General features: G+C 58.7%; 101 protein-coding genes and 1 pseudogene (2 of these 102 only partly in view). 70 read left to right on the forward strand and 32 right to left on the reverse strand.

Annotated elements, in window-relative coordinates; translation table 11 throughout:
* Positions 1 to 114, reverse strand: the beginning of a protein-coding gene (locus BLR20_RS13095; protein WP_054994344.1) for an SDR family NAD(P)-dependent oxidoreductase. Its footprint begins 675 nt before the window's first position; the window shows 114 of its 789 coding nt (coding positions 1-114); its start codon is at positions 112 to 114; its stop codon lies beyond the left edge, outside the window.
* Between the two features lie 254 nt (positions 115 to 368).
* On the reverse strand, positions 369 to 971 hold the full coding sequence (locus BLR20_RS13100) for a TetR/AcrR family transcriptional regulator (protein WP_010434865.1): 603 nt from the start codon (positions 969 to 971) through the stop codon (positions 369 to 371).
* A 117-nt stretch (positions 972 to 1,088) separates the two neighbouring features.
* Between BLR20_RS13100 and BLR20_RS13105 the strand changes: the two genes are divergently transcribed.
* Together BLR20_RS13105 and BLR20_RS13110 are read left to right on the forward strand one after the other, a co-directional pair.
* Positions 1,089 to 1,952, forward strand: a complete 864-nt coding sequence (locus tag BLR20_RS13105) for an alpha/beta hydrolase (protein ID WP_010434863.1) — start codon at positions 1,089 to 1,091, stop codon at positions 1,950 to 1,952.
* Between the two features lie 217 nt (positions 1,953 to 2,169).
* Complete coding sequence (locus tag BLR20_RS13110; protein WP_010434862.1) at positions 2,170 to 2,484, forward strand: hypothetical protein; 315 nt, start codon at positions 2,170 to 2,172, stop codon at positions 2,482 to 2,484.
* Between the two features lie 85 nt (positions 2,485 to 2,569).
* Here BLR20_RS13110 and BLR20_RS13115 read toward each other — a convergent pair whose 3' ends face one another.
* The 3 genes and pseudogenes from BLR20_RS13115 to BLR20_RS28475 all read right to left on the reverse strand — a co-directional run.
* Positions 2,570 to 3,364: an NYN domain-containing protein gene (locus BLR20_RS13115; protein ID WP_032612404.1), complete on the reverse strand. Its 795-nt coding sequence runs from the start codon at positions 3,362 to 3,364 to the stop codon at positions 2,570 to 2,572.
* 116 nt (positions 3,365 to 3,480) lie between these two features.
* On the reverse strand, positions 3,481 to 4,320 hold the full coding sequence (locus tag BLR20_RS28470) for a methyl-accepting chemotaxis protein (RefSeq protein WP_420875068.1): 840 nt from the start codon (positions 4,318 to 4,320) through the stop codon (positions 3,481 to 3,483).
* Between the two features lie 15 nt (positions 4,321 to 4,335).
* Positions 4,336 to 5,370, reverse strand: a pseudogene (locus tag BLR20_RS28475) (HAMP domain-containing protein); the annotation flags it as partial.
* A gap of 394 nt (positions 5,371 to 5,764) precedes the next feature.
* On the opposite strand from BLR20_RS28475, the gene BLR20_RS13125 reads away from it, so the two are divergent.
* Complete coding sequence (locus tag BLR20_RS13125; protein WP_033832826.1) at positions 5,765 to 6,748, forward strand: GlxA family transcriptional regulator; 984 nt, start codon at positions 5,765 to 5,767, stop codon at positions 6,746 to 6,748.
* A gap of 57 nt (positions 6,749 to 6,805) precedes the next feature.
* Here the strand turns inward: BLR20_RS13125 and BLR20_RS13130 are convergent, their stop codons facing one another.
* The 3 genes from BLR20_RS13130 to BLR20_RS13140 form a co-directional block, all read right to left on the reverse strand.
* Positions 6,806 to 7,144: a hypothetical protein gene (locus BLR20_RS13130; RefSeq protein ID WP_054993241.1), complete on the reverse strand. Its 339-nt coding sequence runs from the start codon at positions 7,142 to 7,144 to the stop codon at positions 6,806 to 6,808.
* A gap of 1 nt (position 7,145) precedes the next feature.
* The gene (locus tag BLR20_RS13135) at positions 7,146 to 9,221 is read right to left on the reverse strand and encodes a hybrid sensor histidine kinase/response regulator (protein WP_054993240.1); all 2,076 of its coding nucleotides are present in this window, start codon (positions 9,219 to 9,221) and stop codon (positions 7,146 to 7,148) included.
* Between the two features lie 289 nt (positions 9,222 to 9,510).
* A complete protein-coding gene (locus BLR20_RS13140) occupies positions 9,511 to 10,962 on the reverse strand; it encodes an NCS1 family nucleobase:cation symporter-1 (protein ID WP_010434856.1) in 1,452 nt (483 codons plus the stop codon).
* Between the two features lie 344 nt (positions 10,963 to 11,306).
* Between BLR20_RS13140 and BLR20_RS13145 the strand changes: the two genes are divergently transcribed.
* A complete protein-coding gene (locus tag BLR20_RS13145; RefSeq protein ID WP_010434855.1) occupies positions 11,307 to 12,026 on the forward strand; it encodes a GntR family transcriptional regulator in 720 nt (239 codons plus the stop codon).
* A gap of 10 nt (positions 12,027 to 12,036) precedes the next feature.
* Positions 12,037 to 12,768 carry an aspartate/glutamate racemase family protein gene (locus BLR20_RS13150; protein WP_054993239.1) on the forward strand — a complete coding sequence of 244 codons (732 nt, stop codon included), beginning with the start codon at positions 12,037 to 12,039 and terminating at the stop codon, positions 12,766 to 12,768.
* Between the two features lie 389 nt (positions 12,769 to 13,157).
* Here the strand turns inward: BLR20_RS13150 and BLR20_RS13155 are convergent, their stop codons facing one another.
* A complete protein-coding gene (locus BLR20_RS13155; RefSeq protein WP_032612391.1) occupies positions 13,158 to 14,393 on the reverse strand; it encodes a zinc-dependent alcohol dehydrogenase in 1,236 nt (411 codons plus the stop codon).
* A 105-nt stretch (positions 14,394 to 14,498) separates the two neighbouring features.
* The gene (locus BLR20_RS13160) at positions 14,499 to 15,404 is read right to left on the reverse strand and encodes a LysR family transcriptional regulator (protein ID WP_032612389.1); all 906 of its coding nucleotides are present in this window, start codon (positions 15,402 to 15,404) and stop codon (positions 14,499 to 14,501) included.
* Between the two features lie 162 nt (positions 15,405 to 15,566).
* Between BLR20_RS13160 and BLR20_RS13165 the strand changes: the two genes are divergently transcribed.
* Genes BLR20_RS13165 through BLR20_RS13175 form a run of 3 tightly spaced genes read left to right on the forward strand, consistent with a single transcriptional unit; the run spans position 15,567 to position 19,140 of the window.
* Complete coding sequence (locus tag BLR20_RS13165) at positions 15,567 to 16,457, forward strand: NAD(P)-dependent oxidoreductase (RefSeq protein WP_054993238.1); 891 nt, start codon at positions 15,567 to 15,569, stop codon at positions 16,455 to 16,457.
* Positions 16,458 to 16,460: 3 nt separating this feature from the next.
* A complete protein-coding gene (locus BLR20_RS13170; RefSeq protein ID WP_010434990.1) occupies positions 16,461 to 17,978 on the forward strand; it encodes an aldehyde dehydrogenase family protein in 1,518 nt (505 codons plus the stop codon).
* Positions 17,979 to 17,982: 4 nt separating this feature from the next.
* Positions 17,983 to 19,140 (forward strand): M20 aminoacylase family protein, encoded by a 1,158-nt coding sequence (locus BLR20_RS13175; protein ID WP_054993237.1) that lies wholly within the window; start codon positions 17,983 to 17,985, stop codon positions 19,138 to 19,140.
* A 139-nt stretch (positions 19,141 to 19,279) separates the two neighbouring features.
* Here the strand turns inward: BLR20_RS13175 and BLR20_RS13180 are convergent, their stop codons facing one another.
* Positions 19,280 to 20,656: an L-serine ammonia-lyase gene (locus BLR20_RS13180; RefSeq protein ID WP_054993236.1), complete on the reverse strand. Its 1,377-nt coding sequence runs from the start codon at positions 20,654 to 20,656 to the stop codon at positions 19,280 to 19,282.
* A gap of 129 nt (positions 20,657 to 20,785) precedes the next feature.
* Between BLR20_RS13180 and BLR20_RS13185 the strand changes: the two genes are divergently transcribed.
* Positions 20,786 to 21,697 carry a LysR substrate-binding domain-containing protein gene (locus tag BLR20_RS13185; protein ID WP_003314779.1) on the forward strand — a complete coding sequence of 304 codons (912 nt, stop codon included), beginning with the start codon at positions 20,786 to 20,788 and terminating at the stop codon, positions 21,695 to 21,697.
* 25 nt (positions 21,698 to 21,722) lie between these two features.
* On the opposite strand, the gene BLR20_RS13190 is transcribed toward BLR20_RS13185, so the two are convergent.
* Entirely contained in the window at positions 21,723 to 23,051 is a 1,329-nt protein-coding gene (locus BLR20_RS13190) for a DUF3100 domain-containing protein (protein WP_054993235.1), read from the reverse strand.
* Here BLR20_RS13190 and BLR20_RS27790 point away from each other — a divergent pair.
* Entirely contained in the window at positions 23,050 to 23,196 is a 147-nt protein-coding gene (locus tag BLR20_RS27790; RefSeq protein ID WP_154284840.1) for a hypothetical protein, read from the forward strand. The two genes, BLR20_RS13190 and BLR20_RS27790, sit on opposite strands and share 2 nt — an antisense overlap.
* A gap of 570 nt (positions 23,197 to 23,766) precedes the next feature.
* Here the strand turns inward: BLR20_RS27790 and hglS are convergent.
* Positions 23,767 to 25,158 (reverse strand): 2-oxoadipate dioxygenase/decarboxylase HglS, encoded by a 1,392-nt coding sequence (hglS, locus tag BLR20_RS13200; RefSeq protein WP_054993242.1) that lies wholly within the window; start codon positions 25,156 to 25,158, stop codon positions 23,767 to 23,769.
* 23 nt (positions 25,159 to 25,181) lie between these two features.
* Positions 25,182 to 26,429 (reverse strand): 2-aminoadipate transaminase, encoded by a 1,248-nt coding sequence (locus tag BLR20_RS13205; RefSeq protein WP_054993234.1) that lies wholly within the window; start codon positions 26,427 to 26,429, stop codon positions 25,182 to 25,184.
* Positions 26,430 to 26,683: 254 nt separating this feature from the next.
* Here BLR20_RS13205 and amaB point away from each other — a divergent pair, with 254 nt between their 5' ends.
* Together amaB and amaA are read left to right on the forward strand one after the other, a co-directional pair.
* The gene (gene amaB / locus BLR20_RS13210; protein ID WP_010435004.1) at positions 26,684 to 28,174 is read left to right on the forward strand and encodes an L-piperidine-6-carboxylate dehydrogenase; all 1,491 of its coding nucleotides are present in this window, start codon (positions 26,684 to 26,686) and stop codon (positions 28,172 to 28,174) included.
* Positions 28,175 to 28,216: 42 nt separating this feature from the next.
* Complete coding sequence (amaA, locus tag BLR20_RS13215; protein WP_054993233.1) at positions 28,217 to 29,503, forward strand: L-pipecolate oxidase; 1,287 nt, start codon at positions 28,217 to 28,219, stop codon at positions 29,501 to 29,503.
* An 11-nt stretch (positions 29,504 to 29,514) separates the two neighbouring features.
* On the opposite strand, the gene BLR20_RS13220 is transcribed toward amaA, so the two are convergent.
* Together BLR20_RS13220 and BLR20_RS13225 are read right to left on the reverse strand one after the other, a co-directional pair.
* Complete coding sequence (locus BLR20_RS13220) at positions 29,515 to 30,888, reverse strand: sensor histidine kinase (protein WP_032614719.1); 1,374 nt, start codon at positions 30,886 to 30,888, stop codon at positions 29,515 to 29,517.
* Positions 30,885 to 31,547 (reverse strand): response regulator, encoded by a 663-nt coding sequence (locus tag BLR20_RS13225; RefSeq protein ID WP_003349281.1) that lies wholly within the window; start codon positions 31,545 to 31,547, stop codon positions 30,885 to 30,887. Before BLR20_RS13225 ends, BLR20_RS13220 begins: the two co-directional genes overlap by 4 nt.
* Positions 31,548 to 31,715: 168 nt before the next feature.
* On the opposite strand from BLR20_RS13225, the gene BLR20_RS13230 reads away from it, so the two are divergent.
* The 7 genes from BLR20_RS13230 (at position 31,716) to BLR20_RS13260 (ending at position 39,723) form a co-directional block, all read left to right on the forward strand.
* Positions 31,716 to 31,979 carry a PepSY domain-containing protein gene (locus BLR20_RS13230; RefSeq protein WP_010435011.1) on the forward strand — a complete coding sequence of 88 codons (264 nt, stop codon included), beginning with the start codon at positions 31,716 to 31,718 and terminating at the stop codon, positions 31,977 to 31,979.
* On the forward strand, positions 31,979 to 32,524 hold the full coding sequence (locus BLR20_RS13235; protein ID WP_054993232.1) for a cytochrome b/b6 domain-containing protein: 546 nt from the start codon (positions 31,979 to 31,981) through the stop codon (positions 32,522 to 32,524). The genes BLR20_RS13230 and BLR20_RS13235 overlap by 1 nt, the downstream gene beginning before the upstream one ends.
* A 38-nt stretch (positions 32,525 to 32,562) precedes the next feature.
* Positions 32,563 to 33,861 carry a sialidase family protein gene (locus BLR20_RS13240; protein WP_054993231.1) on the forward strand — a complete coding sequence of 433 codons (1,299 nt, stop codon included), beginning with the start codon at positions 32,563 to 32,565 and terminating at the stop codon, positions 33,859 to 33,861.
* The gene (locus BLR20_RS13245) at positions 33,858 to 34,478 is read left to right on the forward strand and encodes a hypothetical protein (protein ID WP_032614716.1); all 621 of its coding nucleotides are present in this window, start codon (positions 33,858 to 33,860) and stop codon (positions 34,476 to 34,478) included. The genes BLR20_RS13240 and BLR20_RS13245 overlap by 4 nt, the downstream gene beginning before the upstream one ends.
* Before the next feature lie 10 nt (positions 34,479 to 34,488).
* Positions 34,489 to 36,522, forward strand: coding sequence for an LTA synthase family protein (locus BLR20_RS13250; protein ID WP_032614715.1), 2,034 nt, complete (start codon positions 34,489 to 34,491; stop codon positions 36,520 to 36,522).
* 352 nt (positions 36,523 to 36,874) lie between these two features.
* Positions 36,875 to 37,489 (forward strand): biliverdin-producing heme oxygenase, encoded by a 615-nt coding sequence (locus BLR20_RS13255; RefSeq protein ID WP_010435020.1) that lies wholly within the window; start codon positions 36,875 to 36,877, stop codon positions 37,487 to 37,489.
* Positions 37,486 to 39,723 carry an ATP-binding protein gene (locus tag BLR20_RS13260; protein ID WP_010435022.1) on the forward strand — a complete coding sequence of 746 codons (2,238 nt, stop codon included), beginning with the start codon at positions 37,486 to 37,488 and terminating at the stop codon, positions 39,721 to 39,723. Before BLR20_RS13255 ends, BLR20_RS13260 begins: the two co-directional genes overlap by 4 nt.
* 47 nt (positions 39,724 to 39,770) lie before the next feature.
* Here the strand turns inward: BLR20_RS13260 and BLR20_RS13265 are convergent, their stop codons facing one another.
* The 4 genes from BLR20_RS13265 to pobA form a co-directional block, all read right to left on the reverse strand.
* Complete coding sequence (locus BLR20_RS13265; protein ID WP_054993230.1) at positions 39,771 to 40,463, reverse strand: hypothetical protein; 693 nt, start codon at positions 40,461 to 40,463, stop codon at positions 39,771 to 39,773.
* Positions 40,460 to 43,852: a toxin VasX gene (locus BLR20_RS13270; protein ID WP_074594759.1), complete on the reverse strand. Its 3,393-nt coding sequence runs from the start codon at positions 43,850 to 43,852 to the stop codon at positions 40,460 to 40,462. The genes BLR20_RS13265 and BLR20_RS13270 overlap by 4 nt, the downstream gene beginning before the upstream one ends.
* 320 nt (positions 43,853 to 44,172) lie before the next feature.
* A complete protein-coding gene (locus BLR20_RS13275) occupies positions 44,173 to 45,498 on the reverse strand; it encodes an MFS transporter (RefSeq protein WP_054993994.1) in 1,326 nt (441 codons plus the stop codon).
* A 215-nt stretch (positions 45,499 to 45,713) separates the two neighbouring features.
* A complete protein-coding gene (pobA, locus tag BLR20_RS13280) occupies positions 45,714 to 46,898 on the reverse strand; it encodes a 4-hydroxybenzoate 3-monooxygenase (protein WP_010428072.1) in 1,185 nt (394 codons plus the stop codon).
* Between the two features lie 154 nt (positions 46,899 to 47,052).
* Here pobA and BLR20_RS13285 point away from each other — a divergent pair, with 154 nt between their 5' ends.
* Entirely contained in the window at positions 47,053 to 47,922 is an 870-nt protein-coding gene (locus tag BLR20_RS13285; RefSeq protein WP_010428071.1) for a helix-turn-helix domain-containing protein, read from the forward strand.
* A gap of 51 nt (positions 47,923 to 47,973) precedes the next feature.
* Here BLR20_RS13285 and ppnN read toward each other — a convergent pair whose 3' ends face one another.
* Positions 47,974 to 49,347 (reverse strand): nucleotide 5'-monophosphate nucleosidase PpnN, encoded by a 1,374-nt coding sequence (gene ppnN / locus BLR20_RS13290; RefSeq protein ID WP_010428070.1) that lies wholly within the window; start codon positions 49,345 to 49,347, stop codon positions 47,974 to 47,976.
* A 452-nt stretch (positions 49,348 to 49,799) separates the two neighbouring features.
* On the opposite strand from ppnN, the gene BLR20_RS13295 reads away from it, so the two are divergent.
* The 4 genes from BLR20_RS13295 to BLR20_RS13310 all read left to right on the forward strand — a co-directional run bounded on the left by BLR20_RS13295 (position 49,800) and on the right by BLR20_RS13310 (position 54,028).
* Positions 49,800 to 50,474, forward strand: a complete 675-nt coding sequence (locus BLR20_RS13295; protein ID WP_032611942.1) for a TIGR04211 family SH3 domain-containing protein — start codon at positions 49,800 to 49,802, stop codon at positions 50,472 to 50,474.
* A 402-nt stretch (positions 50,475 to 50,876) separates the two neighbouring features.
* Positions 50,877 to 52,478, forward strand: a complete 1,602-nt coding sequence (locus BLR20_RS13300; protein ID WP_054993995.1) for a tetratricopeptide repeat-containing response regulator — start codon at positions 50,877 to 50,879, stop codon at positions 52,476 to 52,478.
* Positions 52,475 to 53,170, forward strand: a complete 696-nt coding sequence (locus tag BLR20_RS13305) for a sensor histidine kinase (protein ID WP_010428065.1) — start codon at positions 52,475 to 52,477, stop codon at positions 53,168 to 53,170. The genes BLR20_RS13300 and BLR20_RS13305 overlap by 4 nt, the downstream gene beginning before the upstream one ends.
* 93 nt (positions 53,171 to 53,263) lie before the next feature.
* Positions 53,264 to 54,028 (forward strand): dTDP-4-amino-4,6-dideoxyglucose formyltransferase, encoded by a 765-nt coding sequence (locus BLR20_RS13310; protein WP_010428063.1) that lies wholly within the window; start codon positions 53,264 to 53,266, stop codon positions 54,026 to 54,028.
* A gap of 73 nt (positions 54,029 to 54,101) precedes the next feature.
* Here BLR20_RS13310 and BLR20_RS13315 read toward each other — a convergent pair whose 3' ends face one another.
* The 3 genes from BLR20_RS13315 to vioA all read right to left on the reverse strand — a co-directional run bounded on the left by BLR20_RS13315 (position 54,102) and on the right by vioA (position 59,545).
* Positions 54,102 to 57,626 (reverse strand): glycosyltransferase, encoded by a 3,525-nt coding sequence (locus BLR20_RS13315; protein WP_054993996.1) that lies wholly within the window; start codon positions 57,624 to 57,626, stop codon positions 54,102 to 54,104.
* 75 nt (positions 57,627 to 57,701) lie between these two features.
* Positions 57,702 to 58,427 (reverse strand): methyltransferase domain-containing protein, encoded by a 726-nt coding sequence (locus tag BLR20_RS13320; protein ID WP_054993997.1) that lies wholly within the window; start codon positions 58,425 to 58,427, stop codon positions 57,702 to 57,704.
* Positions 58,427 to 59,545, reverse strand: a complete 1,119-nt coding sequence (gene vioA, locus BLR20_RS13325) for a dTDP-4-amino-4,6-dideoxy-D-glucose aminotransferase VioA (RefSeq protein ID WP_032611934.1) — start codon at positions 59,543 to 59,545, stop codon at positions 58,427 to 58,429. Before vioA ends, BLR20_RS13320 begins: the two co-directional genes overlap by 1 nt.
* A 382-nt stretch (positions 59,546 to 59,927) precedes the next feature.
* On the opposite strand from vioA, the gene BLR20_RS13330 reads away from it, so the two are divergent.
* Together BLR20_RS13330 and BLR20_RS13335 are read left to right on the forward strand one after the other, a co-directional pair.
* On the forward strand, positions 59,928 to 61,169 hold the full coding sequence (locus tag BLR20_RS13330; RefSeq protein WP_162235670.1) for a glutamine synthetase family protein: 1,242 nt from the start codon (positions 59,928 to 59,930) through the stop codon (positions 61,167 to 61,169).
* A 54-nt stretch (positions 61,170 to 61,223) separates the two neighbouring features.
* Complete coding sequence (locus BLR20_RS13335; RefSeq protein ID WP_054993998.1) at positions 61,224 to 62,654, forward strand: MFS transporter; 1,431 nt, start codon at positions 61,224 to 61,226, stop codon at positions 62,652 to 62,654.
* Between the two features lie 68 nt (positions 62,655 to 62,722).
* Here the strand turns inward: BLR20_RS13335 and BLR20_RS13340 are convergent, their stop codons facing one another.
* From BLR20_RS13340 to flgA, 4 genes are all read right to left on the reverse strand, one after another.
* Positions 62,723 to 63,469, reverse strand: a complete 747-nt coding sequence (locus BLR20_RS13340) for a flagellar brake protein (RefSeq protein WP_003316768.1) — start codon at positions 63,467 to 63,469, stop codon at positions 62,723 to 62,725.
* An 82-nt stretch (positions 63,470 to 63,551) separates the two neighbouring features.
* On the reverse strand, positions 63,552 to 64,019 hold the full coding sequence (locus tag BLR20_RS13345) for a flagella synthesis protein FlgN (protein WP_054993999.1): 468 nt from the start codon (positions 64,017 to 64,019) through the stop codon (positions 63,552 to 63,554).
* Between the two features lie 49 nt (positions 64,020 to 64,068).
* On the reverse strand, positions 64,069 to 64,383 hold the full coding sequence (gene flgM, locus BLR20_RS13350; RefSeq protein ID WP_010428051.1) for a flagellar biosynthesis anti-sigma factor FlgM: 315 nt from the start codon (positions 64,381 to 64,383) through the stop codon (positions 64,069 to 64,071).
* A 161-nt stretch (positions 64,384 to 64,544) separates the two neighbouring features.
* Positions 64,545 to 65,303 (reverse strand): flagellar basal body P-ring formation chaperone FlgA, encoded by a 759-nt coding sequence (flgA, locus tag BLR20_RS13355; protein ID WP_003417867.1) that lies wholly within the window; start codon positions 65,301 to 65,303, stop codon positions 64,545 to 64,547.
* A gap of 77 nt (positions 65,304 to 65,380) precedes the next feature.
* On the opposite strand from flgA, the gene BLR20_RS13360 reads away from it, so the two are divergent.
* Together BLR20_RS13360 and cheR are read left to right on the forward strand one after the other, a co-directional pair.
* Positions 65,381 to 66,307, forward strand: a complete 927-nt coding sequence (locus BLR20_RS13360) for a chemotaxis protein CheV (protein ID WP_010428050.1) — start codon at positions 65,381 to 65,383, stop codon at positions 66,305 to 66,307.
* Positions 66,308 to 66,358: 51 nt separating this feature from the next.
* Positions 66,359 to 67,186: a protein-glutamate O-methyltransferase CheR gene (cheR, locus tag BLR20_RS13365; protein WP_003347319.1), complete on the forward strand. Its 828-nt coding sequence runs from the start codon at positions 66,359 to 66,361 to the stop codon at positions 67,184 to 67,186.
* Between the two features lie 93 nt (positions 67,187 to 67,279).
* On the opposite strand, the gene cynR is transcribed toward cheR, so the two are convergent.
* The gene (cynR, locus tag BLR20_RS13370) at positions 67,280 to 68,194 is read right to left on the reverse strand and encodes a transcriptional regulator CynR (RefSeq protein ID WP_032611927.1); all 915 of its coding nucleotides are present in this window, start codon (positions 68,192 to 68,194) and stop codon (positions 67,280 to 67,282) included.
* Between the two features lie 73 nt (positions 68,195 to 68,267).
* Here cynR and cynS point away from each other — a divergent pair, with 73 nt between their 5' ends.
* Together cynS and BLR20_RS13380 are read left to right on the forward strand one after the other, a co-directional pair.
* Complete coding sequence (gene cynS, locus BLR20_RS13375) at positions 68,268 to 68,735, forward strand: cyanase (protein WP_010428048.1); 468 nt, start codon at positions 68,268 to 68,270, stop codon at positions 68,733 to 68,735.
* Positions 68,736 to 68,745: 10 nt separating this feature from the next.
* A complete protein-coding gene (locus tag BLR20_RS13380; RefSeq protein ID WP_010428047.1) occupies positions 68,746 to 69,219 on the forward strand; it encodes a nuclear transport factor 2 family protein in 474 nt (157 codons plus the stop codon).
* 46 nt (positions 69,220 to 69,265) lie between these two features.
* On the opposite strand, the gene BLR20_RS28120 is transcribed toward BLR20_RS13380, so the two are convergent.
* The gene (locus tag BLR20_RS28120) at positions 69,266 to 70,045 is read right to left on the reverse strand and encodes a hypothetical protein (RefSeq protein WP_235810013.1); all 780 of its coding nucleotides are present in this window, start codon (positions 70,043 to 70,045) and stop codon (positions 69,266 to 69,268) included.
* A 27-nt stretch (positions 70,046 to 70,072) separates the two neighbouring features.
* The gene (locus tag BLR20_RS13390; protein WP_235810014.1) at positions 70,073 to 70,843 is read right to left on the reverse strand and encodes a hypothetical protein; all 771 of its coding nucleotides are present in this window, start codon (positions 70,841 to 70,843) and stop codon (positions 70,073 to 70,075) included.
* A gap of 294 nt (positions 70,844 to 71,137) precedes the next feature.
* On the opposite strand from BLR20_RS13390, the gene flgB reads away from it, so the two are divergent.
* From flgB to flgE, 4 genes are read left to right on the forward strand one after another with little or no spacing between them, the layout of a single operon-like run.
* Positions 71,138 to 71,545, forward strand: a complete 408-nt coding sequence (flgB, locus tag BLR20_RS13395) for a flagellar basal body rod protein FlgB (protein ID WP_003316778.1) — start codon at positions 71,138 to 71,140, stop codon at positions 71,543 to 71,545.
* A gap of 3 nt (positions 71,546 to 71,548) precedes the next feature.
* The gene (gene flgC / locus BLR20_RS13400) at positions 71,549 to 71,989 is read left to right on the forward strand and encodes a flagellar basal body rod protein FlgC (protein ID WP_002554316.1); all 441 of its coding nucleotides are present in this window, start codon (positions 71,549 to 71,551) and stop codon (positions 71,987 to 71,989) included.
* A 15-nt stretch (positions 71,990 to 72,004) separates the two neighbouring features.
* A complete protein-coding gene (gene flgD / locus BLR20_RS13405; RefSeq protein ID WP_010428043.1) occupies positions 72,005 to 72,694 on the forward strand; it encodes a flagellar hook assembly protein FlgD in 690 nt (229 codons plus the stop codon).
* A 25-nt stretch (positions 72,695 to 72,719) separates the two neighbouring features.
* Complete coding sequence (gene flgE, locus BLR20_RS13410; protein WP_010428042.1) at positions 72,720 to 74,057, forward strand: flagellar hook protein FlgE; 1,338 nt, start codon at positions 72,720 to 72,722, stop codon at positions 74,055 to 74,057.
* A gap of 59 nt (positions 74,058 to 74,116) precedes the next feature.
* On the opposite strand, the gene BLR20_RS13415 is transcribed toward flgE, so the two are convergent.
* Complete coding sequence (locus BLR20_RS13415) at positions 74,117 to 74,308, reverse strand: hypothetical protein (protein ID WP_054994000.1); 192 nt, start codon at positions 74,306 to 74,308, stop codon at positions 74,117 to 74,119.
* Positions 74,309 to 74,591: 283 nt separating this feature from the next.
* On the opposite strand from BLR20_RS13415, the gene BLR20_RS13420 reads away from it, so the two are divergent.
* The 36 genes from BLR20_RS13420 to flhB form a co-directional block, all read left to right on the forward strand.
* Positions 74,592 to 75,332, forward strand: a complete 741-nt coding sequence (locus BLR20_RS13420; protein WP_003370079.1) for a flagellar basal body rod protein FlgF — start codon at positions 74,592 to 74,594, stop codon at positions 75,330 to 75,332.
* 46 nt (positions 75,333 to 75,378) lie between these two features.
* A complete protein-coding gene (flgG, locus tag BLR20_RS13425) occupies positions 75,379 to 76,167 on the forward strand; it encodes a flagellar basal-body rod protein FlgG (protein ID WP_002554310.1) in 789 nt (262 codons plus the stop codon).
* Positions 76,168 to 76,251: 84 nt separating this feature from the next.
* Complete coding sequence (gene flgH / locus BLR20_RS13430; protein ID WP_010428035.1) at positions 76,252 to 76,965, forward strand: flagellar basal body L-ring protein FlgH; 714 nt, start codon at positions 76,252 to 76,254, stop codon at positions 76,963 to 76,965.
* A gap of 13 nt (positions 76,966 to 76,978) precedes the next feature.
* The gene (locus BLR20_RS13435; RefSeq protein ID WP_003347335.1) at positions 76,979 to 78,088 is read left to right on the forward strand and encodes a flagellar basal body P-ring protein FlgI; all 1,110 of its coding nucleotides are present in this window, start codon (positions 76,979 to 76,981) and stop codon (positions 78,086 to 78,088) included.
* A gap of 10 nt (positions 78,089 to 78,098) precedes the next feature.
* Complete coding sequence (gene flgJ / locus BLR20_RS13440) at positions 78,099 to 79,352, forward strand: flagellar assembly peptidoglycan hydrolase FlgJ (RefSeq protein WP_054994001.1); 1,254 nt, start codon at positions 78,099 to 78,101, stop codon at positions 79,350 to 79,352.
* A 10-nt stretch (positions 79,353 to 79,362) separates the two neighbouring features.
* Positions 79,363 to 81,423 carry a flagellar hook-associated protein FlgK gene (gene flgK, locus BLR20_RS13445; RefSeq protein WP_054994002.1) on the forward strand — a complete coding sequence of 687 codons (2,061 nt, stop codon included), beginning with the start codon at positions 79,363 to 79,365 and terminating at the stop codon, positions 81,421 to 81,423.
* A 13-nt stretch (positions 81,424 to 81,436) separates the two neighbouring features.
* Positions 81,437 to 83,029, forward strand: coding sequence for a flagellar hook-associated protein 3 (locus BLR20_RS13450; RefSeq protein ID WP_032611919.1), 1,593 nt, complete (start codon positions 81,437 to 81,439; stop codon positions 83,027 to 83,029).
* An 89-nt stretch (positions 83,030 to 83,118) separates the two neighbouring features.
* Positions 83,119 to 86,694 carry a glycosyltransferase gene (locus BLR20_RS13455; protein WP_054994003.1) on the forward strand — a complete coding sequence of 1,192 codons (3,576 nt, stop codon included), beginning with the start codon at positions 83,119 to 83,121 and terminating at the stop codon, positions 86,692 to 86,694.
* Positions 86,695 to 86,809: 115 nt separating this feature from the next.
* Entirely contained in the window at positions 86,810 to 89,719 is a 2,910-nt protein-coding gene (locus BLR20_RS13460; protein WP_054994004.1) for a TIGR00180 family glycosyltransferase, read from the forward strand.
* Positions 89,720 to 90,026: 307 nt separating this feature from the next.
* Positions 90,027 to 90,953, forward strand: coding sequence for a ketoacyl-ACP synthase III (locus BLR20_RS13465; protein ID WP_010428021.1), 927 nt, complete (start codon positions 90,027 to 90,029; stop codon positions 90,951 to 90,953).
* A 330-nt stretch (positions 90,954 to 91,283) separates the two neighbouring features.
* Positions 91,284 to 92,132: a flagellin domain-containing protein gene (locus tag BLR20_RS13470; RefSeq protein ID WP_010428019.1), complete on the forward strand. Its 849-nt coding sequence runs from the start codon at positions 91,284 to 91,286 to the stop codon at positions 92,130 to 92,132.
* A 72-nt stretch (positions 92,133 to 92,204) separates the two neighbouring features.
* Positions 92,205 to 92,597, forward strand: a complete 393-nt coding sequence (locus BLR20_RS13475) for a flagellar protein FlaG (RefSeq protein WP_010428017.1) — start codon at positions 92,205 to 92,207, stop codon at positions 92,595 to 92,597.
* An 83-nt stretch (positions 92,598 to 92,680) separates the two neighbouring features.
* Entirely contained in the window at positions 92,681 to 94,165 is a 1,485-nt protein-coding gene (fliD, locus tag BLR20_RS13480; RefSeq protein ID WP_010428015.1) for a flagellar filament capping protein FliD, read from the forward strand.
* Between the two features lie 123 nt (positions 94,166 to 94,288).
* A complete protein-coding gene (gene fliS, locus BLR20_RS13485; protein ID WP_010428014.1) occupies positions 94,289 to 94,678 on the forward strand; it encodes a flagellar export chaperone FliS in 390 nt (129 codons plus the stop codon).
* A 24-nt stretch (positions 94,679 to 94,702) separates the two neighbouring features.
* Complete coding sequence (fliT, locus tag BLR20_RS13490; protein WP_010428012.1) at positions 94,703 to 94,999, forward strand: flagellar protein FliT; 297 nt, start codon at positions 94,703 to 94,705, stop codon at positions 94,997 to 94,999.
* Positions 95,000 to 95,176: 177 nt separating this feature from the next.
* The gene (gene fleQ, locus BLR20_RS13495) at positions 95,177 to 96,652 is read left to right on the forward strand and encodes a transcriptional regulator FleQ (protein ID WP_010428010.1); all 1,476 of its coding nucleotides are present in this window, start codon (positions 95,177 to 95,179) and stop codon (positions 96,650 to 96,652) included.
* A 122-nt stretch (positions 96,653 to 96,774) separates the two neighbouring features.
* A complete protein-coding gene (locus BLR20_RS13500; protein ID WP_054994005.1) occupies positions 96,775 to 97,989 on the forward strand; it encodes a sensor histidine kinase in 1,215 nt (404 codons plus the stop codon).
* On the forward strand, positions 97,989 to 99,404 hold the full coding sequence (locus BLR20_RS13505) for a sigma-54-dependent transcriptional regulator (RefSeq protein WP_054994006.1): 1,416 nt from the start codon (positions 97,989 to 97,991) through the stop codon (positions 99,402 to 99,404). Before BLR20_RS13500 ends, BLR20_RS13505 begins: the two co-directional genes overlap by 1 nt.
* A gap of 242 nt (positions 99,405 to 99,646) precedes the next feature.
* Positions 99,647 to 99,976 (forward strand): flagellar hook-basal body complex protein FliE, encoded by a 330-nt coding sequence (fliE, locus tag BLR20_RS13510; RefSeq protein ID WP_003344011.1) that lies wholly within the window; start codon positions 99,647 to 99,649, stop codon positions 99,974 to 99,976.
* A 15-nt stretch (positions 99,977 to 99,991) separates the two neighbouring features.
* On the forward strand, positions 99,992 to 101,776 hold the full coding sequence (gene fliF, locus BLR20_RS13515) for a flagellar basal-body MS-ring/collar protein FliF (protein ID WP_032611911.1): 1,785 nt from the start codon (positions 99,992 to 99,994) through the stop codon (positions 101,774 to 101,776).
* On the forward strand, positions 101,769 to 102,785 hold the full coding sequence (fliG, locus tag BLR20_RS13520) for a flagellar motor switch protein FliG (protein ID WP_010428004.1): 1,017 nt from the start codon (positions 101,769 to 101,771) through the stop codon (positions 102,783 to 102,785). Before fliF ends, fliG begins: the two co-directional genes overlap by 8 nt.
* Before the next feature lie 15 nt (positions 102,786 to 102,800).
* Positions 102,801 to 103,619, forward strand: a complete 819-nt coding sequence (gene fliH, locus BLR20_RS13525; RefSeq protein ID WP_054994007.1) for a flagellar assembly protein FliH — start codon at positions 102,801 to 102,803, stop codon at positions 103,617 to 103,619.
* Positions 103,609 to 104,967 (forward strand): flagellar protein export ATPase FliI, encoded by a 1,359-nt coding sequence (gene fliI, locus BLR20_RS13530; RefSeq protein WP_010428000.1) that lies wholly within the window; start codon positions 103,609 to 103,611, stop codon positions 104,965 to 104,967. Before fliH ends, fliI begins: the two co-directional genes overlap by 11 nt.
* Positions 104,968 to 104,973: 6 nt before the next feature.
* The gene (gene fliJ, locus BLR20_RS13535) at positions 104,974 to 105,423 is read left to right on the forward strand and encodes a flagellar export protein FliJ (RefSeq protein WP_010427998.1); all 450 of its coding nucleotides are present in this window, start codon (positions 104,974 to 104,976) and stop codon (positions 105,421 to 105,423) included.
* An 84-nt stretch (positions 105,424 to 105,507) separates the two neighbouring features.
* Positions 105,508 to 105,855, forward strand: a complete 348-nt coding sequence (locus BLR20_RS13540; protein ID WP_010427997.1) for an STAS domain-containing protein — start codon at positions 105,508 to 105,510, stop codon at positions 105,853 to 105,855.
* A complete protein-coding gene (locus BLR20_RS13545; RefSeq protein ID WP_054994008.1) occupies positions 105,815 to 107,521 on the forward strand; it encodes a fused response regulator/phosphatase in 1,707 nt (568 codons plus the stop codon). The genes BLR20_RS13540 and BLR20_RS13545 overlap by 41 nt, the downstream gene beginning before the upstream one ends.
* Positions 107,522 to 107,555: 34 nt before the next feature.
* Positions 107,556 to 107,912, forward strand: a complete 357-nt coding sequence (locus tag BLR20_RS13550; protein ID WP_032611905.1) for an Hpt domain-containing protein — start codon at positions 107,556 to 107,558, stop codon at positions 107,910 to 107,912.
* Between the two features lie 112 nt (positions 107,913 to 108,024).
* Positions 108,025 to 109,422, forward strand: coding sequence for a flagellar hook-length control protein FliK (locus BLR20_RS13555; protein WP_054994009.1), 1,398 nt, complete (start codon positions 108,025 to 108,027; stop codon positions 109,420 to 109,422).
* Positions 109,423 to 109,967: 545 nt separating this feature from the next.
* Positions 109,968 to 110,480, forward strand: a complete 513-nt coding sequence (gene fliL, locus BLR20_RS13565; protein ID WP_003343996.1) for a flagellar basal body-associated protein FliL — start codon at positions 109,968 to 109,970, stop codon at positions 110,478 to 110,480.
* 9 nt (positions 110,481 to 110,489) lie between these two features.
* Positions 110,490 to 111,458 (forward strand): flagellar motor switch protein FliM, encoded by a 969-nt coding sequence (gene fliM, locus BLR20_RS13570; protein WP_010427645.1) that lies wholly within the window; start codon positions 110,490 to 110,492, stop codon positions 111,456 to 111,458.
* A gap of 61 nt (positions 111,459 to 111,519) precedes the next feature.
* Positions 111,520 to 111,978 (forward strand): flagellar motor switch protein FliN, encoded by a 459-nt coding sequence (gene fliN / locus BLR20_RS13575; RefSeq protein WP_010427647.1) that lies wholly within the window; start codon positions 111,520 to 111,522, stop codon positions 111,976 to 111,978.
* Positions 111,979 to 112,419, forward strand: a complete 441-nt coding sequence (gene fliO / locus BLR20_RS13580; protein WP_003343990.1) for a flagellar biosynthetic protein FliO — start codon at positions 111,979 to 111,981, stop codon at positions 112,417 to 112,419.
* The gene (gene fliP, locus BLR20_RS13585) at positions 112,419 to 113,171 is read left to right on the forward strand and encodes a flagellar type III secretion system pore protein FliP (protein WP_010427651.1); all 753 of its coding nucleotides are present in this window, start codon (positions 112,419 to 112,421) and stop codon (positions 113,169 to 113,171) included. The genes fliO and fliP overlap by 1 nt, the downstream gene beginning before the upstream one ends.
* 25 nt (positions 113,172 to 113,196) lie before the next feature.
* Entirely contained in the window at positions 113,197 to 113,466 is a 270-nt protein-coding gene (locus BLR20_RS13590) for a flagellar biosynthetic protein FliQ (RefSeq protein ID WP_010427652.1), read from the forward strand.
* Positions 113,467 to 113,472: 6 nt separating this feature from the next.
* Positions 113,473 to 114,258 carry a flagellar biosynthetic protein FliR gene (fliR, locus tag BLR20_RS13595; RefSeq protein WP_032611901.1) on the forward strand — a complete coding sequence of 262 codons (786 nt, stop codon included), beginning with the start codon at positions 113,473 to 113,475 and terminating at the stop codon, positions 114,256 to 114,258.
* On the forward strand, positions 114,259 to 115,343 hold the 5' portion of the coding sequence (flhB, locus tag BLR20_RS13600) for a flagellar biosynthesis protein FlhB (protein WP_010427657.1). Its footprint extends 52 nt past the window's final position; the window shows 1,085 of its 1,137 coding nt (coding positions 1-1,085); its start codon is at positions 114,259 to 114,261; its stop codon lies off the right edge, out of view.

Raw genomic sequence — 115,343 nt, forward strand, 5'->3', positions numbered from 1 at the left:
CTTGTCACGAGCGACCATCACGAGATTGTGACCGCGACGGGCAAATCGTTCGGCATAGACCGCGCCGATGCCGCTGGAGGCACCGGTAATGAGAACAGTGGATGGCGTTGTCATGGAGGATGTGCTCGTAAAGTGCGTTTAGGAGATGGCACTTATGATTACGATCGAAATCTAAAATGTCAACGTATTGATGTTGATCGACATCAAAATGGTCGATGCCGATCGTGCTCAGATTTCTGAAGGGGGTCTGGAGAACATCAACGTAAGGAGTACGGGTAAATTGCATGCACACCGTCGAAACCGCTTCTGCGCAAGCACAGTCACGACGGCGGTTGTTTAGCGATTGGGTGGAGGCAGTGCGTCTGTTTTCAGTCTGACGGCGTGAGCACGGCGCTCGTCATCAATTGAAGTATCGACTCGGCAGAGGGAATAGGGGGGTTATTCGTCTTTCTGTCGATGGTCAGGGAAGCGTAGCCGTGTGCGGTGCTCCAGGCGAGGAAGGTGCGCTGTTCAAGCAGTTCCGGCTCGGGCTCGCTACCGTATTTCGCTATCCAGGCATTGCGTATCGACTGGCGGAGCACTTGCAGCGCACGTTCACCCGATGTGAGAAGCCGGGGCAACGTGCGGTTTACACCCGAGCCAAACATCAACCGGAAGTGTTCCGGGTAACTTTTGGCGAAACTTACGTAACCAATGCCGCAACCCAGGAGGGTGTCGTCCAGTTCCTGTTGCACGGCAATGATGACGTCGGCCATGCGCTCGTACCCATCGGCCACCACCTCCGCCAGCAGGTTTTCCAGAGAGCCGAAATGGTGGGCGGGGGCAGCATGAGAGACATTCGCCCGTCTGGCGCACTCGCGCAGTGACATGCCGCGGGCTCCCGATTCCCCCACGATATCCCAGGCGGCCTGACGCAGGACGGCGGGCAGATTGCCGTGGTGGTAGGTCCGCGGGGCGTCTGAAGTCGACATTTAAGGCTCCCTATCATGAAACAAAAGTTATATTCCCGTCGGCTCAGCCTATCTTGTCAGTGACAAGATAGGCTGTTCTAATGGTGCCAGATCATCTGACGGGCGTGGGGAATACCGATGAGCGACATCATCAAAAGGCTTCGACTACTGACGCTGCGCGGCACGTTCACGCTGATCAGCCGTATTCTACCGGGCATCACTGGAAGATATCTCGCTCGACGTTTTGTGACTCCACAGGCATCCGGACGTGCCAAGGCTGCCGAAATCCTGAGTAAGGCGACGGATATGCAAACCGGTAGCCTTGAGCTGGACGGCATCAGAATTGCCACCTATGTCTGGGGCGACCCTGCCAGCCAGCCGTACGTGTTGCTGGCCCACGGCTGGTCAAGTTACGCGCTGCGTTTTATCGGATGGGTTCCGCTACTGCGCTCCATGGGCTACGCCGTGGTGGGGTTCGATCAGCCCGCGCACGGGTTGAGCGCAGGCAGCATCAGTCATATGACCCAGTTCGTGGCGGTGCAGCAGCACGTGGGACGCCATTTCGGAAAGCCTGCGGCGGTCATAGCGCATTCACTGGGCGCTTCATCCATTGTTTTTGCTGAGGAGCCGCAGTGGAGCCCTGAGCGCTTCATCCTGATTGCGCCGTTCCTGGCACCTGCGGACAGCGTACTTCAACAGTTCGATTCAGTCGGTGTTGCCCATAAGGTATTCAAGCCTTTCGAGGGCGTCCTGCATTCGCTGACCGGTCGCCGCTTCGCGGATTACGACGCCAGTCCGCGACTGCCGCTGCTTGATCGTCCCGCCCTGATCATTCATGACCGCCGTGATCGTGAAACGCCGTGGGAAAAGGGTGCTCGTTTTGCAGAACTATGGCCGGGCGCGCGTCTGTTTACCACTGAAGGGCTTGGCCACAATCGGCTGATTGATCATCCGTCGGTTATTGCGGAAGCGATGAAGTTTCTGAAACCGGATCATCATTAACGGCATCCGCAACGGATGGCCTTTCCAACGCTTCCACTCTAAAGCGTCTACACGCAGCTTCATGAAATCCGTATGTGCCAGCTGGATCTGGCTCGTTCAATTGCAAGATGAATAACGGAAGCCAGGTGCGTTTCCGCTCATCACGAGCTGAGCTTCTTTTAAAAGTCCTGACGTAGCCGGACAGGCGGGTCAGTGTCTTCAGAAGTTGGAGGCCGCTATGGGTTTTAATAATTTTTCCGATGAGTTGGCGGTGCTTGAAATCGTCCGCAGCGCGAACTTCGTTCGGCCTGGAAAGTTGACGTCTGGTCAAATTTATCTCGCACTGATACGTCTTCAATCAGACGTTCCGGCGGCCGGGGAGTTTATGGCAATGATTGATGAGCTGGTCAAAGAGGGGCTGCTGGTTTCAGCCGCTGTGCTGGAGCACGACATCTCGTTTCCCTATGTCCAGCACATTGTTCTCGGTGTTACCGAAACAGGTGCGGCCGTACTGGAAAACCTGAGCTTTCAGGCTGACCTTTTTTACATGTGATCGGCGGAGCCGTTCCAGCTACAGCGTCAGGAAAGAACCGACAGTGATGCAATAGTCGCAGCCGTCAGTCCCGGACTGACGAACCTCACTTGCCCTGCACCCTGTGTCGCGCGTAGAGCACTGCTGTTCCGCCGGAAGCCGCACGGGCCTGTAGCTCGAACGTTTGTGGATAGCCTTTGATCAGATCGCTCAGTTTCTTGTAGCCATGAGTACGAGGATCGAACTCAGGGCGCAGTTTGGTGATGTTTGTGCCAATGGCGCCCAAGGGTGCCCAGCCGTCTTCATCAGCAATATCGTCCATTATCTTTGCGATGAAGCCCACGGGGGCTTTGGGTTTCTTGCTCGGCTCGGTTGCCACCGATTTCACGTTGCTCGGTGTTGCAGTTGCATCGGGCGTAGAGTCTCCGCTGGCCGGGGTGGTGATCTCTTCACGAAGCAATTCGATGTAGATGAACTTGTCGCAGGCCGCCACAAAGGGTTTGGGTGTCTTTTCTTCGCCAAAGCCATAAACGGTCAGGCCTTCCTCACGCAAACGCGAAGCCAGACGTGTGAAGTCACTGTCGCTGGACACCAGGCAGAACCCGTCGAAACGACGCGTGTAGAGCAAGTCCATCGCGTCGATTATCAACGAGCTGTCAGTCGCATTCTTGCCTTTGGTGTAGGCGAATTGCTGGATGGGCTGAATGGAGTAGTCGAGCAGAACTTTCTTCCAGCCGCCGAGTTGCGGGCCGGTCCAGTCACCATAGATGCGCTTGACGCTGGCCACGCCGTATTTGGCGATCTCTTCGAAAAGGCCTTCTACGATAGCCGCTGGCGCATTGTCGGCATCAATCAGCACTGCCAAGTGCTTTTGAGCGCTGTTGGGGTTTTGAACGGCCATGGATCACCCTCGTACGAAAGCATAACCATACCGTCAAAACGAGAGATTGGCGCTATTCCCCGATATTTATGCAAGGCAGGCCGCTGCCGAAGCTTTCCGGCAGCGGCCCTGGCACGTCAGATTCGGAAACTGCCCACCAACTGCGTCAGCCGGGTGGACTGCTGTTCAAGGTCAGTGCACGCGCGCAGGGTCGCGTTCAGGTTCTCTACGCCTTGCTGGTTCAGCGTGTTGATCTCGGTGATGTCCACGTTGATCGCTTCCACGACGGCGGTCTGCTCTTCGGTGGCAGTCGCCACTGACTGGTTCATGCCGTCGATTTCGCCAATCCGATCGGTGACGTTCTCCAGACTTGTCACGGCCTTGTTGGCAATCTCGACCGTTTCAATGCTCTCACGCTGGCTTTCATTCATGATCGCTACGGCTTCACGGGCACCGGATTGCAGTTGCTCGATCATCTCCTGCACTTGGCTCGCTGATTCCTGGGTTCGATGTGCCAGGCTGCGGACTTCGTCGGCGACCACGGCAAAACCTCTGCCGGCTTCACCCGCACGCGCGGCCTCGATGGCCGCATTGAGGGCCAGAAGATTGGTCTGTTGGGAGATGCCGGTAATCACGTCCAGAATCTGGCCGATGTTGGCTGTCTTGGTGTTCAGCGTTTCGATCTGCTCGCTTGCGCTGCTGATTCGTTTGGAAAGACGGCTCATGGCCGAGATGTTCTGCCCGACTACGTCCTGCCCGTCCGACGCCAGCGTCCGTGCATCGCTGGAGTGACCCGACGCACGCGCGGCGTTCTGGGCGATCTCCTGCGTTGCGGCGCCCAGTTCATTGATGGCAGCGGCGACGCTGTTGGTGCGGTGGGACTGTTGATCGGAGTTGAGCATCGACGAGTTGGATGCAGTCAGTACCCGCTGTGCAACTTCATTGAGCTGCACGGTGGAGGAGGCGACTTCACGCATCGAGTCATGGATTCGCTCTACAAAGAGGTTGAAGCCATTACCCAGATACCCGAACTCGTCCTGGCTCTCGATGATCAGGCGCTTGGTCAGGTCACCTTCGCCGGCAGCGATATCGTGCATGGCACGGCCCATCAGGTTCAGTGGCCGCAGCAGAACGCCCAGGAGCATGCCCAGCAGCAGGATGATCAGTACCACAGCAATCACAGTGGCCACGATGGCCGAGTTTCTGAACTCGCCCAGCGCCGCGTAAGCCGTGTTTTTATCCATCGCCACGCCAACGTACCAGTTGACCGAGGGCAGGCCGTCCACGTGCGCGAAGGTAAGGATCTGCGTCTTGCCGGCAAACTCGCTTTCACTCAGGTCTTGCGACAGCTTCGGTGTTTTCGCCGGGTAGACTTCGGCCAGCGTCTTCATCACCAGGGAGGTGTCCGGATGAACCAGGATGCGGCCATTCGCGTCGACCAGGAACGCGTATCCGTCGCCGTGCAACCGAAGTGAGCTGATCATCTTCACCAGAATTTCCAGGCTCAGGTCGCCGCCAATCACACCGGCCACGCCAGACTCACCCTTGATCGGTGTGGCAAGGGTCACGATCAAACCCTTGGTCACGGCGTCCAGATACGGCTCGGTGAGGATGGTTTTGCCGGCGCGAACGGCATCGACATACCACGGTCGGGTTCTGGGGTCGTAATCGGCCGGCATGTCATCAGGCGGCTGGGTGACGAAAGAGCCATCACTTCTGCCCTGGTAAATGCTCATGAAGGTGGCGATCAGCGTAGGTTGGCCAAGCACCCGATTCTGCTCTTGCGGGGACTGAGGCGAAGATGCGTTTTCCGCCAGGCTCTCTACCAGAAGAATTCGTCCTGAAAGCCAGTTACGGATATTGCCGGCGGTGCTTTCGCCTGTCTGGTTCAGGTTCTCCTTGAGTTGCATGCGCAATGTATTGCGCTGCAGATAGTCGTTATAGAAGGTGAACAACGTGAATGCGGCGATCACCACCAGGGACGCCGCCAAGAGGATTTTATGGCTGAATTTTAAAGATTTTCTCATGCCGATATGAGCCTTTAGATATTACTCGGAAATGATGTACTGCGAGCGCAACGGCGTTTTATCGGCTGGCAGGCTGATTAATGAATGCCGATCGTCATATGAATGAGTGCGCACAAAGCGACAGCACGCATTTCTAAAAGCGACGCAGCGTTTTTCACGATGTTTTGATAACGTCACGAAAGCAAAAATGAAGTGCATGGAACGCATTCAGCGCGCGTTTTCAATGTATACCTCTCTGCAACGTTTCACGTTTCCTGCGCTTTGCGGTTCTTTATGGGGATAGAAGACATGAACCGTTCACCAGGTGGCACAGGTACGTCGGCAAGAGTGGTCTTCAATTGGCGTGAATCAAGCGAGGTTTCAAGTGATCGCCAGGCGTAAATTCAGCGACGCAATGCAAGGAAAAAACCTTCGCTTTCTGCAAGAGGAAAAACATGAGTCCAGGCGGCAAACGCGTGCCGGTTTTCTTCTGCTGGAGCATTTTTCGCTACCTGCTTTCACTCAGGTGTTGGACGCCATTGTCACGGCCAATCTGCTGCGGCGGGATCTGTTTTCGACCATCACGCTTGGTCTTGGCGAAGGCGAGGTAGTCAGTGACCTCGGGCTGGTGATCCGCCCGGATGAGCTGTTTGGGCGAGCCAGCCTTGCAGGACTCGACCTGCTGGTCATCTGCGGAGGCTATCGCACCGAGTTGAAGGCAAGCGATAACCTGATCCGCTTATTGCGCGACGCTGCCTCTCAGGGAGTAACCCTGGCAGGACTATGGAACGGCGCCTGGTTTTTGGGGCGGGCCGGTTTGCTGGATGGATACCGATGCGCGATCCACCCGGAGCATCGACCCGCTCTCGCGGAGATCGCCAGCGTGGGCCAGGTCACGAGTGAAGCGTATGTCGCAGACAGGGACCGACTGACCGCCTCAAGTCCGACAGGCGCCTATCATATGGCGCTGGAGTGGATCAAAGGTTTGCATGGCAAGGCGCTGGTAGAGGGGATCGAAGACATCCTGTCATTCGAGGAGTCCAGATACCGGCGTATCAAAACCTCGCCGTTACTGTCCGTGAGCGCTCCTTTGCGCGAAGTGATTCGACTCATGGAGTCGAATCTGGAGGAGCCTCTGGAAATGGAAGAGCTCGCTGTTTATGGGGGCCGTTCGCGACGTCAGCTTGAGCGATTGTTCAAAGAGCAGTTAGGCACTACCCCGCAGCGCTATTATCTGGAACTGCGCATCACCGAAGCTCGGCGGCTGCTGCAGCACACTGAGTTGTCTCAAACCGAAGTGCTGGTGGCGTGCGGATTTGTATCGCCGAGTCATTTCAGCAAGTGTTACAGCTCCTACTTCGGTTACCGCCCCTCTGCGGAGAAAAGGCGTGTCAAATAGTCGAGTGGGCGAACATCACAATGATGTTCATCATTACGCGTTGTGGCATGAAAGTGCTTACTTACCACTTGCCTGTTGTTCCGACGCCTCGTGCTCTGCATACCACTGTGCATAAGGCGTGTTTTGCACCTTGCGCCGATTGAAATCCTCGGCGCCATCGGTCCACCAGACTTCACCGCGCTCGCCCAGTGCAACTTTGGCCTTGTCGACACTGGCTCGTGCTGCCTTCAAGGCTGCGGGGTCTTCGGATGCCTTGGCGGTTTTGACTGCACGACGTGCGGCCATCAGTTCATCCACCAGATGCTGGCGGACGTCGTGGCTCAAAGAGGGGTTGGAGCACCGCCAGAGTTGCCCTTTGACCACAAAATACCGACCATCAGGTGTGGTCGGGTTCATGCTACGGATATCCGCGGGCGACCGCGTCGGCGCCGATCAGGCCTGTCACTCGCCCGGCCAGCGTGTCCAGCCCGAACGGCTTGGTCAGTACCTGCGTGCAAGGCCGCAGGTGGCAATCGTCCAGTACCGACGTCTTGGCGTAACCGGTGATGAACAGGGTCGGCAGGCCGGGTCGACAGTCACCGGCGGCATCGGCCATTTCCCGGCCGTTCATGCCGCCTGGCAAGCCTATATCACTGATCAGCAGGTCGATGCGGGTATCCGACTGCAGTATCTCCAGGCCTGATTGTGCGTCAGCGGCTTCCAGGCAGTTGTAGCCCAGACCGCTGATGACTTCGGCGACGAGCATCCTCACCGAGGGTTCGTCATCCACGATCAGAACGGTTTCACCGGTGTGATGCGGTGGTTCTTCGATGACTTCCGGTTCAACGGCGCGGGGAGCATTTTCAGCGGTGTGGCGTGGCAGGTGCATGACCACGCTGGTGCCCTGGCCTTCGACCGATTCGACGCGAATCTGCCCGCCGGACTGACGCACAAAACCATACACCATCGACAGCCCGAGACCGGTGCCTGCACCGATGGCCTTGGTGGTGAAGAACGGTTCAAACGCTTTGGCGGCGATGTCCGGACTCATGCCGATGCCCGTGTCGGTGACCCGTATGCTCAGGTGCTCGCCGGCAGGAATGCCATGATCCGGGTCGGTGCACTCTTCAAGGGACGCATTGGCAGTCTCAATGACAATGCGCCCGCCGTTGGGCATCGCGTCGCGGGCATTCAGGCACAGGTTCAGCAGCGAGCTTTCCAGCTGAGCGTGGTCGATCAGCGCGGGCCACAGGTCATTTTGCGCGATGACCTTTATGTCTATCTCCGGGCCGACGGTACGGGTGATCAACTCTTCCATGTCATGAATCAACCCGTTGACGTCGGTGACTCTCGGCGACAGTGTCTGGCGTCGTGAGAACGCCAGCAGACGGTGGGTCAGCGACGCCGCGCGGCGTACCGCGCCCTGGGCGACCGATACGTAACGGTCGACGTCGCCGACGCGGCCCTGGGCCAGTCGTTTGGTGATCAGTTCCAGGCTGCCGGAAATACCGGCCAGCAGATTATTGAAGTCGTGTGCGATGCCCCCCGTCAGTTGCCCGACGGCATCCATTTTCTGTGAGTGGCGCAGGGCATCTTCGATCTGCTCGCGTTCGAAAACGGCCTGTTCGATACGCTGTTCGAGTGTCTGGTTGAGTTCTCTGACCGCTTCTTCGGCTTTTTTTCGGGCGGTTACATCAATAGAGGAGCCGATCAGACCGATCACTTCGCCGTTGGCATCGAGCAGCGGCGCTTTGGTCGAGAGCCATATCGCTGCGGAGCCGTCAGCCAGGTTGACCTGTTCTTCGATCTGTTCGCTGACATTGCTCTGCATGATCCGGCGGTCGGTTTCCATGAGGATCCGCGCCTGTTCCTGGTCATCCAGAAACTCCAGATCCGTCTTGCCGATGAAAAACTCGGGCGGCTTGCCGATCAGGTCGGCGGTGCCGCGATTGGCGACCAGCATCCGTCCCTCGAGGTCCTTGGCGTAGACAACGCCGGGAACGGCAGCCGTGAATATCCTCAGCAATTCGTTGAGCCGGTCGCGCTCGTCTTCGGCAGTGCGACGGCTGTCTATATCGAGCAATACGCCCGGACTGCGAACAGGCTTGCCACGACTATCACGCTCGATTCTTCCGCTGGCTTCGACCCAGCGATAAATACCGTCTTCATGGAGAACCCGGTATTCGCATCGATAGGTTTCGCTGCTCTGCAGCGCGTCCTCGATTGACTTGTCGACTCTGGCCGAATCGTCAGGATGAATGGAGGCAATCACCAGCTCCAGTGGCAAGCCTTTGGCGCATAGCTTCGGGCACAAGCCGAAGGTCCGGGCAAAACGCTCATCGCCGGTCAGTTGATCGGCAACGATGTCCCACACCCAAGCGCCGACAACGGCCCCCGAATCCAGGGCGAGTTGCAGCCGCTCGGCTGCTTCCTGCGCCGAGGGAAGGCGTGGCTCGAGGGCGAATGGCCTGCCGCCGGAAACATCATTGCTCATCACTATCGACCCACTTGAACGCCTGGTTCACAAAGACTCAGTCATAGGGCAGCGCAGCGGCCTGAAAGTTGTACAAAATTTATTCTATTTTGTGCCAGATGCCTGACAAAGCGATCAGTGACACTCGATCATTCCATGATCCAGCAGGGAGTGATGTTAAATTAATATCATTTGAGGTGCGCGCTATTTTCCGCGGAGCAGGCAGGGCAGCGCTTTCAAGTGATGCCGGGCTTGGCAAATCACCTGAAGGCGCTGGTTTCATTCAAGTATTCAGCGTCTTGCGAATGTATCAATGCTGGCCGACAGGCGTAGGCAGGTTGGCAGCCTGTACCGGCGACCAGCGGGTCAGCGCATAAAACACTGCGCCGCCCAGGATGCAGCCGGTAAACCAGGCGAAGTTGGCAATCGGCTTGAACCACTCGATAAAGGTGAAGCACAGACCGACCAGTGCGGTGAGCAGCAATGCCTTGACCGCGATCCAGTTCACGCCGTTGGTGTACCAGTAGCGACCGCTCGGCGTGTCATTGAACAGGGCGTCGACGTCGATCTGCTGCTTCTTGATCAGGTAGTAATCCACCAGCAGGATGCCGAACAGCGGGCCGATGCAGGCCGCCAGCACGTCCAGGGTGTAGTGAATCACTTCAGGGTTGTTGAACAGGTTCCAGGGTGTGATGAAGATCGACGCCACCGCAGCGATCATGCCGCCTGCACGCCAGCTGATGCGGCTGGGCGCCACGTTGGCGAAGTCGAAGGCGGGGGAAACGAAGTTGGCGACGATGTTGATGCCGACCGTCGCGGTCACAAAAGTAAAGGCACCGAGCAGCACGGCCGTGGTGTTGTCGATGCGCGCGACGGTCGCGATCGGGTCGTGGATCATCTCACCGAAAATCGGCAACGTGCCTGAAACAATCACCACCGTTACCAGTGAGAACGCCAGAAAATTCACCGGCAAGCCCCAGAAATTGCCGCGGCGTACGTCGGCCATGCTTCGGCAATAGCGGCTGAAATCGCCGAAGTTAAGCGTCGGCCCGGAGAAGTACGAGACCACCAGCGCAATGGCCATTACCACCTGGCCGAACGCCGCCCAGCCGGACAACTCTTTTTCCGCCAGGGTAAAACTGATGTTGTCCCAGCCAGCGCGCCAGACAATCCAGCCTGCCAGCGCGAACATCACCGCATAAACGGCAGGGCCGGCCCAGTCGATGAAGCGCCTGATTGACTCCATACCCGTCCAGAACACGGCGGCCTGCACCACCCACAAGGCGAGAAAGCCGAACCAGCCTAGCCAGGACAGCCCGAGAAACGTCACGCTTTGATACGCGGCCAGTTCCGGGAAGAAACGCAGCACCACGATCACCAGTGCGCTGGACGCCAGGTAGGTTTGAATGCCGTACCACGCCACTGCGATCAGCCCGCGAATGATGGCGGGAATGTTGGCACCGAAGACGCCGAAGGCCAGGCGGCAGATGACCGGGTAGGGCACGGCGGCTTGCTGACTGGGTTTGGCGACCAGATTGGCAATCACCTGAATGATGCAGATCCCCACCAGCAGCGCGATCAGCACCTGCCAGCTGGCCAGGCCCAGCGCGAACAGACTGGCGGCGAAAACGTAGCCGCCGACGCTGTGCACGTCGCTCATCCAGAACGCCAGAATGTTGTACCAGGTCCACTTCTGCGGCACCGGCCCCAGATCATGGTTATGCAGGCGCGGGCTGTACCCGGCTGGGCGTTGTTCTGTCATTGCGTGACTCCCTCGGTGTGTCGTGACGGGATCGGAGTACGATCGATGATTTTTTTGTATACGATCGTGTACGCAAAACATGTGCCACGCTTTTTCTCATTAGCCGGGAATGGTCGCTAGGCTTGTTGCAGGGCGGTTATGTCGAGAAAGATGGATAAACCAGGCAGGTTCGAGCATTTGCTTGAAGTGCACGTAAACAGGGCGCTTTTGCTCATTTACGGTGCGGTTCGTGCGTTTTTTGTTAAGGGGCTATCTGACCTGCTGTTTAAATTGCGCTACTCATCATGTTCCCCATCAGGCACTATTCTTGTATACGATCTGTAATGCCAATGTGATGTGAAGCCATGATCCGACCTGACAGCGCTCCGTTGTTTCTCGCGCCTTCTACCGATGAAAAAGGCCGTGATGAACAGATTTACCAGCATGTACTGGAAGCCATCGTCGAACATCGGCTCGCCCCGGGGACGCGCTTGCCCGAGGACGCCCTGGCCGAAGTATTCGAGATCAGCCGTACCGGCATCCGCAAGGTCTTGCAGCGTCTGGCGCTGGAACGACTGGTGACCTTGCGCCCCAAGCGCGGCGCAGAAGTTGCGCAACCGTCGGCTCAGGAAGCACAGGACGTATTGGGTGCCAGGCAACTGATCGAGCCCGCGCTGATGGCCGATATTGCCACGCGAGTTGGCGGCCAGCGCCTGGAAGCACTGCGCGCGCTCTGCGCTCAGGAACATGAGGCGCAACACGCGGGGCGCCACAGCGAAGCGATTCAATTGTCGGCGCGCTTCCATGTGCAGTTGAGCGCGCTGGCGGGCAATCAGGTATTGACCGAACAAGTCGCGCAGCTCACCACACGGTCTTCGTTGATTGTGGCGGTCTACGGCTCGCGACGCAGCGTCGGCTGTGAGTGTGGCCAGCATGTTGACTTGCTGACCTTGCTCGAAAGCGGGCAGGGCGAACAGGCGCGTGAGTGGATGGCCGAGCATTTGCGCCGCATCCGTGCCAGCCTGAATGTGGATGCGCCGGTCAGCGAGACAGTGGATTTTCATAGCATTTTCAAACGGCGCTGAAGGAGTCCCGGTGCGTATTCAAGTGATCAACCCCAACACCAGCGAAGCCATGACCCACAAGATCGGTCTGGCCGCGCAAGCCGTGGCGCGCCCCGGCACGCAGATCATCGCCTGCAGTCCTGCGGATGGCCCGGTGTCCATCGAAGGCCATTTCGACGAGGCGATAGCGACGCTGGGCGTGCTCGAAGAAGTGCGCAAGGGACGCGAGCAACAGGTCGACGCGCATATCATTGCCTGTTTCGGCGACCCCGGGCTGCTGGCGGCACGCGAGTACGCCAGTGCCCCGGTGATCGGCATCGCCGAAGCGGCCTTTCATATGGCCAGCCTGATTTCCACCCGTTTCGCCGTGGTCACCACGCTGACCCGCACCCGGATCATTGCCGAGCATCTGCTGCAGCGTTATGGCTTCAGTGAGTTATGCACATCGGTGCGTTGTATCGATCTGCCAGTGCTGGCGCTGGAGGAAAGCGGGCCGGAGCTTATCGAATGCATGGCCGAGCAGGCCCGTCGCGCCCGTGACGAAGAAGGGGCAGGCGCCATTGTGCTGGGCTGCGGTGGGATGGCGGATCTGGGCAGGCAATTGAGCGAAGCGATTGGTCTGCCAGTCATCGACGGCGTGGCTGCGGCGGTGAAACTGGCCGAATCGCTGGTGGATCTGGGCCTGACCACCAGCAAACACGGCGACCTGGCCGACCCCATCGGCAAACCGTTCAAAGGCCGGTTTGCCTATATGAGTCGGTGATCAGTGAAGGCTTAGCTTCGCGCTTAGCGTTACACACAAGTTCTGGGGAACACGAAATACGTGTCTTTCAGGCTTCTGCCCGGAGGGCGTAGGAGCGAACTTGTTCGCGAAGGGGGCGGTATGAACGATGAAAGTACATCGTCTGAAACACGGTTTTCGCGAACAAGTTCGCCCCCACAGCCTACGGCCAGAATCAAAAACGAATGTGCGCATAACGACGAGCGCCCTGCGCGGTTTGACATTTTCAGGCTTCTGCCCGGAGGGCGTAGGAGCGAACTTGTTCGCGAAGGGGGCGGTATGAACGATGAAAGTACATCGCCTGAAACACGGTTTTCGCGAACAAGTTCGCTCCCAAGGCCTACGGCCACAATCAGAAGCGAACTTGTACCTTACATAGCCGGCACGCCACCCCCGACCAGGGCTTCAGTCGTGTCGTCCGGCACCACAATCGTGTTGTTGCCGGGCGTCAGGATGACCTTGCGGCAATCCTCTTCCTTCTTGTCGAACAGCTTGTAGCCCTTCGCCGCATCTTCCAGTGACATCCGGTGCGTGATGATGGCTTCGGGTTCCAGGCGGCCAGCCTCGATGTGCTCCAGCAACTCAGGCATGAAGCGATGCACGTGGGTCTGGCCCATTTTGAAGGTCAGGCCCTTGTCGAACGCATCGCCGAACATGAAGCCGTGGATGAACCCGGCATATACACCTGGCACACTGACCACGCCGCCGCGACGTACCGCCGCGATGCACTGACGCAACGCCTTGCCGCTGCTGCCTTCCAGTTTCAGCGTGGCCAGGATGGTTTCAGTGGTACTGCCCTTGGCCTCGAAACCCACCGCGTCCACGACGCCGTCCACGCCGCGCATGCCGGCAGTCTGGCGAATGATCGTGTCGGCCGGATCATCGTCTTCATCGAAGTTGATCGGGATCACGCCGTAGGTTTTCTGCGCATAGGCCAGACGATACGGGTGGTGATCGACCATGAAGATCTTCTCGGCACCGAGCATTTTTGCGCACGCGGCGCTCATCAGCCCGACCGGGCCAGCGCCGTAAATGGCAACCGTCGAACCCTGGCCAATCCCGGCGTTGAGTACAGCCTGCCAGGCGGTGGGAAGAATATCGGAGAGGAACAGCACCTTCTCGTCAGCCAGAGTGCCTGGCACCTTGAACGGACCGACGTTGGCCTTGGGCACACGCACGTACTCAGCCTGACCGCCCGGGACACCGCCATACAGATGGCTGAAGCCGAACAGCGCGGCCCCTGGCGGAATCGACTTTTTGTTGAGGATCGCGCCACGTCCGGTATTGGTGGTTTCGCAGGCCGCGAACTGGTCGAGGTCGCAGAAAAAACAGCTGCCGCAAGCGATGACAAACGGGATTACCACGCGATCGCCTTTGGCTACAGCCGTGACGGCCGAGCCGGTTTCTTCCACGACACCCATGAACTCGTGGCCGAAGATGTCGCCGTGTTCAACGGTAGGGATTTTGCCGCGATACAAGTGCAGGTCGGAACCGCAGATAGCGGTAGCCGTGACGCGCAGAATGATGTCATCCGCTTGCTCGATCACAGGGTCCGGCACTGTATCGACCTTCACACTGTTCGCGCCGTGGTAAGTCAAAGCTCTCATGGTTAATCCTCAGTGGTAGCAGAAATTTCCGATCCGTTACTGAAGATGAACCATGAGTTTTTTGTTGGTTCAGCGCGATTGATCGACGCGGGGACTAACGGTAGGTCAGTTGCGGAACGCTGTCATATCCTGCAACAACATGCCCATCAGGCGATTGGCGCCGACACTCAGCTGACGACCCAGGCGGCTGATCAGGTGAGTCTGCGGGCTGCTGAACACCTCGTGCTGCAAGGGCAGGGCACGCAATGTGCCGGCCTTTATTTCTTCCTCCACGACAAAGGTCGGCAGCAACGTGACGCCACCCTGCATGGCGAAATGCTTGAGCATGGCGAAGGTGCTGCAGGTCAGCGTCGGCTGCACGGTGATGCCCAGCTGGTGTTCGGCTTGCAGCAGGATCTGGCGAATACCGTAAGACACGGCAGGCAGGGCGACACGGTAGTTTTCAAGTGCCCGCAGCTGTATCGGGCCTGGTTCTTCGGTCAGCGGATGATCCGGCGCGGTGATCACACAGACCGGTTGGCGCTGATGCGCATGCGAACGGATTTTCGGGTCGGCAGCCGGATTGAAGACCAGGCCAATGTGCGCTTCATCCTCGACCACCTGGCGAATCACTTCGTTGCTGCCACAGACGTTCACGATCAGTTCGATTCTGGGATACAGCTCGGAAAACCGGGCCAGCGGTTGCGCCAGACTTTCCAGAAACCCCTCCCCGGAGACCAGCGTAACCGAGCCGCTGTGCAAGCCTTTCAGCGCTTGAATCGAATCCAGCAGGACCTCCTGCTGCGTCAGTCGCTGGCGATAGTAGGCCAGCACCTTGTCGCCCGCCTCGGTCGGTTTGACGCCGCGTCGATGGCGTTCCAGCAAGGGTGAGCCCAGCTCCTGTTCCAACTGTGCGATCTGGCGGCTGACCGCCGAAGGCGCAACGTTGAGAAAGTCGGCGGCAGCCCGGACGCTGCCCAATCGCACGGCTTCGAAAAAATACAGGATGCGTCGATCTTGAACGAGGCTCATGGGCTTCCAGTGTTGCGCTAAAGGCAACATAAATTCGATTTTTGGATTATTGCTGAGAGGGGAGAGCGCTGTCCATACTCGAATCATCAGCACATTGCCGGCTGAAAGAGCCTGCAGCGTTGTCCTCGAATTCGTACAAAAACCTTTGATAGGGATGCAGACATGACTTTGAAAGCAGGTGTGATCGGATTGGGCAACATGGGCGGCGGCATGGCTGCCACGCTGGCGGGCAAGGGCTTTGATGTCAGCGGCTTCGACCTGTCGCAGGCCGCGCTGGCCCAGGCCGAAAGCAAGGGCGTCAAGCCGGTTGCCGACCGCACACAGCTGATTCAAGGCGTGGACATTCTGATCCTCTCGCTGCCCAAGGCCGAGCACGTGGAGTCGGTGTGCCTCGGCGCGGGTGGCATCAATGAGGTGGGTCGCAAGGGCCTGATCGTCGTCGATACCACGACGTCAACGCCGGAAATGAGCCGCAAGGTCGCCGCCGAACTGGCGAAGAACGGTATCGCATTCATCGACGCGCCGGTGTCTGGCGGACCGAAAGGCGCAGCCACCGGCACCATGTCGATGGTGATCGGTGCCGAGGACGCTGACCTGGCGCGCGCCATGCCGGTTCTGGAAGGCATGAGCGGGACACGCGTGCACGTCGGGCGATGTGGCGCGGGCAACGTCGCCAAGATCGCCAACAACATGCTCGCCGCCTGTCACCTGATCAGCACTGCCGAGGCCGTGGCGATGGCCGCGCGTGCAGGGGTCGATCCGGAAAAGCTCCTGCAGGGCCTGAATGCCGGCTCCGGACGCAGCGGTGCCACGCAGGTCATGTTCCCGACCTGGGTACTCAACAAGGCGTATGACTCCGGTTTCACCATGGGCCTGATGCGCAAGGACGTCGGCCTGGCCAGCGATCTGGCAGACAGCCTCGACATGGACCTGCCGCTGTCACGCGTCGTCGCGCAGTTGTGGCAGGCCAGCAGTGAAACCCTGGCGGACAACGAAGACTTCTGCGCCATCGTGCAACGCACCGATGGCAAACTTTACGGTCATGGAGAATAAGCGATGAGCACTGCAAAAATCCTCGAACTGATGCGTCCTTACTGGGGCGATCGCAGTGTCATCGCCAGCTACGTCGGCGGCCAGTTCATCGAAGGCCACGGCGCGCCCGTCGAAGTGCGCAATGCTCATGACGACAGCCTGCTGCTGAGTTTCCCGGACGCCGACGAGTCGTTGGTCGATGTGGCCGACAAGGCGGCGAAGGCTGCGCAACAACAATGGTGGGCGCTGACCGCTCAAGCGCGCGGCCGCGCCATGTATCAGGTGGGCAATCTGATTCGTGACGAGCTGGAAAACCTCGCGCAGATCGAATCCCTGACCGCCAACAAGCCGATCCGCGATGCCCGTGTCGAAGTGCTCAAAGTGGCCGAGATGTTCGAGTATTACGCCGGTTGGGCGGACAAGCTGCATGGCGAAATCATCCCGGTGCCGACCACGCACCTGAACTACGTGACCTATGAACCGCTGGGTACGGTGTTGCAGATCACGCCCTGGAATGCGCCGATCTTCACCTGCGGCTGGCAGATCGCCCCGGCGATTGCAGCGGGCAACGCGGTCATTCTCAAGCCGTCGGAGCTGACCCCGCTCAGCTCGCTGATGGTCGGCGTGCTGATCGAGCGTGCCGGCGTGCCGAAAGGGCTGGTCAATGTGATTGCCGGTTTTGGTCACTCCATCGGCCAAGCGTTCATTGCCAAGGCTGACATTCGCAAGGTGGTGTTCGTCGGCTCGCCAGCCACTGGCCGGCATATCGCCGTGGCGGCAGCGCAGCGCTGCATTCCTGCGGTGCTGGAACTGGGTGGCAAGTCGGCCAACATCGTGTTCGACGACGCCGATCTGGAAGTCGCCTTGCGCGGTGCCCAGGCTGCAATCTTTTCCGGAGCCGGGCAGAGCTGCGTTTCCGGTTCACGCCTGCTGGTGCAGGAGTCGATCTTCGAGAAGTTCACCAATGCCCTGGCGGTGGCTGCGACGCAGTTCAAGGTCGGTGATCCGAGCGATCCGGAAACCCAGATCGGCCCGATCAACAACGCCAAGCAATACAGCCATGTGAAAAACATGGTCGAGCAGGCGCTCAAAGATGGCGCGAAGCTGGTGGGCGAGCACGCTGATCCGATCCCGGAAAAACCCGGTTACTACATCAACCCGACCGTTCTGGCGGGCACCAACGCGCTGTACTGCGCGCAGGAAGAGATCTTCGGCCCGGTGGTGGTGGCGATTCCGTTCAAGGACGAAGAGGACGCGATCCGCATCGCCAACGACAGCCGTTTCGGCCTGGCCGGTGGTGTCTGGACCCGCGATGTCGGCCGCGCTCACCGCGTTGCCAGACAAGTGCGGGCCGGGACCTTCTGGGTCAACGGTTACAAGACTATTCACGTCAGTTCGCCGTTCGGCGGCTATGGTGAGAGTGGTTATGGCCGGTCTTCCGGTCTGGATGCCCTGCGCGAGTACAGTGAAGTGAAAAGCGTCTGGGTCGAAACCGCCGCCAAGCCAGCCGCCAGCTTTGGCTACGGCGCGAGTCTGGAGTAAGCACATGTCCATTTCAAAGACGTTGATTGACGAAGCAACCGTGTGGCGCCGCACCCTTCACGCCGCGCCGGAACTGGGGTTCCAGGAGCTGAAGACCTCCGACAAGGTGGCAGAGCTGCTGAGCAGTTTCGGCATCGAGATTCACCGTGGTCTGGGCGGCACTGGCGTGGTCGGCACCCTGCGTAACGGCGATGGCCCGACCATCGGCCTGCGTGCCGACATGGATGCCTTGCCGATTCAGGAGCTGGGCGACAGCGTTCACAAGTCGACCCACAAGGGCTGCATGCACGCCTGCGGTCACGATGGCCATACCGCGATCCTGCTGGCTACCGCCAGGCATCTGGCCGAGACTCGGCGCTTTCGCGGTACGGTGCATTTCGTCTTCCAGCCTGCCGAGGAGAACCTCGGCGGCGCACAGCGAATGATCGAAGACGGGCTGTTCGAGCGCTTTCCGATGGAAGCCATCTACGGCCTGCACAACTGGCCGGGTGTGCCTGCGGGCAAGGTGGTGATCAATCCGGGGCCGATGATGGCGTCGCTCGACACTTTTGAAATCATCCTGACCGGCAAGGGCAGCCACGCAGCCATGCCGGACAAGGGCAACGATCCGATCGTGGCCGCGGCCGAACTGGTCCTGGGGCTGCAAACCATCGTCTCCCGGCGCCTGTCGCCACTCGATTCGGCGGTGGTCAGCATCACTCAGTTCAATGCCGGCGAGGCGATCAACGTGATCCCGGAAACCGCCACGCTGCGTGGCACCGTGCGTTGCCTGCAAACCCCTGTGCGGGAAAAGGTTCAGCGCCTGATCGGCGAGTTCGTCGAGTGTATGCCGACGGCCTTCGGCGTGCGCGGCGAGCTGGTCTACAACGTCGGCTACCCGGTGACCGAAAACCACGTCGAAGCAGCAGCCACGATCCGTCGTGCAGCGGTCGCTGCAGTGGGCGAGGCCAACGTGCAGTGGGGCTGTAACCCGTCGATGGCCTCCGAAGACTTCGCCTTCATGCTGCACGCCTGTCCGGGAGCCTACATCTGGATGGGCGTCGACGGCGAGAAGCCGTCGGCGGCGTTGCACAACCCTTACTACGACTTCAACGACCAGGTCATCGAACCCGGTGTCGCGGTGTGGACCTCGCTGGTGGAGCAGTGTTTGCCGGTGGCTTGAATGGCTCGCGCGCTTACGCCAGCCTTTGATTCTGGCCGTAGGCCATAGAGCTAACCGGTTCGCGAAAAGGACGGTACATCCGCAGGAAATGTACCGTCCCTGACGCTCTCGAATACGTCGCGACGCCGATGAGTGCCTGTCAGCACTCGATCAGATTGACTGCCAGCCCGCCGCGTGAGGTTTCCTTGTATTTGTCGTGCATGTCGGCGCCGGTGTCGCGCATGGTGCGGATGGCGTGGTCCAGCGAGATGTGGTGCTCGCCGTCACCGCGCAGGGCCATCTGGGCGGCATTGATGGCCTTCACGGCAGCAATCGCATTGCGCTCGATGCAGGGGATCTGCACCAGCCCGCCGACCGGGTCGCAGGTCAGGCCCAGATTATGCTCCAGGCCGATCTCCGCGGCATTCTCCACCTGCTCGGGCGTCGCGCCGAGGATCTCCGCCAGACCGGCGGCGGCCATTGCGCATGCCGATCCTACCTCACCCTGACAACCGACTTCGGCACCGGAAATCGAGGCGTTTTTCTTGCACAGAATGCCGACCGCAGCAGCGCTCAGGAAAAACCGCACCACGTCGTCGTCATTGGCCGTGGGTTTGAATTTCATGAAGTAATGCAGCACGGCGGGCACGATGCCAGCTGCGCCATTGGTGGGCGCTGTCACCATGCGCCCGCCTGCGGCGTTTTCTTCGTTGACCGCAAGGGCGAACAGGTTGACCCATTCCATGGCACTCAGGGTCGAGCCGATCACGTTGGGGTTATCCAGGTTCTGCAGGTTCTGATGCAGGCGGTAGGCACGCCGCCGCACGTTCAGGCCACCGGGCAGGATGCCGGTTTCCACCAGGCCCTTGTCGACGCAGGCGCGCATCGCGGCCCAGATCACCATGATTTTCTCGCGGATTTCTTCCTCGCTGCGCCAGACCTTTTCGTTGGCCATCATCAGTTCGGAAATGCTCATGCCGTGGGTCTTGCACAGCCTCAGTAACTGCGCGCCGCTGAAAAAATCATAGGGCAGGACGGTTGTATCGTTGTCCAGCACGCCACTGGCGGCCTGTTCGGCGTCGATCACAAAACCGCCGCCCACCGAATAGTAGGTCTGCTCGTAGAGTTCGCCGTTCTTGCCGTAGGCACACAGGGTCATGCCATTGGGGTGGTAGGGGAGGCTTTCATCGAGCAGGCACATGTCCCGCTCCCAGACGAAGGTGATGGCCTGTTCGCCCGCCAGCATCAGTTGGTTATCGGCACGCAACGCCTCGATGCGCTGGTTGACCTGGCTAGGGTCGATCTGGTCAGGCCACTCACCCATCAGGCCCATGACTGTCGCGCGATCGCTGCCGTGACCAATGCCCGTGGCCGACAGAGATCCGTACAATCGCACCTCGAGCCGTTCTACGCTGTGCAAGCGGTTCTGGTTGCGCAGCTCGGTCACGAACAGCGCACCGGCGCGCATTGGCCCGACGGTGTGGGAGCTGGACGGCCCGATGCCGATTTTGAACATGTCGAAGACGCTGATAGCCATCACGAAGGTCCTTCAGGTGAGATGATGCACGGGAATTTGGTATTCCCCTTTTTCTGTTACTCATCTTTGGCTTCGGCTGTCGAAACGACAAACGATTGTTGCTATGCAACGCTTTAGCGGAACTCTTCAATGAGCAGAATCTTCAACGCACAGATGCACGCCTGGCTACAGGTGTTCGCCTGCGCGGCCCGTCACCTGTCCTTCACCCGCTGCGCGGAAGAATTGCACGTCACCCCCGGCGCGATCAGTCAGCAGATGCGCCAGCTCGAAGAGCGCCTGGGCTTTGCGCTGTTTCACCGGGTCGGGCGCGGGCTTGAGCTGACCGCTGAGGGTCAGCGTCTGGCGGTGGTCGCCAACGAAGTGCAGAGCCGTATCAGCGAAGAGCTGCGCCTGCTGTACTCCGGGCGTATCGGCGGGGTGTTCAAGCTGCGTTGTATCCCGTCATTCCTGAGCAAATGGCTGATGCCGCGCCTGCCACGCTTGCAGGCGGCGTTTCCGGATATCCAGTTGCGGATCATTGCCGAGGACAGCAGCGGGTCGTTGCGTGATGACGATTTCGATCTGGCCATCGACCTGAACGACGGCAGCTATCCGGGGTTGTCGACTACGCCCTTGCTGGAGGAGGAGCTGTTCGCGGTCTGCTCGCCAGACCTGCTGGTGGGCAAGCCACCGTTGGATACGCCCAGTCAGCTGGTGCACTTTCCGTTGCTGCACGACATCACCGCCTGGCGCGGCAGCTATGAATATGCAGAGTGGGAGTTCTACCTGACGGCCATCGGTGCCGATGGCATCGACGTGCGTCGCGGCCACACGTTCAACCGTAATCACCTGACCATCGACGCGGCGCGCATGGGCATGGGCGTGGCCATTGCGCGCAAGGCGCTGATTACCGATGAGCTGGAGCAGGGCTTGCTGATCGTGCCTTTCGGCCATCCGATCAAGGCCAGGAAGAAATACGTGCTGGCCTATCGCGAAGGTGCGCTCAGCACCCCGTCACGTCGCGCAGTGCATGACTGGCTGGTGAACGAGGCGCTGGGCTGACTCGCGGCGAATCAGACGGTGCGGATCAATGGAACAGCTCGGCGATCAATACCGCACCGATGAACGTACCGAAGTTGGCTAGGAACGATACCAGCACAATCCGCCAGCCCAGGCGGCGGAAGGCCGGGAGGTCCTTGGCAATCGACAGACCGGCGAAGGTCAGCATCGGAGTAATGACCGCCAGCAGGTTGATCGAGCTGGTGATCCGCGCAATCTCGGCGGCCCAGGGGCAAGCTGGCGAGGTCAGGAACATTGCCACCAGCGACACCATGCACACCGCAGGGATCTTGCGGCGAAGCAGGTTGCAAAACACCTCACCCACGAAGGCACAGAAAATCATGATGCCCATGCCGGTGAAGGCATCGCCTGACAGTGTCTTGTAGCCGACATAGTTGGCAATCAGTGCCAGTGCACCCGCCGCCAGCCAGGCACTGATCTTGCCCGACCAGCCCAATTCCGGCACCTCCAGCGACACGTCGCTCTGGCGCAGGCCTTCCTCGCTCATGGACGCCTTGGTGGTGCGGCCGATCAGCGGCTCGAGCACACGATAGCCCCAGACCGCCAGTGGCAGTGAGATGAACAGGGTGAAGTAGGTGCCGATGGTGGTGGTGATCAGGTTCGATGCCGCCGCCAGGGTCATGACTTCCTTGGCGACTTCCGGTGTCTGTTGCGCGGCAATGGCCCCGGCAGCGGCGGCCATCATACTGCCCGAGCCGATGCCTGAACCCATGGCCAGCGAGTTGGGATGGAAGATCCCCAGGCTGGCGATAAACCCGGCGACAATCGCAATGAACAGCGCGCCGAACAGGGTGCCGGTCAGGTACTCGGCCAATACGCCGCGACCTTCCGGAGAATCCATGCCATAGCGCTCGCCGATGATTGCCAGGCTGGGCTCACGACCGACCGAGAAGGTCGCACCGATGGCTTCGCGCTTGATGCCGAGCATCAGCGCAACCGGCAGACCGAGCATCACGGTGCCGACGAAGTGGCCGAACTCTTGAAACATCAGCGCCCACCCGGAGGCGAACACCACCGGCAGCGAGCCGCCGACGACCAGGCCGAGCTTGGCGATGAAAAGCAGCAGGGCAGGTTGCAGGATGGAGGCCGAGCGCAATTGCGTACCGTGGTCGATGCCGATGGTGCCCGGCAGACGGCGACTGGCAAGGCCGATCATCGCGCCCAGCAGCAGCGCCCACACCATCGGCAACAGCACCACCTTGCCGGGGCCCAGCGGAATACTGATGGCACCGATCATTTCGGCAATGACGAGGATAATGGCGGCCCAGACATACAGTTTCACCGTCGATGAAACGGCCTGATTGTCACCCGACACTGCAGCGTGTGAGTTTTGCATGATGATCCCCTTGCCTGCTGAATGGCCTTTTTCAGGCCTTATCAATCGTTATTCTGTTTTTCAGGTCGGCGCGGTGAAGCGCCAGGGCAGCGTTGAAAAGTCCATGAAGTCATGGAGACCGTTATCCGGCCAGGTATTTTTATGAGGTCTGAATGTGATCCGGACCCAGGCTGCTTCGAGCCTTTGCAAGGGGATCACAGGGTGCGTTATTTGAAGGGATGAGCCTTTGAATACGGCACTTTGCTGTCCACACGCAATCGCAGTATGCATAGCGCGAGGTTACACACCAATATTGCGAATTTTATTTATCGTTGCCTTAAACAGAACACAGAACGCCCCGGGAATGTGACGCAGGGCGTCCGATCTTGAGGGCTCTGCGAGGCAAGATGACTATCGTGCCGACGCTCAGCGTCGGTATGCCGTTCCGGACGCTCTGCGTCCTCTTGCGACGCAGAGCGTCGAGAACTGCATTCCCACGCAGAGCGTTCATCCTTATGCACAAATGCGCTTTTGATTCTGGCCAAAGGCCGTAGGAGCGAACTTGTTCGCGAAAGAGTCGGTATGGGCGCCAAAAATGCATCGTCTGAAACATCGTCTTCGCGAGCAAGCTCGCTCCCACTAGTTGGCTATCGTGCTTATGCTCCGCGCAGGCATGTAGCTGCTGACGTGCTCTAGGGGTTTGGCTATCGTGCCGACGCCCTGCGCAGGCATGCAGCTAGTAGCCGGGACTGCTCAGCTCCAGCACCCTGGCGCATTCCTCCAGTGAGCGCCGTTGGGTATCGGCATACAGGTCCAGTTCGTTGAGCGTCTCGCGGCCCAGCGCTCGTTCGAAATCCTGCTGATTCGAAGTCGTCGCGTAGTGCGTCTGGGCGTTATCGCCCAGGTTGGACTGGAAGATGCCTGCCGCACTGACCGGCAAAAAGTCTTCGTACACCAGTGGTTCGAAGCGCACATGGCCAGCTTCGACACGCTGCTCCAGGCTGCCGGATGCACGCGCGGCAATACCGGATTCGGTCGGGAAATAGCGGAAGTAGGCCAGGCCCTGCCTGCGCATTTCAGCGTGGCTGTCCGGAAACGCCTCGAACGTCTTTTCCAGCAGCCCGGCATAGCGTAGGGCATTGGCCTCATTGGGGAACTCGCCCAGCGCGTCGCGGGCCTCGTTCAGCAGCCGGTCATACAGCTCGCGGCCTTTGGGCGTCAGTGCAGCGCCACGTTGTTCGATCTCGCCGAAGCGTGCCGAGTGGCTGCCCGACTGAGCGCCCCCCTGACCCATGAAAGCAATCGGTTCTTCCAGCGCCTTGAAGCTGGTCTGGCGCAGCAGAATCGGGCACTGACGACGCGGCGGTCCTTCGACTACTGCCTTGGGTGTAATGCCTTTGCCGGGCATGCCGGCCTGAACCGCATCGATGTCCAGCGTGCGTGGCGTCAGATGGTTGATGTGCGGGCCTCGAAACGCCACCACATCAGCGATCAGGCGATGCTGAGTGTTGAGCTTCTGGTAGTCGTCCAGCGAAACGGTCGCCGTGTTGTGCCAGCGAAAGGTTTCCAGCGCCTGCTGAATGAACTCGGCCGCATCGGCTTCGCTCAAGCCGCCGTCTGCTTCATGCTTCTCGATCAACGCCAGGGCGCCGGGCGTGAAGATACTGCGTTTGCCCAGCACCTGACTGGCGAACTCACGCAGGCTGTCGCTTTCGATCAATTCCAGGCGCAGCAATGAGGTAAACACGCGAAACGGACTGACTTGCAGCGCCTGCTCATGCACGGCGCGAAAGGCGGTGGAGTGAACCGGCACACCGGCTGCGCTCAGGTCGTAGTAACCCACCGGCTGCATGCCCATGACCGCAAACAGGCGGGCGAGGGTGGCCAGTTCCTGTGCGGTGCCGACGCGAATTGCACCGTGCCGTTCCATGTCCAGACGCTGGATTTCACCGGTCTGGCGCAAGCTGTCCAGCACACGGCTGTCATGGCTCATGACCTGTTCGTTGACCTCACTCACCAGCGCCATCAGCGTGCCGTACAGCGGCACTTCGTGCTTGTACATCTGCGACATGGCGCGAGAAAAGCCCGCGCGGATCTGATCCGGGTCGGCAAAGCGTGCTGTGCTCATCAGGGTGTTTTCTCCGTACAGGTTCAAGCCAGCGCCGCCAGGCAGCGCTCGAAAATATCCAGTCCTTCGTGCAGCACGTCGGGCTCGATGGTCAGCGGGATCAGCAGGCGGATAATGTGCCGCGACTTGCCGCTGGGCATTAGCAGCAGCCCGGCGTCCCTGGCTGAGCTCAGCAGCTCGGCGAGCTGCCGGGTGCCGGGTTCGCCCTCTGGCGTGATCAATTCGATACCGCGCATGCAGCCAACACCGGTCAGCCTGCCCAGGTACGGTGACAGGCTGCTTGCATGCCAGGCTTCATAGCGTGAAACGATGGCGTGTTCCTGCTGCTCGCCCCAACTGGACAGGTTGGCATCGGTCATCTGCGCCAGTGACGCGAGGCCCGCTGCGCAGCCAATCGGGTTGCCGGAATACGTGCCGCCCAGGCCACCCTTGGGCAGGTTGTCCAGCAACTGCTTGCGACCTACCACGGCACCCAGCGGGATGCCGCCCGCAATACTTTTGCCCAGCAGAATAAGATCCGGCTCGAAGCCCAGACGACTGAACGCAAAACGCTGTCCGGTACGGCCGAAGCCGGACTGGATTTCATCAGCGATCAACACGATGCCGTGTTTATCGCAGAACGCTCGCAAGGCCTGAGCAAAGTCCGGCTGCATTGCCAGAAAACCGCCTTCGCCCTGGACCGGTTCGAAGATGATGCAGCCCACGTCGTTGACGTCAATCTCGACGCTGAACAGCCGGTCCATGGCCTTGAGTGCCTGCTCGGTGGACACGCCGTTGTCCTTGCTGGGGAACGGGATGTGAAAGACCGGACCGGGCAGCACACCGACTTTCTGTTTATAGGGCGCCACCTTGCCATTGAGATTCAGGGTCGCCAGCGTTCGGCCATGAAAGCCACCGTCGAACGCGATGACTGCCGTGCGGCCGGTGGCACCACGCACGATCTTCAGCGCATTTTCGGCCGCCTCCGCACCGCTGTTGGTGAGCATGCCGCTGAGGGGGTAACTGACCGGCACGAATTGCGTGAGCTGCTGCATGAAGCGGATATACGGGTCGTGAGGCGTGGCGTTGAAGCAATAGTGGGTGAGCTTTGCCGCCTGATCCTGAATGGCCGTGACCACCTGCGGGTTGCAGTGCCCCAGATTGAGCACCCCGATGCCGCCGACAAAGTCGATGTAGCGCTTGCCGGCGGTGTCCCAGACTTCGGCATTGCGGCCGTGAGACAGCGTCATGTTGTGGACAAACGAAATGGATTCGCTGATGTGTTCGCTCATCGGCCTGGCCCTGACTCCGGGTGATCATCATGGCCTTATCCAAACAAACATCGGGCAACGCTCGCAAACGAAATAAAATCACCGGGTCATTCCAATAATTCCCGATGTAATGGCCTTCCTGGCTGTTAATGGCCAGAAGTTCATTCCTAAAAGGAATCATGTTTTTCAAAAACGTCGTTTGTAGCCAGGCCCCGAGTGGCTTGATACTCAGGCCATCGATGATTTCCACCGTGGTTCATGACAGGAGAATCAACATGGTTGCCGAGTTATTAGCACGTCTGGGCGTGGCGAGCAGTGCCCACACTCAAGGGGACTATCCGGTCTACACCCCGATTGATGGCAGCCGGATTGCCTCGGTCACGCTTGAAGACAAGGCCCAGGTCGTGGCGCGTATCGACAGCGCCCACAGCGCGTTTCTGACGTGGCGCACAGTACCGGCCCCACGGCGTGGCGAGCTGGTGCGGATCTTTGGTGAAGTGCTGCGTGAGCACAAGGCTGATCTGGGCGAACTGGTGTCGGTCGAGGCCGGCAAGATCACTCAGGAAGGTCTGGGTGAAGTGCAGGAAATGATCGACATCTGCGACTTCGCCGTCGGTCTGTCGCGCCAGCTGTACGGTCTGACCATCGCCTCCGAGCGGCCCGGTCATCACATGCGCGAAACCTGGCACCCGCTGGGTGTGGTTGGCGTGATCAGTGCGTTCAACTTCCCGGTTGCGGTCTGGGCCTGGAACACCACACTGGCGCTGGTCTGCGGCAACCCGGTGATCTGGAAGCCTTCGGAAAAGACTCCGCTGACGGCCCTGGCCTGTCAGGCGCTGTTCGACAAGGCGCTGAAGATTTTCGGTGATGCGCCCGCAGCGCTGGCGCAATTGGTGATCGGTGACCGTGACGCCGGTGAAGCGCTGGTCGATGACCCTCGCGTGCCACTGATCAGCGCTACCGGCAGCACCCGCATGGGCCGTGAAGTCGGTCCGCGTGTTGCCGCCCGTTTCGGGCGTAGCATTCTGGAACTGGGCGGCAATAACGCGATGATTCTGGCCCCGAGCGCCGATCTGGACCTGGCCGTGCGCGGCATTCTGTTCAGTGCGGTAGGCACCGCCGGTCAGCGCTGCACCACGTTGCGCCGCCTGATTGTGCATCGTTCGATCAAGGACGAAGTGGTCGCCCGCGTCAAGGCAGCCTACGCCAAGGTGCGCGTCGGTGATCCGCGTGAAGGCAATCTGATCGGCCCGCTGATCGACCAGCAAGCCTTTTCGGCCATGCAGAACGCGCTGACCAAGGCTCGTGACGAAGGCGGGCAGGTGTTCGGTGGCGAGCGTCAGTTGCAGGACAAATACCCGAACGGCTATTACGTCACGCCGGCCATTGCCGAAATGCCTGGCCAGAGCGAAGTCGTGCGTCACGAAACCTTCGCGCCGATTCTCTACGTGCTGGCCTACGACGACTTCGAAGAGGCCTTGCGCCTGAACAACGAAGTACCGCAAGGCCTGTCGTCGTGCATTTTCACGACGGATCTGCGCGAGGCCGAAGCTTTCCAGAGCGCAGCGGGCAGCGATTGTGGCATCGCCAACGTCAATATCGGCACCAGCGGTGCGGAAATCGGCGGGGCATTTGGCGGCGAGAAGGAAACTGGTGGCGGTCGCGAGTCCGGCTCCGATTCGTGGCGCGCCTACATGCGCCGGCAGACCAACACCGTCAACTACTCTCGCGAATTGCCGCTGGCTCAGGGCATCGTTTTCGACTGATTTGAAGCGGGCGCTTACTACCGACATTGCTGGAGTTTTTCGATGGTGCAGTTTGCTGAAGGCTGTCTGTGGGAACAATTGACTCCGCAACGTCCGGTCAGCTCGGCCCTTAGTGGTGAGCGGAGCGCCGACGTGTGCATCATCGGCGCCGGTTTCACCGGTCTGTCGGCGGCGTTGCGCTTGCTGGAAGGCGGCAAGTCGGTGTGCGTGGTCGAAGCGCACCAGGTCGGGCATGGCGGTTCCGGACGCAACGTCGGTCTGGTGAATGCCGGGACCTGGGTGGCGCCCGATGAGCTGGACAAAGTACTGGGCAGCGTCGAGGCCAGCCGACTGAATAGCGCATTGGGCGCGGCACCGGCACTGGTGTTCGCGACCATCGACAAGTACCGCATCGATTGCCAGGACACCCGCACCGGCAACCTGCACATGGCGCATAACGCCAAGGGCCTGGCCGACTTGCGCAGCCGCGCCGCACAGTGGCAGCGGCGCGGTGCCAACGTCGAATTGCTGACCGGCAAACCCTGCGAAGACGCCTGTGGCACCGACAAGGTCAGCGGCGCCTTGCTTGATCACCGCGCCGGCACGGTGAACCCGATGGCCTATGTCTCGGGCATGGCGCTCAACGTGGTGGCGCAGGGTGGGCACGTGTTCGGCAATTCTCCTGTCAACGGCTTGCAACGCACCGCTGACGGCTGGAAGGTCTCTACTGCGGCAGGCAGTGTGCGCGCCGAGAAAGTGATCATCGCCTCCAATGCCTACACCGAAGGCGAGTGGACCGATATCAAGGATCACATATTCACGGGTTACTATTATCAGGTCGCTTCGCAGCCACTCAGCGGTGCCGAGCAGGCGCAGATTCTGCGCGGCGGGCAGGGTTCGTGGGACACGCGCACGGTGCTCAGCAACATTCGTCGCGATGCTCATGGGCGCTTGCTGCTGGGCAGCCTGGGTAACGCCGGCAATTATCCGCTGTGGTTCATTCGTCAGTGGGCGGATCGCGTCCAGCAGCATTACTTCCCGCAACTGGGCCGGGTCGAGTGGCAGAGCACCTGGACCGGGCGCATCGGCTTTACGCCGGACCACTTGCTGCGCCTGTTCGAACCTGCGCCAGGCTTGCTGGCGGCGACCGGTTTCAATGGTCGCGGGGTTACCACCGGGACACTGGTTGGCAAATGCTTTGCCGATTACCTGCTGACTAACGATGCAACTGCGTTGCCGATGAGTTTTTCAAGCGGCAAGAAGGTCTCGAGCAGTTCGCTGCGTAGCCTGGCTTACGACACGGGTTTCACCCTGTATCACGCCGGGCAATGCCTGCGCGTGGTGCTTTGAGCCGAGCGGGGTCAGCCTGTTCTGCTCTTGATGCGCAGCTCTGCACACAGTCCGCCCTGCGCCGAGTTGCGCAGGTGCAGGCTGCTTTCCAGTTTGCGCACGATCATGTCGACGATCGCCAGCCCCAGCCCTGCGCCATTGCTGTGGCCCTGACTGTAGAAGCGTTCGAACAGGCGCGCCTTCTGCTGCTCGTCGATACCTGGCCCTGCGTCTTCGACTGACAGGTGCGCGCTGCCATCTTCCTGGGCATGCAGGGCGACGCGAATCTCGCTGGCGGTCGGGGCGAAATTCAGCGCATTGGTCAGCAGGTTCTGCAGGGCAATGGTGATGGCTGCCGGGTCGCTGCGGATCATGCAATCCTCGCCTTCCTCAAACACCAGATCGACGCGCTTCTCCAGTGCCAGCGGCGTGAGTTCGGCCATTTCCTCGCGTACCAGCGTGTTCAACTCGAACGTCTGTAACTGGCTGACTTCAAGGCGCGGCTCCAGGCGTGCCATGGTCAATAACTGACTGGCCAGGCGCGCGGCGCGATCGACGCCATGCACGAGGAAATCCAGTGCCTCCAGACGTTGCTCCGGGGTTTCGGCCTGGCGCGCGTTCTGCGCGTGGATGCGCAGGATGGTCAGCGGCGTGCGCAGTTCGTGGGCAGCGTCGGCGATGAAGCGTCGCTCGCGCTCCAGCACACTCTCGATCTGGGTCAGCAGGCGGTTGAGCGCGTACTGCATGGGCTCCAGTTCTTTGGGCAGTGGCGTCACATCAAGCGGTTCGAGGCTTTCGGCATCGCGCTTGCGGATGACTCTGGCCATCGCTTGCAGCGGGCGCAGGCCCCAGCCGATAGCCAGCCAGATCGCGACCACCAGCAGCGGCACACCGATCAGCGTTGGCCACAGCGTGTGACTGACAATGCGCTGAATCAGGTCCTGGCGCACATCATCGCGCTCACCCACCCAGATCAGAAAACCCTGCTGTGGATCGGCGAGGAGAAAGCCGCACCACTCGTGCCCGTTCTCGATCAGGTCATGGGAGCCTTCGGTTGCCGGAGGTGCACTGAGCAGAGGAGCTTCGGCCGAGCGTACCAGCAGTTCGCCCGAGGTTCGCCAGACCTGAAAGGTCAGCCGGGTTTCGTAGGGATGGGCCACGCCACTGGTGCCGACCCGGCTCATGGCCTGATCGAACGCCTGGTACAGCTTGTCGAGGTCCTGTTCGCCCGCTGCGCGCTGACGCAGTACACCTTGCAGCAGGCGCGCGCTCTGGGCCAGCTGTGCATCGTAGACTTCTTCGATTTCGTGATGGCTGTCGCGCAGGGCGAGCAGGCTGATCGTCAGGTCGCCGAGCAGCAACAGCATCAGTACCGGGACCAGAATGCGCGCGCGTACCGAAGTCATGCCTTGAGCTCCAGCAGGTAGCCGACGCCGCGCACGGTGCGGATTAGCTCGGTGGACAGCTTCTTGCGCAGGTTGTGAATCAGCACCTCCAGCGTGTTGCTTTCGACCTTGTCCTGCCAGCCGTACAGGGTATTGGACAAGCGCTCGCGGGTGACCACCTTGCCGGGGCGGATCATCAGTTGATGCAGCAACTGGTACTCCATCGGCGTCATCGGTACTTCGCTGCCCTGGAAGCTGACCTGTTGCGACGCCGGGTCGAGGCTGATGCCTGCGTGTTCCAGCAGCGGTTGCGCACGGCCCTGGCTGCGCCTGAGCAGGGCGCGGACCCGGGCTTTCAGTTCATCGACGTCGAATGGCTTGATCAGGTAGTCGTCTGCACCGGCATCCAGACCGGCAATACGGTCGGCAGTCCCGTCGCGCGCGGTCAGGATCAGCACCGGCAGGGTGAGTGCTTCGGCGCGCAACTGGCGCAGCAGGTCCAGGCCATCCATGCGCGGCAGCCCGAGGTCGAGCAGCAACAGGTCGAATGGCTCGCTGCGCAGGGCGTGCAGCGCGCTCAGCCCGTCCTCCAGCCAGTCGAGGGTGTAGCCCTCGGTATTCAGGGCCACGCGGATGCCTTGACCAATGGCTCGATCATCCTCGACGAGAAGCAGGCGCATAGGGTTTGACCGGTGAGTGTGGGGAAGAAGGGCGCCATGATGCCGTCAGCAGGCAGCAGCGCGAAGTGCCGCGTGTCCGGGAAGATGTTACGAGCTGTTACGTATTAAGCTTTTCCTAAGATTCGTTTCGCACAGTAGGCGCTCCTTAACTGCTTGCGAGTATCTGTCATGCGTAAAGTCCTGCTGATTTCCCTGTGTCTTGCCAGCCCGCTGGCACTTGCCGGGCCGCAATGCACCACGGCTGAAAAGTCCCAATGGCAGGATCAGGCCAAATTCCAGGAGCAGCTCAAGGCTCAGGGTTACGAGATCAGCAAGTTCAAGGTGACTGACGGCAACTGCTACGAAATCTATGGCTTCGACAAGGACAAGCGCAAGGTCGAGATCTACCACGATCCGGTGACGGGTAAAGCGGTGAAGACCGAGATCAAGTAATGAACCGTGTTTCCCTGCGCCTGTGGGACCCGCTGGTCAGGCTGTTTCACGTCTCGATCGCGGGTGTTTTTGTTGCCAATTATTTCTTCAATGAAGCAGGTGGCGACTGGCACATCTGGCTGGGCTATTACGCGGTTGCCTGGCTGGCGGTGCGAGTGGTGTGGGGATTCATCGGGCCGGGCAGCGCACGCTGGAGCGATTTCTGGCCAAATCCGGCGCGCCTGCGTGCACACATCCGCTCGCTGATCGATCGGCGGCCGATACATCGGCTCGGCCATTCCCCGCTCGGCGCGCTGGTCATGGTACTAATGATGGTGCTGATCTTCGGTATGGGCCTGACCGGTTTTCTGATGGAAGAAGTCGATGCCTTGTGGGGCGCCGACTGGCCGCAGGACATCCATGAAATTCTCGCCAACACATTGTGTGCCCTGGTGGTGCTGCACATGGCCGCCGCCATCTTCGAAAGCTTTCAGGTGCGTGACAACCTGCCCTTGTCGATGCTGACCGGCAAACGACGTCCGTTGCCCGAAGATCGCCATCGCTGAAACCACACCCTTGTTCCTTTTCACAGTGATGCCTCCCGATGCCTGTTATTTCCCGAAACCTGACTGCATGGAGCGCAGGCTTGATTGTTGTGGCGATTTTTCTCAGTGCGTGGCTCAGTCATCCACAGCACCGTATTGCGCCCTTTGCGGTCAGTGCAGCGCCGGTTGGCGCTGAGAGCGTGGCGCCCAAGGCGTCCTATATTTCGCGTTTCGCGTCCTCCGACCTGGACGACTTCGTGCATTCCTCAGCCGTGACGGCGTTGCCCGGTGGCGACCTGATGTCGGTGTGGTTCGCCGGCTCTCGCGAAGGGGCGGGCGACGTTGAAATACGTACCTCGCGCTTCGATGCGGCCAGTGGTGAGTGGGGCGGCGAGCAGGTGCTGGCAACCCGCGAGTCCACCCAGTCGGGCACTGGCAAATACATCCGCAAACTGGGCAATCCGGTGATCGCCCTGGCTCCGGACAATCGCCTGTGGCTGTTCTACGTTTCAGTTTCGGTCGGCGGCTGGGCGGGCAGCACGGTCAACGCCATGGTCTCCAGCGACATGGGGGCCAACTGGTCGCCGCCGTGGCAACTGGTGACAACGCCGTTTCTGAACATCAGTACGCTGGTACGCGGCGCGCCGGTGTTTCATGCCGACGGTTCGATCGGCCTGCCGGTCTATCACGAGTTTCTCGGCAAGTTTGCCGAATACCTGTACCTGAGCGCCGACGGTGAAGTGATCGACAAGTTTCGCATCAGCCGTGGCAACAATTCCCTGCAGCCCACCGTCGTGCCCCTGGATGGACAGCGCGCCGTGGCCTTGTTGCGCTATGCCGGCGAGACGTTCCACCGGGTGCTGGCCAGCCGCACCGAAGACGGCGGGCAGAGCTGGAGCGAGCCGTATCCGTTGACCCCGAGCAACCCCAATTCTTCGCTGGCTGCGGTTGGTGTGCCGGGCAAGGGGCTGCTGGTGGCGCTCAATGACCTGCGCGAGGGGCGTTTCAAGCTCAGCCTGTACGGTACTGACGAGGAGATGAACGTCTGGCGGCCATTGATGGATTTCGACAAGTCGCCCGATCCGCTGGGCACGCCGTTTACCCTTGAGGCGTACAAGGAGGTGATCGGCGAGGGCTTCCGCAGTTCCAGTGGCGCCCTGCGTCAACCGATGGAAGAGGCCTTTCTGAGCAATCTGGACCAGCGCGTCTGCTCGCCCCAGGGCTGCGACTTCGAATACGAATACCCGTACTTCATCCGCAGCCCGGACGGCCTGTATCACCTGGTCTACTCATGGAATAACACCTTCATCAAGCATGTCAGCTTCAACGAGGCCTGGCTGGCGGAGCAACTTTTATGATCGCGTTGGGATTGGCTCATCTAGCGTTTGCCTGGACCCTGTTTGTACTGTTGGCGCCCTTGACCGCATCGTTATGGTGGCGCTGCGGCCTGCTGGCCGCGGTCTCGGTATTGAGTGTGATCTCGATCGACGGGCTGTCGATGGCATCCTATGCGCGCAGCCTGACCGATGACCTGGCCATCAGCAGTCTGGCGCTGCTGGGCTGGCTGACCCTGCAGCGATTGGGTGTGCTCCAGCCGCTGGCAGCGTCCAGGCGCGGGGTGGTGCTGTTGGTGTTCGCTGCGCTGGCACTGACCCTGTACCCGGCCACGCTGGGCCTGACGTATTTCGATCCGTACCGCTGGGGCTACAACCCGCGGCCGATGATCATCATTGTCGCTGTCATCGCGCTGGGGCTGGTCCTGATGCGCAATGCACTGGCCGCAGTGATGCTCAGCGCGGCGACGCTGGCCTTCACTTTCCGCATAAAGCCCTCGGAAAATTATTGGGATTACCTGATCGACCCGCTGCTTGGCCTTTACTGTTGTGGGGCCTTGCTGGTTTTGGCTGTCCGTTTTGTTTATCGCCGGGCAATGGAGGCGCGCCGTCCGGCCGCTCTGTCTGTCGGCAATGTCTAGAGGAATGACGATGAGTTGGTTGCAATCGCGACGCCTGCATTATTGGCTGGGCGCGGTCATGTTGGTGTTCCTGCTGTCGGCGTTGCTGAGGGGCGTGTTCTTCTACGGGTTTTCCGGCATCGAACCGGGCACGCTGTTCACGCATGACGAGGTCGCTCAGACGCTGGGCATCGGTTTGCGCTTCGACTTGCGCCTGGCGCTGCTGATACTGCTGCCGGTCGCGGTGCTGCTCTGGTTGCCGTGCTGGAACCTGATCAGCGTGCGTGCCTTGCGCTGGCTGGCGCGAGGCTATCTGATCGTCGCGCTGGCGATTCTGACGATGATTCATATCGTCGATTTCGGCCATTACGCCTATCTCGGGGTCAGGCTTAACGCCAGCGTGCTGCGCTACCTGGAGGATGCGCAGATTTCCCGGGACATGCTCTGGCAGACCTATCCAGTGCTGTGGATCACTGTCGGCTGGCTGCTCACTGTCGCGGCGCTCGGCTGGGCGTTGATCAGGCTTGAACGTGCCACCCTGGACCGTGAGGCCAGACCGATCAAACGCTGGTCCGTGGTCTGGGGGTCGGTCCTGATGGTCTGTGCAACCTTCCTTGGCCTGCTGGGCCGGGTCGAGAATCTCAATCTGGAAAACCCGGTACCGTTGCGCTGGAGCGATGCATTCTTCTCCGGTAACAGTCAGGTGGCGGCTCTGGGGCTCAACCCGGCGCTGTTCCTGTACGACACGCTCAAGGTCTCCCAGTCGAACTTCGACGAGCCTGAGGTGCGCAAGCACTATGAGCAGGTCGCGCGTTATCTGGGCGTCCGGCAGCCAGACGTGCAGGGGTTGAGTTTCAAACGCCACCAGACCGTGCAGCCCTACCGGCTGCCGGGCGAGCGGCCGCCGAATGTCATGTTCGTCATGCTCGAATCGCTGGGCACCAGTGCCGTCGGCGCATACGGCAACCCGCTGAACCCGACGCCTAACCTCGACCATCTGGCCACTCAAAGCTGGTTCTTCAAGCACTTTTACGTACCGGTTACCGGCACTGCCAAAACGGTCTGGGCGAGCATCACCGGGGTGCCCGACGTCACTCGGCAGGAAACCGCCACGCGTCATCCGTTGCTCACACGGCAAAACACCATCATCAATGACTTCAAGGGTTACGAGAAGCTGTACATGATTGGTGGCAATTCCGGTTGGGCCAACATGAACGCTTTGATCCGTCGCAGTATCGACGACGTACGGCTGTACGACGAGCGTGACTGGAAGTCACCGCAGGTGGATGTCTGGGGGATTTCCGACCTGGATCTGTTCAAGGAGAGCGACCGAATCCTGCGTGCATTGCCAGCCGACAAACCGTTCTTTGCCTACGTGCAGACTGCGGGCAATCACCGGCCTTTTACCATTCCGAAGGACAATGACGGTTTTCAGGTCAGCGACAAGACCGTGGAACAGGTCCAGGCCGCCGGTTCACGCAGCGTGGAGCAGTACAACGCAGTGCGCCTGCTGGATTTCAATATCGGTCGGTTGATGGAACTGGCGAAGGCGGGCGGTTACTACGAAAACACCATCTTCGTGCTGTTTGGCGATCACAACACGCGCATCAGCCAGATCCCGCACATGGCGCCAGCGTTCGAGCAACTGGGCCTGGAGAGCAACAACGTTCCGCTGTTGATTCACGCCCCCGGCCTGCTGGGCACAAGGGTTGTCGACGAAGCGGTCGGTCTAGCCGACCTGTTGCCGACCCTGGCAGGGATGGCCGGTATGGACTTCACCAGCGGTACCATGGGCCGTGACATTCAGCAGGCGGCTCCGGAAGGTGAGCGAGTGGTGCCACTGGTGCTGCGCGAAGGCACGTTCCCCCTGATCGGCGGTGTCACGCGCAACTACCTGCTGCAAATGGAGCACGACGGCAGTTCGCCAACGCTCCACGACCTGTCTTCCCCCACGCCGCTGGATAACGTCGCCGAACAGAACCCGCAAGAGTTCGAACGGCTGCGTGACCTCACCCGCGGTCTGCATGAAACCTCGCGAATAATGCTGTATCAGAACGTACGTTAATGAGGCGAGCTGGCCTTGTTCAGGACTATCACGCGAGCCGCCGGTCGAGTCGGTGGCTTGCTTGAGGATGGCATCGTTATTAGATGATGTTAAAGTGCTTGCCTCTGTGAACCACGCACGCATCAAACGCGTATAGGGCTCGGTTTTCGACTCTCGTTTTTAGTTGAGTGCGTATTTTGCGGGCAGTTGCAAACCGTCGTTTTGTAACGCTGACTGTTTTTCTTTATGGCTTGCGGTATTTCATCGCAAACGCAGGAAAAACCTGTCAGATTTTGCTCTGAATCTGTATTTTGGCGGCCTGTTTTCGCTCGGATGCGTTTTCTGCCCATTGCACACTCAAGAGCCTTCCTGGATGCCGGCAAGTTTTCCACGTGTTCCCCCGCCGAAACTGCTTGATGCACTACGTGCTGAAACCAGTCAGTTGCACGTCAAGCTTGAAAAACGCATGCCGTTTTTTTCATCCGCTCTGGATCACGCTCTTTACCTTCGCCTGCTTCAGGCCTACTACGGTTTTTATGCACCGCTTGAAGCGATACTGCATGCGAGTGCCTTGATACCTGCGGAGCTTATCCCTGCCGAAAGGGTCAAAACCCCTGTGCTGGTCGAGGATCTGCGTGCGCTAGGGATGCCCGATCACGATATCGGGCAATTGCCCCGCTGCCAGCAGCTGCCTGCTGTTGATTCTCCCGGCGCTTGCCTGGGGGTGATGTATGTACTGGAAGGGGCGACATTGGGCGGGCAGGTGTTGCGACGCGAAATAAACAGGCGCCTGGGTCTGGATGAGCAAAGTGGAACGGCCTTTCTCGATGTGTACGGTGCCCGAACAGGGCCTCGTTGGAAGGCGTTTCTTAATCATCTGGACGAAGTGCCGCGAGAAGTTGTCTTTACTGATGCCGCCGCTTTTGCAGCGCACTCCACATTTGCATGTTTCGAGCACTGGCTCGAGGGTCAAGAGGTACTGTTATGAGCCAACTCGACAAAGATGCCTTTGAAGTCCTTCTGGCCAATTGTGCGGATGAGCCCATTCAGTTTCCCGGGGCCATTCAACCCCATGGCCTGCTGTTTACTCTTGAAGAGCCAGGACTGACGATCCTGCAAGTCAGTGCCAATGTGCAGGATTTGCTGGGCCATGTGCCCGAGCAGTTGCTGGGCAAGGGGCTGGACTGTGTGCTCGGCGCTGGCTGGGCCGACGTGATCAGAAGCGCCAGTGCCCATGATTCGTTCATCGACGCGCAACGCCTCCTGATGTCGATCAACGGCATCGAATTCGAAGCCTTGTTGCATCGCCATCAGGGCGTTCTGGTTCTGGAACTCGAAATTCAGGGCAAGGATACGCAATCGGTCAGTTATTCCGAGCGCACTGGCAACATGGGGCGCATGTTGCGCCAGCTGCACGCTGCGAGTGATCTGCAGACCCTGTATGAAGTCAGTGTCCGCGAGGTCCAGAAGATGACCGGTTATGACCGCGTGCTGATCTACCGTTTCGAAGAAGAAGGCCATGGTCAGGTGATCGCCGAAGCCTCGGCGCCAAGCATGGAGCTCTTCAACGGGTTGTTCTTCCCGGCATCGGACATTCCCGAGCAGGCACGCGAACTGTATCGCCGCAATTGGCTGCGCATTATTCCCGATGCCGATTACACCCCGGTGCCTTTGGTGCCTCAACTGCGCCCGGACACTCAGCAGCAGCTTGACCTGAGCTTTTCGACGTTGCGCAGTGTTTCGCCGATCCACTGTCAGTACATGAAGAACATGGGCGTGCTGTCATCCATGAGTGTGTCGCTGATTCAGGGCGGCAAGTTGTGGGGGCTGATCAGTTGCGGCAATCGCACGCCGTTGTACGTGTCCCATGAACTGCGCAGCGCCTGCCAGGCGATAGGCCAGGTGCTGTCGCTGCAGATCAGCGCCATGGAAGCGCTGGAAATAAGCCGTCAGCGAGAGGCGAAGGTCAGAACGCTCGAGCAATTGAATCTGGCGATGGCCGGGTCTGAAGAAAACGTCTTCGATGGTCTGGCGCAGCAACCACAGTTATTAATGGATCTGGTAGGCGCGACCGGCGTCGCCATCATCGAAGACCGGCAAACGCATTGTTTCGGCATCTGCCCTGAGCCGTCCGACATACGTGCACTGCATGCCTGGATGATCGCTGGTGGCGAACCAGTGTATGCCAGTCATCATCTATCCAGTGTCTATCCGCCTGCCGAGGCTTATCAGCCAATTGCCAGCGGCGTATTGGCGATGAGCCTGCCAAAGCCGGTCGACAACGGCGTTATCTGGTTTCGTCCCGAGGTCAAGGAAACGGTCCAGTGGAGCGGTAATCCGAAAAAACCACTGGATATGGAGAGTTCGGCAGGCGTTATGCGCCTTCGGCCGCGTACCTCGTTTGAAATCTGGAAGGTCGAGATGACCGGGATCGCGACGAAGTGGAGTCATGGCGATGTGTTCGCCGCCAATGACCTGCGCCGCTCCGCTCTGGAAAATGACCTCGCCCGTCAGGTGCGCAGGGAGCAACAGGCCGTTCGCGCCCGCGATGAGCTGGTAGCGGTTGTGTCCCACGACTTGCGTAATCCGATGACGGTCATTTCCATGCTCTGCGGAATGATGCAGAAGTCGTTCAGCTCCGATGGGCCGCACACGTCGCGACGTATTTCCACGGCAATCGATACCATGCAGCAAGCGGCCAGCCGCATGAATGTGTTACTGGAAGACCTGCTCGACACCTCGAAAATCGAAGCGGGCCGTTACACCATTACGCCGCAGCCGCTGGAAGTCAGCCAGATATTCGAGGAGGCCTACACCTTGCTGGCCCCGCTGGCGATGGACAAGTCCATCGAGATTTCCTTCAACGCCGAGCCCGACCTCAAGGTCCAGGCCGATCCGGAGCGTCTCTTCCAGGTGCTGTCCAACCTGATCGGCAACGCCATCAAGTTCACCCCGAAAATGGGTACGATCGGTGTGGCGGCAATGTCCAATGGCACTGAAATCGTGTTCACCGTGCGGGACTCCGGCGAGGGCATCCCTCCCGAGCAGTTGCCACACATCTTCGAACGCTACTGGACCGTCAAGGAAGGCAACCCGACCGGCACTGGCCTGGGTCTGTACATCTCGCAAGGCATCATCAAGGCCCACGGTGGTGAACTGGCTGCGCAAAGCCGGGTGGGCGAGGGCAGCGAGTTCCGCTTTACCGTGCCAATGGCGGTTTGATCGCTTTCTCAGGCTTGCAGTGAGTTTCAACTCAAGCCTGAGTCGCGTCAGCCCTGATGCCAGTGGGTGGCCTTTTCGATGTATTCAACATTCGCTGGAAGTACGTCGCGCAGGAAGGCGAGGTACTTGTCCATCAACGCCTTGCTGGGAAAGCGCGCGGCGAAGCCGGTGGTGATATCGTCGCAATGGATAATGACCATCAGCCGTTTGTAATCAACCGTGACAAATTCATGCAGTTGCCACGGGGCGGTTTGTCGATGGTGTACGGGGTTTTCCCAATTCAGCAGTTTGATGGCGGCGATGAAGGCCATCGCTACCGGGCCGACCAGAAAGAGCAACGATCCGGTGAGGATAGCGACGAATCCGAATACCAGCATGACGAAAATGGCGACGCCTTTGAAGAAATAGGAGGCGAAGTCGGGGTAGTGGAGGTAGTACTCGACGGTTGCTCCGTCGGTTTTCAGGGTGTAGTTGAAGATGGTTTTTTGGCGGATTAGCAGGCCTGTGAAATAGGCAAGAATGCCGGCGAGCGCTAATACAGTGCCTACTAATGAGTAGAGGCTATCTGAGAACATTATCCAGCCCCCCCACATGTAAAGTGTGCTTCCTGTTAGGTAAACTGCGATGAATATGGACTGAGTTATCATCATTTCTCTGGGCGATCTTGCAAGTGTTTTGATTTTCCAGTTCAGAACATCTCTACCCTGTGGCAAAGTTGGGGTTTTTTCTTGTTGAGTCATAATGGCGTGCCCTCTGCGACTTCTAGAGTCAGCGTACTGGCCCTGTTTGATGCCTTCACTTCAAGTTCCACAGCAGCCAGTCCGTCAATAGCGGTATCGCCTCTTAGGCCAAGCTCCATCTGAAATAGATAGCTTCTATCGTCTTCGCCAAGGTTTAAAAGATTGGCCGGATACCAGATTTGCAGCTCGAGATACGTTGCGTCCTTGTCGAGCGGCACCCAGGTTTCCCAGATGAGGTCTTCATTTTCAGGTGGCATGAGAGGATAGGTGAAATCTTCACTCGCCTTGCCAGCTGGCTTGTTGGTAAGCGTCCCGAACTGTTCGGCAGTCCTGAATTGCCCACGGTCCAGAAAAGCTTGATGCAGTGGGTCGCCTATTTTTTCTACAGGTAGCACGCCCCATGGTCGCTTGCTGCTGACTATATTGAAGTGCACGGACTCCCCGCGTACCAAATTTGGCAAGCGTACTTGTACGCCAGCGCCATTTTGTACCGCTACGCTGTAGTAATCGCCTTTGCCTAGATAACGATCCTCATAGTGCACGGTGCTTTTAACATGAATTTGCGGAGATAATTGAATTTCCATCAATGCGCGTACTTCTTCACTCTCGCCTCTGGCAGTCTCGGGGTAGCGATAATCTAGGGTTCTCGACCAACAGCACTTGCGTAGCCACCAGCCAACACTGTCTTGCTTGAAATAATTCAGGGCCATTGTAGTGAAAAGATAAATAGAACCTATTATGAGCAGCGCCACACTAAACCATGAACTCATCGCAACAGTCGCGAAGGCACTGGCAGGGGATAACCCTGCCATCAATTGAAAAGTTGAGCCTACTCCCATTGTGAACACAGAAATGCCTTTTACGATGATCACATTCTTTTCTTCTGGTGTTTTTGCTGCATAAAAGTCATCTGCAACCTCAAATAGTTCAAGCGTAACTGCCGCGAGTCCAAACCCACCCATCGCCACCATTGAAACTCTGAACCCGCGTATCGCATCACCCCAAGCCACGTTACCCCGTGCCTTCCAGTAAGCCGCCGATTTATCGAGAATGCCTATGCTATAGCCGCCAATAGAAAGGGGCTTCGCCGAACTGATAACCGCCCACGGCGCTTCTACAAACACCGCCATCAACAAGTTAAAGCTGTACCCCAACCCATAGGTCACCTTGCCGATATCCTTGGCGCTGAAGTCTCCGTCCCGAGTAAGGTCGCGATAAGTGAAGGCGGTGTTGATGAAGTTGAGCATGATCACGCCCCAGGTGATCGAGCCGGCAGTGCCGCCCAGGCTTTCGCTCCAGCGTTTGGCGGTGTTCAGCCAGTCTTTGGCGATGGCTTTGCCGGACTGGAAGTGCAGGCGAATCTCGTCCTGCAATTGCTTGGCGTATTGGTTGTTCTGATAGTCGAGCAGGGCGGGCATGCTCAGTTCGTGCAGGCGAAGTTTTTGCTCGAGCGCGCGCAGGTTGCTGGCGATGCTTTTGCGGGGGTTGTAAGCGGTGGGATAGAGCCAGCTGCGGCGGGTGTCGCTGATCTGCTTGTTGAGTACCCGCCACTCAGTGATCCAGCTTTTCAGCTTCGTAAACATTTTCTGATCGATCGCAATACGTGCGTTCGAATCGAGCAGGAGCTGGCCGATCAACAGTGTGCGAATCAGTGCAACGATGTTCTGCTGCTTGCCCACCGCCAGACGGCTGTCGATGGGCACCCAGGCCAGCAGGATACTTTCGAACGTCGCTTTGCCTGCGTTGCTGGCCAGTTGGCCAAGAGCTTTGAAGGTGTCCTGAACAGGCTGTTTCAGCGTCTTCATCCACGGCTTGTCGGCAAAGCCCTGATGATTGAGTGTGCTGTTGAGTTCGCCTATGCGGGTGGCCAGATTGGTGGCGTCCCCCAGACCGTTCAGCAGCGCGTTGGCCTCCTGGTGCAGCGCGTGCTTGAGCGCCGGTGAGAAGCCGTAGCGCAAGGTGCCAAACAGGCTGCTGTCGTTAGCCTCCTGCTCGGCGAGCCAGGCGCTGGCGGCGCTGTCCTGAGCGTAGATGATCTGCAGATTTAGCATGACCGTTTGCAGGTACAGCAGGCTTTCTGGATGGGTGGTGTCGACAAACAGCTGGAGCGGTTCCGTGCCCAGATGGGTCGCCCATTGTCGGAAATCGCTTTGCGTGTCACGCACCTGTTGCAGCAGGTTGTCTCCGGTTGGCAGGTGCTGCTGAAGGTACTGACGCGCACCTGTCAGATCGACCTCGCGTCGCCATTTTTGGCGATCTTTCCAGGCTTGCATAGCCTCGTCAGAAGGCGCGCTGCCGTAACGCATTTCAATCGATCTGCGCATCTCCGGGCTCTTGAAAATATCCGGTAGCAACAGCACGCCTCCGGGAGCGGTGTTGTTGCCGATCTGCTCTTGTTCAAAAATGCATTGCTCAAAATAGGCTTCGACGTCGCTCAGGTACTGGTGGGTAAGCGCCGTATTGCCGCGCACCGATGCGTGCAGTTTTTCCGGTTCGCTCTCAGCTCCACATAGTGTGGCAACGGTCTGGGCGATCTGGATCTTGTGTTCGTGCTTGGCTTGCCAGTTACGGTAAGCGGCCTGATCGGCGGCCAGTTGCATGCCCAGATCGTTGAAAATGGCCAGCGGATCATCAAGGGCAATGAGCAGAGAGCTGTCCTGGTGTTCAACACTGCCCTGCCAGAAAACGTCAGCGCCGATGGGCGAAAGCAGTGGATTGGCGTCCTCGCTGAAGGCCTTGGAGGTGGGAATCGCCGAGTCTGCAAAACGGTCATCGTTAACCACATGTTCCTTGTCGATGTCCGCCACCGCTTCGGCAATACGCTTCAACGGCAAGGTATCCGGCTCGGCCATGGTCACGCAGTAACGCTTCAGATCCAGCGCTTTCATCCATGACGCGCGGCTTGCCGGATTCGAGCGCAGGTGTTCGCAGATTCGCCACGTCCATTGCTGCGCAGAAAAGGCGATGTGAAGCCGGTTGTTCCGCGGATAGAGCAGGAAGGGTTTGCCATCGTCGGCACCGCTTCGCCGGTCACTGCCGATCTGTGCGTCTGTCCAGATGATGCGGCTCAGATGACCGTTGGCGGCTGACGAGACGTATTCATGAAAGGTCCCGGCAGTCTCGTCATAGACATACACGTAACCGTCATACAGTTGGCGAAGGGTATAAGTGCGTGTTTTCAGCTTCGGCATCACCGCCCAGCGGCTACCCTTGAGCAGCGGCTTCAGCTTTTCGGGCGCGGTATCGTAGCGGGAGCGATCCAGCGCGTAGCGCACCGGTACGATGGCGACGTCAGGCCCTCGGAAGGGACACAGGCTGGTGGCCGTGGCGGGTGTTTTAGGGAACGTTGCAGCACGTCGTTGAGTATGGGTGCCGGATTTGTCGGTCATGCATGGAATCCCTGCGCAGAAACGGTCGATATCGCCCGCTGTATGCAGAGGTGCATTCCAAGATATGTGCCGACTGTCTATTTATCCATAAAAAACAAATAGATAGAGATTTAAAGCAAAGATATCGAGTAAATAAACGTGAAATAGTGCGCAAGCCTCTGCGCATATGCGCTGACTCATGCATGTGTGCTGCAGCGCTTTGAATACAAGCCGTTGTCGGGTTTATACGGATATGGGGTGCGCAAAAGTCTGCGCACCCGCGGGGACGTGGGCCGCGCCACGCCAGGTGCGCAGGACCACGCTGTCTTCGGCCATGGCGGTCAGGCGGTTCCTGCCGCCTTGACTGCCGAAGAACGGCTGACCCGCAATGCCACCAGACTGCCGACGATGGTCAGCGCGGCCAGTGCGTACAGCGCCAGTGTGGTCGAGCCGGTCTGGTCCTTGATCCAGCCCACCAGGTAAGGGCTGAGAAAGCCTGCCATCTGCCCGATCGAGTTGATCAGCGCCAGCCCGCCTGCGGCAACGCTGGCGCTCAGCAGGGCGGTCGGCAATGGCCAGAACATCGGCAGGCTGGTCAGGGCGCCCATGGTGGCGATGGTCAGCCCGATAATGGCAACGATGGGCAGCGTCGCGAAGTTGGCGGCGATGATCAGGCCGGTCGCGCCCATCAGCATGGGCACCACCAGATGCCAGCGGCGCTCGTTGCGCAGGTCGGCGGAGCGGCCGACCAGCAGCATGAACACGCCAGCCATCAGGTAAGGCACGGCGCTGATCCAGCCGATCACCAGTGCATCGCTGAAACCGAGGTTCTTGATGATCGACGGCAGCCAGAAATTGATCGCGTAGACGCCGCTTTGAATGCAGAAGTAGATGAAGCCCAGAATCCATATGAACGGCATGGTCAGCACGGAAGCCACCGAGCTTTTGCCGTGCACCGGACGGCTCAGTTCATCGTTGGTGATATCGGTCTTGACCCGTTGCCGCTGCCCGGGCGTCAGCCAGCTTGCATCCTCGACCTTGTCGCAGAGCAGAACGAAGGCCAGCACACCCAGCGCCACGGTTGGCAGACCCTGAATCAGAAACATCCATTGCCAGCCGGCCATGCCGCCCTGGCCCGCGGCGAAATGATTGAGAATCCATCCGGAAAAAGGACCGCCCAGCAGGCCGGAGACCGGAATGGCCGACATGAACAGCGCCATGATCCGCCCGCGACGCTGATTCGGATACCAGCGCGAGAGGTACAGCACGATGCCGGGGAAGAAACCGGCCTCTGCCATACCGGTCAGAAATCGCAGCACGTAGAACTCGACCGGTGTGGTGACGAACAGCAGGCAGGTCGAGAAGATTCCCCAGGTAATCATCATCAGACCGATCCAGCGACGCGGCCCGAAGCGGTTTAGTGCCAGATTGCTGGGCAGGCCACACAGCACGTAGCCAATGAAGAAGATACCGGCACCGAGGCCATAGACCGTCTCGCTGAAATTCAGGGCATCGAGCATCTGCAGCTTGGCGAAGCCGACGTTCACGCGGTCGAGGTAATTGAACAGGTAACAAATGAAGATAAACGGGATAAGGCGCAGGGTGATGCGACGGTAGACATGATTGCCTTCGGCGTCGCCCACATCGTGGGTCGAAACAGGTGTCATGGCGGGTGTTCCTCTGTGCTTGTTGTTTTTATATAGCCGAATAGCTATTGGGCGCACTCCCGATCATAGGTGAGCAGTGATGAAAACGCTTTGGGGTTTTGCACGGCGGCAGGGGGCATGCGTTGTGTGATTGCACAACGCATGTACGCGGGGGAGCTTATGGCTTGTCGCGAATGTCAGTACGCAACGAAAATCACGGCGCCGGGGGCAACGCTTTATTCGACAGCCTCATACGGCAAGCCCACATAATTCTCCGCAATGGTCCTGCGCCCGGCTTCCGAGCCGACGTAGTAGTCCAGCTCGGTCTGCTGAATGCGCTGGCTGAAGGCGTCGGTGTCGGGGAAATTGTGCAGCACCGACGTCATCCACCAGGAGAAGCGTTCGGCTTTCCACACTCGGCGCAGGCAGATCTGTGAATACTTTTCCAGCAGGTCGGTGCGGCCTTCGCGGTAGACCTTGAGCAGGATGCGGTACAGCGTACTGACATCGCTGGCCGCCAGGTTCAGCCCCTTGGCCCCGGTCGGCGGGACGATGTGCGCGGCGTCGCCGAGCAGGAACAGGCGACCGTACTGCATGGGTTCAACCACAAAGCTGCGCAGCGGCGCGATGCTTTTCTCGATGGACGGGCCGGTGACCAGGCGCTCCGCCAGATGCTCGGGCAGGCGGGATTTGAGTTCATCCCAGAAGCGTTCGTCCGACCAGTCTTCGACCTTCTCGTCGGCGCTGACCTGCACGTAATAGCGGGTGCGAATGGCCGAGCGCATGCTGCACAAGGCAAAGCCGCGCGGGTGATTGGCGTAGACCAGCTCTTCGTTGACCGGCGGTGTGTCGGCCAGCACCCCGAGCCAGCCGAACGGATAGACGCGTTCGAATACCTTGAGGGCGTCGGCGGGAATCGATTGCCGCGAGACCCCGTGAAAGCCGTCACAGCCGGCAATGTAATCGCAGTCCAGGCGCACGCTCTCGCCATCTTTGACAAACGTCAGGTACGGACTATCGCTCTTGAGGTCATGCACTTTGACGTCCGCAGCGTCATAGATCGTCATTGCACCGGTGGCGGCGCGTGCGGCCATCAGGTCGCGGGTGACCTCGGTCTGGCCGTAGACCATCACCGTCCTGCCGTTGGCGAGGCTCTTCAGGTCGATGCGCTCGCAGCGACCGGCGAACGCCAGTTCGAACCCGTCATGGATCAGGCCTTCGGCGTCCATGCGCTCACTGACGCCCGCTTCACGCAACAGGTCGGTCATGCCTTGTTCCAGGACACCGGCGCGGATGCGCGAAAGGATGTAATCGGGGTCCTTGCGCTCGACGATGACGTTGTCGATGCCGGCACGCTGCAACAGTTGACCCAGCAGCAGCCCGGAAGGGCCTGAACCGATAATGGCAACCTTGGTTTTCATGGCTATAGTCCTGTCTTTTTGATCCCTGCCAGGTGTCGTCAGCGGGATGTGATTATTTTTGTCTCCTGCATTTTTAATGGATGCCGTTGAGATAAGAAGGCAATATCCGCTGCATTATCTGGACTTTTCGAGGATCCGGACGGGAGAAGACGACATGGCCAGACCTGCCACGGCAGTGATACCGGTTTTCAAACTCTATGGGGAAACCACGGCTTGGCCGACTCCGGACCTGATCCACTGCGAGTCGATCCCCGAGCGCAGCAGGCTTCACGAATGGGAGATCAAGCCGCATCGGCATGGCGATCTGGTCCAGCTGCTTTACGTGCAGTCGGGCAAGGCGATGCTCAAGGTCGAGGACCGGGTCAGCGAGGTCGAGATACCTTCGTTGCAGGTCGTTCCGGCACTGAGCGTGCACACCTTCAGGTTCTCCAGAGATATTCAGGGCCATATTCTCAGCCTGGCCAGACCTTTGGTGGAGCAACTCGAGGCTGCGCTCGATGTCTCTGCCTTCAGCACTGCACGGTGTTATGCGCTCGGGGCGGACAGCGATTATGTGGACACGCTGTTCAATGCCATTGCCAGCGAATATCGGCAGCCCAGAGCGGGCCGTGATCTGATGCTGCATTCGCTGGTCAATGTGCTGGCGGTGTGGCTCAGTCGGTGCAGCAGTGAACATGCCGGCGAAGAGACTCATGCAATGGATCGCGGTCGCGAGCATTTGCAGGCGTTCATGCATCAACTGGAAGCGAGTTTTCGCGAGCACTGGTCGATTGACCAGCATGCGCAGGCGCTGGGCATCAGCGCCGCGCACTTGAATGCACTGTGCCGACGGCTTTGCAACCAGTCGGCCTTGCAGATCATCAGTGAGCGCTTGTTGCTGGAGGCCAAGCGCAACCTGATCTACACCACCCTGACCATCAATCAGGTGTCAGACAGCCTGGGGTTTTCCGAGCCGGCGTATTTTTCGCGCTTCTTCAAGCGTGCTACCGGGCAATCCCCCAAGGCGTTTCGCCAGCAGAAATAGAAACGGGGTGCTCAAGAGCACCCCGTCGGCTTTCTGCATGTGGTTATGCGGTCAGGTCACGACCTGATAGCACGGCACGTACGCTGCGCCGCCAGGCAGCTTCATCCGGTGCTGATCGACGAAGGCCTGCAACAGTTTGTCCAGCGGGCCCATGATCGATGGGTCGCCGTGAATCTGATAAGGACCGTGCTGTTCGATCAGGCGAATGCCCTTGTCCTTGACGTTGCCGGCGACGATGCCGGAAAACGCCCGGCGCAGGTTGGCAGCCAGTTCGTGAGTCGGCACATCGTGATTCAGTTGCAGCCTGGACATGTTCTCGTGGGTCGGATCGAAAGGGTGCTGGAAGCTTTCCTCGATCTTCAGCAGCCAGTTGAAGTGAAACGCGTCATTACGCTCGCGGCGGAACTGCTTCACTTCCTTCAGGCCCTGGGTCATCTGGCGGGCAACGTCTGCCGGGTTGTCGATGATGATCTGGTAGTGGCGCTGCGCCTCTTCACCGAGTGTGGCACCGACGAATGCGTGCAACTGCTGCAGGTACGGTTCGGTGTTTTTCGGGCCGGTCAGGATCACCGGGAATGGCACGTCCTTGTTGTCCGGATGCATCAGAATGCCCAGCAGGTACAGGAACTCTTCGGCAGTGCCTGCGCCACCCGGAAAGATGATGATGCCGTGACCGACGCGCACGAACGCTTCGAGACGTTTTTCGATGTCCGGCAGAATCACCAGCTCGTTGACAATCGGGTTGGGCGCTTCGGCGGCAATGATGCCCGGCTCGGTCAGACCCAGGTAGCGACCGCCGACGATGCGCTGCTTGGCGTGCGCGATAGTCGCACCTTTCATCGGGCCTTTCATCACGCCAGGGCCACAGCCGGTGCAGATATCCAGGCTGCGCAGGCCCAGCTCATGGCCGACTTTCTTGGTGTATTTGTATTCTTCGGTATTGATCGAATGGCCGCCCCAGCACACCACCATCTTTGGCTCGACACCGGCACGCAGGGTACGAGCGTTGCGCAGCAGATGGAACACGTAATCGGTGATGCCCTGGGAATCGCTCAGGTCGATGCGCTGGCTGTCCAGTTCGCTTTCGGTATAGACGATGTCGCGCAAGGCGCTGAACAGCATTTCGCGGGTGCTGGCGATCATTTCGCCATCGACGAATGCATCGGCAGGCGCGTTGAGCAGCTCCAGGCGCACGCCGCGGTCCTGTTGATGGATACGGACTTCAAAACTCTCGTACGCTTCAAGAATGGTCTTGGCGTTATCGACGTGGGCGCCGGTATTAAGAATGGCCAGGGCGCACTGGCGAAACAGGGTGTAGGTGCTGCCTGAACCGGCCGCGCTGAGCTGCTGTACTTCACGCTGGGACAGGGTTTCAAGGCTGCCTTTCGGGCTTACGGTGGCGTTAATCACTTGTCTTGGGATCATTCTATTTTCCATTAGAGCGATGCAGTCGAGCATCAGGATGGCGAATATCGAGAACATTCACCCCTGTGGAGCCTTTTCTACAGCACTTGGCCGCGAAAGCAAACGCCGGACCGTAGACGCCCCTTGCTTGAGCCCTTGTGCGTCATCGCAGGATTGAATCGGCAGGCGAATTCTTTTGAAAGCAGGCACTTGCTCCGCATGACCGTGTGGCTGAATTTTGACGCGGACGACGGGCAATAGTGAACCTGACCTCTTTAAAGGAGTCTGTTAGCTGATGGACTTTCTGGACGGCCTGCATGAAAGGGATCATCAGGTGCTTTTTCAGCGCGCCTGACAGGCAGACATTCCGTCCGGGCAGGAGTTGCAAAACCTTTGATCGCCTGCGGCTCCCATCCTTAGCCGGCCCGTTAAACGAGGCTTTATTTTCATTTCAGATAAAGATAATTATCGCCATGTCTCGTCATTTTTCCGCACTTCTTTCCCGAGCCCCTGGCCTGTTCGTCGTTTCGCGTCGCCTGCTCGGCGCAGGCCTGTTTGGCGCTGCATTGACCGTTGTCATGCCTGGCAGCGCACAGGCCGCAGGCAGCGATCGTTGGGTCAGCGACAGCCTCACCACCTATGTCCGCAGCGGACCAACCGATGATCACCGGATTGTGGGTACGCTGAAGTCCGGGCAGAAGGTCGAGCTGCTCAGTTCTTCGGGCAAGTTCAGCCAGGTGCGTGGCGAAGGCGGCTCCACGGTGTGGATTCCGAGCAGCGACTTGCAGGAAGTCCCTGGTCAGGCCGAGCGTGTGCCACAACTGACTCAGCAGGTCGCCGATCTGACCGAGCAACTGGCGGGCATCGACAATACCTGGAAGACCCGCGTGCAGGGCATGCAGGAAACGCTGGACGCGCGCAAGAAACTGGTCGACGAACTGGAGGCGCGCACCAAGACCCTCAACGATCAACTGGCCGACTCTCAGGCTGAATTGCGTGCGACTCAGGCGCGTCTTGGCGATGAGAACAAACAGGTGATGATGCGTTACATGGTCTACGGCGGCAGCATTGCCGGTGCTGGCTTGCTGGTCGGCCTGATCCTTCCGGCGTTGACCAAGGGCCGCAAGAAGAACGACGGCTGGGTGTAAAACCGCTTGCACCACCTAACATGCCAGCGCCCCGCGCTGGCATGTTGTCCGCCATGCTGCGTGTTGTATCGAGTGCGCAGTTTGATGTGTGACAGACCTCTCCGAAAACGCCTTTTCCCTGCCGCAATCACGATCCAGCCCACACTCTTTGTGCCTGCCCGACACAGGGTCCGTGTGCGAAGTTGATGTTCGTTCTACAGTTTCTGCGTGGATGGTCGAAAAACTGAGTGTCGCCCTCAGCCCTTCGCTCCGACGCGCGGGCAGGGGTAACGGCAAGCTGTATTGTGGCTCGATGCCATTACTTATTGTGTGCGTCCTGAAAAATGGGCTGCCGAGTCGGGTCTGAACGGTTTTCAGGCCGCGGGTCTCATATTTTCACCCCTCCCCTGTGCAGGAATCCGGATGCTGGCGTACAACCAAAAAAGCTTTCTTATCGTTGATGATTTCTCTGACTTTCGCAGTTCAGTGAGGTCGATGCTGCGTGAACTGGGCGTCAAGGAAGTGGACACCGCCGACACCGGCGAGCAGGCTCTGCGCATGTGCTCGCAAAAGCGTTATGACTTCGTGCTGCACGATTTCAACCTGGGTGATGGTCGCAAGAACGGCCAGCAGGTGCTGGAAGACCTGATGATCGAGCGGCTGCTGAGTTACGAAAGCGTATTCATCATGGTCACTGCCGAAAACAGTCAGGCGATGGTCATGAGTGCGCTTGAGTGGGAGCCGGATGGTTACCTGACCAAGCCGTTCAACCGCGCCGGGCTGGCCCAGCGGCTGGAAAAGCTGGTGCAGCGCAAGACCCTGCTCAAGCCGATTCTGCAGGCCCTCGACCGTCGCAAACCGGCCGAGGTGCTGGCCGCGTGCGACAAGCTGATCGAGCAGGACCCGCGTTATGCGCCGTTGTGCCTTCGCTACAAGGCTGATGCCTTGCGTGACCTGAAGCAGAACGAACCCCTGGAAGCGTTCCTCAAGACCATTCTGGCTGATCGGGCCACGCCGTGGGCCTACGGTGCCTTGGGCAGCCTGCTGCTCAAGCGCGGCAAGACCGCCGAGGCACAGGCTGTCTACGAGCAGGCGATCAAGGCGTTTCCGACAATGCCTGCGCTGTTCGATGGCCTGGCCGATGTGCTGGTGGCGCTTGGCGATGGCAAACGCGCGCAGTCTGTGCTGGAAAGCGCAGTGCGCCTGTCGCCGCTGGCGGTGCGTCGGCAGAAGCTGCTGGGCAAGCTGGCACTTGGCAATGAGGACTTCGAAAGTGCTTCCAAGGCCTATCGCCAGGCCGTCTCCCAGGGTCAGCATTCGCGTTTCAAGGATCCGGAAACCAATCTGGGGTTGGCGCATGCGTTGATCAGCAAGGGCGGTGATCAGGGACTTGATGCGCGCACCCGCGTCGAGATCAACAACGCCCTCGTCGATGTCGCCAAGGAGCATGGCGACGACGAAGGTCTGCAAGTGCGCACGCGGCTGATGAAGGCGGCCAGCCTGCAGCATTCGGACCCGGAAGCCGCAGCCAAGCTCACCGAGCAGGCAATGGCCAGGCTGGATGGCATGGAGCAGGTGCTCAGTGCCGATGCCGCACTGATGGTGGCTGCGCAACTGAAGAAACTGGGTCAGGAAGAGGCCGGTGCCGGCGTCCTGAAGAGTTGCGCGGGAGCCTATGGCGACGATCCTGCGGTGATGAAAAGCATTGCCGGCATGACCGATGATCCGGCGATCCTGGGTGCCAGCAAGGCGGCTGTCGATTTCAACCTGCAAGGCGTGCGCAGTTACAAGGCTGGCAACCTCACCGAAGCACAGTCCTTTTTCCGCAGTGCGCTGGGGCTGCAGCCGAAGAACATCAGTATTGCGCTGAACATGGTGCAGTCGCTGCTTCACCCTGGCCAGAATCTGGGCCAGGCCGGAATTGACGAGTGTCGTGCCAGCCTGACCATGCTGGGCAAGATCCCGGAAAGCGACCCGCGCTATGAGCGTTATCAGAAACTCAGGGAGAGGGCGTTTAGCGCATGAGTGAAGAGACAGAACAGGGCCTCGACTTTTCCATGGTGATCGCTTCCACCGTGCACGACATGAAGAACTCACTGGCAACGCTTACCCAGGCGCACAGCCAGTGGCAGGCGAAGCTTTCGGTCCAGCAACGCGACACGCCGGAGCATGGCGTCATCGACTATGAGTTTGCCAACCTCAACGGCATGCTCGTGCAGTTGCTCGGACTTTACAAACTGGGTGTCAACCAGATGCCGTTGCGTCCAGACTACCACGAACTGGACGATTTCATTGAAGCGCAACTGGCCCATCATCAGGATGTGCTGGGCAGCCGCAACATTGCCGCGCGTCATGCGATCGATGTGGCAAGCCCCTTGGGCTTTTTCGACCGCGAACTGATCGGCTCGGTGGTGGGCAATATCATCGTCAATGCCATCGGCTTTGCCCGCGAGCAGATTGTTGTCAGTGTCGGTGATGAAGGCGGGCAGCTGAAGATCACCATCAATGACGACGGCCCCGGTTACCCGGCGTATCTGATCGAGCGCCAGACCGACTATGTGCAGGGCATCAACCAGGGCAGCGGCAGCACCGGCCTGGGCCTGTACTTCGCTGCGCACATTGCCCAGCTGCATGTACGCAACGGTATGCGCGGACGCATTGAAATCGCCAACGGCGGCGTATTGGGCGGGGCGATGTTCAGTATGACCCTGCCCTGATTCCTCCCCGCGCCGTCAAATATCGCATCGTGTTGACGATCGCTGCTATATTTTCGGCGCGATCGGACATTTAACTGGCATATGGATAACACCGTGAAGTTGACAGAAAACACTCAGCCTCATTCGCCAATCAGGCTGTTGGTCGTTTCCGATAACAAGCCGCTTTCTGCGACGTTGCTGCAGTGTATCGAGGCGTTGGCAGGCGATCTGACAGTCGACGTCGATCTACGTTACACCGCTTACAACCACACACCGCAGGGCATGGTCGATCTCGGCGCGCGAGTGATCGATGTCAAGGACGAGTCGGTCGTGGATTTCATCATCGAGCATTACGATTTGGTTCTTAGTGTTCATTGCAAACAGCTCTTTCCGAAACGTCTGGTTGAAGGGGTGCGCTGTATCAACTTTCACCCCGGCTTCAATCCGTTCAATCGTGGCTGGTACCCTCAGGCCTTTTCCATTCTCAATGGCCTGCCCGCAGGGGCGACTATCCATGTCATGGATGAAGCCATCGATCACGGCCACATCATTGTCCAGAGACAGGTAGAGGTGGGCTCGGGTGACACGTCACTCGAGGTCTACAACAAGGTGGTCGAGGTGGAGAAGGCGCTCATGCATGAGTGTCTTGCGGACATTCTGCAAGGACAGTACGAAGTGTTCAAACCGCTGTCTGAAGGCAACTACAACGGCATCAAAGCCTATAACGAGTTGTGTCAGCTGGATCTCGAAGAGACAGGTTCGTTGCGCGACCATATCAACCTGCTACGGGCCACGTCGCACGGTGACTTCAAGAACGCCTATTTTATCGATGAGTCAGGTGACAAGTACTTCATCAAGGTCGTACTGGAGAAAGCCTGACAGCTGCTCGATGCCCACTGCCCGTGGCTTGGGGCCCCTTTATCAAGGTGGCCCCAGGCTGCGGTGACTCAAGTCACGAGGAGGGCGCCCAGTGACCGCACCATTCCTGCAGGTGCGCCTTGTCCAGCATCCGGTTTTGCAACACTTCGCGCCTCAGCTCATCCCCTCGCTGCGCTGACTGCTCGGGGTGATCGATGTGCGCTTCTATTGCTGCGATCCAGGCCGACGGAGCCTCGCTGACAGCGGTTACCGGCAGGTTGCTTTCAGCGCACAGGCTGTCGCTGCAGATGACCGGATAGCCACACGCGCCCAACGCCAGCAGGGAAGCTGCGCCTTTGCTCTGGCTCAGCAGATTCGATCTGGCCGGCACCAGTACCAGATCCAGATTCAGACTGGCCAGTGCGCCCGGGAATAATGCTCCTTCCACCGACGCGCGCAATTCGTGGATATAAGGCCGCAGCCAGCGGGAGCAGGGGCCCATGATGACCCACTCGACGCGGTCGGCCAGCGCTTTGATGACCTCTGTCAGCATCAGCAAATCATCCAGTCCGGACACTTCCCCGACCCAGCCGACACGCGGTTTGGGCCGCGTCTGACGTTGGCTCTGCAGGTTCAGCCAGACGCTCGGATCAAGTCGGTCCTCGATGACCCGCACATCGGGATGCGAATCTCCCAGCAGCTCGGCCAGCGCCTGGGTCGGCACTGTCACCCGATCAGCCCGCGCCAGCCCGTGACGCAATGACGCCTGCACCGCAGCGAGTGGCGGGGCGCCCTTGGCGATTTCAGCGTAAGCCGGATACTCCGGCAGGTCGTAGACCACCCGGGCATTGGTATGGTCCTTGATCGCGTTGATGCTGGCGATCAGGCTATCGTTTACCGGCCCCTGAATGACCACGGCGTCGGGGCTGAGCCTGGCGATCTCCACGAACGGGAGTGGCGTATGGCTGATGACGCCGTCTACCTTGCACTCGGTACGCAGGTTTTGCACAACGGCACTGATGCGATTGCCGGCAGCCCCGTGATTGCAGGGTTGAGCGAGAACGACGGGCAGCGGACGGTGGGTCAGCGGTCGCCAGCTCAACTCGGGGTTGCTCAGCGGTGCAAAGCTTTTGCTCAGGTCCAGGTTCCTGTTGTAGGCAGGGTCCCAGGCCATGTAGTGCAGCCACCGATGGGAGAGCGCGCGCGTCGCGAAGTCCAGGGCTTCGGCGTCGAACAGCGCGTCGTTCGGGCGCAGCGCAACGATGGCGTGTGGTGTCCAGACGACCAGGTGGCCGGTGCTGCGCGCCTTGAGGCACAGGTCCACATCATTGAAGTGCAGAGGGAACAAGTGCTCGTCCAGCCCTTGCACTTGTTCATGCACCGACTTGCGAATCATCAGGCAGGATCCGCTGACAGCACTGTAGTTCTGATCGGTTTCCAGGCGCTGCACATCGCTCGCGGACGTTGCGATATCACTGGCAGTGACAGGGGCAGCGGTACCATTGAGGCCCACGATGATCCCGGCCTGTACAACATTGCCATCCGTGGAAACAAGCTTCGCGCCGACCACGCCGACTTCAGGTCGCTGTGCATGGTTGAGCAGGTGGTCGAGCCATTCCGGCTGGATGATCAGGGCGTGGCTGTCCAGCATCAGCAGGTAGTCGCCCAGCGCGTGCGCGGCAGCAGAGTTGAGCAGCGCCGACGGACTTAATGTCTGCTCGTGGCGAATGACACGGATACGCTCCGATTGCATCGAGTCGATGTTCGCCAGCCATTCCCGGGTCTGCGCAGACTGGCTGTTGTTGTCACAGATCAGAATTTCATAGAACGAGTACGCCGTGTTTTCCAGAATGCTTTCCACGCAGGGCAGCAGCGTCTCCAGCGTGTCATGCGAAGTGACGAGAATCGACACCAGAGGCTGATCCACATGGCCGTAATCGATCCGGTAATGTCCCGATTTCAGGGCATGTACCTGACTGCCTGCGTAGCCGCGTGTGTGCAGATGGCGTTGCACGGTACGCGCCTGATCGTAGTTGTCCTGTGGCTGCCACATCGGCGCGATGATCATGGGCTCGGAAGAGTGAGCAAATTCGGTAAAGCCCGCATCCTCGATCATGCGCAGGATCAGGTCGAGCTCGATGGCCTGCGCATGGTCTGGATCGAAGCCGCCCACTGTCAGGGCCTTTTCCCGGTTGAACAGCCAGTTGCGGCTGGTGGCCGACGGGCAGGTCAGCAGGTAGTCCAGGCTGAAGTCCGGTCGAAACACCAGATTGGCACCTGCCTGTGCGTGCAGGGTCACCTCGTCGCCGAACACGGCGCAGGCTTCGGGGGCTTCGATCATTTTCAGCACGGCACACAGCAGGCCGCTCTGGGTGAAGGTGATGCCCGCGTCGACCAGAATCCACCAGGCATGGTCATTCTCCTGCATCAACTCGTTGATGACCGTTGCGCGGTTTTCCACGCTGGCCTGCAGCCAGGGCAACTGAGCCTGCAGTGGCGTCTGCTGGTTCCTGTCGTAATCGGCGAGGACAAAGACCTTGAGTTTGTCGAGCAGCGGCGCATCCGAGGCCAGGCTCTGCAGCGTACTCAATACGCTCTCGGGTTGCTGATTGAAGTCCGACACGACGATGGCAATCGCCGGGCCGCCATCATGTTGTTGCAAGTGCTCGGCGAGCAGCGCGTGCTGTGCGGGGGTAGGACGACGGTGACCCAGCCATTGGGCCGCACGGGTATTGCGAACGGTGGCTTCGGGCCTTCTGTCGAAATACGCCAGCAGGTCCATCTCCTGAACATTGTCGCGCTGCGCCAACGGCGCGATTCTGACTTTGCCATTGAACTCGTCAGGCCTTACCCAGCCCAGTTCGCGGGTCAGCCTGTAGTGGTTGGCGTGACCGTCGCGAGAAAGATGAGGGCTCGTGCGCCCCAGTTCACTGGTTTGCTGATCTGAAACCCTGAAGTACGACAACGGTCGCGCCAGCATTGCCAGGTTACCCTGACGAAGCAGCTTCAGATAAAGCGCAACGTCACCCAGACCCCAGACGAAAACGCCTTTGAGCGACATGATTTCCTGACCGAACGCGAGCACGTCTTCGCGGCGGCACATCACCGAAGCCGGTTCGCCGATGAAGTTGACCGGGTGTTGAGCCAGAAACGAGACGAGCTGCGGCCCGTCAATGACGACGTTCTGGCCGAAGGGGTAAGCGGTGTATATGTTGTCGGGCAGCAGATCGCCATTGCTGTCGATCCGTTTGCGCACTGCCGACACCAGCTTGATATCCGGGCTGTCATGCAGCACATCGAACAGCAGGCGGACACAGTCTGGCAGCAGGATGTCGTCGTCATATAGGAATTTGATGTACTGACCCTGCGCCAGGCTGATCGCTCTGGCGTTGTTGTATTCCTCGCCCAGTGGCGTCTCGTTCCTGAAGTAACGGATCGGCCAGCGGCTGCCCGGACTGAGCTTGTCGACAATGGTCTTGATGCCTTCGTCGCGGCAGTCGTCAGTGATGATGATCTCGATTTCGTCATGATTCTGCCGGAGTGCGCTGGCAAGCGATGCTTCAAAAAAAGCAGGCTTGTAAGCCGGAATAACAATACTGACCAGACGTGAAGAACTCATCGCATTACCACGTGTGCAAAATGTTGAAAAAACCAACTGTTCAGCGCAGTCGGCATCCTTGATCGATAGCTGAAGTCAGGCTTTTCGGCCTATGTACAAGACCGACTGTTCGGTAATGCCATGCTGCTTGAATACGCCCTCGCCGAATGCTCCGGTACCGAGGGCATCGACGTGAAAACCGGCCTGTTCGAGGCGGGCCAGAAAGTCGTGCCGGGCATACATGCGCACATGATCGTCCTGACCGAAGCGCGCCCAGCGTTCGTCGACACTGGGTTCATCCGGGTCTTCATCGGTTTCGGTGGCGGTCAGCAGAATCGGCACCATCAGGATTGCAGAACCACCTTTGGCCAGAACGCGATAGAGCTCGGACATTGCCTTTGCATCGTCACGTACATGTTCAAGTACATGTGAGCAGACGATGAGATCGAAAGACTCATCGGTGTAGAGGTTCATGTCCATGATATCGACCTTGTCATCTGCCATGGGCGAGAACAGGTCGGCGGAGCGATAGCGGGCATTGGGCAGGCTACGCAGAAACCCGGACAGCACCGGCGCCGGTGCGATATCCAGTATGCGTAACACTGTGCCGTCAGGGTTATTCAGCATGTGCATGGCATACAGCGCGTAAAGCCGGTCGCGATCCGAGGCTGCGCATTCCGGGCAGCTGTACTGGCTGACATTCAGGGTTTCGTAGTCTTCCATCGAGTAATGAACGTTCAATCGATGGGCTGTTTCCAGGTAGCTTCTTCCCAGCGGATAGAAGTTCGGAAAACGACAGGAGCAGACCGGGCACGTGCGCATTAGCAGTTCTCTTTGCTGGCGTTGACGATCACATTCATCACGCTGTCGAAGGCTTCATCCGTCAGGCTGTCGAAGATCGGCAGGCACAGGATCTGGCTGGACAGGCCGCTCGCAACGCTGAGGCGATCGGGTTTTGCCGACTCCAGGCCCCGGTACATCGGGAAGGTGGAGATGAGCGGATAGAAGTAACGGCGCGCGAGGATATTGTGGTCGCGGAACCGCTGGTAAAGGTCATCGCGGGAAATCGCGAAGTCTTCGGTAACCAGCACCGGAAAGTATGAATAGTTGTGTTTTTCGGTGCTCTTCCAGAGGATTTTCAGGCCCGGGATGTTTGCCAGCGCATCGCGATAGCGCTCATCGATACGCTGCCGCTTGAGTAGCGCTGCATCGATGTACTTCAACTGGAGCAGGCCAAACGCGGCGTTGATTTCACTCATCTTGCCGTTGATGCCCGGCGCGACCACCGTGACCTCGTCGGCGAAACCGAAGTTTTTCAGGTAATCGATGCGTTGTTTGGTCTTGGCATCCGGACTGACGATGGCGCCCCCTTCGAAGGTGTTGAACACCTTGGTGGCGTGAAAGCTCAGGACCGACAGGTCACCGTGATTCAACAGGCTGTGCCCGCGATGCTGTACGCCGAAGGCGTGGGCAGCGTCGTAGATGACCTTCAGGCCGTAACGATCGGCGATCTGCTGGATCCGGTCCACGTCACAGGGGATGCCGTAGCAGTGGACGGGCATGATCGCCGTGGTTGCCGGGGTAATGGCTTCTTCGATTCGGTCCGGGTCCAGGTTGTAAGTGCCCGGATCAATGTCGACGAAAACCGGCGTCAGGCTGTTCCAGAGCAGCGAATGGGCGGTTGCGACGAACGAGTAGGGCGTGGTGATGACCTCGCCCTTGATGCGCAGCGCCTGGATGGCGGTCATCAGCGCCAGGGTGCCGTTGGAAAACAGCGAAAGGTGTTGCACGCCCAGGTACTCGGCCAGCTCCTTTTCCAACTGCTGGTGAAACGGACCGCCGTTGGTGAGCTGACGACTTTCCCATATCTCTTCGAGGTAGGGAATGAACTCCTCCAGAGGCGGTAACAGAGGACGAGTTACGGGAATCGGTGCGCTCATGGAGGGGTCTCTGCTCGTGTTTATCCGATTGCTGTTCGAAAGGGCATCAGCTTCAAAGGCTTCCCTGTCTGAAGTCGCCATTGACATAAAAATGACAGTCGAACTGTTGTGATCCTGGTACACAGCAAGAACCCGGCCAAAACCACTTTCGCCAGCGCGTGCAGTGGTTACGTCGTGATCGTGACCACGGAGTCTTTTCAGCGCTTGAAATCCTGAACGTCCGCTGCGTATTTTGTACGGGTTGCCGCCACGCGGCCTGGACGATGACAAAGGATTGACCATGACACGCAATGACCCCCATTCGCCTGCGCAGCAGCTGATGGGCATTGATGAAGTGGAGTGCGTGACCCCGGATTTGAACGGTGTGCCGCGCGGCAAGGTGATGACGGCTGAAGGATTTCTCGAGGGCCGTCGTTTGCAGCTGGCGCGCGGCGTGTTGCTGCAATGCATCATGGGCGGGTATCCGCCGGCGCGCTTTTACGGCAGTGATGACGGCGATCTGGCGCTGATCAGTGATCCACAGCAGCTCCACCGTCTGCCCTGGAGCACGTCGCCGCGTGCCTTGGCCATCTGTGATGCGCAGGACCTCGATGGCCAGCCATGCATGCTCTCCACCCGCAATCAGCTCAAGGCAGTCATTGCCCGTTACGCCGCACGGGGCCTGGTGCCAGTGGTGGCCACCGAACTTGAGTTTTTTGTCTTTGCGCCCAATCCCGAGCCGCTTTATCCCTTTGAGCCGCCGACAGGGCTGGACGGACGACGCGAACAGGGGCATTCGGCATTCAGCGTCAGCTCCAACAACGGTTTGCGACCTTTCTTCGCCGAGGTGTATGCCTGCATGGCAGCGCTGGGGCTGCCGCGTGACACCGTGATGCACGAGATGGGTGTCAGCCAGTTCGAGATCAACCTGTTGCATGGCGATCCGCTGCTGCTGGCCGATCAGACTTTTCTGTTCAAGCACCTGCTCAAGGAAGTCGCGCTCAAGCACGGGCTCATCGCGGTGTGCATGGCCAAACCGCTCGCCCATACGGCGGGCAGTTCGATGCATATTCATCAGAGTGTGGTGGCAGCGGAGACCGCAATGAACGTCTTCAGTGACGCGCAGGGTGAGCCGACTGACCTGTTTGGTCATTTTATTGCTGGTCAGCAAGCCTGCATGGCGGACTTCACCGCGCTGTTCGCGCCCAATGTGAATTCCTATCAGCGCCTGTGCCACCCTTACGCGTCACCCAATAACGCTTGCTGGTCGTACGATAATCGCGCTGCCGGATTACGCATTCCATCGAGTGCAGCGGCGGCCAGAAGGGTGGAGAATCGTCTGCCGGGCGCTGACGCCAATCCTTATCTGGCCATCGCGGCAAGTCTGGCGGCCGGGTTGTACGGCATCGAGCAGCAACTGCAACCGACGCCGCCCCTGCAGGGCGAACTGGAGGTGCCGGAAGAATTGTCGTTGCCGTGTACCTTGCACGCTGCTTTGGAGCGTCTGAAAAGCAGTCAGTTGGCCAAGGAACTGTTTGGTCATGAATTCATCGAAGGCTACATCGCGTCGAAGACCCTGGAACTGACCAGTTTTTTTGACGAGATAACCCCCTGGGAACGGCGTGTGCTGGCTGCTCAGGTTTAAGAATCGCAGTGTCGGGCTCGCCCAGTCGGGCGACTCCCTATTTTTGGAAAGTTGATGCGCCAAATCTGGAAGTCCTTTCGAGCGCTTTATTTTGCCTCGTTGATGATGTTGATCGGCTCAGGTCTGCTGAGCACTTATCTTGCGCTGCGCCTGGCCGCCGATCAGGTTGACAGCCTGTGGGTCGGTGCGTTGATGGCGGCCAACTACTTCGGTCTGGTGCTGGGTGGCAAGATCGGTCACCGCCTGATCGGCCGTGTCGGTCATATTCGCGCCTACGCCACCTGTGCCGGCATCGTCGGTGCCGCGGTGCTCGGGCATGGCCTGATCAGCTGGTTGCCAGCCTGGCTGGTGCTGAGGGTGATCGTCGGTCTGGGCATGATGTGCCAATACATGGTCATCGAGAGCTGGCTGAACGAGCAGGCGGCCGCCAAACAGCGCGGCATGGTCTTCAGCGGCTACATGATCGCGTCCTACCTGGGGCTGGTGCTGGGTCAACTGGTACTGGTGGTGCACCCGCAACTGGGGCCTGAACTGCTGATGCTGGTGGCGATGTGTTTCGCTCTGTGCCTGGTGCCGGTCGCGATGACCCGCGCGATTCACCCGGCACCGCTGCATCCGGCACCACTGGAGCCGCGCTTCTTCATGAAGCGTGTGCCGCAGTCGTTGACGGCGGTACTGGGCGCCGGTCTGATCATCGGTTCGTTCTACGGTCTGGCACCGGTCTACGCCGCCGAGCAGGGGCTGTCCACCGAGCAGGTCGGTCTGTTCATGGGCTGCTGCATTCTGGCCGGGTTTCTGGTGCAGTGGCCGTTGGGCCTGCTGTCCGACCGCTATGACCGTTCTGTACTGATGCGTATCTTTGCCGCCGCCCTGGTGGTGGCGTCTTTGCCGCTGGCGGTGTTTCCCAGCGTGCCGGTCGAGGTGCTGTTCGGTGTCGGTTTTCTGGCCTCGCTGATGCAGTTCTGCCTTTATCCGCTGGCAGTGGCATTCGCCAATGACCACGTCGAGGCCGAGCGCCGAGTGTCGCTGACGGCCATGTTGCTCATGACCTACGGCATTGGTGCCAGTATCGGTCCCTTGGCAGCGGGTGTGGTGATGAAGCTGTTTGGCGGTCACATGCTGTACGCGTTCGTCTGTGGCGCTGGCGTGATTCTGGTACTGCTGATCAGGCCCAAGGCCGTCACTCACTTGCACCAGGTCGAAAACGCACCGCTGCACCACGTTGCGATGCCGGACAGTATGTCCAGCTCGCCGCTGGTGGTTGCACTTGACCCGCGTGTCGACGAGCAGGTGGTTCAGGAACAGATGCAGGCGACCGTTGAGCCAGAGCCAGAGCCGGATTCCGAGGTGGTGTCTGAAGCGGAGGTCGAGACGGAAGGCGAGGTTATGGCTCAGACCGAGACGGCTGCCGGAGCGGAAACCGCCGAAACCGCCGAAGCCGATGAGCATGAACGCGAGCGTGAAAGCGAGACCTGGAAGGCCTGAGGGGTAGAGGAGGGCAGCGCACGATTGCGGCCGTAACGCCGCAATCGTCGGGGATTTTCAGCTGAGTGTCAGAAGTCGTCGTCTTTGTCGAAGCGTCGTGCTTCGCGCTGTAACTGATAGACGAAACGTTCGACCTGACGCTGCACCAGCCCACTCATATTGTGGAAGCGTACGCCGGCAAAGGTAGTGTTGATTCTTTCTTCGAAATGCAGATGGCGTAACTCGACAGGCGCGGTCATGGCACCGAAAGGCAGCTTGGCAACAAAGCGTTCGTATACCTGGCCCAATTGCATGCGATCGGACACGTCGCCCTCGAAGCGCAACTTGCAGCCGGTGGCAGAAATATCCAGCAGCTTGCCGGCCAGCGTGAACTTCAGGCGGTCACCGCCGATTTCGACGTCGACCAGTTGCGCCAGCTTCAGCGCGGCCCGGAATGCGTTGCGCCGCTGGTGATAAACCACTTCCTCAGGCATCGGACCACGGTACATGCGTTGACCGTCGGTGCTGAGGATGTCCATTTGCGCAGTACTTTCCCAGGCAATCCGCACGCCGTCGTGAAAGCCTTCGACACGGAAGGATTCGCCGTTGCTCAGAAAGCGTTCGCCATCGCGGGGGATCATTTCGTCGAGGGCCATGACGTTGTTGTCACGGTCGACTTCAAGCATATAGCTTTGAAAGCGCTGGGGGCGCTCATGAAAGGTAATGATCAGAGGATCATGACTCTCGAGTAGCAGCCGCAGGTTGGCGGCAATTTCCAAAGGTGTATTGAGAACCTTCGGGGGCTGCGGAGCATCGTCCGCGCTTGAGCCATTCACGTTCTTGAATCTCCAGGCAAAATACTACGGCAACGCAACATCAGGCATTCTGCCACCATGCACGAAACCTTGATACAGGAAGTTACGCCTGACTCAGAGGGCGTGGTTTTGCTCTAAGTGCAGTCGACCCGCGGCTGTCATAGAGTGTAGGCGTATCGCCACCGTTCAAGATGCGAAGCTGGTGAGCGGTACTGACCTGCTGCATCTGGATCAGACTACCATTGTGCTCGTTGAGCGTCTGGCATTCGTTGATCAACGTATTCAGTTCGTCGGCAGCCAGCAGCAATTGCTCGCCGATATCCGACTGCTCGGCCAGTTGCTGGAGACCACTGCGATTGGCTGACAGCCCCATGCCCGCAAGCACCTGGCTACGTTTGCGACCATGCTGATCGAGAAGAATGACCAGCGCCTGTTTCTGCGCCAGGACCTGCTCCATCTCGCCCATGTCGCGACCGTGGAGAATCAATGATTCGGCCTGCAACAGCTCATGGAGCTGTCGGGCCGAAACCATGTCGTCGTTGATCATCTGCAGCAAAGTAGTGTCTTGCATCGCATGCTCTGGTTTTTAAGCGTCCAGAATATCCAGCGCCAGCCTTGGCTTAGCGTTGGGTTTCGAAATTCAACAGTTTGCTGGCGACACGGTTGCTGTCCACTGTGTAACTACCGTCGGCGATGGCCTGTTTGAGCTCGGCAACGCGAGCACTATTGACGGTTGGCAGATCGGTCAGCTTGTCCGTGATTTTCTGCAACTGTTGAGCCTCACTGCTCAAGGAAAAAGTTTCCCCGGTGCTTTTGACACCTGCGGTGGCGGCAGGGGCTGGAGCATCGGTTTTGGCGGTGTCTTTACTGGCACTGGTACGTGAAGCACCGGCAACAGACTGTGAGTTGTTAAGGCGACTGAAATCTATGACCATGATTGAAAAAACCTCTGGGTGTTTGGACGCTTGCCTTGTTTTCGGCCAACCCCTATCAAACTTTAGGCTGATTTTGAGAAAGCTTCCCAATAGACGACATTTGCCGTCGGGCATTCCCCGCAGTCTAAAAAAAACACACCCTTCGCGCCACCATCAATGCATTACATAGCGACTTCCACCTGCCCTGGGCCGGTGACGCTTGCTTTGATCACCCGCTGGGAATTGAGGTTTTTCACCCGTATCTGTTCGTTGAAGCCTCCATCGGACATTGCTTCGCCGGGCATGCGAACCGCCAGCGAGCCGCTGCGGGCGATGATGACCACCTGATCGCCCTTGTGAACCATTTGTGGCTGTTCAAGCGCCACCGGGGTAATGACCTGGTCGATGACCATCTGTCGGACAACCTTCTGACCGACTGCCTGATCCAGCGACGCCAGAAAACCCTGGCCCAGGCTGCTGACATCGCGCTCGCGCATTGCAACGTCTTCTTCGGTGACGATCGCGTCACGCTTGAGCGGGCGCATTACCGTCACGACGTTGCGATACAGCAGCACCTGGGCGGGCACAAACACCGTCCAGGGCGAAGAACCTTCGCAGCGCACCCGTACGGTAACCCGGCCAACCGGGCGCGGACTTTCCAGTGTGGCTGTCAAATCCTTGTCGCAGGCACCCATCCTTAAACGCGGGTCGAGCTGCTTGACCTGTATCTCATGACGCCCGTCAATCTGGTTGGTTGCCAAATAGTCTTCTACTGTGAACTCAAGAAACCCTTGGGTGACGCCGATAAGCTGTTCAGGCAGTGTGAAATTCTCGGCACGAGCAAGGGTCACCGTGCTGGAAAGGCACAGCAGGGCGATTGCGCACAGAAGCCTGCGGGTTTCTAATGCGAGGTGTCGAGAAATTGTCGTCTTTGCGTTCATGACGTAATAAATAGCAAAGCCCGTGCCGCTTGTTGATCTGGTGTCTGGGCGGCGGTCATTTTGTAAGGGGGTTCGGCATGGCAGGTGTAATGGATTCGGTAAACCAGCGAACTCAGCTGGTGGGTCAGAATCGCCTAGAGCTGCTCTTGTTCCGTCTCGACGGCAAGCAGCTCTATGGGATCAACGTCTTCAAGGTAAAAGAAGTACTGCAATGCCCGAAACTCACCATCATGCCCAAATCGAGCAAGATCGTTCGGGGCGTGGCCAACATTCGTGGCGGCACGATCCCGATCATGGATCTGGCAATGGCGACAGGATCCACAGGCATGATTTCGCTGGTTAATTCCTTCGTCATCATTACCGAGTACAACACCAAGGTTCAGGGCTTTCTGGTGCATTCTGTCGAACGCATCGTCAACATGAACTGGGAAGAGATTCATCCACCACCCAAGGGTACCGGGCGCGATCATTACCTGACCGCCGTAACCCGGGTTGATAACCAGTTGGTGGAAATCATCGACGTCGAGAAAATTCTCGCCGAAGTCGCGCCGGTGTCCGAAGAAATCTCGGTTGGTGTGATTGACGCCGAGGTTCAGCACAAAGCTGTTTCCCTGCGTGTGCTGACCGTCGACGACTCGTCGGTGGCGCGCAAACAGGTGAGCCGCTGCCTGGAAACCGTCGGGGTGGAAGTCGTAGCACTCAACGATGGTCGTCAGGCGCTGGATTACCTGCTCAAGATGGTCGCAGAAGGCAAAAAACCTGAAGAAGAGTTCCTGATGATGATCTCCGACATTGAAATGCCGGAGATGGATGGCTATACCCTTACCGCAGCAATACGCAATGATCCCCGTCTGCAGAAGATGCACATTACTCTGCATACCTCGCTGTCAGGGGTATTCAACCAAGCGATGGTCAAGAAAGTCGGCGCTGATGATTTTCTCGCGAAATTCCGGCCTGATGATCTGGCAGCCAGGGTTGTTGCGCGGATCAAGGCAGCAGAATAACCAGCCGGGGGCGTCGTCCCTGGTGATTCACATGATTTGAGAGGCGGCACTTTGTCTACGGGTAATTTGGATTTTGATCAGTTCCGGGTATTTCTGGAAAAAGCCTGTGGCATCCTGCTTGGGGAAAACAAGCAGTACCTGGTGTCCAGCCGCCTCAACAAATTGATGGAGCAGCAAAGCATCAAGTCGCTTGGCGAGTTGGTCCAGCGTATTCAGACCCAGCCGCGCAGTGGCTTGCGCGAGCAGGTGGTCGATGCGATGACCACCAACGAAACCCTGTGGTTTCGCGATACCTATCCGTTCGAAGTGCTCAAGAACAAGGTGCTGCCCGAGCAGATCAAGGCCAGCCCCGGTCAGCGACTGCGCATCTGGTCGGCGGCCTGTTCGTCGGGACAGGAACCGTATTCGCTGTCGATGTCCATCGATGAGTTCGAACGTGCCAATCAGGGTCAGCTCAAATCGGGCGTGCAGATCGTCGCAACCGATCTGTCGGGCTTGATGCTCAATAACTGCAAGACCGGCGAATACGACAGCCTGGCCATCGGCCGCGGCCTGTCGCCGGATCGTCTGCAGCGCTTTTTTGACGTGAAAAGCCCGGGCCGCTGGGTGGTCAAGGCGCCGATCAAGAGTCGTGTCGAGTTCCGCTCGTTCAACCTGCTCGACAGCTACGCCTCGCTGGGCAAATTCGATATCGTGTTCTGCCGCAACGTGCTGATTTACTTCTCCGCCGAAGTGAAGAAAGACATCCTGCTGCGCATCCATGGCACGCTCAAGCCAGGCGGCTACCTGTTTCTGGGGGCTTCCGAAGCGCTCAACGGTCTGCCTGATCACTACCAGATGGTTCAGTGCAGCCCCGGGATCATCTACAAGGCCAAGTGATGGTCTGCCAGTTGTCTGTCATGAAAAAAGAGACCTTCGGGTCTCTTTTTTTGTGGGCGACTGAAACCAGCCCTTATCGTCTGTCCATCGATTTCATGTTTGAGTTCTACTGCCGCTCACCAGTTTTGCAAAAGCGTTTGCTGCGGCACTCTGGTATCCGTTTTTACGCCGCAGCAGCGCAACCGTCCGCCCTGGCAGGGCAGGGATTGTCTGAACTTCGCGTAACCCAGGCTGCTCGCGAACGATGGCATCGGGAAGAATGGTAGCCATGCGGCCTTGGGCGACGACCTTGAGCAAAATGGCAATCGAGTTGGCTTCAAGGCCGACCGTCGGCTTGAAGTTTTGCGTCTGGCACCAGGTATCCAGCAGTTGGCGAGTGGCAAATCCAGGGGCCAGCAAGGCAAAGCGAAGCGCCTGCAGGTCCTCAAGTGTCAGCGCGACCTGAGTCTCGAGGCCAGGCTTGGCCATGACCAGGCACAGTTGTTCATCGAATAGAGGCTGGCCGTCTATCTCGACACCGTGACTGCCGGCAAAACCGATGGCCAGATCGAGCGCGTCACTGATCAATGCCTCGGTGATCTGCTCCAGGGGCAGCTCTGTGAGGATGATTGCCACGCCAGGATACAGCGCGCTGAAGCGATCGATCAGCGGCGCTATCAGGTATTCACTGAAGGTTGGCGTGACGCCGAGGCGCAATTGTCCGCGTGACAGATCGCTGACATCGTTGAGCGCACGCTTTCCGGCATCCAGCTCAAGCAGGCAGCGACGCGCGTGGTCCAGATACACACGGCCGGCATCGGTCGGCACGACACTGCGGCGGGTGCGGTCGAACAGTTGCACCCCCAGATTGCTTTCCAGTTGCCTGATCTGCTGTGACAACGCCGGTTGGGAGACATGCAGGGCCTCGGCCGCCCGGGTGAAATTGCCATGGTCAGCGACTGCCAGCAAATAGCGTATGTGGCGTAACAGCACGGCATCACCATAAGTCAGGGTTATGGCGATGATCATAAATCAGTCTTGGATCTTATGGTGATACTTACCGATGCTGTGGTTGACGTGAATTCATTCCGGAGGGTTACCAATGCCGCACAGCAATATTTCCAGGGCGCCGCGCCAGCATCTGACTGAACGTGTGTTGCAGGCCAAGACTGCAAAGAACCTGACCTGGGTGGGGCTCGCAGAAGGTACGGGGTTGAGCGTGGTGTATGTCACCGCTGCCTTGCTTGGTCAGCACCCCTTGCCGGAAGCGGTGGCCGAGGTGGTCGCCGAGCGTCTCGGGCTGGACCGGGACGCGGTCGCCGAACTGCAAACCATCCCGTTGCGCGGCAATGTCGAAGACGTCTCCAGTGACCCGACCATCTACCGCTTCCATGAAATGGTTCAGGTCTACGGCACAACGCTGAAAGCACTGGTGCATGAGCAGTTCGGCGACGGCATCATCAGCGCAATCAACTTCAAGCTCGACATCAAGAAAGTCGAAGACCCTGAAGGGGGCGAGCGAGCCGTGATCACCCTCGATGGAAAATTCCTGCCCTATAAACCGTTCTGAGGACGCTGAGATGAGTGATAAAGGAAGACCGCCATTTCCACCCTTTACCCTGGAGACCGCCATACAGAAAGTCCGCGGCGCCGAGGATGGCTGGAATTCGCGCGATGCGGCGAAAGTCGCGCTGGCCTACACCGAAGACACCTACTGGCGTAACCGCAGCGAGTTCGTCAATGGTCGCGCAGAGGCTCAGGCGTTCCTTGAGCGCAAGTGGCGCAAGGAACTGGATTATCGGTTGATCAAGGAACTGTGGGCATTTACCGATAACCGCATTGCAGTGCGTTATGCCTACGAATGGCACGACGACTCCGGCAACTGGTTCCGCTCGTACGGCAATGAGAACTGGGAGTTCGCCGCAAACGGCCTCATGCAACGGCGCTTTGCCTGCATCAACGATTTGCCGATCGCCGAGTCCGAGCGCAAATACCATTGGCCATTGGGACGCCGACCGGATGATCACCCGGGTTTGAGCGAGCTGGGTCTCTGATTGAAAGCGTTGTCCAGGCGGTGATTATCGAAAACCTCCCGGACTTTCATTCGGTGGATGGTGAGTCGGCGGCTGATGCGCTGTCGCCAAATAAGCTTTCATTACGGGTCAGTAGCTTGCCGATGAAATATTGAGCGTCACTTTTGCCTTCAGCCGTATTGGTCAGGTAATTGAAGTCTTGATCAATCCAGCCCTGTATTTTGGATTCATAATTCTCCGGGTACTGCGCTTTTTCGATGGCAGGCAATCCTTTGAAATGCTCCAGAGATTCACCGAACGCGTTGTTGAGTTTCCCAGTGCTGTTATATTCCGCCATCGCCTTGGCCGCAAACTGCTGGCGCCACAAGGATTCCTGATTGAAGTCCTCAACCCACGCAGCTTTCTTCTCGTTTACGGTAAATGTTCCGCTTTCGTCGTAGGCGATCAGTGACAGTTGATCTCTAGACATGCCTGCGATGGGATTCTCTCTACCGCCGTTTACGAATTGAGTTGCTTTCTTCGCGCGTGTCAGCAGTTCGGGATCAGTCGTGTCAGGCATCTCGGCATCATTTTTAGCCTTGTTGACGTCGTAGCGTCGGCCAATGATCTGGTCAAGCTGCTCAGCTGCTTTCGCCCCTAGTGCATCATGATCAAGGCTCGCATCTCTTGACGCCGCACGCGTCGCGCGTTCGCTGAGTTGCACAGAAAGAGAAGAAAGCTTGCCTGAGTCCTGCGTTTTGTTTGAGGTGGCAGAAGGGGGGCGGGGGGAGTTTGAAGTGGTAGATGAAAGTGAGTGGGTGCGTGCCGTAGCGCCAGTGCTGCCGTTCGTATTGACGGAGGTGACCAAAATAAAACTCCCTTTAATAGTAGACGTTCAAGATTCAGTGTCGGCAGCGCCTTCGCCTGAAAATATCGCGCTGTCAGGATCGAGGATTTTGTTCAGAAGGCTTTTATCATAAGCATTACCTTCAGTGGCGTGCGTTTTGTAGTTGAAGTCTTGATCAATCCAGTCCTGAAGTTTGGTTCCATAGCTGGAAGGGTATTGCGACTGCTCGATGGCTGGCAGCCCTTTATAGTGATCGAGAACCGATGTGTAAAAGTCAGTCAGCTTGCCGGTCTTACTGTATTCAGCGCTTCCTTCGGCTACAACTTGCTGGCGCCATACCCTCTCTTGGCGATAGGACTCCAGCCAGGCTGACTTTTTTTCGTTGACTGTAAAGTCGCCGCTTTCGTCATAGGCGATGAGTGAAAGCTGGTCTCGGGACATGCCGGAAAACGGGTTCTTTCCACTGCCAGTAACGAATTCAGTCGCGTTTTTTGCGCGTTCCAGGCGATCAGAATCTTTGCTTTGGGGGACTTCGGCATCGTGACTGGCTTTATTGGCGTCGTAACTGCTTCCTACCAGTTGCTCTGTCAACTGGCTGTTTTTTTCACTCAAGGCGTTACGGTCAAGGCTCGCATCTCTTGACGCCGCACGCGTCGCGCTTTCGCTGAGTTGCACAGAAAGAGAAGAAAGTTTGCCTGAATCCAGTTTTTCGTTTGAGGTGGCAGAGGGATCGCGGGTGAGTGGTGAGGTGGTGGGGGAGACCACGGCTTTTGCAGTGTTAATGCTCGGGTTACTGTTCTTGCCTATTGAGTCGACCAAGATGAAGCTCCTTTCTAATCCCTATTCCTTGTGCGCCTGAGTGTATCGGTCATTACCACGATCCTGTAGCGCAAATACAAGACGATTCACCCAAGCTACACCCCCCATACTGGCAAAAAAACGGCACTCCCCTTGCCGCTTTGCCCCTCCACAGCGGAAATGCCTTGCCGCTTTTCTGGCATTGCCGCCTCGCCGCCGCCTGCAGACCCTGCAAACATTGGCTTTTACAACATGGCACGCCGATTGCTTTGTCAGTAACAACAGAATCAGGTCAACCGGCAAAGGTTTCCCGAAATGAGCATCAGCTTCGATAAAGCGCTAGGCATACATGAAAAGGCCCTCAACTTCCGGGCTCAGCGGGCAGAGGTGTTGGCCAACAACATTTCCAACGCCGACACCCCGAACTTCAAGGCTCGCGATCTGGAGTTTTCTTCGGTGCTGGCTGCCGAAACCGACAAGGCCCAGAACGGTCACTTCGCGCTGAACAAGACCAACAGCCGCCATATCGAAGCCGAGGGCATGGGCAATGACGACGGAACGCTGATGTATCGCACTCCGTCGCAGCCTTCGCTGGACCAGAACACCGTTGATTCCCAGGTCGAGCAGGCCAGCTACACCGAGAACGCCATGGGCTTCCAGGCCAGCTTCACACTGCTCAATAGCAAGTTCAAGGGGCTGGTTGCAGCCCTTCGCGGAGAATAATTCATGTCACTAGCCAATGTGTTCAACATTGCCGGTAGCGCCATGAGTGCCCAGACCACGCGTCTGAACACCACGGCCAGCAACATCGCCAACGCCGAGACCGTGTCTTCGAGCATGGACCAGACCTATCGTGCCCGTCACCCGGTGTTCGCCACCGTGATGCAGGGTCAGCAGTCGACCGGTGGTTCTTTGTTTCAGGATCAGGGCGAAGCCGGGCAGGGCGTTCAGGTCAACGGCATCATCGAAGACAGCTCGAACCTCGAAGCACGTTACGAGCCCAATCATCCTTCCGCTGACAAGGACGGGTATGTCTATTACCCCAACGTCAATGTCGTGGAAGAAATGGCCGACATGATTTCTGCCAGCCGGTCTTTCCAGACCAACGCGGAAATCATGAACACCGCTAAATCCATGATGCAGAAGGTTCTGACCCTCGGTCAGTGATAGAAGGCGAAAGTTATGGCCGTTGATAACACCTCAGCAACCAGCGTCTCATCGACGTTTCTGAATTCGCTGCAGAACCCGACGCCTACGGCGACGAATTCTACCGGCACGCTGGGCAAGGATTCGTTTCTGCAACTGCTCGTGACGCAGATGAAGAATCAGAATCCTCTGGACCCACAGGACAACACCCAGTTCGTGGCGCAACTGGCGCAGTTCAGCAGCCTCGAAAGCATGCAGAACCTGACGTCGACCGTTGACACGATTGCAACCAGTTACAAGTCGTCCCAGGCCTTGCAGGCTTCATCGCTGGTGGGTCGTTCAGTGATCATTGATTCGGGCAGCACCTCGGTCGACACGACCAAGGGTCTGACCGGTTCGATCGTGGTTCCGGCTGCAACCTCGGCGACAACGGTCAAGGTATACGACGCACAATCGAACCTGGTTGACAGTGTCGATCTGGGAGCCCAGGCCGCCGGCACGACCAACTTCGCCTGGGACGGTACCGATTCAAGCGGCACTGCGCTGCCCTCGGGTACTTACAGCTTCAAGGCGGAAGGCGCGGTTGACGGCAAGAACACCCAGTTTGCGACTTACCTGCCCGCCACGGTCAACAGCGTCACGCTGGGTGTCAATGGCGCGGAAACAATGCTTAACCTGGCCAGCGGCAGTGTTGCCCTGTCCAAAGTTCAAACCATCGGATTGTAGAGCCGCTACGGCGCAGGAGTGAAACATGTCTTTCAATATCGGCCTTAGTGGGCTCTATGCTGCAAACAAAAGTCTCGACGTTACCGGCAACAACATTGCCAACGTGGCGACCACTGGATTCAAAAGTTCGCGCATCGAATTCGCTGACCAGTACGCACAATCGATTCGCGGCACGTCGGGCGGCACAAGTGTCGGCAGCGGTGTTACCACGGCCGCTGTTTCTCAGCAGTTTTCCCAAGGCAGCCTGACCACCGGCACAGGCAATTCACTTGACCTGGCCATCAATGGCAATGGTTTCTTCATGCTCAGCAACAAGGGTGATTCGTTGTATACCCGTGCAGGCGCCTTCCATACTGACAAGGACGGCTACGTCGTCAACAGTTCGGGCATGAACCTTCAGGGTTATAACGTTGATGCAAACGGCACGGTCATGGTCGGCTCTTCCGGTGATCTGCGAGTGGACAGCTCCAACCAGCTGGCAAGTCCGACCAGCATGATTACCAACACTGCCAACCTCAACTCGACATCGGCCATTCCGACGGTCACTCCGTTTGATGCCACCAATTCCAAAACCTACAACGATACTTACAGCACCACCGTCTTTGACTCACAAGGCAACGAGCACAGGATGGAAAGCTATTTTGCCAAGAATGGTACGAATAGCTGGACCATGTACTCGCTGATTGACGGGCGTAATATCAGTAATCCGGCCAGCACGGTGCCTGATGCAAACAATCTGACGTTCGACTCTTCTGGGTCGCTGATCATCAATACCGGCACCACGCCGACTTCACCTTCGCCAAGCGCTAACGTGGCGGTCAACGCCGACGGCACTTTCAAGGTGACCAACTGGGTACCGGCTATTCAGACCGGTACGGGTAATTCGGCCACCTGGGGTCCCAACGGCGCTGCGGGTGTTGCTTCGGGTATCCAGCTGGACATGACGGCTTCGACGCAGACCGCTTCGGCAACAGGCCGTTCGGCGCAGGCGCAGAATGGCTACGCGGCAGGTCAGATCAAGGACATGAGCGTAGATGCCTCCGGTAAACTGTTCGCGTCTTACACCAATGGTCAGTCCAAGGTCATCGGCCAGGTTTCCCTGACGTCCTTTGCCAACGTGCAAGGCCTTGCGCCTGCTGGCGGGACCAACTGGCGCGAAACCTTCTCTTCGGGCATCCCGGGCACTGGCGCTCCGCAGTCGGGGACTCTGGGTTATGTCACCGGTCAGGCGCTGGAAGAATCCAACGTCGATCTGACGCTTGAGCTGGTCAACCTGATCAAGGCGCAAAGCAACTATCAGGCTAACGCCAAGACCATCTCTACGCAGAGCACCATCATGCAGACCACTATTCAGATGACGTAATAAGCGTCGCTGGTCAAATGGTAAAAAAGCCCCTGAAACAGGGGCTTTTTTGTGAGTGATCAAATCGAGCAGTCGGCCTTGATGAATTGACCTTTCAAGCGTTTCCAGCCCGGGCCGGGACTGGTCTGGGCACAAACGATCCGACTGTCGCCCTGCCATTTGTAGTAATGCGCGGGAGCGGCCTGGGCGAGCAGGGCGAGGCTGGTCAGGCTGGCTGCCGCGATGCCGACAATGCACACGCGAAAAGACATGGCGGTTCCCGATGAGAGCTGTGATGTCGGTCAGATTATCACTGTCGATCAGGCTGTCTGCGCGCACCTGCGAAGTTTTTTTGGCGTTGCGCGAGGTTTGGCGTGAGGTGGGCGGCAGTCCGCCGCCGCTATTGGCTGGCACTTTGCCGAGAGGCAGGCGGCCGATGCCTGTTTTTGCTGGCTAATCAAGCATTTGTATCGAGCCTGACAAGTTGGTTCAAAAATTGCTTTAACCCTTTCAGAACAGCTACAGGCGGCAAGCGTCTGTCGGAGGAGGAAGACTGTGGACAAGTTGCTTTACGTCGCAATGAGCGGTGCATCCGAAAACGCGATCGCGCAAAAGGCTCATGCCAACAACCTGGCAAACGTCTCGACCAACGGTTTCATGCGTGACCTTGAACAGGCCCGCTCGATGCCGGTGTTTGGCGAGGTCATGCCATCGCGCGCCTACGCCATGAGCGAGCGTCCTGGGACCGACTTTTCCGCCGGCGCCATGGTGCAGACCGGTCGTGAACTGGACATCGCCGTCAAGGGTGATGGCTGGATCGCAGTGCAGACGCCCGACGGCGGTGAAGCCTATACCCGCAGTTCCGGCATGAACATCGATGCTCTCGGCGTATTGCGCGACGGCAGCGGTTTGCCGGTTATGGGCAACGGCGGTCCGATTGCCGTGCCGCCTCAGCAGCAGATCGAGATCGGCGCCGACGGCACGATCAGCATTCGTTCGCTGGGCGAGAGTCCGCAGGTGATGGCACAGGTCGACCGTATCAAGCTGGTCAAGCCTGACCTGAAGACCATGGAGAAGGGCCCTGACGGCCTGATCCACACCAAGACCGGCAGGCCTGCCGACGCAGATGCCACCGTTCAGGTCGAGTCCGGCTTTCTGCAGGCGAGCAACGTCAATGCGGTCGAGGAAATGACTTCGGTACTGGCCTTGTCCCGTCAATTCGAATTGCACGTCAAGATGATGAAGACCGCCGAAGAAGACGATCAGTCTATGGCTCGCGTCTTGCAACTTGGCTAATCAATGACAGCTTGCGCCGACAAACCGGCGCTCGAGGAGAACACACATGCTTCCTGCACTATACGTCGCCAAAACCGGTCTTGCCGCTCAGGACACCAACCTGACCACCATCTCCAACAACCTGGCGAACGTCTCGACCACCGGTTTCAAAAGTGACCGTGCCGAGTTCCAGGACCTGCTGTACCAGATCAAACGCCAGCCGGGTGCCCAGTCCACTCAGGATAGCGAACTGCCTTCCGGCCTGCAGCTGGGTACCGGTGTGCGCATTGTCGGTACGCAGAAGAACTTCACTGCCGGTAGCCTGCAGACCACTAACAACCCGCTGGACCTGGCGGTCAACGGTCGCGGTTTCTTTCAGGTGACCCAGCCGGACGGCACCGTTGCCTACAGCCGTGACGGTACGTTCCACCTCGACGCCAACGGCCAGATCGTGACCGCCAACGGTTACGCCCTCGAGCCTGCGATTGTCGTTCCGCAGAATGCCCAGACCTTCACGGTCGGTCAGGACGGTACTGTGTCCGTCACACTGGCAGGTGCCACTGCGACACCGCAGATCATCGGCAACATCCAGACCGCCGACTTCATCAACCCGGCCGGCCTGCAGGCCATCGGCGGCAACCTGTACCTGGAAACTGGTTCGAGCGGCGCGCCGCAGATCGGCACCCCTGGCCTCAACGGCCTGGGCCCGACCCTGCAGAACACCCTGGAAAACTCCAACGTCAGCACCGTTGAGGAACTGGTCAACATGATCACCACTCAGCGCGCCTACGAGATGAACTCCAAAGTGATCTCGACCGCTGACCAGATGCTGCAAAACCTGACTCAGAACCTGTAAGTCCTTGATGTCGCTGCTCGTAGAACCGCTCAATCCGATGGGGCGCCTGATAAGCGCCTGTTACACCGCGAGGTTTCAAGTGTCATGAACCGCCTTAGTGTTCCGCGTTTTTCAGTGTTGATCGCTTCATTGTGCGGGATCACCCTGCTGTCCGGCTGTGTTGCGCCGACGGCCAAGCCCAATGACCCTTATTACGCTCCGGTGTTGCCGCGTACGCCCATGTCGGCGGCTGCCAACAATGGCGCCATCTATCAGGCCGGTTTCGAGCAGAACCTGTACGGCGACCGCAAGGCCTTCCGTATTGGCGACATCATCACCATCACGCTTTCCGAGCGTATGGCGGCGAGCAAGGCAGCCACTTCGGCAATGTCCAAGGACAGCACCAACAGCATTGGTCTGACCTCGCTGTTCGGCTCGGGTTTGACCACCAACAACCCGATTGGTGGCAACGACCTGAGCCTCAACGCCGGTTACAACGGCGCGCGGTCCACCAAGGGTGATGGCAAGGCCGCACAGAGCAACAGCCTGACCGGTTCGGTCACTGTGACGGTTGCGGATGTGCTGCCCAACGGCATTCTGGCGGTGCGTGGCGAGAAGTGGATGACCCTCAATACCGGTGATGAACTGGTGCGGATTGCCGGCCTGGTCAGGGCTGACGACATCGCGACCGACAACACCGTGTCGTCCACCCGTATCGCCGATGCACGTATTACCTATTCGGGGACCGGAGCCTTTGCCGATACCAGCCAGCCAGGCTGGTTCGACCGGTTCTTCCTCAGCCCGTTGTTCCCTTTCTGATAGCGGGATAGACATGATCAAGCTCAAACAACTGATAGCGGCGACCTTGTTGTTGTCCACAGCGTTCGGCGTTCACGCCGAGCGTCTGAAGGACATCGCGAGCATCTCCGGCGTACGGGCCAACCAGCTGATCGGCTACGGTCTGGTCGTGGGTCTCAATGGTACAGGTGACCAGACCACCCAGACCCCGTTCACCCTGCAGACCTTCAACAACATGTTGTCGCAGTTCGGCATCAAGGTTCCCGCCGGCTCCGGCACCGTGCAGTTGAAAAACGTTGCGGCGGTCGCTGTGTACGCGGATCTGCCTGCCTTCGCCAAGCCGGGCCAGACCGTCGATATCACCGTTTCCTCGATCGGTAACTCCAAGAGCCTGCGCGGTGGTGCGCTGTTGATGACACCGATGAAAGGTGTCGACGGCAACGTTTACGCCATCGCTCAGGGCAACCTGGTGGTCGGTGGTTTCGATGCGGAAGGCCGTGACGGTTCGAAGATTACTGTCAACGTTCCGTCGTCGGGACGCATTCCTGGCGGAGCTTCGGTCGAGCGCTCGGTGCCGAGCGGCTTCAATCAGGGCAATACCCTGACCCTGAACCTGAATCGCTCCGACTTCACTACGGCCAAGCGGGTTGTCGACAAGATCAACGAATTGCTGGGCCCGGGCGTCGCTCAGGCACTGGATGGTGGTTCGGTGCGCGTGACCGCGCCGCTTGATCCGGGCCAGCGTGTGGATTACCTGTCGATTCTGGAAAACCTGGAAGTCGATCCGGGCCAGACCGCTGCCAAGGTCATCATCAACTCGCGGACCGGCACCATCGTCATCGGTCAGAACGTCAAGGTTTCGCCTGCTGCCGTGACTCACGGCAGCCTGACTGTGACCATCACCGAAGACCCGATCGTCAGCCAGCCGGGCGCATTGTCCGGCGGTCAGACTGCAGTAGTGCCGCGCTCGCGGGTCAATGCCCAGCAGGAGCTGCACCCGATGTTCAAGTTCGGTCCAGGCACCACGCTGGATGAGATCGTTCGCGCGGTCAATCAGGTGGGCGCTGCGCCCGGTGACCTGATGGCCATTCTCGAAGCCCTTAAGCAGGCCGGCGCGTTGCAAGCCGACCTGATCGTGATCTGAGGATTCGAGCATGGATATGCCCAAGAGCGGAATTTCGTCGGCGGTCGACTCGGGTGCCTATACCGACGTCAACCGTCTGGCGTCGCTGAAGCATGGCGACAAGGACAGTGTGGAAAACCAGAAGAAAGTGGCCCGCGAGTTCGAATCGCTGTTCGTCAGCCAGATGCTCAAGGCCATGCGTTCGGCCAACGAAGTGCTGGCCAAGGACAACCCGATGAACACGGCGGCGACGCGGCAGTATCAGGATATGTATGACCAGCAACTGGCGGTCACGCTGTCCACCCGTGGCAACGGTATCGGTTTGCAGGATGTACTGATGCGCCAATTGTCCAAAGACAAGGGGATAAACCACGCCGCGCCGACCACTACGACTGACGCCGCCAAAGCTGCAACGGCCGCTACTGATGCTGCGCCGGCCAAGACCGGTCTGGCGACCAGCGTCTATCAGCGTCCTTTGTGGGCCACGCGCTCGGCGGCTGCCGATCAGGCAGCGGCTGCCGCATCGGCGTCCGGAGAAGGCCGCAATGATATGGCGATGCTCAACTCGCGCCGTCTGTCGCTGCCCGCCAAACTGACCGACCGTCTGTTGGCCGGCATCGTGCCTTCCGCTACAACGGCCGTCGGCAATAGCCCGGTACCCGCTCGCGCGACAGCCGGTGCTACTGGCAACAACGGCGACTGGACACTTGATCCGAACCTGGCTCCGGCGCCGGAGTACGTGCGCTCCATGGCCCAGCCGCCGCTGGCACCGGCCAAGCGTGCGTTCAGCAACGCCGATCAGTTCGTCGAAACCATGCTGCCACTGGCCAAGGAAGCCGCAGCACGTATCGGCGTCGATCCGGTCATGCTGGTGGCGCAGGCGGCACTGGAAACCGGTTGGGGCAAATCGATCATGCGTCAGCAGGACGGCAGCAGCAGTCACAACCTCTTCGGTATCAAGGCGGCGGGCAGCTGGAAGGGTGCCGAAGCGCGCGCGATCACCAGCGAGTTCCGTGACGGCAAGATGGTCAAGGAAACGGCGGACTTCCGTTCCTACGATTCCTATGCCGACAGCTTCCACGATCTGGTCAGCTTGTTGCAGAACAACAGCCGGTATAAAGAAGTGGTCAATTCGGCCGATAAACCGGAACAGTTTGTAAAAGAATTGCAGAAAGCCGGCTACGCCACTGACCCGGACTATGCCAGCAAGATTTCGCAGATTGCGAAGCAGATGAAGAGTTACCAGACTTACGCCGCTGCAGCGGGCTCTTCCACGACTTTATAAGGTTTGACTCATGTCGCTGATTTCAATTGGGCTCTCAGGTATCAATGCCAGCAGTGCCGCGATCAACACCATCGGTAACAACACGGCCAACGTGGATACTGCTGGTTATTCGCGTCAGCAGGTGCTGACCACGGCGTCGGCGCAGATTGCCTTGGGTCAGGGCACCGGCTACATCGGCACGGGTACAACGCTGTCGGATGTGCGTCGCATCTATAACAGCTACCTGGACACCCAATTGCAAACCACGACCGCCCTCAGTGCGGACGCTGTCGCCTATTCCGGTCAGGCCAGCAAGACCGATACGCTGCTGTCGGACAGTGCGACGGGTATTGCCACGCAACTGTCTGACTTTTTCACCAAGATGCAGGGCATTGCCACCAATGCGACGCAGTCGTCAGATCGCTCCTCGTTCCTTACTCAGGCGAACGCATTGAGTGCGCGGTTCAACTCGATCGCTTCACAGCTGTCTTCACAGAACGACAACGTCAATGCCCAGCTTGCTAACTTCACCACCCAGGTCAACGAACTGACCAACACGGTGGCGAGCCTGAACAAACAAATCACTCAGGCATCGGCAGGCAACGGCACGCCCAACACACTGCTCGATTCGCGTAGCGAAGCGGTGCGTCAGCTCAATGAGCTGGTGGGTGTGAAAGTGTCTGAAAACAACGGCAACTACGACGTTTACACCGGCACCGGGCAAGCGTTGGTCAGCGGTTCGACGGCGTACAAGATGTCGACCGCCCCCAGCGCGGCCGACCCGCTGCAGTACAACGTACAGATAGCCTACGGTCAGACCCAGACTGACGTAAGCTCGGTCGTTACGGGCGGCTCGATCGGCGGTCTGCTGCGTTATCGCAGCGAAGTGCTGGTGCCTGCGGCCAACGAGCTGGGCCGCACGGCAATGGTGCTGTCTGATCAGGTCAACAGCCAGATGAGCCAGGGTATCGACAGCAAGGGCAATTTCGGCTCGAACCTTTATTCCAGTATCAACAGCGCTGACGCCATCACCCAGCGCAGCATCGGCAAGACCACCAACAGCGCCGGTTCAGGCAACCTGGACGTGACCATCGGTGACACCAGCAAGCTGACCGCTGATGATTACGAAGTTACCTTCAATGACGCTTCCAACTTCACCGTGCGGCGTCTGCCGAACGGCGAGAGCGTGGGTACCGGTTCGCTCGCGGACAACCCGCCAAAGCAGTTCGAGGGTTTCAGCGTCAGTCTCAACGGCAATACGCTGGCGGCCGGTGACATTTTCAAGGTGACTCCGACACGCAACGGCGCTTCCGGAATATCGGTGGTCCTGACCGATGCCAAGGACATTGCAGCTGCTGCACCCTTGACGGCAACGGCGGGTACCAGCAACTCCGGGACTGGTGGTTTTACCCAGCCGGTGCTGAACACCAAGTCAGATATTTACAACAGCACCCAGACCGCCGACCTGCGTAACGCGGTCAAAAATTCCGCACCCATGAAGTTGGTGATGGGCGCGGTCAGCAGCACCGGCGTGCAGAGCTACACGCTGCTCAATGCCAGCGGTGGCGCAGTGCTCGACCAGAACGGCAATGCTGTCGGCGGTTCGATCATTCAGGGGCAGTCCAATAAGCTCAAACTGAGCATTGGCTACACCGATACCACCACGACGCCGAGCAGCAAAACTGCGTTTGAGCTGGAAATGACCATTTCCGGCTCTCCGGTTGCCAACGACACGTTCAGCATCGGAATGACCGGTGCCGGCTCGTCCGATAACCGCAACGCCCTGGCCGTGGTCGGTTTGCAGACGGCCAAGACCGTCGGCGCTACCAATGGTAGCGTGGGCACCAGCCTGTCCGGTTCTTATGCGGATCTGGTTTCCGTGGTCGGTACACTGGCGAGCCAGGGCAAGAACGATGTCACGGCCACTGCCGCCGTTGTCGGTCAGGCCAAGGCTTCACGTGATTCGGTCTCGGGCGTCTCGCTCGATGAAGAAGCGTCCAATCTGATCAAGTACCAGCAGTACTACACCGCCTCTTCGCAGATCATCAAGGCGGCACAAACCATTTTCAGCACGCTGATCAACAGCCTTTAAGGAATCGTGAGCCATGCGTATCTCGACTACCCAGTTCTACGAAGCCACGAACGCCAACTATCAGCGTAACTATTCAAACCTCAACAAGACCAGTGAAGAGGTTTCCAGCGGCATCAAGCTCAATACGGCGAGCGATGATCCTGTGGGTGCATCCCGGGTCCTGCAACTGACTCAGCAGAACTCCATGCTGACCCAGTACGAGGCGAACATCGGTACGATCAATACCAATGTGGTCAATACCGAGACGGCACTGACCAGCATCGTCGATACCATGCAGGCTGCTCGCGAAGAGATCGTATCAGCCAGTAACGGTGCATTGACTGATTCCGACCGCCTGGCCAAGGCCGCTGCGCTCAAGCAATATCAGAGTCAGATTCTGGGGCTGATGAACAGCCAGGACCCGAACGGTCAATACATATTTGCCGGCTCCAAGGCCTCTACGCCGCCTTACTCGCAGAATGCCGACGGCTCTTACAGCTACAAGGGCGATCAGACCAGCGTCAACCTCGCCGTGGGCAACGGCTTGGTCATGGCCAGCAATACCACCGGTTTTGAAGCGTTCGAGCAAGCGGTCAACGCCACGCGTACGTCTTCGACGCTGGTCTCTCCTGCGACCGATGATGGCAAGATCGGTTTGAGTGGCGGCCTGGTGACGTCTACCCCCACCTATAACTCGAATTATCAAGGCGGCGAACCCTACACGCTGACGTTCCTCAGCGGTACGCAGTTCAAGATCACCGATGCCACTGGCACCGATGTGAGCAGTGAGGCGTCTTCTGGCGGCAAGTTCAGCAACGGCTCGTTCGATGCTCAGACGTTCACGTTCAGAGGTGTCGAGTTGACCCTCAACGTCAACCTGACCGCCGCTGACAAAGCCACCAGCGCCACGGCCGATGCCGCGCTCGCCAATCGCACCTATCAGTTGGCTTCGACGCCAGACAGCGTTTCCACCTCGCGCAGCGCCGGCAATACCTCTACCGCTACGGTCAGTAGCTCGGTTGTAGGTAACTCGGCGGCCGACCGTACTGCGTTCAACAACACCTTTCCTACGGACGGTGCGATTCTCAAGTTCACCAGCCCGACCGATTACGATCTGTATGCTGCGCCCTTGACCAGCAGCAGCAAGCCGGTGTCCAGCGGGACGATGAGCGGTTCAACCGCCAATGCTTCAGGGGTCAACTTCAATATCAGCGGTACACCTGCCGCCGGTGATCAGTTCCTTGTGGAATCTGGCACTCACCAGACCGAGAACATCCTGAATACACTGACAGCGGCGATCAAAGCCTTGTCGACGCCAGCGGACGGGAATCTGGTGGCTTCGCAGAAACTGAGCGCATCAATGACTTCCGCGCTGGGCAACATGAGTAGCAGCATCGAGCAGGCGTCCACGGCGCGTTCGAATGGCGGTGCTCGTCAGCTGGCGGCAACTGCTCAAGGGACGACCAACGATCTGCTCAAAGGCAATAATACGGTCGAGCAGGGCACCTATGTGAACGCCGACATCGTAGAGGCGACCACTCGCCTGACGTTGCAGAAGACCATGCTGGACGCTTCCCAGCAGGTATTCACCATGCTGTCCAAGTTGAACCTGTTCAGTCAGCTTTGAACCCTGACGTTGAGCATCCACCGTCTTTTTTCAGCGGTGAGGAGGGCCTTTCGACTGACTGGCTCTCCACCGCTCACGAGTCTGCACCAGTGAATTCAGCTCCCCTTGTCAGTATCGTCATTCCCGCCTTCAATCCACGGTTCTTCCGCGATGCGTTGCAAAGTGCGCTGAACCAGGTTTACGACAATCTCGAAATCATCGTCTGTGACGATTGCCGTACCAATGAGATTAAAACGATTTTTGACGAGCTGGTCCCTCTGGGGAGCGACCGTGCGCGTTACGTAAGCAACCCTCAGCGCCTCGGTTTTCAGGGCAATCTGCTCAAATGCCTGGAAGAGGCTGCTGGCGAGTACATCAAGTTTCTCTGCGATGACGATCGCCTCTACACCTGGTGCGTCGCGCATCAGGCGCAGACCCTTGATGCCTACAAAGATGTTCAGTTGGTGGTCAGCAAACGCCATCTGGTGGATATCGACGATTATGTATTGCCCGCGCGCATGGAAAACGTCGGTCTGGTGCCCTACGACGCTGTGTTCAAGGGTGAGGACATGCTGGCGATTTTCGAGCGGACGCCGCGCAATTACCTGGGCGGTTTCAGCGGTGCGCTGATGCGCCGCGCCGATGTGCTGGAATACCTGCCGTCCCTCGCAGTGCCGGGGCAGGGCTTTGTCGCGCTGCTGGATTTCACGTTGTTTATCTGCCTGCTGCGTCGCGGCAATCTCATCGTGCTGCACAACGTCGAGAGTACCGAGCGACTGTATCCCGGGCGCTTCAGCAGTCAGGTGGATATGCTTCAAAAGGCCACCACCGAACGGGGCTGGCTGAACGAAATGCTCAAGGCACGCAGCGGCGAAGATGCACCTGCGCAGGGTTGGGTGCGTTTCCTGCCGTTACGCAGTGCAATGGAAGAACCGCGCGAGTGGGACGAAGTCGGTCTCTACGGGGTGATGGCCGGGCGTCAAGGCATCATGATGAGTCGGGTCGGCAGCAACAGTGAAAGCTATGCCGAGCTTTACGCTGAATGGTTGTCCTGCCGACGGTTTTCCGTCCCGCAAAAGAAGCTGCTTGAGCAACGCATTGGCAGTTGGGCCTGGCAGCCGCGCATCGTCCCGGTGATCATCGATCCTGACGGTGACGCCGAAGGCCTCGACATCACCTTGCGCAGCATTGCCGAACAGGATTACCTCGCCGACTCGGTGGTGGTACTCACCAATGCCAGCGTCGATGACCCGCAAGTGCTGCGCTTTTCCCTGCAGCCGGACTGGTCGCAGCAGTTGAACGAAGTCTTGCCGTTGCTGGACAGCGCCGACTGGGTTTATCTACTGCGTGCCGGCGACCGGTTGACTCAGTCCGCGTTGCTGGTATTGGCTGAGCGTGTCGCCCAGACCTCCGGGCTGTTGTGTGTCTACAGCGATGAAGGGGCACTGGTCGACGACGAGTCCAGAGAGCCGATTTTCAAGCCTGGTTTCAATCTGGATTTGCTGCGTGCTTATCCTTACGTCGGGCGCGCGCTGGCGTTCGAACGCCGCAATCTGCTCGACATGGGCGGTTTCGATCCGGCTCACGACGAGCTGGCCCCGCACGACGTTATCTGGCGTCTGGTCGAGGGTGCCGGTCCGCAGACTATCGAGCACATTGCCGAAGTGCAGGTCGAATCCCGCCTGGCGTTTGCCGACTGGCTGTCACTGCCGCAGGTCATTGAACACAACGAGTCGGTGGTATCGGCCCACCTGACACGTATCGGCAGGGAGCATGTAATTCACCATGATCAGTTGCCGTTGCTGAACCGCATCGAGTACGTTCATCCGTCGCTGCCGCTGGTGTCGATCATCATCACCGCCAGGGATCAGTTGGGCGATCTGGAGCGCTGCGTCGACAGCCTGCTGAGCAACACGACCTACACGAATTACGAAGTCTTGATCGTCGACAACGCCAGTGAAGGTGCCGATGCCCAGGCATGGTTCGCGGCAATGAGCCAGCTGGGGAGCGACAAACTGCGGATTTTCTCGTTGTCTGAAGCTGGCAGCGAAGCCTCGGCCCAGAACCATGCTGCGCGGCAAGCAAGGGGCGACTACCTGCTGATGCTCAGCCCGCATGCCATGATTCATCAAGCCGACTGGCTGCAAGGGATGCTCAACCATGCCCAGCGCCCGGAAGTCGGCATCGTCGGGCCGCGTATCCTCAATCCGCAAGGCACTATTCTGTACGCCGGCATGGTCATGGGCATGGACGGCCTGGCGGGTCGACCCTTCATCAATTTCCCGGCAAGTGCGAGCGGCTACATGCAGCGTCTGCAGTTGACGCAGAACTGGAGCGCGGTCAGTGGCAATTGCCTGATGGTGCGCAAGGACGTGTTCGACAGCGCGGGCGAGATGGAGGCTGCGACCTTCACTCAAGGCTTGCAGGATCTGGACCTGTGCATGCGCGTCGGGCGCGAGGGCTATCTGATTGTGGGTACGCCGGATTCGTCGCTGCTACTGGCCGAGCCCGCTGCCGCTGAGCGTAACGAGGCGTCTCGTCAGGTACTCGATAACGAGCAGAAGTCATTCTTCCAGAAATGGCTGCCGAAGATGGCGAGGGATCAGGCGTACAACCCCAACCTGCATCTCAATGAAGTGCTGTCGTTCTCCCTTGACCCTGGTCTGCTGGCAGGCTGGAACCCTTTCTGCACCCGTCATCTGCCTTCCATCCTGGGCATGGCGGTCAACTCTTCGGCAGTCGGCCATTACCGCGTCAGCCAGCCGCTGCTGGAATTGATGAGCGCCGGGCGGGTGGTTGGCCGAATGACTTATGAAACGGCAACGCCGGTCGAGATAGAGCGCCAGTCGCCAGATGTCATTGTTTTTCAGGGCCGCTATACCGAAGCAAAAGTCCCGGATATAGAAATGGCAAAGAACTATTCCAGTGCCATGCGCATTTTCGAGCTCGACGATTACATTGCCGATGTCCCCGAGCGAAACGAGCACAAGCGCAACATGCCCGACAATATCGCCGCCATGCTGCGCAAGGGCATAGGCCTGTGTGACCGTGTGGTGGTATCGACCCACCCGCTGGCCGAAGTGCTGTCTACCATGCACACCGATATCCGGGTGGTGCCGAACATGCTGGCGACCCATCTGTGGAGCAACCTCAGAAGTCAGCGCCGCAGTTCTGGCAAGCCGCGTATCGGTTGGGGGGGCGGTACCAGCCATCGCGGTGATCTGGAGCTGATTGTCGACGTGGTGCGCGAACTGGCCGACGAAGTTGAGTGGGTGTTCTTCGGCATGTGCCCTGATTTGCTCAAGCCCTACATCCACGAGTTCCATTCGGCGGTCAGCCTGAAGACCTACCCAGCCAAGCTCGCCAGCCTGAACCTCGATCTGGCGCTGGCGCCGCTGGAATTCCACATCTTCAACGACTGCAAGAGCAACCTCAGGCTGCTGGAATACGGCGCATGTGGTTACCCGGTCATCTGTTCCGACACCGAAGCTTACCGCGGTCATCTGCCAGCCACCCGCGTGTACACCAACAGCTCTGAAGAATGGTTGCAGGCAATCCGCATGCACTTGTCCGACCCCAATGCCAGCTACCGCATGGGCGACGAACTGCGCGAGACGGTGTTACGCGACTTCATGCTGCGCGGCGAAAACCTGCAATATTGGGCCAACGGCTGGTTGCCGGACTGATCCCGTTCGTTTGAACATGCACCAGCGGCTTGCTCGCGGGTGCCGCCACGCTACGCTCCTGCTTCAACGCCCATTGCGGGTTGAAGGCGCAATCGATTCGTTATAAGGAAAGATCATGCAAAGCCATTCGGGAAATGAACACACTGCGCTGAATCAGCGTCTGACCCTGTTGCTGATGGCCAAGGACCAGCCTGATTTCCTGCGTCGCGCGTTGAAGTATTACAGCAGCTTTCCGTGCAACGTGGTGGTGGTCGACGCATCGGCTCAGCCTGATGCAGAGATCGCTGGTGCGTCTGGTCTGCATTACGTGCAGAGCGCCGAATGGGCGAACAGCAACCACAGCGCCAGGATCGCCGAAGGTCTCAAACAGGTGACCACACCCTTCGTGGTGCAGGCTCCGGTGGACAGTTTCCTGTTGCCGGATGCGCTGACCGCTGCCTTGAGTTTTCTTGAAGCTAACCCGGCTTACGGCGCTTGTCAGGGTTATAGCCTGAGCTATCAGGCGCAGGTCAATCAGGTGGACTATTTCCGTCGCGACCGCAAAATCTGCGAAGACTATGCGTCAGACGATGTCGGCGAGCGGGTGCTGAGTTTCATGAGCGAAGGCCTGTCGCTGTTCAGTGCCGTGACCCGCACTGAACTGGCGCAGCAGTGGTTCGCTTCGGTTGCCGAAGGCACCGAGCCGCACTGGCAGGAAATAGGCCACATGAACTACCTGGTTGCCGCTGCACGCCTGCGCATCCTGCCAATTCCGTATGCGTTGCACTTCACGCCGGGCAAGGACGCGGAGCTACGCCACGGTGCGGCCATTGCCGCAGCGGTCAAGCACAGTGACCCCAAAGCCAGAGCGGCCCGCGAGTCGTTTGCCGAGGGGATGATCGCGCTGATCGGCGAAGGCTCGGGTCTCGAAGGCGTGCAGGGCGTGCAAAAGATCCTCGCCGGGCTCGCCGCCATGGCTGAGCGCCTCAAGACACAGGGCTTTCAGGGCGATGAAAAAATCATCAGCGCGGTCTGGAATGTTGCCCTTGAGCAGTCCGATGCGCTGTTCGAGCCTCGCCAGTTCGTCGAGATGCCGTTTTACAACCAGCCGCTGTTCGATGAGCTGGCCAGAATCGAATTCCTCATCCATGTCATGCCGGCAGGCCGCTTGCAGATGGAAGGGCTTGAGGCAGCACTGCTCAAACAGGCGGAGTTACTGCGTGAGCAAAGCAATCCGGATGCTGAGCCGAAACTCAGTCGTCTGTGGTACGCCTACGAAACCTACGCCTTCAACCTTGGTGTCGTGCAGAGTCTGGTTAAAGAGCTTGGCCACAGCAAGGACGACAAGGACAGCGAGAAGCAGATCGAGCTTCTTTCGGCCTGGTCCCGGCGCCTGCAGGCCGCTTCCGGTTTCGACAACGGTCGACTGCTCGACGGTATGGCGTCCGGCCGGCTGCTCAACTGGCTCGATTCGCGTGATCCGACACCTGAAGCGTTCAAGAAAATCAGTGAGAAACTCGCCAATAAACCGGCCGGGTCGCAGATCGGTATTTTGCTGCTGGATCTGGAAGCCGACATATTCAAGCTGCAGGCGACGTTCGACAGCCTGATCAACAGTCATTACAAGGCCTTCAAGGTGGTGGTGTTTACTACCGGAGAACTGCCGGCAGTGACCACGCCGCACAACACCCTGCATTTCGTGAAGGTCACCGAAAGCAATTACGTGGACAGGATCAATCAGGTCGTCAAGCAGTCACCCAGCGACTGGCTGATGCTGGCGCAGGTCGGTGAAGAGTTCACCCGCAGCGGTCTGCTGCTGGCCAGTGCCGAGTTGGTCGACGCAGCACAGTGCCGGGCTGTCGCGGTAGACGAGATTCAGCGTCAAGCCAATGGCACGCTGGCCCCGGTGTTCCGTCCCGGTTTCAATCTGGACTTGCTGCAAAGCCTGCCGACCCTGATGGCGCGGCATTGGCTGATTCGTCGTGACCTGCTGGTCGAGGCGGGTGGTTATTCGCGCGAATTCCCCAAAGCACTGGAGTTCGACCTGTTGTTGCGCTTGATCGAGGAGGGCGGCATGAGCGGTCTTGCTCATCTGAGCGAACCGGTGCTGATCTGCGACGCGCCAGAGCTGGAAGACAATCCGGACGAACAGAAAGCGCTCAAACGCCACCTTGGCAAGCGCGGTTATCAGGCAGAAATCAGCTCGGCACAGCCTGGCACTTACAAGATCGATTATCGCCACGCCCATCGGCCGGTGGTCTCGATTCTGCTGCACAGCCAGGACAACCTGGCGGAGCTGCAACGCTGTCTGCAAAGCATCCTGCAACGGACCCGCTATCCGCGTTACGAAGTACTGATCGGCGACAATGCCAGCACGTCTGCCGAACTGTCGACCTGGCTCGACAGGCAAGAGCAGGTTTCGGGTCGCGTGCGTGTGTTCCGCGCCGAGCAGCGCATGAGCCCGGCAGCGCTGTGCAATCTGATCAGCCAGGAAGCCACCGGCGAATACCTTGTGCTGGTGGATGCGCAAAGCCAGATCGTCAATGTCGGCTGGATCGAATCACTGCTCAATCAGGCGCAACGTCCGGAAGTGGGCGTGGTAGGCGTCAAGCTGGTGGATGGCGAAGGCGCCGTGACTCAGGCGGGTCTGGTGCTGGGACTGAATGGCTGCGTGGGTTCGGGCTTTGTCGGCGAGCCGAAGACGTCCACCGGTTACATGCAGCGCCTGGTGGTCGAGCAGAATTATTCTGCCGTGTCATCGGCCTGCCTGATGATCGCCAAAGAGCTTTACAACGGAGTGGGCGGTCTGGATGAAGAGGCTTTCGCCGAGGCGCTCGGCGATGTCGACCTGTGCCTCAAGACTGCGCAGGCAGGTTATCTGACTGTATGGACGCCGCATGTGCAGGTGGTGCATTCCGGCGTGGTGCATGCTCCGCAGCAGGCGCGCGATGCACTTATGGACAAGTGGTCAGCGCAGTTCGCGCAGGATGAGGCCTACAACGTCAATCTGGGTCTCGACGGCCAGGGCTTCACTCTAGCTGGATGAGTCGTCCACCCTCGTAAAACCGGCTGCTTCGCGGCCGGTTTGTCGCCTGGAAGGCCTCTTCGCAGGGGACCGTTGGCCAGGATCAAGTGCAGATTCCTTCGACGCAAATTTTCGTAAAGCAGGCAGACGGGAGTGACCTGCGGGTCATAAAGTGCATCTCCACTGTATTGTTTTACAGGGAGCGACATGCGCCTGACTTGCTTTAACCTGCCAAGCGCCCTGAAAATGTCCGTAAATCACCCCTATTCGGTAGCGCCCCGATTTCATCGGGACGAAAAATGACCTGTTTACTCATCGGGAAGCCATGATGATTGGCATTAAAAGCATAGCGAGTTACGTGCCTGTTGCAGGTGTTGATAACTACGCTCAAGGCGCCAAATTCGGCAAGGATGAAGAATTCATCCTTGGGAAAATCGGCTCCACCTTCCTGCCGCGCAAAGACGCCGGCCAGGAAACCTCGGATCTGTGCGTTGAGGCAGCCAACACGTTGTTCGCCAATAACCCGCAGCTCAAGCGCGACAGCATCGATGTGCTGATCGTCGTCACTCAGAACGGTGACGAGGAGGGGCTGCCGCATACTGCAGCCATCGTTCAGGACAAGCTGGGGCTGTCGACCAACGTTGCTGCATTCGACATATCGCTGGGCTGTTCCGGCTATGTGTATGGCATTTATGCGATCAAGGGCTTCATGGAAGCGGCAGGCTTGAAAAATGGCCTGTTGATCACTGCCGACCCGTATTCGAAAATTGTCGATCAGGAAGATCGCAACACCACCATGCTGTTCGGTGACGCGGCGACGGCCACCTGGATGGGTGAGGACGCGGAATGGCAGCTGGGCAAGGCGAAATTCGGTACCGATGGTTCCGGAGCGCCACACCTCAAGGTCAGCAACGGCGTTTTCTTCATGAACGGTCGCCAAGTGTTCAATTTCGCACTGTTGAAAGTGCCAGCGCATCTGCACGAGCTATTGGCCGAGTCTGATCTGACCCCTGACGATATCGATGCCTTCTGTATCCACCAGGGCAGTGCCGCCATCGTCGACGCTGTCGCGCGCCGTTTCGAAGACAAGCCCGAGAAGTTTCTCAAGGACATGGTCGAGACCGGCAATACCGTTTCGTCCAGCATTCCGCTGCTGATTGAAAAGCACGTACTGGGCTCTTCGTGGAAGCGCGTCGCCTTGAGTGGTTTTGGTGTGGGGCTGTCCTGGGGCTCCGCCATTATCTATAAAGGCTGAATGCATACAGCCTGATTAAAGAACGCCTGTGGATTTATGCCCCAGGCGTTTTTAAATTAAACAGTGATCCACGTCACACTTTGAACTTCGCTACGCTACGCCCTCGCTTGATCCCTCTTTCTGTTGTTGATGAATTTCTCTCTTTCCAGTCGCGTGATTATGGCCTAAGCCCTTGTTTTATAAGGGGTGGCCGTGTGATGGCAAAATATTAAAAAAAAACGCTCAAGCAACCTGCCATTGCGACGATAACTATTACGAAGGTTCTCTAGGCACACCCGGCGCTTGCAGGGGCCGGAAGCCACGTAGTACCAAACCAACGAGGAATTCATCATGGCTTTAACAGTAAACACCAACGTAGCATCGTTGAACGTCCAGAAGAACCTGGGTCGCGCCTCCGACGCTCTTTCGACCTCGATGACTCGTCTGTCTTCCGGTCTGAAAATCAACAGCGCTAAAGATGACGCTGCTGGCCTGCAAATCGCTACCAAGATCACTTCGCAGATCCGCGGTCAGACAATGGCGATCAAAAACGCCAACGACGGTATGTCCCTTGCTCAGACCGCTGAAGGCGCGCTGCAAGAGTCGACCAACATTCTGCAGCGTATGCGTGAACTGGCTGTTCAGTCGCGAAACGACAGCAACAGCTCTACCGACCGTGACGCGCTGAACAAAGAATTCACCGCGATGAGTTCGGAACTGACCCGTATCTCTCAAAGTACCAACCTGAACGGCAAGAACCTGCTCGACGGTTCTGCCAGCACCATGACTTTCCAGGTTGGTTCCAACTCTGGCGCGTCGAACCAGATCACTTTGACTCTGAGCGCAAGCTTTGACGCAAACACCCTGGGTGTCGGTTCGGCCATCTCGATCGCCGGTTCTGACAGTGCCGCTGCAGAGGCTGCTTTCTCTGGCGCAATGGCCGCTATCGACTCGGCTCTGCAGACCATCAACTCCACCCGTGCTGACCTCGGTGCTTCGCAAAACCGTCTGACCAGCACCATCTCCAACTTGCAGAACATCAACGAAAACGCCAGTGCTGCACTGGGTCGCGTACAAGATACCGACTTCGCTGCTGAAACTGCACAGCTGACCAAGCAACAGACCCTGCAACAGGCTTCCACCTCTGTTCTGGCTCAGGCTAACCAGCTGCCATCCGCTGTACTGAAACTGCTTCAGTAATATCGGCATGAGTTTTAGCGGGGGAGTGCTTGATAGCGCTCTCTCGCTTTTTTACTTTCGGAGGTGATGGTCATGGATATGAGTGTGAAACTGAACTTGTCTTATCCGGCCGTTCAGCCGGCGAGCCAGGCCCCTGTGCCCGACACGTCAGTTGACAAGCCTGCCGACACGCCATCAGTCAAGCGTGTTGCCGCCACGGCGGAAAGTAAAGGCTCCGATCTGCACAAGGATGATTCCAATGACGATGCTAAAGTCAAAGCCGCGGCAGAGGACATCCAGAAATTTTTTCATTCGGTCAAACGCAATCTCGAGTTTTCGATCGACGAAGATTCTGGCAAAGTCATTGTCAAAGTGATTGCGAGTGATTCTGGTGAAGTGGTTCGACAAATTCCTAATGCAGAAATCCTGAAACTGGCCGATAGCCTGAGTGATGCGAACAGTTTGTTGTTCCGCGCCAGAGCCTGATCACCGGTACGGTATGTGTTGTCGGGTCATTCGCCTTTTGAAAGGGCGGCAAACCCCGCAGCATTCTTGAAGGGAGAAGCACCATGGCAAGTCCTATTACATCTACAAATGGTATTGGTTCCGGTCTGGCTATCGGCGCCATCGTCGAAGGCCTCGTAGGTGCCGAGAAGGCGCCCAAGCAAAACCAGATCGACAAGCAGACCGCCTCTACCACTGCATCACTTTCGGGTGTCAGTCAGCTGACGTCGGCACTGGCTGCATTCCAGAAAACACTGGACACTCTGGCCAGCTCCACCACGCCTGCCTTCCAGGGCTTTGCTGCGACGTCTGCCAACGAAGCGGTAGTCAAGGCAACTGCCAGCAACACTGCGGTCAACGGTACGTATGCTATTAACATCAGCAAGCTGGCAACACCTTCAAAGGTTGCTACTGCCTCGCTGAGTTCGACGCAGGCGAGTGCCATTCCGAGTGGTACCCTGAAAATCACTCAGAATGGCACTGATTATGATGTGAAGATCGACAATACCTCGACGTTGACGGAAGTGCGCGACAAGATCAACTCGACGCTCCAGGGTAAAGGCATCACAGCCAACATTATCAACGATAACAACGGCTCCAGGCTGGTGTTCAGCTCGACGACCACCGGCGCGGGCAGTGACATCTCTGTCGTAGGCGGTTCCGGTCAGGAAGCGCTGAATATCGATGGTACAAAGCTGATGAGCGCCACCAGTACCGGTAATGACGCCAACGGCAAGCCGATTGGTGGTGCCGGCGCGATCACTGCAATTGCCGGCGATGCGGAGTTCACGGTCGATGGTCTGAGTCTGACCAGCAAGACCAATACCGTGAGCACGGCAATTTCCGGTCTCACCTTCGAACTGGTCGCACCTAGCGCGTCCTCTGCTGCTTCGGCATCGACCACGGTCACGGTAGCCACCAACACCGATGGCCTGAAGACGTCCTTGCAGTCCTTCGTCGACTCCTACAACACGCTGGTGACGCTGGTTTCGTCCCTGACCAAGGGCACTACCGACAGTGAGGGCAACTACAAGGCCGCTGCGCTGACCGGCGACTCCACGCCGCGTGGGTTGCTGGCAACAATACGCGACCAGATTTCAACGGCTACGTCGAATGCGGGTCTCAGCTCCCTGGCGCAATTGGGGATCAAGACTCAGCAGGCTGACGGTAAGTTGTCGTTGAACACGGCTGAATTGACCACAGCATTGAGTGACAAGAAGCTGGGCAGTCAGATCCAGGCGATGTTTACCGGTACGACAAAAGCCGATGGCACCAACAATTCGGATGGCTTGATTTCGCGCATGAACAAGGCGCTTCTGCCCTATACGAAGGCTGACGGCGTTTTGGCCACCAAGACAACCAGCCTCAATAAAATACAGGCACGTACAGCCAGTGATCAGGAGGCCCTCAACCGTCGTATCGAGAGTCTGACGGCAACCCTGACCAAGAAATACAACGCCATGGACCTGGTCGTTGGGCAGCTCAAGGCGACCGCTAGCAGTATCACGTCGATCTTTGAGGCGATGAACGCCCAGAAAAACGCTTCGTAAGTTCTTTTTACCGAAGTGCCAAGAACCCGACCCTGTGTCGGGTTCTTGCTTTTGGGCTAAAGTTTCCGGGCACTGCGTCGATAGCTTGAGTATCAGTATTCTGGATTTGTTACGAGGCCCATTATGAATCCGATGTTAGCGTTGCGGCAGTATCAGAAAATCGGCGCCCAGGCTCAGACCTCGGAAGCCAGCCCTCATCGTCTGGTGCAGATGTTGATGGAGGGCGGTCTCGACCGCATCGCTCAGGCCAAGGGCGCCATGGCCCGCAAGGATATCGCCAACAAGGGCGTGTTCATCAGCAAGGCCATCGGCATCGTCGGTGGGCTGCGTGAGGGCCTGGATCTGGAAAATACGCCCAGCGACGCGCTGGTCAGGCAGGACAGCCTCTATCACTACATGATGACGCGCCTGGCGGAAGCCAACGCTCGCAATGATCAGAAGATACTCGATGAAGTCGCCGGTCTGCTGATCACCGTCAAGGAAGGCTGGGACGCTATAGGCACCGTGCAATAATCTGCTGGCCTGAGGAGAACAATAATGAGTGCTGCGCTCAAGCGTATCGAAGAAACACGGGAAGCCTTGGTAGGAGCGCTGGCCGAGCGTGACTGGGAGGCTATCGTCAAGCTTGACCTTGCGTGTCGCGAGTGTGTCGACGCGGTGGTCAGTGAAGCGCCCGATGACGAACCTGCACTGCGCAGCAACCTTGAGGAGCTATTGGGTGTCTACAGGCAACTGATTGATGTTGCAACCGGTGCGCGTCAAGCGGTTGTCGAAGAAATGACTCAAATCCAGAATGCGAAGAGCGCGACGAAGGTATACCATCTGTTTGGTTAATGTTTAATTGTCATTTTTATTGTTCGATAAGAATTTCGCCATAAATTTGACTGTGTTCGTTTTTTTGACTTAACTAGTGATGTTTACTATTTTCTGGCGTCTCATGGTTTATACAGCTGAGAAGCCAAGCTGCCCCCCAATCATGGGCATTGAGTTGACTAGGGAAGTTGCTATTGCATGTGGCGTGAAATCAAGATTCTGCTAATCGATGACGATAGCCAGCGCCGCCGGGATCTGGCGGTGATCCTGAATTTTCTTGGCGAAGAAAATCTCTCCTGTTCCAGTCAGGACTGGCAGCAGGTGGTCGGCTCTCTGGCGTCTTCGCGAGAAGTGCTATGCGTACTGGTCGGTAGCGTAAACGCGCCGGGCAGCCTGCAAGGGCTCCTTAAGACCATCGCAGCATGGGATGAGTTCCTTCCCGTGCTGCTGATGAGCGAAAATTCTTCTGTCGAGCTGCCCGAGGATTTGCGCAGGCGAGTCCTCTCCGCACTCGAAATGCCACCCAGCTATAGCAAGCTGCTCGACTCGTTGCACCGTGCCCAGGTTTATCGCGAGATGTACGACCAGGCCCGTGAGCGCGGTCGTCATCGTGAGCCGAACCTGTTCCGCAGTCTGGTAGGTACCAGCCGCGCGATTCAGCACGTCCGGCAGATGATGCAGCAGGTCGCCGACACCGATGCCAGCGTACTGATCCTTGGCGAGTCCGGGACCGGCAAGGAAGTGGTTGCGCGTAACCTGCACTATCACTCCAAGCGTCGTGATGCGCCGTTCGTACCGGTCAACTGCGGTGCCATTCCGGCTGAACTGCTCGAGAGCGAGCTGTTCGGACACGAGAAGGGCGCGTTTACCGGCGCGATCACCAGCCGTGCCGGCCGCTTCGAGCTGGCCAACGGCGGTACATTGTTCCTTGACGAAATCGGCGACATGCCGCTGCCGATGCAGGTCAAGCTTTTGCGCGTCCTGCAGGAACGCACTTTTGAGCGTGTGGGCAGCAACAAGACGCAGAGCATTGATGTGCGAATCATCGCCGCGACGCACAAGAACCTCGAGACCATGATCGAGCTGGGCAGCTTCCGCGAAGATCTTTACTACCGTCTCAATGTGTTCCCGATCGAAATGGCGCCGTTGCGCGAGCGTGTCGAAGACATCCCGCTGTTGATGAACGAATTGATTTCGCGGATGGAGCACGAGAAGCGCGGTTCGATTCGCTTCAACTCCGCGGCCATCATGTCGCTGTGTCGCCACGCCTGGCCGGGCAACGTTCGTGAGCTGGCCAACCTCGTCGAGCGCATGGCGATCATGCACCCGTATGGCGTGATCGGCGTGGCCGAGCTGCCCAAGAAGTTTCGCTATGTCGACGATGAAGACGAGCAGATGGTCGACAGCATGCGCAGCGAGATCGAAGAGCGTGTAGCGATCAACAGCAACACGCCGAACTTCGCTTCCGGCGCGATGCTGCCGCCCGAAGGGCTCGATCTGAAGGACTACCTCGGTGGTCTGGAGCAGGGCCTGATTCAGCAGGCGCTCGACGATGCCAACGGTATCGTTGCCCGCGCTGCCGAGCGCTTGCGTATTCGTCGTACCACGCTGGTCGAGAAGATGCGCAAGTACGGTATGAGCCGTCGCGAGGGCGATGAACAGGCAGATGATTGACGCCGGTTTTTTGTGCCAAAAACCAAGCCCCTGATTTTTCAGGGGTTTTTTTTAGGCACGGGGATTGCTAAGTCTCTCTTAACACACCGTTTACTGACGGTTCGCCACGAGAGAGATGAATCATGTCCCAGGCCGCCCAACTGACTTCCGCCCTATCTGTTCAGGCTCAGTACTCCCCGGAGCTGGAAAGTCGTCAGGGGCTTGAGCAGGCATTCTCGCTGTTCAATCAAATGTCGGAGCAACTGACCGATTCCTATGGCTTGCTTGAAGCGCGTGTCACCGAACTCAAGGGCGAGCTGGCTTATGCCGGAGCCCAGCGCCTTCAAGAGCTGGCGGAAAAGGAACGCCTGGCCAATCGCCTGCAGAATCTGCTCGATCTGCTGCCCGGCGGAGTAATCGTCATTGATGGCATGGGCGTCGTGCGCGAGGCCAATCCCGCTGCCATCGATCTGCTCGGGCAGCCGCTGCTGGGCATGCTCTGGCGGCACGTGATCAGCCGTTGCTTCGCACCCCGCGAGGACGATGGCCACGAAGTCTCGCTCAAGGATGGCCGCAGGCTTTCCATTGCCACGCGCTCGCTGGATGCCGAGCCGGGGCAACTGGTGTTGCTCAATGACCTGACCGAAACCCGTCATCTCCAGGAACAGCTGGCCCGTCACGAGCGCCTGTCTTCGCTGGGTCGTATGGTTGCTTCTCTGGCGCATCAGATTCGTACGCCGCTGTCGGCCGCCATGATTTACGCCAGCCATTTGACCGAGCAGGAGCTGCCGGTGGAAACCCAGCAGCGTTTCGCCGCGCGGCTCAAGGATCGTCTGCATGAGCTGGAGCATCAGGTTCGCGACATGCTGGTGTTCGCCCGGGGCGAGCTGCCGCTGACAGATCGCCTGACGCCCGGGGCTCTGTTTCAGGCGCTGCAGAATGCTGCTGCGACGCATGTTCAGGGTGTGTCAGTGCGCTGGCAGTGCGACAGTATCGATGGCGAGCTGCTGTGCAATCGCGACACATTGGTCGGTGCACTGCTCAATCTGATTGAAAACGCCGTCCAGGCCAGCGCGGGCCGGACGCTGCTGAAAATTCACGCCTACAGCCGCGGCAATGTACTGCGGATCTGCTTCAGCGATAACGGCAGCGGCATTGACAAGGCCGGGCTGGCGCGCATCGGTGAGCCGTTCTTTACCACCAAGACCACCGGCACAGGGCTTGGTCTGGCCGTGGTGACAGCGGTGTCGCGTGCGCATCAGGGGCGCGTCCATTATTTGTCGCGGGTCGGCCGTGGTACCTGCGCCATTATCAGTCTGCCGTTGATCCCGGCTTCCAGTCCGACAGGTAATAACTGATGCCGATCAATGTGCTGCTGGTCGAGGATGACCGTTCGCTCCGGGAAGCGCTTGGGGAAACCCTCGAGCTGGCCGGTTATGGCTATCAGGCGGTCGGTTCCGCCGAAGAAGCGCTGGTAGCTGCCGAGGCGCAGCCATTCAGTCTGGTGATCAGTGACGTCAACATGCCGGGCATGGACGGCCACCAGTTGCTGAGTCTGTTACGCAGTCGTCATCCGCAATTGCCGGTGCTGCTGATGACCGCGCACGGCGCGGTCGAGCGCGCGGTCGATGCCATGCGCCAGGGAGCTGCGGATTACCTGGTCAAACCCTTCGAGCCCAAGGCACTGATCGCGCTGGTTGGACGGCATGCATTGGGTCGTCTGGAGCCTGCCGAGCGCGACGGACCGATTGCCGTCGAACCTGCCAGTATCCAGTTGCTGAACCTGGCCAGCCGCGTGGCGAAAAGCGACTCCACCGTGCTGATTTCCGGCGAATCCGGGACCGGTAAAGAGGTTCTGGCGCGGTTCATTCATCAAAACTCGCCGCGTGCCGATAAGCCTTTTATTGCGATCAACTGTGCAGCGATTCCGGACAATATGCTGGAAGCCACGTTATTCGGTCATGAAAAGGGTTCGTTTACCGGTGCCATAGCGGCGCAGGCTGGCAAGTTCGAACAGGCGGACGGCGGGACGATCCTGCTGGACGAGATTTCCGAGATGCCTCTGGGGCTGCAAGCCAAATTGCTGCGTGTACTGCAGGAGCGCGAAGTCGAACGCGTGGGAGCGCGCAAGCCGATCGTTCTGGACATTCGCGTAGTGGCAACCACCAACCGCGATTTGGCAGGTGAAGTGGCGGCGGGGCGCTTTCGTGAAGACCTGTTTTATCGCCTGTCGGTATTTCCACTGGCATGGCAGGCGTTGCGTCAAAGGACTGCCGATATTCTGCCGTTGGCCGAGCGGCTGCTGGCCAAGCACGTCAATAAAATGAAGCACGCGCCGGTTCGTCTTTCCGCCGAAGCGCAGCAGTGTCTGGTGAGCTATCCGTGGCCCGGCAACGTGCGGGAGCTGGATAACGCTGTGCAGCGCGCCTTGATTCTGCAGCAGGGCGGGGTAATTCAGGCGCAGGACTTCTGTCTGTCCGGGCCGGTCACCAGCCTGCCCGTTGCTGCGCCCGTTGAGGCTGTAGCGGCTATGACTGTCACAACCGTGGCGGAGAATGCCGGTGCCGGCGTAAGTCCGGAATCTGCCGGCGCACTGGGCGATGACCTCAGGCGTCACGAGTTTCAGATGATCATCGATACCCTGCGTTCTGAACGGGGACGTCGCAAGGAGGCTGCGGAGCGCCTGGGTATCAGCCCGCGTACATTGCGTTACAAGCTGGCGCAGATGCGTGACGCCGGAATGGATGTGGAAGCCTATCTGTTTGCCACATGAACACGGAACGCTGATCGCTACTCCCGATCAGCGGTCACTGAATAATTTTTGCTGTGATGCAAACCTGAAATTACCCGGCGCCCAGTAAATACGGGCAGTCCGGCGTGACCTCGTGTCAAGCGACATGATGCATTCATGCGGTGTGGCAAATCGCCGCCATCTAGCTGGCATCGTTGTTGCTATACCTTCTGTACCCGCTGAATCAGTGTCAAAAATTTGCGGGCCTTACGAGAGATATGTCCATGAGCCAAGGTGTTGAATTTAATCGCTTGATGTTGGATATGCGGGCCATGCAGATGGATGCGATGTCTGCACCCAAGCCCGTGTCCGGTGCGCAGGAAGCCGGTGCCAGCAGCTTCGCTGACATGCTTGGGCAAGCCGTCAACAAGGTCGCGCAGACCCAGCAGGCGTCCAGTCAGTTGGCCAATGCATTTGAAGTCGGCAAGAGCGGCGTGGATCTGACCGACGTCATGATTTCGTCGCAGAAAGCCAGCGTGTCTTTTCAGGCGTTGACCCAGGTACGTAACAAGCTGGTTCAAGCTTATCAAGACATCATGCAGATGCCGGTTTAAGGGACGTACTGAGTCATGGCCGAAGCAGCTGCTGATACCGTTCCTGCAAGAGCGGACGCTTCCGAAAGAAAACCGTTGTTCGGTATGTCTTTTCTGGAAAATCTTTCCGAAATGACCATGCTGCGTCAGATCGGCCTTATGGTCGGTCTTGCCGCGAGCGTGGCCATCGGCTTCGCCGTGGTGCTCTGGTCCCAGCAGCCTGACTACCGTCCGCTGTATGGCAGTCTGGCCGGCATGGACAGCAAGCAGATCATGGACACCCTGACTGCGGCGAACATCAACTACACCGTCGAGCCGAACTCCGGTGCGCTGTTGGTGAAGTCCGATGACGTGCAGCGTGCGCGTATCCAGCTGGCGCAGGCGGGTGTGGTACAGAACGACGCCAACATCGGCTTCGAAATCCTCGACAAGGATCAGGGCCTGGGCACCAGTCAGTTCATGGAAGCCACGCGTTATCGTCGTGGCCTGGAAGGTGAACTGGCGCGTACCATTTCTGCGCTGAACAACGTCAAGGGTGCCCGTGTGCACCTGGCCATTCCGAAAAGCTCGGTGTTCGTCCGCGACGACCGCAAGCCAAGCGCTTCTGTACTGGTCGAGCTGTACGCCGGTCGTTCGCTGGAGCCAAGTCAGGTCATGGCCATCATTAACCTGGTGGCCACCAGTGTTCCCGAGCTAAGCAAGTCGCAGATTACTGTCGTCGACCAGAAGGGCGCTCTGCTTTCCGATCAGGCGGAAAACTCCGAACTGACCATGGCCGGCAAGCAGTTCGACTACAGCCGTCGCATGGAAAGCATGCTGACCCAGCGCGTGCAGAACATTCTGCAGCCGATTCTGGGCAATGACCGCTATAAGGCCGAAGTCTCGGCAGTGGTTGATTTCAGCGCTGTCGAATCGACTGCCGAAAGCTTCAACCCTGACCAGCCTGCCTTGCGTAGTGAGCAGTCGGTCAATGAACAACGCTCCAGCAGCTCAAGCTCGGGCGGCGTTCCAGGGGCGCTGAGCAACCAGCCGCCCGGCCCGGCAACGGCTCCGCAAACTGCAGGAGGTGGTGCTGCCGGTGCCGCCGGTCCTATCGCTCCAGGCCAGCCCCTGCTGGACGCCAATGGTCAGCAGATCATGGACCCGGCAACCGGTCAGCCCGCGTTGGCGCCATACCCGGCCGACAAGCGCGTGCAATCGACCAAGAACTTTGAGCTGGACCGTTCGATCAGTCACACCAAGCAGCAGCAGGGCCGTCTGACCCGTCTTTCGGTCGCGGTAGTGGTCGATGACATGGTCAAGACCAACGCGGCCAATGGTGAAGTCACCCGTGCTCCGTGGAGCGCGGCGGATCTGGCTCGCTTCACGCGTCTGGTACAGGATGCCGTCGGTTTTGACGCCAGCCGCGGTGACAGTGTCAGCGTGATCAACGTGCCGTTCTCCAGCGAACGCGCTGAAGTGCTGCCTGAAGCGTCGTTCTATTCGCAACCCTGGTTCTGGGACATCGTCAAGCAGGCTGTTGGCGTTATCTTCATCCTGATCCTGGTGTTCGGTGTACTGCGCCCGGTGTTGAACAACATCACCAACGGCAAGCGCAAGGAACTGGCAGGCTTCGGTGGCGACGCCGAACTGGGTGGCATGGGCGGTCTGGACGGCGAACTGTCCAACGATCGCGTAAGCCTGGGCGGCCCGCAGAGCATTCTGCTGCCGAGCCCGACCGAAGGCTATGACGCACAGCTGAATGCAATCAAGAGTTTGGTGGCTGAGGATCCTGGCCGTGTGGCTCAGGTTGTGAAAGAGTGGATCAACACTGATGAATGAACGAGCCATGGTAGCCAAACTCTCCAAAGTTGAAAAAGCGGCTGTACTGTTGCTCTCGCTGGGCGAAACCGATGCGGCCCAGGTGCTCCGGCACATGGGCCCCAAGGAAGTCCAGAAAGTGGGCGTAGCGATGGCGCAGATGCGCAATGTGCATCGCGAGCAGGTCGAAGAGGTGATGAGCGAGTTCGTCGACATCGTCGGCGATCAGACCAGCCTTGGCGTCGGTTCCGACGGCTATATACGCAAGATGCTGACCCAGGCACTGGGCGAGGACAAGGCCAACGGCCTGATCGACCGGATCCTGCTGGGTGGCAATACCAGCGGTCTGGACAGCCTCAAGTGGATGGAGCCACGTGCCGTTGCCGACGTGATCCGTTTCGAGCACCCGCAGATTCAGGCTATCGTGGTTGCCTATCTCGACGCCGACCAGGCGGGCGAAGTGCTTGGGCATTTCGACCACAAGGTCCGTCTGGATATCATCCTGCGCGTTTCTTCGCTCAACACCGTACAGCCAGCGGCTCTCAAGGAACTGAACCAGATTCTCGAGAAGCAGTTCTCCGGTAACGCCAACACGTCGCGTACCACACTGGGTGGTATCAAGCGTGCGGCCGATATCATGAACTTCCTCGATAGCTCCATCGAAGGCGCACTCATGGACTCGATTCGCGAGGTCGACGAAGACCTTTCGGTACAGATCGAAGACCTCATGTTCGTCTTCAACAATCTTTCCGACGTGGACGATCGCGGTATCCAGGCGCTGCTGCGCGAAGTATCCTCGGACGTGCTGGTACTCGCGCTCAAGGGCTCGGACGAAGCGATCAAGGAAAAAATCTTCAAGAACATGTCCAAGCGTGCCTCCGAGCTGCTGCGCGACGACCTGGAAGCAAAAGGTCCGGTACGTGTCAGCGATGTGGAAACCGCCCAGAAAGAAATCCTCACCATTGCGCGTCGTATGGCCGAGGCCGGCGAGATCGTACTCGGTGGCAAGGGTGGCGAGGAAATGATCTAAGGATTCAGCCGACTCATGTCCAGTTCCAATAAAGAATCGGCCAGCGACCTCATTCGCGCCAAGGACGCCGGGCTGCTCGACATCTGGTCGCTGCCCAGCTTCGATCCACATGTGGAGCCCGAACCTGAACCGGAGCCCGAGCTGGTCGACGAACCGGCCGAGATGGAAGAAGTGCCGCTGGAGGAAGTCCAGCCACTGACCCTGGAAGAGCTGGAAAGCATCCGCCAGGAAGCCTGGAACGAAGGCTTTGCCACGGGCGAAAAAGAAGGCTTTCACAGCACCCAGCTCAAGGTCCGACAAGAGGCTGAAGTCGTGCTTGCCGCGAAGGTCGCCAGCCTCGAGCAACTGATGGGGCACCTGCTGGAACCCATTGCCGAGCAGGACACCCAGATCGAAAAGGCTGTCATTCACCTGGTCGAGCACATCGCGCGCAAGGTGATTCAGCGCGAGCTGGTCACTGATTCCGGGCAGATCGCCAGCGTCCTGCGCGATGCACTCAAGCTATTGCCGATGGGCGCGCAGAATCTGCGAATCTTCATAAACCCTCAGGACTTTCTGCTGGTCAAGGCCATGCGTGAACGTCACGAAGAGTCGTGGAAAATCGTCGAAGACGAAGACCTGCTGCCGGGCGGTTGCCGGATCGAAACCGAGCATAGCCGTATCGACGCCAGCGTCGAGACACGCATCGCCCTGGCAATTTCCAAGATGCACGACCAGTTGCACGAACAGTTGACCCATCCTGCGGCGGCCGATCTGAGTGTTGATCTGGAGGCCTCGCCAGGTAAAGCGCCCAACGCTGACCATTCTGACGCGGACACGCTCGATGCGCCTTGATCGCACCAGTTTTGGCAAGCGCCTCGGTTCCTATGCCGAGTCGATCAGCCTGCCAGCCCAGCCCGTAGTGGAAGGCCGTCTGCTGCGCATGGTGGGTCTGACGCTTGAGGCCGAGGGCCTGCGCGCGGCAATGGGCAGCCGGTGTGTGGTCATCAATGACGACAGTCATCATCCGGTGGAAGTCGAAGCCGAAGTAATGGGGTTTTCGGGCGGCAAGGTGTTTCTGATGCCGGTCGGCAGCGTGGCCGGCATCGCACCTGGCGCGCGCGTCGTGCCGCTGGCCGATACCGGTCGCCTGCCGATGGGCATGAGTATGCTGGGCCGGGTGCTTGATGGTGCCGGGCGCCCGCTGGATGGTCGCTCGCCGATCAAGGCCGAGGACTGGGTGCCGATGGATGGCCCGACCATCAACCCGCTCAAGCGTGACCCTATCAGTCAGCCGCTGGATGTCGGCATTCGGTGCATCAACGGTTTGTTGACGGTGGGCCGCGGTCAGCGTCTCGGGCTGTTTGCCGGTACTGGTGTGGGCAAGAGTGTGCTGCTCGGCATGATGACGCGCTTCACCGAGGCGGACATCATCGTCGTCGGCCTGATCGGTGAGCGGGGCCGTGAGGTCAAGGAGTTCATCGAGCACATCCTCGGCGAGGAGGGCCTGAAGCGTTCTGTGGTCGTCGCGTCGCCAGCCGATGATGCGCCACTGATGCGTTTGCGTGCCGCGATGTACTGCACGCGAATCGCCGAATACTTTCGTGACAAGGGCAAGAATGTCCTGTTGCTGATGGACTCCCTGACACGTTTTGCTCAGGCTCAGCGTGAAATCGCGCTGGCCATTGGCGAGCCGCCAGCCACCAAGGGCTATCCGCCTTCGGTGTTCGCCCGTTTGCCCAAGCTGGTGGAGCGCGCCGGCAATGCCGAGGCAGGCGGTGGTTCGATCACCGCGTTTTACACGGTGCTGTCTGAGGGTGATGACCAGCAGGACCCGATTGCCGACTCGGCGCGTGGTGTACTCGACGGTCACATCGTGCTGTCCCGGCGTCTGGCCGAAGAGGGGCATTACCCGGCCATTGATATTGAAGCGTCCATCAGCCGGGTCATGCCCGCAGTGGTCAGCCCCGAGCACATGGCGCGTGCGCAGCATTTCAAACAGTTGTGGTCGCGCTATCAGCAGACCCGCGATCTCATCAGTGTGGGTGCCTATGTAGCGGGCGGCGATCGCGAGACGGACATGGCCATTGCGCTGCATCCGGTACTGGTGCGCTACCAGCGTCAGGGGCTGCGTGACAATGAAAGCATGCAAGGCAGCAGCGAGGCGCTGGCGTCGATCTTCGCACCGGCTCCTGGCGGCTGATAAGCCATGGCCCAGAGTCGAGCGGCGCGTCTGGCGCCGGTGGTCGAGATGGCAGAAGCTGCCGAGCGAACGGCCGCCCAGCGCCTTGGGCACTTCCAGGGGCAGGTCAACCTTGCCAACAACAAGCTGCAGGAGCTTGACCAGTTTCGTCAGGATTATCAGCAGCAATGGTTGGAGCGCGGCAGCGCCGGGGTTTCCGGACAATGGCTGCTGGGTTATCAACGCTTTCTCAGTCAGCTCGATGTTGCGGTTGCACAGCAATACAAAAGTCTCGAATGGCACAAGGCCAACCTGGATCGGGCGCGCAGCGCCTGGCAGGATTGCTACGCGCGGGTAGAGGGCTTGCGCAAGCTGGTGCAGCGGTACATGGACGAGGCGCGCAGGCTGGAGGACAAGCGTGAGCAGAAATTGCTCGACGAATTGTCGCAGCGCCTGCCTCGCCATGAACAATTCTGACGTTTGACTCAATCAGACCCGCAGTGATCTCTCTGGCTGGTCTACGCTATCAATGTCTCGGTGATGAAACACCTCGAGGTTCCCATGACTGTCACTTCCGAACGTTCTGCCGATGGCCAGACACTGACCCTTTATATCGAAGGGCGCTTCGATTTCAACTCCCACCAGGCATTTCGCACTGCCTATGAGGACTACCCGCAATCACTGAGCTACGTGGTCGACCTGCGCGGTACTCATTACCTGGACAGTTCTGCGCTGGGGATGCTGTTGCTGCTGCGCGATCACGCCGGAGGTGACAAGGCACTGGTGCGCCTGGTCAACTGCACGCCTGATGTGCTGAAGATTCTGGCCATTTCCAATTTCTCGAAGCTGTTCGAATTGAGCATACCCAGTGCAGCCAGCCCCGAAAAAACTGTGCATTCTCATCGCTGATGACAGCGCCAGCGACCGGCTGCTGCTTTCAACTATCGTCGCGCGCCAGGGGCACCGGGTCCTCTGCGCGGGCAATGGTGTGGAAGCGGTGGCCATTTTCACGGCTGAAAGCCCGCAGTTGATTCTGATGGACGCCATGATGCCGGTCATGGATGGCTTCGAGGCGGCGCGAAGGATCAAGGCGATGACCGGCGAATCGCTGGTGCCGATCATCTTCCTGACCTCGCTCACCGAAGGCGAAGCGCTTGCACGCTGCCTGGACGCCGGTGGCGACGATTTCATGTCCAAGCCTTACAACCCGCTGGTATTGGCCGCCAAGATCAATGCCATGAACCGTCTGCGGGTATTGCACGAAACCGTCCGCCAGCAGCGTGACCAGATCGCCAGGCACCATGAGTACCTGCTCAATGAGCAGCGCGTCGCCAAGGCGGTGTTCGATCAGATCGCCCATGCGGGTTGCCTGGGGGCCAGCAATATCCGCTACCTGCAGTCGCCCTACGCGCTGTTCAACGGCGACCTGATGCTGGCCGCTTACACACCCGCCGGGCACATGCAGGTGCTGCTCGGGGATTTCACCGGACATGGCTTGCCGGCTGCCGTCGGCGCGATGCCACTTGCAGAAGTGTTCTACGGCATGACAGCCAAGGGCTATGGCCTGGTTGAAATCCTCCGTGAAATGAACGCCAAGCTCAAGCGCATCCTTCCGGTCGACATGTTTTGCTGTGCCACGCTGCTGTGTATCAATCTGCCGCAGCGGCAGGTCGAGGTCTGGAGTGGTGGCTTGCCGGACGGCTACCTGTTGCGCGGCGCGCAGGGCGAGCATGTGCCGCTGACCTCGAATCATCTACCGTTGGGCGTGTTGAGCGTCGATGCCTTCGATGCGCGCACCGACGTGTATCCGTTGGCACCGGGTGATCGCATATTTCTGTTGTCCGACGGCGTGCTCGACACCAGCAACAGCCAGGACGAGCTGTTCGGTGCGCAGCGTCTGCGACAGGTTCTGTCTGCCAATCGCGAGCCGCAGTTACTGATCGAAGAGATCCTCGAGGCACTCAACGAATTTGGCGGCAAGGCGCGTGACGATGTCAGCCTGCTGGAAGTCAGCGCTGTCGAGGCGCCGCTGGAGAGCCTGCCTGCCATGATGTATTCGGACAGCGGCGCATCCAGCCCGCTGGACTGGTCGGCCAGCTTCGAGTTTCGTGCCTCGACCCTCAAACGTTTCAACCCGCTGCCTTATGTACTGCAATTGCTGCTGGAGGTTCATGGTCTCCGTAATCAGGGCGCTGCGCTGCATATGGTGCTCGGCGAGCTGTACAGCAATGCGCTGGAGCATGGTGTATTAGGGTTGGATTCGACACTCAAGCACGATGCCGCAGGTTTCGGGCTTTATTATCAGCAGCGGGCAGAGCGTCTCGACAGCCTGCATTCTGGCTTCATCCGGGTGACCCTGCAGGTTGAAACGGTCGCGGAGGGCGGTCGGCTGACCCTCGGCGTCGAGGACAGCGGCCAGGGGTTTGATGTGGAAAAGGCCCGGATGCAGACGCCTGCCAGTAACGAACTGTATGGGCGCGGACTGAATCTGGTCTGTGAATTGAGCCGCAAGGCCAGGTGGTCTAGGGACGGCAGGACCGCCTGCGTGGAATTTTCCTGGGAGGGAGTGGCATAATCCCCGCCTGGAGTCTTGATCAAGGAGTGAACAAGTGTCGATTCATCTGGATTACAGCGTATTGAATGCCTTGCAGGAGGTCATGGAGGACGAATATCCGACCTTGCTGGATGTTTTTCTCAAGGATTCCGAGCAGCGTATCGCGCAGCTGCGTCTGGCTGTCGGGGCCTGCCATCCTGATTTTCAGGAGTTGAGCCTTACCGCTCACAGTTTCAAGGGCAGCAGCAGCAACATGGGCGCCTTGCAGCTTTCAGAGCTGTGTCGTCAGCTTGAAGAGCAGGCCCGGCGGCAGCAGTTCGCAGGTCTTGCAGAACTGATTGGCACCATCGACAGCGAATACATGACGATTCGCGGGCTGTTCAAGTCCGAGCTGCAGCTGTTCGTCAGCTGAGTCTTGAGAACCACCCCCTCTATTCCCGCTGTGGGAACTCATTAAAAGATTGGCCCGCATATTGCTAGCTATTTAAGTAAGGCGATAACCAGCAGCTCATGCGGAGACCGAAATGCCCCTTGCTACCAATGCGCTTCTTCAGGCCACAACTACTGTGACCGCCAGGTCCGGTGTGGCCAACAATGCGGTCAAGTCTGCTGACAGTAGCAACGACGGGGCCTCCAGCTTTTCCAACGTCTATGCAAAGCAGGCTAAAGACACCGCCCCTGCGCGTGATGACGCACCAGTGAAGTCAGCTCGCGACAAGGCCGCGCCTGACAAGGACAAGGTTGCCGCCGGCAAGGACAAGTCTGCAAGCGATCAGGCAAATGCCGCCGACAAGTCGAGCGTTGCCGATAGCGGCAATGATTTGCCAGCCAAGTCGGCTGCTGCGGATGACGCGGCCCACTCTGATGCGAAGCAGGATGATGCACAGGCCTCTGCCGATCCGGCGCTGACTGAGGGTCAGGCGGTCGTCGATCCGGTCCTTGATCCGGCATTGCAGGCAATGGTCGCACAGGCTCCCGGGGCGCCTGTAGCCAAGGCGCCAAGTGTGCAAGTCATCACTGCGCCAGCGGTCTCGGCGGTCACTACCACCCAGGCCGCACCGTCAGTCGTGGCCGAAGAAGCGTTCAATCCCGACGCCGATCCGCTTGACGGTCTGGATGCCGTGCAGTTGGCGCTGGAAAACGCCACTGCCAAGACTCAACTGGCTGCGCAGAATGCCCAGGCTGCCAACAAGGCGACGCCGAGCAATGCCGAAGCTGACCCCACTCAGAATATCGTCAATAACCTGTCGGTCTTGAGCGAGCAGCTTCCGTCCGAAGGCAGCAGCACTGAAAGCAGCGACAAGTCATTCAGCGGTTTGATCGGTGAAGGGCTGAAGGATGTCAAAGGTGCCGCTGGTGACACTCGCGTCGACAACTTTGCCGATCGCCTCGCTGCGCTCAGTCAGGCCGCGCAACCTGCACGCGCAGCGGCTGCACCTGCCGCGCCCTTGATGAACCAGCCATTGGCCATGCATCAAAGTGGCTGGACCGAAGGCATCGTCGACCGCGTCATGTACCTGTCGAGCCAGAATCTCAAGACCGCCGATATCAAGCTGGAACCTGCCGAACTCGGTCGTCTGGATATCCGTATCAACATGGCGCCTGAGCAGCAGACCCAGGTGACATTCATGAGCGCACATATGGGCGTGCGCGACGCACTGGAAAGCCAGATGTCGAAGTTGCGTGAATCGTTCGTGCAGCAGGGGCTTGGCAACGTTGACGTCAATGTCTCCGATCAGTCGCAACAGCAGGCCCAGCAACAGGCTCAGGAGCAGGCCAGTCGCGCCCAGCGCAGCGGTCGTGGCGGTGGCATGAGCTCCAGCGATTCCTCCGATGAAATCGCAGGCGTCGATGCGACCATTCCGGTCAGCCAGCCAGCGGCACGTGTGATCGGCAGCAGTGAGATCGATTATTACGCGTGAGGCACGCCTGTCCTGATCCGATTCTCGTGCCAACGCTCCGCGCAGGCATGGAGTTCCTGGTGCTCCGCGTCACAAATCGTCGATGCGAAACAATGTTATGCCTTACACGCAGTCGCTGCTAACGCAGTGCTTTTCGACCGCGGTGGCGCAGATGACGCAGAGTGCGACGTAAGTGACGGGGCGAAGGAAGCTGACTGAGTCGGGCCGGAAACAGAGCCAGGGGCTTTGGTCACTTTGGCCCCATCAAAGTGACTCGCCGAGGGGCGAAAAGGTGACCTGAGCCGAACCCCAACCCACCTGACATCACAGAACCGCTGTGTGACGCGGAGCGTCACGAACTGCATTCCCACGCGGAGCGTGAGGAACGATAGTCATCAGCTACCGGACCGCGTCTTCAACGCCTGTACAAGAATCACCATGCCTCTGCGCCCAGGCGCGTAACCAGTTGTGTCCAATACATCCCCGTCTCGTACAAATCTGGCATAACACTTGCTCTGCCTCTGTCACGTATTGAAGAACCTCTTGAATAGTGACGGATTATTGGCATGGCGCAGAGCGAAGAAGTTAAAGACCCCGCGACCACAGGCAAAGGTAAAGGCAAACTCAAGCTCATTATCATCGCCGTCGTGGCGTTGCTGCTGGCGGTAGGCTTGTCGGTGGGCGCGACCTGGTTCCTCATGCACAAGAGTGAAAGCAAGGTAGATCCAGCGGCGGCCGCTGCGGCAGCGAACGTCAAGCCAGTGGCGGTGTTCGAACCGATGACCCCGGCCTTCGTGGTCAACTTCAACGCCAATGGTCGCCAACGCTACATGCAGGTGAGTATCACCATGCTGGGGCGTAACGCAGCCGACATGGAAGCACTGAAGGTACACATGCCATTGATCCGCAACAATCTGGTCATGCTGTTTGCAGCCATTCCTTTCGAATCGCTGGCTTCGCCGATCGGCCAGGAAATGCTGCGTCAGAAAGCGACTGCCAGCATTCAGGAAGTCGCACAGAAAGAACTTGGCAAGACTGTGATCGAACAGCTGCTCTTCACTAACTTCGTATTGCAGTAGGACTCTCACATGGCCGTGCAAGACCTGCTCTCCCAGGATGAGATCGATGCGCTGCTGCATGGCGTCGACGATGGGATGGTCCAGACTGACAACAACAGCGAACCTGGCAGTGTCAAAAGTTATGACCTGACCAGCCAGGACCGGATCGTCCGCGGACGTATGCCGACGCTGGAAATGATCAACGAGCGATTCGCCCGCTACACGCGTATCAGCATGTTCAATCTGCTGCGCCGTTCTGCGGACGTGGCGGTGGGCGGTGTTCAGGTCATGAAGTTCGGTGAGTACGTGCATTCCCTGTACGTGCCGACCAGCCTGAATCTGGCCAAGATCAAGCCGCTGCGTGGCACCGCGCTGTTCATCCTCGACGCCAAGCTGGTGTTCAAGCTGGTGGATAACTTTTTCGGCGGTGACGGTCGTCACGCCAAGATCGAAGGCCGTGAGTTCACGCCGACCGAACTGCGTGTCGTGCGCATGGTGCTGGATCAGGCGTTTGTCGACCTCAAGGAGGCCTGGCAGGCGATCATGGAAGTCAATTTCGAGTACATCAACTCGGAAGTGAACCCGGCCATGGCCAACATCGTCGGGCCGAGCGAGGCTGTCGTGATTTCCACCTTCCACATCGAGCTCGATGGCGGTGGCGGCGATCTGCACGTGACCATGCCGTACTCGATGATCGAGCCGATTCGCGAAATGCTTGATGCCGGTTTCCAGTCCGATCTGGACGATCAGGACGAGCGCTGGGTCAACGCGCTCAAGGAAGACGTGCTGGATGTCAACGTGCCGCTCACCACGACCATCGCCCAGCGCCAGTTGCCGTTGCGGGACATCCTGCACATGCGTCCTGGTGATGTGATCCCGGTGGAGCTGAGCGACTCGCTGGTCTTGCGTGCCAATGGCGTACCTTCGTTCAAGGTCAAGCTTGGCTCGCACAAGGGCAAGATGGCCCTGCAAGTAATCGAACCCATAGCGCGACGCTGACCTTTCTGGTCTGCGTCGGAAATTGTTGCGTAACTGAAATACTGCGTGCAGAGGACAACCGATGGCTGATGAAAACGATATGACGTCTGCTGAAGACCAGGCATTGGCCGATGAATGGGCTGCTGCATTGGGCGAAGCTGGCGACAGTCAGGCTGATATTGATGCGTTGCTGGCTGCGGACGCCGGGAACTCGGGTAGCCGGATGGCCATGGAAGAGTTTGGCAGCGTGCCGAAAAGCAGCGGGCCGGTTTCTCTGGATGGTCCCAACCTGGATGTGATTCTCGACATTCCGGTATCGATCTCCATGGAAGTGGGCAGCACCGATATCAACATTCGCAACCTGTTGCAGCTCAACCAGGGCTCGGTGATCGAGCTGGATCGTCTGGCGGGCGAACCGCTGGATGTGCTGGTCAACGGCACGTTGATCGCGCATGGCGAAGTGGTAGTGGTCAACGAAAAGTTCGGGATCCGTCTGACCGACGTGATCAGCCCGAGCGAACGCATCAAGAAGCTGCGCTAAGTGAGGCGCTGGCTGAGTGTTCTGCTGACTTTGCCATCGCTGGCCTGGGCCGCCGAACCCGCCGCCCAGGCGGCGCCTGCGCAAGTGGCCAACACGGTCTCAGGCGGTATGGGCGGGCAGGTGGTGCAGCTATTGTTCGGTCTGATCCTGGTGATTGGCCTGATTTTCGTGCTCGCCTGGCTGATGCGCCGGGTGCAGCGCGTCGGGCCGAACAGCAATCAGGTGATCGAGCTGGTGAGTTCGCGTGCGCTGGGGCCGCGTGATCGGCTGGTGCTGGTACAGATCGGTAATGAACAGGTGCTGCTGGGCATTACGCCCGGGCGAATCACGCCTCTGCATGTGCTCAAGGAGCCCGTACAGGTGCCGGTGCGCGAGCAGGCTACCCCTGAATTCGCTCAGCGCCTGATGGAGCTGATGGGCAAGGATAAGGACAAGAAGTAATGGGCGCCTTGCGTTTCCTGATACTGCTGTTGCTGGTCATGGTGACGCCTGCTGCGCTGGCGGCCGATCCGCTGTCGATTCCGGCGATCACGCTGTCCAACGGTACCGATGGCCAGCAGGAGTATTCGGTCAGCCTGCAGATTCTGCTGATCATGACCGCGCTGAGCTTCATTCCGGCGTTCGTCATGTTGATGACCAGCTTCACGCGCATCATCATCGTCTTTTCGATTCTGCGTCAGGCCCTCGGCCTGCAGCAGACGCCGTCGAACCAGATTCTTACCGGCATGGCGCTGTTTCTGACCATGTTCATCATGGCGCCGGTATTCGACCGGGTGAACCAGGATGCTCTGCAGCCTTACCTGGCCGAGAAGCTTTCGGCGCAGGATGCGGTGGCCAAGGCGCAGGTGCCGATCAAGGACTTCATGCTGGCGCAGACTCGCACCAGCGATCTTGAGCTGTTCATGCGTCTGTCCAAGCGCACTGATATCCCGACCCCGGATGCCGCACCGTTGACCATTCTGGTTCCGGCGTTCGTGATCTCGGAGCTCAAGACGGCGTTTCAGATCGGCTTCATGATCTTCATTCCGTTTCTGATTATCGATCTGGTGGTGGCCAGTGTGCTGATGGCGATGGGTATGATGATGCTGTCGCCGCTGATCATTTCTCTGCCGTTCAAGATCATGCTGTTTGTGCTGGTGGACGGCTGGGCGCTGATTGTCGGCACCCTGGCTGGCAGTTTTGGTGGTGTATGAGCCGTTTTACTGAGGAGTCTGCCCGATGACGCCGGAAGTAGCCGTCGATCTGTTCCGCGAGGCCCTGTGGCTGACCACTGTGCTGGTCGCGATTCTTGTAGTGCCGAGCCTGTTGTGCGGTCTGCTGGTGGCGATGTTTCAGGCGGCCACACAGATCAACGAACAGACCCTGAGCTTCCTGCCGCGGCTGCTGGTGATGCTCATCACCCTTATCGCCATCGGCCCGTGGCTGTTGAAAATATTCATGGAATACATGCTGTCGTTGTACACCAGTATTCCGACCCTGATCGGCTAGCGCCGCATGCAGCCGATGCTTGCGCTGACCGATACCCAGATCAGTACCTGGGTAGCCAGCTTCATGCTGCCGCTGTTTCGCATCATCGCGTTGCTGATGACCATGCCGATCATCGGCACCACGCTGGTCCCGCGTCGCGTGCGCATGTACCTCGCCGTGGCGATCACGGTGGTGGTCGCGCCTGCGCTTCCCGCCATGCCGCCCGTGCAGGCGCTCGACCTGAGCGCGCTGTTGCTGATCGGTGAGCAGATCATCATCGGCGCCGGGATGGGCCTTTCGCTGCAGCTGTTTTTCCATATCTTTGTCGTCGCGGGGCAGATTATCTCGACGCAGATGGGGATGGGCTTTGCGTCGATGGTCGACCCTACCAACGGCGTTTCCTCCGCCACCATCGGTCAGTTCTTCACGATGCTGGTCACCCTGTTGTTTCTGGCCATGAATGGTCATCTGGTGGTGCTGGAAATTCTCGTCGAGAGCTTTACCACGATGCCGGTTGGCAGTGGTTTGCTGGTGAACAATTTCTGGGAGCTGGCCAACGGGCTGGGCTGGGTGCTGAGCTCCGGTCTGCGACTGGTATTGCCTGCGATCACCGCGCTGCTGATCATCAACATCGCCTTTGGCGTCATGACTCGCGCCGCACCGCAACTCAACATCTTCTCCATCGGCTTCCCGCTTACGCTGGTGTTGGGCATGGTCATTCTATGGATGACCATGGGCGACATTCTCAATCAGTATCAACCGATCGCTACGCAGGGATTGCAGGCGTTGCGCGACATGGTGAGGGCTCGTTGAATGGCAGAAAACGAGAATGGCCAGGACAAGACAGAAGACCCCACGGAAAAAAAGGTCAAGGACGCACGGGCTGACGGCCAGATCGCGCGCTCCAAGGAGCTGACTACGTTGGTGGTGATGCTGATGGGGGCGGGCGGGTTACTGATGTTTGGCTCTGATATCGCCCTGATGATGTCCGAGCTGATGCGTGACAATTTCACGATATCCCGTGAAACCCTGATGGATCAGTCCTACATGGGTAAGGCGCTGCTCAGTTCCGGTATGCACGCGCTGATAGTGGTCCTGCCGTTCCTGATCGCCATGCTGGTTGCCGCACTGGTGGGGCCGATCATGCTCGGTGGCTGGCTGTTCGCAACCAAATCGTTGATGCCCAAGTTCAGCCGCATGAACCCGGCAGCAGGGCTCAAACGCATGTTCTCGCCGCATGCGCTGGTTGAGTTGCTCAAGTCCTTCGGAAAATTCCTGATCATTCTGGCAGTGGCGCTGGTGGTTCTGAACAATGAGCGCAAGGACCTGGTCGCGATTGCTCACGAGCCGCTCGAACAGGCCATGATCCACAGCCTGATGGTGGTGGGCTGGAGCAGCTTCTGGATGGCGTGTGGCCTGATATTCATCGCGGCGGCGGATGTGCCGTTCGTGTTGTATGAAGCGCACAAGAAGCTGCTGATGACCAAGCAGGAAGTGCGCGACGAGCACAAGAACAGCGAGGGCAGCCCGGAGATCAAGCAGCGCATTCGCCAGTTGCAGCGTGAAATGTCCCAGCGGCGCATGATGGCCTCGGTTCCCGAGGCCGACGTGATCATCACCAACCCGACCCACTTCGCCGTTGCCCTCAAATACGATCCCGAGCAAGGCGGGGCGCCGATGCTGCTGGCCAAGGGCACTGATCTGGTCGCGCTGAAAATTCGCGAAATCGGCGCGCATAACGAAATCCTGATTCTGGAGTCCGCAGCACTGGCGCGCTCTATCTACTACAGTACCGAGCTTGATCAGGAAATCCCCGCCGGCCTGTATCTGGCAGTTGCCCAGGTGCTGGCCTACGTCTACCAGATCCGCCAGTTCCGCGCCGGTCAGGGCAAGCGCCC

The sequence above is a fragment of the Pseudomonas congelans genome (genome assembly GCF_900103225.1).
Classification (GTDB): domain Bacteria; phylum Pseudomonadota; class Gammaproteobacteria; order Pseudomonadales; family Pseudomonadaceae; genus Aquipseudomonas; species Aquipseudomonas congelans.

Bases quoted from the DNA above. Each gene is read 5' to 3' on its own strand.
- BLR20_RS13100 (WP_010434865.1), bottom strand. From the start codon at position 971: ATGTCGACTTCAGACGCCCCGCGGACCTACCACCACGGCAATCTGCCC.
- BLR20_RS13105 (WP_010434863.1), top strand. From the start codon at position 1,089: ATGAGCGACATCATCAAAAGGCTTCGACTACTGACGCTGCGCGGCACG.
- BLR20_RS13110 (WP_010434862.1), top strand. From the start codon at position 2,170: ATGGGTTTTAATAATTTTTCCGATGAGTTGGCGGTGCTTGAAATCGTC.
- BLR20_RS13115 (WP_032612404.1), bottom strand. From the start codon at position 3,364: ATGGCCGTTCAAAACCCCAACAGCGCTCAAAAGCACTTGGCAGTGCTG.
- BLR20_RS28470 (WP_420875068.1), bottom strand. From the start codon at position 4,320: ATGCGTGAAGTCGCCTCCTCCACCGTGCAGCTCAATGAAGTTGCACAG.
- BLR20_RS13125 (WP_033832826.1), top strand. From the start codon at position 5,765: ATGCAAGGAAAAAACCTTCGCTTTCTGCAAGAGGAAAAACATGAGTCC.
- BLR20_RS13130 (WP_054993241.1), bottom strand. From the start codon at position 7,144: ATGAACCCGACCACACCTGATGGTCGGTATTTTGTGGTCAAAGGGCAA.
- BLR20_RS13135 (WP_054993240.1), bottom strand. From the start codon at position 9,221: ATGAGCAATGATGTTTCCGGCGGCAGGCCATTCGCCCTCGAGCCACGC.
- BLR20_RS13140 (WP_010434856.1), bottom strand. From the start codon at position 10,962: ATGACAGAACAACGCCCAGCCGGGTACAGCCCGCGCCTGCATAACCAT.
- BLR20_RS13145 (WP_010434855.1), top strand. From the start codon at position 11,307: ATGATCCGACCTGACAGCGCTCCGTTGTTTCTCGCGCCTTCTACCGAT.
- BLR20_RS13155 (WP_032612391.1), bottom strand. From the start codon at position 14,393: ATGAGAGCTTTGACTTACCACGGCGCGAACAGTGTGAAGGTCGATACA.
- BLR20_RS13160 (WP_032612389.1), bottom strand. From the start codon at position 15,404: ATGAGCCTCGTTCAAGATCGACGCATCCTGTATTTTTTCGAAGCCGTG.
- BLR20_RS13165 (WP_054993238.1), top strand. From the start codon at position 15,567: ATGACTTTGAAAGCAGGTGTGATCGGATTGGGCAACATGGGCGGCGGC.
- BLR20_RS13170 (WP_010434990.1), top strand. From the start codon at position 16,461: ATGAGCACTGCAAAAATCCTCGAACTGATGCGTCCTTACTGGGGCGAT.
- BLR20_RS13175 (WP_054993237.1), top strand. From the start codon at position 17,983: ATGTCCATTTCAAAGACGTTGATTGACGAAGCAACCGTGTGGCGCCGC.
- BLR20_RS13180 (WP_054993236.1), bottom strand. From the start codon at position 20,656: ATGGCTATCAGCGTCTTCGACATGTTCAAAATCGGCATCGGGCCGTCC.
- BLR20_RS13185 (WP_003314779.1), top strand. From the start codon at position 20,786: ATGAGCAGAATCTTCAACGCACAGATGCACGCCTGGCTACAGGTGTTC.
- BLR20_RS27790 (WP_154284840.1), top strand. From the start codon at position 23,050: ATGATGATCCCCTTGCCTGCTGAATGGCCTTTTTCAGGCCTTATCAAT.
- BLR20_RS13190 (WP_054993235.1), bottom strand. From the start codon at position 23,051: ATGCAAAACTCACACGCTGCAGTGTCGGGTGACAATCAGGCCGTTTCA.
- hglS (WP_054993242.1), bottom strand. From the start codon at position 25,158: ATGAGCACAGCACGCTTTGCCGACCCGGATCAGATCCGCGCGGGCTTT.
- BLR20_RS13205 (WP_054993234.1), bottom strand. From the start codon at position 26,429: ATGAGCGAACACATCAGCGAATCCATTTCGTTTGTCCACAACATGACG.
- amaB (WP_010435004.1), top strand. From the start codon at position 26,684: ATGGTTGCCGAGTTATTAGCACGTCTGGGCGTGGCGAGCAGTGCCCAC.
- amaA (WP_054993233.1), top strand. From the start codon at position 28,217: ATGGTGCAGTTTGCTGAAGGCTGTCTGTGGGAACAATTGACTCCGCAA.
- BLR20_RS13220 (WP_032614719.1), bottom strand. From the start codon at position 30,888: ATGACTTCGGTACGCGCGCGCATTCTGGTCCCGGTACTGATGCTGTTG.
- BLR20_RS13225 (WP_003349281.1), bottom strand. From the start codon at position 31,547: ATGCGCCTGCTTCTCGTCGAGGATGATCGAGCCATTGGTCAAGGCATC.
- BLR20_RS13230 (WP_010435011.1), top strand. From the start codon at position 31,716: ATGCGTAAAGTCCTGCTGATTTCCCTGTGTCTTGCCAGCCCGCTGGCA.
- BLR20_RS13235 (WP_054993232.1), top strand. From the start codon at position 31,979: ATGAACCGTGTTTCCCTGCGCCTGTGGGACCCGCTGGTCAGGCTGTTT.
- BLR20_RS13240 (WP_054993231.1), top strand. From the start codon at position 32,563: ATGCCTGTTATTTCCCGAAACCTGACTGCATGGAGCGCAGGCTTGATT.
- BLR20_RS13245 (WP_032614716.1), top strand. From the start codon at position 33,858: ATGATCGCGTTGGGATTGGCTCATCTAGCGTTTGCCTGGACCCTGTTT.
- BLR20_RS13250 (WP_032614715.1), top strand. From the start codon at position 34,489: ATGAGTTGGTTGCAATCGCGACGCCTGCATTATTGGCTGGGCGCGGTC.
- BLR20_RS13255 (WP_010435020.1), top strand. From the start codon at position 36,875: ATGCCGGCAAGTTTTCCACGTGTTCCCCCGCCGAAACTGCTTGATGCA.
- BLR20_RS13260 (WP_010435022.1), top strand. From the start codon at position 37,486: ATGAGCCAACTCGACAAAGATGCCTTTGAAGTCCTTCTGGCCAATTGT.
- BLR20_RS13265 (WP_054993230.1), bottom strand. From the start codon at position 40,463: ATGACTCAACAAGAAAAAACCCCAACTTTGCCACAGGGTAGAGATGTT.
- BLR20_RS13270 (WP_074594759.1), bottom strand. From the start codon at position 43,852: ATGACCGACAAATCCGGCACCCATACTCAACGACGTGCTGCAACGTTC.
- BLR20_RS13275 (WP_054993994.1), bottom strand. From the start codon at position 45,498: ATGACACCTGTTTCGACCCACGATGTGGGCGACGCCGAAGGCAATCAT.
- pobA (WP_010428072.1), bottom strand. From the start codon at position 46,898: ATGAAAACCAAGGTTGCCATTATCGGTTCAGGCCCTTCCGGGCTGCTG.
- BLR20_RS13285 (WP_010428071.1), top strand. From the start codon at position 47,053: ATGGCCAGACCTGCCACGGCAGTGATACCGGTTTTCAAACTCTATGGG.
- ppnN (WP_010428070.1), bottom strand. From the start codon at position 49,347: ATGATCCCAAGACAAGTGATTAACGCCACCGTAAGCCCGAAAGGCAGC.
- BLR20_RS13295 (WP_032611942.1), top strand. From the start codon at position 49,800: ATGTCTCGTCATTTTTCCGCACTTCTTTCCCGAGCCCCTGGCCTGTTC.
- BLR20_RS13300 (WP_054993995.1), top strand. From the start codon at position 50,877: ATGCTGGCGTACAACCAAAAAAGCTTTCTTATCGTTGATGATTTCTCT.
- BLR20_RS13305 (WP_010428065.1), top strand. From the start codon at position 52,475: ATGAGTGAAGAGACAGAACAGGGCCTCGACTTTTCCATGGTGATCGCT.
- BLR20_RS13315 (WP_054993996.1), bottom strand. From the start codon at position 57,626: ATGAGTTCTTCACGTCTGGTCAGTATTGTTATTCCGGCTTACAAGCCT.
- BLR20_RS13320 (WP_054993997.1), bottom strand. From the start codon at position 58,427: ATGCGCACGTGCCCGGTCTGCTCCTGTCGTTTTCCGAACTTCTATCCG.
- vioA (WP_032611934.1), bottom strand. From the start codon at position 59,545: ATGAGCGCACCGATTCCCGTAACTCGTCCTCTGTTACCGCCTCTGGAG.
- BLR20_RS13330 (WP_162235670.1), top strand. From the start codon at position 59,928: ATGACGGCTGAAGGATTTCTCGAGGGCCGTCGTTTGCAGCTGGCGCGC.
- BLR20_RS13335 (WP_054993998.1), top strand. From the start codon at position 61,224: ATGCGCCAAATCTGGAAGTCCTTTCGAGCGCTTTATTTTGCCTCGTTG.
- BLR20_RS13345 (WP_054993999.1), bottom strand. From the start codon at position 64,019: ATGCAAGACACTACTTTGCTGCAGATGATCAACGACGACATGGTTTCG.
- flgM (WP_010428051.1), bottom strand. From the start codon at position 64,383: ATGGTCATAGATTTCAGTCGCCTTAACAACTCACAGTCTGTTGCCGGT.
- flgA (WP_003417867.1), bottom strand. From the start codon at position 65,303: ATGAACGCAAAGACGACAATTTCTCGACACCTCGCATTAGAAACCCGC.
- BLR20_RS13360 (WP_010428050.1), top strand. From the start codon at position 65,381: ATGGCAGGTGTAATGGATTCGGTAAACCAGCGAACTCAGCTGGTGGGT.
- cynR (WP_032611927.1), bottom strand. From the start codon at position 68,194: ATGATCATCGCCATAACCCTGACTTATGGTGATGCCGTGCTGTTACGC.
- cynS (WP_010428048.1), top strand. From the start codon at position 68,268: ATGCCGCACAGCAATATTTCCAGGGCGCCGCGCCAGCATCTGACTGAA.
- BLR20_RS13380 (WP_010428047.1), top strand. From the start codon at position 68,746: ATGAGTGATAAAGGAAGACCGCCATTTCCACCCTTTACCCTGGAGACC.
- flgB (WP_003316778.1), top strand. From the start codon at position 71,138: ATGAGCATCAGCTTCGATAAAGCGCTAGGCATACATGAAAAGGCCCTC.
- flgC (WP_002554316.1), top strand. From the start codon at position 71,549: ATGTCACTAGCCAATGTGTTCAACATTGCCGGTAGCGCCATGAGTGCC.
- flgD (WP_010428043.1), top strand. From the start codon at position 72,005: ATGGCCGTTGATAACACCTCAGCAACCAGCGTCTCATCGACGTTTCTG.
- flgE (WP_010428042.1), top strand. From the start codon at position 72,720: ATGTCTTTCAATATCGGCCTTAGTGGGCTCTATGCTGCAAACAAAAGT.
- BLR20_RS13415 (WP_054994000.1), bottom strand. From the start codon at position 74,308: ATGTCTTTTCGCGTGTGCATTGTCGGCATCGCGGCAGCCAGCCTGACC.
- flgG (WP_002554310.1), top strand. From the start codon at position 75,379: ATGCTTCCTGCACTATACGTCGCCAAAACCGGTCTTGCCGCTCAGGAC.
- flgH (WP_010428035.1), top strand. From the start codon at position 76,252: ATGAACCGCCTTAGTGTTCCGCGTTTTTCAGTGTTGATCGCTTCATTG.
- BLR20_RS13435 (WP_003347335.1), top strand. From the start codon at position 76,979: ATGATCAAGCTCAAACAACTGATAGCGGCGACCTTGTTGTTGTCCACA.
- flgJ (WP_054994001.1), top strand. From the start codon at position 78,099: ATGGATATGCCCAAGAGCGGAATTTCGTCGGCGGTCGACTCGGGTGCC.
- flgK (WP_054994002.1), top strand. From the start codon at position 79,363: ATGTCGCTGATTTCAATTGGGCTCTCAGGTATCAATGCCAGCAGTGCC.
- BLR20_RS13450 (WP_032611919.1), top strand. From the start codon at position 81,437: ATGCGTATCTCGACTACCCAGTTCTACGAAGCCACGAACGCCAACTAT.
- BLR20_RS13460 (WP_054994004.1), top strand. From the start codon at position 86,810: ATGCAAAGCCATTCGGGAAATGAACACACTGCGCTGAATCAGCGTCTG.
- BLR20_RS13465 (WP_010428021.1), top strand. From the start codon at position 90,027: ATGATTGGCATTAAAAGCATAGCGAGTTACGTGCCTGTTGCAGGTGTT.
- BLR20_RS13470 (WP_010428019.1), top strand. From the start codon at position 91,284: ATGGCTTTAACAGTAAACACCAACGTAGCATCGTTGAACGTCCAGAAG.
- BLR20_RS13475 (WP_010428017.1), top strand. From the start codon at position 92,205: ATGGATATGAGTGTGAAACTGAACTTGTCTTATCCGGCCGTTCAGCCG.
- fliD (WP_010428015.1), top strand. From the start codon at position 92,681: ATGGCAAGTCCTATTACATCTACAAATGGTATTGGTTCCGGTCTGGCT.
- fliS (WP_010428014.1), top strand. From the start codon at position 94,289: ATGAATCCGATGTTAGCGTTGCGGCAGTATCAGAAAATCGGCGCCCAG.
- fliT (WP_010428012.1), top strand. From the start codon at position 94,703: ATGAGTGCTGCGCTCAAGCGTATCGAAGAAACACGGGAAGCCTTGGTA.
- fleQ (WP_010428010.1), top strand. From the start codon at position 95,177: ATGTGGCGTGAAATCAAGATTCTGCTAATCGATGACGATAGCCAGCGC.
- BLR20_RS13500 (WP_054994005.1), top strand. From the start codon at position 96,775: ATGTCCCAGGCCGCCCAACTGACTTCCGCCCTATCTGTTCAGGCTCAG.
- BLR20_RS13505 (WP_054994006.1), top strand. From the start codon at position 97,989: ATGCCGATCAATGTGCTGCTGGTCGAGGATGACCGTTCGCTCCGGGAA.
- fliE (WP_003344011.1), top strand. From the start codon at position 99,647: ATGAGCCAAGGTGTTGAATTTAATCGCTTGATGTTGGATATGCGGGCC.
- fliF (WP_032611911.1), top strand. From the start codon at position 99,992: ATGGCCGAAGCAGCTGCTGATACCGTTCCTGCAAGAGCGGACGCTTCC.
- fliG (WP_010428004.1), top strand. From the start codon at position 101,769: ATGAATGAACGAGCCATGGTAGCCAAACTCTCCAAAGTTGAAAAAGCG.
- fliH (WP_054994007.1), top strand. From the start codon at position 102,801: ATGTCCAGTTCCAATAAAGAATCGGCCAGCGACCTCATTCGCGCCAAG.
- fliI (WP_010428000.1), top strand. From the start codon at position 103,609: ATGCGCCTTGATCGCACCAGTTTTGGCAAGCGCCTCGGTTCCTATGCC.
- fliJ (WP_010427998.1), top strand. From the start codon at position 104,974: ATGGCCCAGAGTCGAGCGGCGCGTCTGGCGCCGGTGGTCGAGATGGCA.
- BLR20_RS13540 (WP_010427997.1), top strand. From the start codon at position 105,508: ATGACTGTCACTTCCGAACGTTCTGCCGATGGCCAGACACTGACCCTT.
- BLR20_RS13555 (WP_054994009.1), top strand. From the start codon at position 108,025: ATGCCCCTTGCTACCAATGCGCTTCTTCAGGCCACAACTACTGTGACC.
- fliL (WP_003343996.1), top strand. From the start codon at position 109,968: ATGGCGCAGAGCGAAGAAGTTAAAGACCCCGCGACCACAGGCAAAGGT.
- fliM (WP_010427645.1), top strand. From the start codon at position 110,490: ATGGCCGTGCAAGACCTGCTCTCCCAGGATGAGATCGATGCGCTGCTG.
- fliN (WP_010427647.1), top strand. From the start codon at position 111,520: ATGGCTGATGAAAACGATATGACGTCTGCTGAAGACCAGGCATTGGCC.
- fliP (WP_010427651.1), top strand. From the start codon at position 112,419: ATGGGCGCCTTGCGTTTCCTGATACTGCTGTTGCTGGTCATGGTGACG.
- BLR20_RS13590 (WP_010427652.1), top strand. From the start codon at position 113,197: ATGACGCCGGAAGTAGCCGTCGATCTGTTCCGCGAGGCCCTGTGGCTG.
- fliR (WP_032611901.1), top strand. From the start codon at position 113,473: ATGCAGCCGATGCTTGCGCTGACCGATACCCAGATCAGTACCTGGGTA.